The organism is Pseudarthrobacter sp. YAF2 (genome assembly GCF_052113345.1).
GTDB lineage: Bacteria > Actinomycetota > Actinomycetes > Actinomycetales > Micrococcaceae > Arthrobacter.
Genome location: NZ_JBFRDA010000013.1, coordinates 1 through 113297, shown reverse-complemented (window position 1 = coordinate 113297; position 113297 = coordinate 1). Strand labels below are relative to the sequence as shown.

Here is a 113297-nt window from a genome sequence, read left to right as displayed (position 1 = left end):
ACTATGTTGAAGATCGTGTCCAGGCTGCGTCCAAAACGGGCCTAAAGACACAGGTGAAACCGGCCGCCCGGATCGATACTCGTGCCATGGACGACTCAGCACGAAGACCGGACCGGATCCTCGTGGCCCTGGTGGGGGTTGTGGTCTTGCTGGTGGCGGTTGCGCTTGCGGTGGTGTTCACCCGCGGTGAGCCGGCCCCGCTGGACCAGGCCAGTCCCGCAGGAGTGGTCCAGCGGTACAGCAAAGCAGTGATCGACGGCGACATACCCACCGCCGAAACATTCCTCACGGCAGGAGCCCGGAGCAGGTGCAACGGCTCCTATTCCGGCGAGCCCCGCCCGGCCCGCATCGTGTTGATTTCGACGACGGAGCGCACCGATTCGGCCACCGTGCGGGTTTCGCTCGTCCAGGCATCCCAAGGTGGTCCCTTCGGCCCGACCGAGTATGAGATGGAGGACGCCTTCTCGCTCCTGAAGGTAAATGGACAATGGATGATCGACCAGGTCCCGTACCCCCTGATGGCCTGCACGGCAGTTCCGGTGAAGCCATGAGCGCCCCGGCAGGAACCGCTGCCACACCGGCCGGCGGCCTGGCCACCCTCCGCCGCCTGATCATGTACGGCCTGCTCTTTGCCTTGGTGCTCATTGCCGCCTCGGGCGTGGGCGGACTGCTCGAGCGGCTCTTCCGGACGGCGTCCACCCTGGTTTCCGGCGATGTTGCCGGGCTTGCGCTCTCATTGGCATTCACCCTGATCGGCGGGCCGCTGGCGCTGCTGTTGTGGTGGATCGTGTGGCGGCGTCTTGACGACGAGTCGGAGCGCACCGCCGCGGGCTGGGGCCTCTACCTGACCGGGATGTACGCCGTCTCCCTGATCGTCGCCACCACCTCGCTGCTGGACCTTGCCTCCTCCTTCATCGGTGCGCAGGAAAGCCGTTGGCCGTCCGCGCTGGCCAACGGACTGGTCTGGACCGCCATCTGGGTGTGGCACCGGTGGATGTGGAAGCACCCCCGCAAGCCGTCGTCGCACCTCGAGGACGTGCGGGCCGTCGTCGGCTCCGTCTTTGGCCTTCTGCTTGGCGCCGGCGCGGCCATTGCGGCGTTGAGCGCGCTGCTGGACATTGCCATCCGCGGCTTCACTGCAACAGCCTCCTTTGAGCCCTGGTGGTTCGATGTCCTCCGGTCAGTGCTGTGGGCGGCAGGCGGAGCGTTGGTGTGGTGGTGGCACTGGTTCCACGAGGGCGGCCGGCGTTTCCGGACCGGCCTGGTGGACGTCGCCATCATCGCCGTCGGCATCTTCGTTGCCGGCATCACCGCCCTGGGCGGACTGGGCGTGGTCCTGTTCGTGCTGCTGCGGCTGGCCTTTGACCGGACCGATCCGCTGACCGTCCTGTTGGAGCCGCTGGCCCCGGCCATCGCCGCTGCCGTCATCGGAGCCGTGATCTGGCGCTACCACCGCACCGCCGCCGCCCAGCGTTCCACCCGGACCCGGCGTGCCAGCCTCCTGGTGACATCGGCCGTTGCCCTGGCGGCAGCAGCCTCCGGGGTGGGCGTGGTGGTCAACGCACTGCTGGCTGCCGCCGTCTCGCCGCTGGCAGGCGGCGCCACCCGCACCCTGCTCCTTGGCGGCATCAGTTCGCTGGCAGTGGGCGGCCCGGTCTGGTGGTTGGCGTGGAAGCCGCGGCACCAGCCGCGGACGGCGGACCAGATCCCGCCCGGGCGGCGTGTCTACCTGGTGGCGTTCTTCGGTGTCAGTGCCGTCGTGGCCCTGATCACGCTGCTGGTGATCGGCTACCGGCTCTTCGAGTTCCTGCTCAGTGACATTACGGGCGGGAGCGTCCTGGACCGGATCCGCGCACCCCTGGGCCTCCTGGCGGCGGCCGGGCTCGTGGCGGGCTACCACTTTGCGTTGTGGCGGCACGACCGGACCCTGCTCGCTGCCGTGGCGCCGGCGCACAAACGGGTGATTGAGCGGGTAACGCTCATCAGCGGCTACGCACCAGGCACCGTGGACCCGGAGGCTTTGGCACGTGGCATTGCTGATGCCACCGGCGGCGCCAAGGTGACTACGTGGCTCAGGGCGGACGACGGCGGCCCCGGCCTCCCGCCGTCGACCACCGTTCCGCCCTCGGTGGAGGAGCTCACCGGGCAGGCGGTGACGGCGCTGGACGGCGTGACGGCGCGGCACGTCCTGGTACTGGCCGGCCCGGGCGGCCGGATGGAGGTCATCCCACTGGCAGGCCCTGATTCGGGTGCGCCGATGAGTGCTGATCGTCTGGGCAGGGCCGCCGTTTCGGGTCCTCAAGAGCGGCCATCCTCAAGATTTGCACAGTTTATCCCGCCGGTGGATTAACGCTCTTCCTTTGCCATTCGTGGGCTCCTAGGGTTGGCACATACGCTTGTCGAGGGGGACCTGTGAAAAGTTCGACTGAAGATCTTCAAGGCACCCGGAGCCAGGACGCGCAGCAGGTTTCCGCGCCGGATCCGGAGCTCACAACTGCCGAGTGGACGTCAGACTGCCTGCTCACGCTCCACAGCCAGGTCCGGTTCACCCGCACCGACTGGCCCTGAGCCGTCACACCTGCGAACGCCCGCCGGAGCGTTGGAAGACCTCGGCGAGGACCCCGTCAATCCGCGCCAGCAGGCCGGGCCAGCCATTGCCCATGCCTTCGATCGCGTGGCGGCCCATGGGGGTATCGAGGCGGAAACCGGCGTGCTCGAAGTGCAGGACCGTGCCGCCGTCCACCGGTTCGAGGCGCCAGGTGATGGTGGTGTCCAGCTGGCCCTCGGCGAAGAGGAAACTGATGGATTTTTCGGGGTCCACAGTGAGGACCTCGCACTGCTGATTGCCCCAGGAGTCCATGTCCATGGTGAAGCGGTGGCCCACCACGGGTGCGATGTTGCCGGGCGCCCACCAGCGTGCCAGCAGTTCCGGCGTAGTCAGCGCGGCCCATACCGCCGGGGCGGGGTGCGGGAATCGGCGTTCCAGCCGGATGGCGTTCTCGGTCATGACGATTTCTCCTCGTCCAGAAGGTCTGCCAGGGCATCCAGCCGCTGGTTCCAGTAGTGCTCGAAGTGCTTCACCCAGGCGCCGACCTCGGCAAGGGCTGCGGGCTGGAGGTGGTACACCCTGTTCCTTCCCTGCCGTTCTTCCCGGACCAGGCCTGCCTCGCGGAGGACCGCCAGGTGCTCGGACGCGGCCGGGCGGCTGAGGTCCAGCAGGCCTGTGAGTTCACCGGCCGTCCGGGGCCCCCGCCGGAGCTCGTCGAGGATGACGCGCCGGGCCGGGTTGGCGACGGCGGCAAAGACATCAGTAAGCACGTTGATAGTATATGTCGGAATTTTCCGACGTGTCAATCCGGAACGCGTCCCGGTTGCCAACATATGCGCGCAGGGCCTGGCGGCCCCTCCTGGCTAACGAGGACCGGAACCGGTCCGGCGGCCAGCCAGCAGCCCGGCCCAGAATGCGAGCACCAGCAGGCCAACGACGGCGAGCGCCAGGCCCAGCTGGGTGCCTTGCGTGATGAACGCCGCGCCATTGGCGGTGAAAGGCTGGTTGCTCAGCGGCGCGTAGGCAAACCAGCCGGTGAAGTCGCGGTTCAGGTACGCGACCAGGAAGCCGCCCAGCACTGCCGCGAGGCCCAGGAAGGGCACGACGGCGGCAAGCAGTTTGGCGGGTTTGGACGGTTGGCGTTCCCCAGATGTGTTGTTTTCCCCCATGCAGGCGAGTCTAGCCGGGGCGCAGCCGCCCGGTTTAGGCTGGTCGAATGTTGACCATCGGCACCATCGTCCTCGGCGTCAACAACGTCGCCGCCGCCGCCACGTTCTGGCATGACGCCCTCGGGTACGTGCCCAGGGAACCTGGCAACGAAACGTGGGTGACCCTTGCCCCGCCGTCGGGCCCAGGCGCCCACCTGTCACTCATGCTGAGCGAAACCCAGGTCCAGGCCTACCCGCGGATCCACCTGGACCTGTATGCGGACGACCAGGCCGCGGAGGTGGAACGGCTGGTCTCACTCGGCGCCAAGCGCGTGGACTGGGACATGTATCCGGAGGACCCGGACTTCGTGGTGCTCGAGGACCCGGACGGGAACCGGTTCTGCGTTATCGACAAGGGCCCGGAGTAGCGCCAGCCAACTCGATAAAGTCCGTGGGTAAGCGGCACGGCCAGGAACTCTTGGTCGGGCCTTCCTCCACGCTGGTCAGCGGTGGTTCTTGCGCTGCTTTATAATGTGGAGCTCACTGCTTTCGCTTTTCGCCCTTTTTTCGGCCCGCTTTTCAAGGATCGACTTGCCGACCTTTTTGGCTGCGCCGCCTTTTGATTTTCCAGACACCGGAACCACGCCTTTCTCTTGCGTTAACGGCCACCATACCCCTTTCTACTTTTTTAGCCAGTCCCCTGTTCCGCCGCGGCCGGAGGCTTCGCAGGGCGCAAAATCAAGGGTGATGACGTGACTTTACCAGTTACGGGAAATTCATAATTTTGACGGGATCCAAGTTTTTTCGTGCTTTTTGTCATTGCCGGGAAAACGCCAAAAAATCTATGTACCAAAAACTTCCGGGACGTTGGGCCCTACGGCACGCACCTGGAATTTGCCAGTGTTATACGGGACCAATACGGACACCACCAGGAGGCCGATGATGGCCAGCATCTATATCCCGTACGGCACCACCGAGGGCCAGACGGCCAGGATCGCCGAGTTCATTGGGGACGTTGTCCAGGCGCACGGGCACGAGGCCCGGGTGGCGGACATCAAGCAGGCAGGGGATGCGATCCCGCCGGGGTGTGATGCGGTCTTGGTGGGGGCGTCGGTGCACATGGGCAAGCATGAGGAGTACGTCCAGGACTTTGTCCGGAAAAACCGCGACACCCTGGAACGCCTCCCGTCTGCCCTGTTCTCCGTCAGCCTTGCCGCGCACGGAGATGCCGAAAACGCCGAAAGCTACGTCCAGGAGTTCGAGCAGCAAACCGGCTGGCGGCCGGCCCACGTGGCATTGTTCGGCGGCGCACTGCTCTACACGCACTACGGGTTCATCAAGCGGCTCATCATGAAGAAGATCGCCGGCGACAAGGGTTCCCTGGATACGGACACCTCCCGGGACTACGTGTACACCGAGTGGGACGGCGTGAAGAGGTTCGCGGAGGACTTCCTGGCCACGCTTTAGGGGAACGTGTTCGACGGCGAGTGCCCACCCGCCGTCGAACCCGCCCTGGAGGCGTCAGCCCCAGAAGGCCGCGAGCTGCCCGGCAAGGGCCTTGCCTTGGTTGTAGCCTGCCTGGGCGGCGGCCGGGCGCAGCGACAGGTCCATGGCGTTGGCACCGAACATGTGCTCCGAGTCGGAGTCCGGAAAGACCGTTTCCACCACGCTGCCACCGGCCCGCAGTTCATCGACCTGGGCTGAGAGCTGCATATCCCACTCCAGCGGCATCCGTGTCCTGCCGCCGAAGGGCGACAGCACCAGCACCTGCCCGCACCCGGCAGCCAGGTCGGCGTTCTCATTGCGTCGGTAGCCACCGTCGATGTAGCGCCTGTCCCTTATCCCGTAGGCGAAACCGCTGGCACAGCTGGCCGCCACGGCGTCCACCAGGTCGATGCCGCTGTTGCGGTCGAACACAACCGGTTCGCCGGTGTGGGCATCAACGGCCGTGATGAGCAGTTGGTGGTTCGGCCAGTCCAGGCTTGGCAGCCGCGCGGCGACGGTCTCGCGCCACCGCGCGGTTGCGTCGTGCGCCGCAGCCAGGTCCAGTGCCAGCGCACCCATCCTGCGGCGCATGTCCGCCGCGTCTTGGGAGGATGCGATGATCCTGCCGGTCCGTTCCAGGTGATCGGATACCGGCCTGGCAGGACCGGGGCCGCTGCCGGATCCAGGCGGAGCGGTCCGTTGCCGGGGCGTGTCGAGGACGGCGGCATAGAGTCCGTCGAGCGCTGCGCCGGCGATCTGGGCTGCGGCCGTGGACCCGGCGGACGTACCGATGACCCGGCCGGCGCCGGTCACGTCCAGCCCGGCATCGGCGAGGCCAGCGAGGACGCCGATCAGCCAGGCGTTACCTGTTGAGCCGCCACCGCCAAGGACGAGGGCGCGTTTGGATGGGGCCTGTGAAGAAGGTGTTGTGTTCATGGGAGTCGCCTTTCGCGAATAGCCTGTTCGGCGCTCCCGGTGGCGGCTAGTTCAGCCGCGCGATCGTGGACTGCGAGGGAGCACCCATTGCGGATACTGCATTCATGGGTCTCACCTCCTGCGGACGGATCACGATCACCCGAATAGTCGCACACCGGCGCCGCGGTAAGCAACCGGTAAATTTGAAGTGATGATTTCCATAGACCGGGACAACCCCACGCGCGACGACGTCCACCGCCTCCTGAGCGAACACCTGGCGGACATGTTCGCCACCTCGCCGGCGGAGAGCGTCCACGCCCTGGACCACTCCGCGCTCTCCGCCGAGTCCGTCACGTTCTGGACCGCCCGGGAGGACGGTGCCTTGCTGGGGTGCGGGGCGCTCAAGCTCCTGGACGCCGCACCGGGCGCAGCCGGGCAGGGTGAGATCAAGTCAATGCGCACCACAACAACGGCGCGGGGACGCGGCGTGGCCACGCTCGTGCTCCGGCACCTCCTCGACGAGGCGCGGTCCCGGAACCTTGAACGCGTCTACCTTGAGACCGGGACCGAGGACTACTTCGCCCCAGCGCGGCGGCTGTATGCCCGGCATGGCTTCACCGAGTGCGCACCCTTCGCCGATTACGTGCTTGATCCCCACAGCGTGTTCATGAAGCTCCGGCTGTAGGGACTGAGGTGCCCCGCACACAAGAAAGCGGACGACGGCGGGTGGACACCCGACGTCGTCCGCTTCCGTTTGGTGCTACCCGCTGTAGGGGACCTTTTCCCAGCTCAGTACGTCTGTGCCCTTGGCGCTGTTGCCTGACACGGTGACGCGGAGGTAGTCCACGGCGTTGTTGGCGCCGTCCACGGTGATGCGCTCCAGGTTGTCCGCGGCCGGCGAGCCGTAGATGTCCAGCCAGGGAGAGCCGGCGGCCAGGGGCTGGTTGGCGGCGAAGACGTGGCTGTCGCCGTTGACCAGGTAGACCGGGGCGTCGAAGTGGTTCGTTTCGTCGACGATCGCCTGCACGATCTCCCGGAAGCCGGACACGGCCTTGGGGTCGGCGGTGGCGTCGGCGAGCAGTGCGGGATCAAACATGTCCGCCTGCTGCATGAGCACCACGGCGCGGTCGTTGCTGCGCTTGGCCTCGGCGAAGGTCTGGTGGAACTGGGCCAGGACGGCATCCGTGCGGTGTTCCACCTCGGCGAGCTGTTCCGGCGTGGGCGCAGTCTTGCCCAGCCCGGTCCACGGCAGGAGGGAGTTGTTGCTGCCTTGGACGTTCAGGACAGAGAAGGCCACCCGGTTCTGGGTGAAGCGGACGTCCTCGGGCAGTCCCAGGTTCTCCTGGGACTTGACGGGCATAGTGGCGCCGAGGGTCTTGCCGGGTTCGTTGAAGAACACCTCCCTGATCTTGTCCAGGCGTTCCAGCGGGTTGTAGGCGCCGTTGTTGGTCCGGTGGCAGTCCACCCATTCGTTGTCGCCGGGCGTGTAGACCAGCGGGTGGGTGAAGGTGTCGAACTGGGAGCGGATGTAAGAGAAGTACTCGTTGGAGCAGACGGAGGATCCGTTCTTGATATCACCCACGTGTGCTACAAACTTCAGGTCTTGATCAGCGTTGAGGTCCTGGATGTGCGAGGGGAACTTGGCGATCTCGGCGGCGCCGTAGGGGATGTCGCCGATGACGCCGAAGGTGAAGGCCTGGTTGCTGTCAGTCGTGTTGTCGGCTGCCTGGGCGGGAGCTGCGGCTGCTCCGGCAAGGATGGCGAGGACGACAAGCGTGGCGAGGGTGGATCTTACGAACACGAAGTACTCCTTGGACGGTGGGGCCTTCCGCCAAGCGCAGCGCGAACCGGCGGGCAGTAGGTGCCTGCACAGACTGCTGGATACGGAAGAACGCCGGTGGGCCTGGTGGTTGCCTGCGCATGAATGCCCGGTAACACTGGACGGCGGCCTGTTTCCCTGTCAACGACGAAGCGGGCACCTAAAGGTCCGCGCCCGCAATCACACGGCGCTCAAGAGCACAGTCAGTGGTTACGAGGCGAGGTACGCCACGAGGAATTCCTCCAACGGGCTCGCGCTGCCGGGCGGGAAGCTTGGCGGCACGGACGATGGCCCCGTGATGACCTCTGGTTTTCCCGTGATGAGTTCTGGGTTCCCTGTGATGACCTCTGGTGCCCTGGGGATGAGCCCCGGCGGCCATTGCGGTTTCTGCCAGTCGGGTTGTTCGGCCGGATAGTGACGGCCGGCAGGGGAAGTCCAACCGGGTGGTTCATCCATTGTTGCCGGGGTGGGTGTCCAGGCGGAGCCGTGTTTCAACCGGTGGTGTTTCGGGCACAGCTGTCCCAGGTTGCTGATTCCGGTGGTTCCACCGTGTTGCCAGGCGGTGAGGTGGTCGGTTTCGTTGTCCTGGGTGTGGTTGTTGCAGCCGGGGAAGGTGCACCTGGCGTCGCGCATTCTGATCCATCGCTTCATGCTTTCCGGCAGCCGGTAGCTGGTGCGTCCGATCTCCAGCGGTGCGCCGTCCCGGGGGTCCACCAAGACCCGATAGAACGACGCGGCCCCGTCCGCAACGAGCCTGCGCGCCATGGACGCCGGAATGGGACCGAACCCGTCGAGGTCGGCGGGCTCATCCGTGAGCCCCAGCAGCGAAAGGACGGGCACCGTGACCAGGACGTCTGCTTTCGGCGCGGGAATCCTGCTCAGGTCGACGGCGTAAGGGTTGGCGTCGCCGGCATGAGGGCCGTAGCCGGCGTCGTACGAGTGGCCGGTGTCGTACGGGTGGCCGGTGAAGGGGTCGCCGGCGGCGGCGGCGGGTCCTGGGTTCGAGGCGCCGCCCGCCGCTCCGGCGCCCATCAGGAGTCCGGCGGCGATATCGGCACGCAGCTGGGTGAGCGTTCGGCCTTCATCGGGGCCCTGCAAGCCGCGGGCTATCGCGGACGCCTTGTTCCACACCGCGCAGGCCCTATCGCCGGGCAGGTACAGGGAAAGCCAGGCCATGCCGTCCACATCCGGCCGGTATTCCATCCGACGGTCTGCCACGCCAATGGCGTGCCGCGCTTCCAGCGAATCCGGATAAGTGCGCTCCCGCCAGGCCCGGACCTTACGCCGGAAGCGCGACGGCACGAGGTCGCCAGGCGCGGCGCCGCGGGCAGGGGTCGGATCCTCGGGGTCGAAGAAATGGGCCACCAACGCCGCAGCATGGGCGGGTTCGAGCCCCGTGGTTTCGTCGACGAGGGCGCGGGCGTGCTGCCAGGAAATCGTGCCCGCCTGCAACGCATCCAGTGCCGCCGGCAAGGACGTGGTCAGCGCGTGGGCCTCACCCAGCAGGGCCGATGCGGCGCGTTCGCCGATGGTGAGGACGCAGGCGATCTCCGCCACCAGGTTCATTTCCTGGGCCGATTCCCTATATGCGCCCGCCGGAGGTGCATCCAGCAATGCTGCCGCCTCCGCGTGCACGGCAATCATCCGGACCTTGGCGGCCGCTGCCGCCGCCTCGATCCGCGCCAGCACTTCCAGTCCATCGAGGGACGCCTCGGACAACTCCCGCATCGGATCAGAATCAGCGAAAGGCCGGCCGCGGCCGCGGCCGTCCCAGGAACCGGACTCTTCACTGCCGTGGGCGGCAGTAGCTCCGGCCACGACCCGTGCCAGCTCATCAACCAATCCGGCCACAGATGCGACCGCAGAGGCCATCGCGGCCCTGCCTCCCGCACCCGCAACCGTCGTGCCTTCCATACCAAAATCTTCGCAGGAGGGTCCGACATTATGGGGGAACGCCAACACTAAGAGCCCATCTGGCCCACCAAGAAGCCCCGCACAAAGGCGGCGTACGACGGCGGGTGGGCGCCCGCCGTCGTACGCGCCATGCCGCCGCTCCCCCAACCGGAGCCCTCATACGGGCGCGCCACTGCAGGAGGTGGGCCACCTGCTGGGCACCATCGTGCTGGCGCTGCCGCTGGCCATGCTGCTGCGGATGGGCAAGGCCACCGTGGGTGCCACGTTCTCGCTGGACCGTGAGCCGTCCTTCGCGATGGTGTCCGAGAAGTACGGGCCGGACTCGGACCAGTACCGCGGTGTGCTGGCCATGTACGTCTTCGGGACGCTGTTCGGTGCCGTGTTCATCACGCTGCTGACCTCGCTGGTGGCCAACTGGAAGATCTTCGATCCGCTGGCGCTGGCCATGGGTTCCGGTGTGGGGTCCGGTTCCATGATGGCTGCGTCCGTTGCGAGCACCACCGTCGCGTACCCGGGCGACCAGGACGCGATCCTGGGCATGGCGTCGTGTCCAACCTGATCACCACGGTGCTGGGCGTTTACGTGGGCATCTATGTGGCGCTGCCGCTGGCGGACAAGTTCTACCGGGTGCTGACGCGGAAGCAGGAGAGCCGCGAGGTGGTTGCTGCTGGTTCTGGCGCGGCTGGCTCTGGCGCCGCTGGTTCTGGCGCCGCTGGTTCTGGTGCTGCCGCTACGGTTGTTTCCGCTGCCGATGTGGAGCGCGAGGCCGCACAGGCGGAGGAGAACCGGCGGTTCCGTGAGCGGGTGGCCGAGTCCTCGGCGGCGATCAAGCTGCCGCTGTGGCTCTCGCTGTCTGTGCTGACGGTGCTGGGTATTGGCACGGCGTCGATCGCGGCGAAGGGGTTCAGCCTGACCATCGTGCCGGGGTACGTGGTCCTGCTGGCGCTTGTCCTGGTGGGCATCGCGATGGCGAAGGTCACCCGGAAGATCTCGGCCATCGTGTTCATCACGACCATCGGCGCATACATCTCCAGCCTGCGGCTCTTCGGGGCCGAGGCGCTCAACGCGGCCGTCAAGACCGTGGACTTCACGTCCACCGCCACGGTGATGCTGACCCTGGCCGGCCTCTCCCTGGGCAAGGACATCCCGCTGCTGAAGAACATCGGCTGGAAAATCATCCCGGTTGGGCTGCTGGCCATCACTGCCTCGTTCCTGCTGTCCACGGTGATCGCCGAGTTCGCGCTGGGGCTGTGGCACTGAGTTAGTTACGGCTGGTTCTTGCGGCCGCCATTGGGCGGCTTAGGCGGAGCGGACGACGGCGGGTGGGCACCCGGCGTCGTCCGCTTTTGTTTGTGGATTGTTGCTCCCGGATGTAAGTTTTGCTGCCGCAGCTTTGAAACTGCTGTAGGGCCTATTGCGGCGTCACTGCTGTTCCGGGATCCAGAGCGGTGCCGTAACCCCTGCGCCCGTGAGGTTGTCGCAGCGAACCAGCTGCGTTCCGATTCTGGTCAGGGCGCAGTTTTCGAAGCTGGGCCCATCGTAGGGGACCAGGGCGTTGCTGCCGGTGTCTGCATTGGCAGCGGGGGCCAGTGCGAGAAGAAGCAGCGGGAGGATGGCTCCCAAGCGTTGTGATGCGTTGATCGACCAGGACATGGCCTGTCCTTTCGGGAAGCAGTTTGTTGGACACGTCCACTCTCAGTCCGGCAGGGCCTCAGCCACATCCGGCGGACACCCTTAAAAACAGTCCGGGTACCCTCAGACCTGTACCCCGGGGTTCGCCGGTGGCAAGCTGGATTCGTGGCGAATGCGTGGAGCGCCGGTGGTGCTGAACTGGTAGGACGGGAAGCGGACCTTACCGAACTGGTCGGCATCATCAACAACGTTTGCGCCGGGACAGCGAGGACGTACCTGGTCACCGGGGACGCCGGCATCGGCAAGACGGCGCTCGTCACACGAGCTATCGAATTAGTTCCACCGAACGCCCTCGTCCTGAGTGGCGGGGCCTTGCCCTTGTCGTCCATGGACGTGCCGTTCCTTGCACTGCGCTCTGCATTCCGCGCGGCGGAAGCCGGTACCACCAGACCAGTGCCCCCGGCGCCAGCACTCTCAGGTGATTCCCGCCCCGATGTACTTGTCCTGATCGACGAGTGGCTGACCGCGCTCTGCCGGTTGTCGCCAGTGATCCTGACAATCGATGACCTCCACTGGGCTGACCAAAGCACCCTCGATGTCCTGATGTACCTGGTGGCGGGACCCAGCGACAGGCCCCTTGGCGTCATAGGCACCGTGCGGACTGACGAAGGCCGGGCCGGCGGTACCTTCCATCGCTGGATGACCGACGTCCGGAGGATGCCGCGGGTGGATATACGTCCGCTCGAACCCTTGGACCGGCCCGATACCGAAGCCCAGCTTGGACGACTTCTGGACGCACCTCCACACCAGTCGCTCGTTACTGATGTTTTCGACCGTTCGGCGGGGAATCCCTACCTCAACCGTCTCCTCGTCGCAGGGCTCACCGCAGAGTCACGGCGCCTTCCTGCCGGTTTTCCACCGGACCTGAAATCCGCGGTCCTGCGCGCTTGGCGGGGGTTGTCGTCCGGAGCTCGTGAGTTGACCCAGGTCATGGCGCTCGGCGGACGGCCAGCCAGCAGTACGGAACTGGTCACCGTCGCCGGGTCCGCCGTAGGACCTGCCGGTGTCCTGCCGCTCCTGCAGTCAGCGGTGGAGGAAGGCCTCCTTGACGTTACTAAAGACGGTAAGTTTTGGTTCCATCATCCCATCATCGCCGAAGCACTGGAACAGGGACTGGATGAAGGCGAGCGGAAGCGATGGCATGCGGCGTTCGCTGCCGTCCACCAACAGAGGCTGGGCACTGGGCCTGCGCCGCCCGCCGGCGATGCCGTGGCGCTCGCGGATCATTACGCCGCGGCAGATCGGCCTGCGGAGGCCCGCCGGTGGTCGATCGTTGCGGCGGACATGGCAGCGGCGCAAGGCGGGCTCAATGATGCGATCCGGCTGCTGCGGCGGGCGATCCGGCTGCAGGCAGTCCTTCCGGACGCTTCGGAGTGGCCACGGGATCTCTGGGCCAAGCTCCGGTCCGCAGCCCGGGAAGCGGGCGCACTGGCACTCGAACTTGAAGCAACGGAAGAATTACTGGCACATGTGGACCCGGTGAGGGAGCCGCTGGAAGCCTCCGAACTTATCGTGCGCCGCATGCACCTTCAGTTCTCCACCGGGCAGGCCTTTCTTCCAATGGCGGACATCCGGGAGGCAGTCTGCCTGTCCGCTGAAGTGCCGGGAAGCTGGCAACATGCGATGGCACTGGCCGAATTCGCCCACGCGAGTATGTGGCACGGCGAGCCGGGCGCGGATACTGCTGCAGTCAAATCGCTCGCCATGGCCCGAGAGGCGGGCGATCACCGCGCATTGGCCTATGCACTGACTGCGGCCGCGATTGCTGAGCTCGGGGCAGATCGGTTTGCGGCAGCCCGGAGCCTGGCAGCCGAAGGCGCGCGCGAGGCACTCCGGGCACGCGATTTCTGGGCCTTCGTCCATGCAACGTACTGGACGGGAAATGCGCAGGACCCTTGGACCAGCGAGGAGTACGCAGACCTTCTGGCGCGCGCCAGGCAGGAGCTGATGCAGCAGGGAGCCCCGCATGCGTACACGGCAAAAATTGCGGCAACCGAGGCGGCCAGTTACTTGGCTATTGGCTCGTGGCGGAAATGCCGGGCAGCGCTAAGGATAGCCATGGGACTCGATCCCGGCCCAATGGGAGATGTGGATGCCAGGCTGACGGCGGCCCGGCTGGCCCATCTGCAGGGGCGCCACGATGAGGCTGGGATTTACCTTGCGCGCGCAGAGGAGCTGTACAAAGAAAACTCAGTCTTCCTCAACCTCACGTTTGACGCCGTCCGCGCCGAGGTTCATGTGGCAGCGGGACGTCCCGGGCGTGCATTCTCCGCGGCCCTGGCCGGTGCAACCAGCCCCGGCCCGCCTCCCACTATGTGCGAATGGCTGCTGCCCATCGCCGCACGCGCCCTGGCGGATCAGATCCGGCAGGCCAGGGACCACGGCCTTCCCGCATCCGAACTCCTGGAGGCAGCCACCCAGCTCCAGGACAGGTTCCCGGAAGTACTTCACGAGCGGATGGGGCACTCGGAACTGTACAAACGCCAAGTGGCGGCTTTCAACGCCCTATACATTGCCGAGCTCGGGCGGGCGAGGGATGAGGCGGGCAGTGCAGTGCAGTGGGGAAGAACTGCCGACGCACTCAGGGACGCGCTCCTGCCCTGGGAGGAGGCCTACGCCTGCAGGAGGGCGGTGGAGGCCCTGCTGCTGCATGGGCACCACCGCGCCCCGCGTGCAGCTGAATACCTTCACCGTGGACTCGTGCTGGCGGCCCAGCTCGAAGCAGCGCCGGTTCAGGCAGTCCTTGAGCTCCTGGCCGCCCAGGCAAGGATCCCGTTGACGCCGGTCAACAACACACCCCTGCCCTTTGCAGCGCGGCTCCCAGGGCTAACACCACGGGAGCTGGACGTCCTGAACTACGTCATGGCTGGCCGAACCTACGGCGAAATTGCCCGGGCCCTGATGATCAGCGAGAAGACGGTCAGCTCCCATGTCTCAAACCTGTTGCGAAAGACCGGCGCTGCCAACCGGGTGGACCTTGCGCGTTTGGCTGCAGCAGACGACCCGGTCAGCCGCAACAGCGGACGGATTGCTGGATCCCGCAGTCCTTAAACCTCCGCCACCGGAGCCGCGAACTGGGCTTCATACAGCCGCGCGTAAGCCCCGCCAGCAGCCAACAGTGAGGCGTGGTTCCCCTGCTCCACGATCTGCCCGGCCTCCATCACCAGGATGAGGTCGGCGTCGCGGATGGTGGACAGGCGGTGCGCGATCACGAACGACGTCCGGTCAGACCGCAACGCACTCATGGCCTTCTGCACCAGTACCTCGGTCCGGGTATCCACCGAGGACGTCGCCTCATCAAGGATCAAAACCGAAGGCTGAGCCAGGAATGCCCGGGCAATCGTCAGCAGCTGCTTCTCGCCCGCGGACACGTTGGCACCCTCGTCATCCAGCACCGTGTCATATCCCTCGGGCAGCGAGTGCACGAACCGGTCCACGTACGTGGCCGTAGCAGCCTCCAGTATCTCGTCGGAAGAAGCAGTAGGCCGGCCATACGCAATGTTGTCCCGGATGGTCCCGCCGAACAGCCACGTATCCTGCAGCACCATCCCCATCCGCGAGCGTAGATCGTTCCGGGTCATGGTGGTGATGTCCACGCCGTCCAGCGTGATCCGGCCGGCATCCAGCTCGTAGAACCGCATCATCAGGTTCACCAGCGTCGTCTTGCCCGCACCGGTCGGCCCCACAATCGCCACCGTCTGCCCCGGCTCCGCCACCAAGGACAGCCCACTAATCAACGGCTTGTCCGGCGAGTACGAGAAGGACACATCCTCAAACACCAGCCGCCCGCGACCGGCACCATCAGGACTCTGCAAAGCAGCCCCCACAGGATCCGCGGACTGCTCCTCCGTATCCAGCAGCTCGAACACCCGCTCGGCAGAAGCCACGCCGGACTGCAACAGGTTGGCCATGGACCCCAGCTGCGCCAGCGGCTGGGTGAACTGCCGCGAGTACTGGATGAACGCCTGCACATCACCCAGCTGCATCGCCCCGGACGCCACCTGCAGGCCGCCCACCACGGCGATCCCCACGTACACCAGGTTCCCGATGAACGTCATGGCCGGCATGATCAGCCCGGAAATGAACTGCGCCCCAAAACTCGCCTCATACAGCTCGGCGTTCTTCTGCCGGAACCGCTCCCCCACCTCACGCTGCCGGCCGAATACCTTCACCAGCGCATGCCCGGTGTAGGTCTCCTCGATCTGCCCGTTCAGCTCGCCCGTGTTCTTCCACTGCTGCACGAACAGTTTCTGCGAGCGCTTGGCAATCAACGCGGTGATGCCCAGCGTCAGCGGAATGGTCACCAGCGCGATCAGCGCCAGCGTGGGCGAAAGGATGAACATCATCACCAGCACGCCCACCACGGACAGGACAGAGGTCACCGCCTGGCTGATGGACTGCTGCAGGCTCTGCGAAATGTTGTCCACATCGTTGGTGACCCGGCTCAGCAGCTCACCGCGCTGGATCGAGTCGAAATACCGCAGCGGCAGCCGGTTGATCTTGGCCTCGATCTGCTCACGCAGCCCGAACACCGTCCGCTGCACCACGCCGTTGAGCACATACGCCTGCCCCCACATGAAGGCCGACGCCAGCACATACAGCACCAGCGCCCACGTCAGCACGCTGCCCAGCGCCGCGAAGTCGATCCCCGCGCCGGGCGTCAGCGTCATGGCGCTGAGCATATCCGCCTTCTGGTTCTCCCCCGCCGCCCGCAGCTGCGCAATCAGCTGCGCCTGCGTCACGCCCGGCGGCAGCTGTTTGGACACCACGCCGGAGAAAATCAGGTTGGTGCCCTCCCCCAGCAGCCGCGGCCCGATCACCTGCAGCGCCACGCCCGCCACGGCCATGAACAGCACCAGCACCAGCCACAGCCGTTCCGGCCGCAGGGTGGCCAGCAGCCGCTTCGCCGAGCCGCTGAAGTTCATCGCCTTCTCCGCCGGCACATTCATCCCGGCGAATGGTCCGCCCCTGCCCGGTCCGCCGGCCGGGCGCGGGATGCGTACGACGTCGGCCTGGCCGCCTTTGCCGCCGCCAGCGGTTCCAGCGGCCGCGCCTCCGCCCGGGCCGGTTCCGGCGGGGCGGGTTCCTGCGCGGTGCGTGCTCATACCGTTTCCTCCGCTGCCAGCTGGGACGAGACAATCTCTCGGTACGTCTCCGACGTCTCCAGCAACTCGTGGTGCGTGCCCTGCGCAACGATCCTGCCGTCGTCGAGCACCAAAATCCGGTCCGCCTCCACAATGCTGGACACGCGCTGGGCGATGATCACCATGGTGGCCCCGGCCGTGCTGCGCTTGAGCGCCTGCCGCAGCCGGGCGTCCGTGCCGGTGTCCAGGGACGAGAACGAATCATCAAAAATGTAGAGCTCGGGCCGCTTTACCAGGGCCCGGGCGATGGCCAGCCGCTGCCGCTGCCCGCCTGAGACGTTGGTGCCGCCTTGCGAGATGGCCGCGTCCAGTCCCTCCTCCATCCGCTCCACGAAGTCCCTGGCCTGCGCGATCTCCAGCGCAGTCCACAGCTCATCCTCCGTGGCGTCCGGGTTGCCGTACAGCAGGTTGCTGCGCACGGTGCCGGAGAACAGGTACGGCCGCTGCGGCACCAGGCCAATATGCCCCCAGAGCAGGTCCGGATCCAGGTCCCTGACGTTCACGCCGTCCATTAGCACAGCCCCGGAAGTAACGTCGAAGAGCCGCGGCATCAGGTTCACCAGGGTGGTCTTGCCCGAGCCGGTGCTGCCGATGATCGCCGTCACCTCACCCGCGCGGGCGGTGAAGCTGATCCCGGACAGGACGGGCTGGTCGGCACCCGGGTAGGCGAATCCGACGTCGCGCATTTCCAGTTCGCCGCGGCGCGGCTTGCCGGCAAATGCCGCGCTGGTGACCGGGTTCTCCGGCGGCAGGACGCTGGAACTGGTGCCCAGCACCTCGCCGATCCGGTCCGCGGACACGGAAGCGCGCGGGATCATGACCGCCATGAACGTGGCCATCATGACGGACATCAGGATCTGCATCAGGTAGCTCAGGAACGCGATCAGGGTGCCCACCTGCATGGACCCGTCCTCGATCCGGAACGAACCGAACCAGATCACCGCCACGCTGGAAATGTTCAGGACCAGCATGACCACGGGGAACATGAGAGCCATCAGCCGGCCGGCGCGCAGGGCCACATCCGTGACGTCCCTGTTGGCGCCGGCGAACCGCTCCGTCTCCATGTCCTCGCGCACGAATGCCCGTACCACCCGGATGCCGGTCAGCTGCTCGCGCAGAACCCGGTTCACGGTGTCGATCCGGGTCTGCATCTTGCGGAACAGCGGCACCATGCGGGTGACAATGAGCCCGACGGCGATCAGCAGCACCGGGACACACACGGCAATCAGCCAGGACAGCTGGGCGTCCTGCCGGATGGCCATGATCACCCCGCCGATGCTGAGCATGGGCGCGGCCACCATCAGCGTGGCGGACATCAGCACCAGTTGCTGGACCTGCTGGACATCGTTGGTGGAGCGGGTGATGAGGCTGGGGGCGCCGAATTTGGTGACCTCCTGCTCGGAGAACTCGCCCACGCGTTCAAAGATGGCGCCGCGCAGGTCCCGGCCCAGGCCCATCGCCGCCTTCGCACCGAAGTACACCGCCACCACGGCGCACGCGATCTGCGCCAGCGTGATCAGCAGCATGACGCTGCCCGTGGACATGATGTAGCCGGTATCACCCCGGGCCACGCCCTGGTCGATGATGTCCGCGTTCAGCGTGGGCAGGTACAAGGATGCGATGGACTGCGCCAGCTGGAAAACGACGACGGCGGCCAGCAGCGGCCGGTGCGGCCTGAGGTATTCAACGAGTAGCTTCCAGAGCATGGGCGGCTCCAACCTGACGGTGTGTCCACAAACGTGGTGCGAAGGTCAGTGTACGTCCGGAAACTGGGACTTAACCCGGCCTTCTACGGGAAACTCGGCCAGTTCTCCAAGGGCGTACATCGGGTGCTGTTGCGGCTAGCCGCGCCGCGCGTCAAACCTCCGCCTGTAGTCCGTCGGGGTGGTGGAAAAGGCGGCTGTGAAGTTCTGGCGCAGGGTGACGGCGTTGCCGAATCCGCAGTCGGCAGAGATCTGTTCGATCGACAGGTCAGTGGTTTCGAGCAGCCGCCGGGCTGCGTCCAGGCGGCGGCCTCGGATCCAGGCCGCCGGCGTGGTCCCGGTTGCTGCCCGGAAGGCGCGGACAAAAGTCCGGCGGCTCAGGTGCGCCTGGGCCGCCAGCCGGTCGATGGTCAGCGGCTCGCCCAGGCGGCCCAATGCCCATTCAAGCAGGCGCGAAATCGGGTCATCGTTTGAGCGTGCCAGCACGGGACGCTCAATGTACTGCGCCTGTCCTCCTTCCCGATGCGGAGCGATGACCAGGCTGCGGGCCACCTGGTTGGCTGCCTCCGCCCCGAGGCGCGCCCGTACGACATGCAGGCAGGCATCCAACGCGGAGGCGGTTCCGGCGGAGGTCAGCACGTCGCCGTGGTCGATGTAGAGGACAGACTGGTCCAGCGGAACATCCGGGTGCCGCACAGCAAGGGAGTCGAACGCCTGCCAGTGCGTGACGGCCGGACGTCCGGCGAGCAGGCCGGCGTCGGCTACGGGGATGGCACCGAGGCACAGGCCCAGGATGGGCACTCCGCGCCCGTGTGCTCCCTGGAGCACCTGCCGCAGCGGGTCGCCCAGCATGCGCGCGTCGTCGAACCATGAGGGGACCACCACAATGTCCGCTTCCGTTGCGGCCGACGGCCCCTTGACCTCCCCCAGCCGGTAACCCTCAGCGGTGGTGATTTCGCCTTCCTGGTCTGAGAAGAGAACCGTCTTCCATTCGGCAAGGCCCTGTCGCGCCACCTCATCGAAAACCATCTGCGGAACAGCGAGATGGAACATCGTTGCCCCGTCGAAGGCGTACACCGCGATCCTCATCCTGCTCCTTGCCCAGCTTGGCCCGATTCCATCGTACCTTTGCCTTCGTGCCACTGTTGACGCGCGGCCGCAGCGGTAAGACTGGAAAAGTCGCGAATTTCGTAGACAAGTAACCATCAGGGAGAACCCAGACCATGAGCACACCCCGCCGCGCCCTTATCCTCATCGATGTGCAGCAGCAGTACTTCAGCGGGCCCCTTGAAATCCAGTACCCGCCGCACCAGGAGTCCCTGCCCACCATTGCGAAGGCAGTCGACGCCGCCACCGCCGCCGGCATTCCCATCGCCGTGATCCAGCACTCCGCCGGTGAAGGCGCGCCGGTGTTCGCTCCGGGCACACCTGCCTTCGAACTGCACCCTGAGATCGAACGCCGCAAAACCGGCGAATGGAAGTCGCTGGTCAAGCAGTACGGCTCGGTATACGCCGGTACGGACCTCGCCGAATGGCTGCGGAAGAACGACGTCGACACGGTCACCTTGGTGGGCTACATGACCAACAACTGCGTACTCGCCTCCGCCGTGGAGGCAGAGTTCCTCGGCTTCAGCACCGAAGTCCTCTCCGATGCCACGGGTGCCATCAACCTCGCCAATGACGCAGGTTCCGTCGACGCAAAAACAGTGCACACCGCGCTGCTCGCGCTGCTGAACTCGAACTGGGCAGCGGTAGCCGATACCGACACCTGGGCCAACGCCCTGAGTGCGCAGCAGCCACTCACCGGCAGTGACCTCGGCAGCTCCGCCGTGGCCGGCCTGGAACTCGTCCCGCAAACATAGCCAGCGTCCCCGGCTTCCCGCCTGTCCAATACGAGCGGGAGGCCCGGGAACACCAGTAGCAACCGCGGCGTTGCACCCACTGGAACCAGCCCAAACGAATGTCAAGGACTATTTAGATGAAGTGGATTTTTCTCGCCGGCGCGATCCTGAGTGAGGTGACGGCGTCCCTCTCCCTGAAGGCGGCCCTTGATAATCCTGCCCTGTTCATCGTGGTGGCTCTCGGCTATTCCGCCTCCTTCGCATTGCTCGCTGGAGTCCTCCGCAAAGGCCTGGGCCTGGGCGTTGCCTACGGAATCTGGGCTGCGCTGGGCGTGACGCTCACCGTGCTGCTGGCCGCCCTCATCTTTGGCGAGGCACTGACCCCGGTAATGCTGGTGGGCGTCGCAATGGTCATTGGCGGGGTGCTGTGCGTTGAACTCGGCTCACACAAGGAGCCGGCAAACGAACCCGCCAACGAAATGGTCCGCTCATGATGTGGCTGCTGCTGGCCGCGGCAATCCTGACGGAGGTCACCGCCACCCTCTTCCTGCGGGTTGCTTCCACTGGCAAGCGGCGCTGGTACGTACCGGTCGGCGTCGGATACGTCCTGGCGTTCACGTGCCTCACGCTGACCCTGGGCCAAGGCATGAGCCTGGGCGTTGCCTACGGCATCTGGGCCGCTGCCGGCGTCGCATTGACCGCCCTGGCCAGCCGTGTCTTCTTCAAGGAGACAATCACCCCCGTGATGATGCTCGGGCTCGGGCTTATCATGGGCGGCGTCCTGCTCATCGAACTGGGTGCAGCGCACTAACCGTGATGTGAACCCGAACGGCTCCCCGCTCTCCCGGCAAAGGGTGGCCTGCGCAGCAAGGGTAAGGCCCATGTTCATGGCGTGAACGGGAGTGTCCGGCATTCCCGGGCGGCGTACGCGTCAGTGGCACGCCAAGACCAGAGCCGTCCGGCCGTTGCCCGCTGCTGTTCCTGATCCGATGGTCAAGGTGCTCCGGAATACAAGGGACTAGAAGGCGCCCGTTGTGTCGGGCTCGATCGCCCAGGCAAGCCGGTGCAGCGCACTCGCCAGCCGGCCCCGCAGGACGGACCACCCCGACAGGCCGGGCTTCCTTACCCGGACCCTTCTGGGCGCACGTGGCAACGCGCTGGTGGCAGTATCGTCGCTCCTCGCAAGGAAGAGGGCTACAAGGCTTGAACTGTCCATGAAGTTGTTTCCTGAAATATTGAAAGTCGCCACGCAAATGGTGGGACAACATGGTGTGGACTCGGATCCGGACGCGGCCCTTGCCGGTCATGGACCGTGGGTTGCGTGGCAGTGCTCCGAAGTGCGGGCTTGCGCTGGACCATCAGGGAGAAGACCCGCATTTTGATTATGGAACGGGCCAGGGGAAGTCTCCCAACCGGTTGACCAACTGTTACGGCTCCCTCTGGAGAGAATGCAGCCTCAGTAAAACAGGGGGCTCCTCCGCCCCAGCGTTTATGTTCCAATGGGAGGGTTGCACCGGCTGCCCGAGTCCAACCGCGGCCTCGGCCCCACGGAAGGAAGAAGCTCATGACCGAACGCCCAGACCATCCCCCGGTACCCACTCCCGGCAGCGCACAAGGCCCGGACCAGAACGCTGAAGGCGGGTGCCCGGTGGCCCATGGAAGCGCCACCGCCCAGGGCAGCGAAAGTGAAAACCCGGCGATCGATTCCCCGCAGCCCCAGGGGCACCGGCCGCGGACCAACCAGGACTGGTGGCCCAACCAGCTGGACCTTTCCGTGCTTCATGCGCACGGTCAGGCGAGCAATCCGCTCGGCCCGTCGTTCAGCTACCGCGAGGAATTCCAGAAGCTCGATGTCGAGGACCTCAAACGGGACATCACCCAGGTCCTGACCACCTCGCAGGACTGGTGGCCGGCGGACTTTGGCCACTACGGCGGCCTGATGATCCGCATGAGCTGGCACGCGGCCGGCACCTACCGCGTCCATGACGGCCGCGGTGGAGCAGGCGACGGCGGCCAGCGGTTCGCGCCGCTGAACAGCTGGCCGGACAACGCCAACCTGGATAAGGCCCGGCGGCTGCTGTGGCCGGTGAAGCAGAAGTACGGCCAGAAAGTATCCTGGGCGGACTTGTTGGTCCTGGCCGGCAACGTTGCCCTCGAATCCATGGGTTTCACGACGTTCGGCTTCGCCTTTGGCCGCGAGGACGTGTGGGAGCCCGAGCAGATCTTCTGGGGGCCCGAGGACGCCTGGCTGGGCGATGAGCGGTACACCGGCGACAGCACGATGGCCGAGGACGTTGGGGCCACCGAGATGGGACTGATCTACGTCAACCCCGAAGGTCCCAGGGGCAACCCGGACCCGGTGGCCGCGGCCGCGTTCATCCGCGAGACGTTCAAGCGGATGGCGATGAACGATGAAGAGACGTTCGCGCTGATCGCCGGGGGCCACACGTTCGGCAAGACCCACGGCGCCGGCCCCGCCGACGCCCACGTGGGCCCCGAACCGGAGGCTGCCGACCTGGAATCACAAGGCCTGGGCTGGCTCAGCACCTACGGCAGCGGCAAGGGTGGCGACACCATCACCTCGGGCCTGGAAGTCACTTGGACGGACAAGCCCACGCAGTGGAGCAACCGCTTCCTGGAAATCCTGTTCGAGTACGAGTGGGAACTGGTCAAAAGCCCTGGCGGCGCGCACCAGTGGGTAGCCAAGGACGCCCCGGAGATCATCCCGGACGCCCACGATCCCCACAAGAAGCACCGGCCCACGATGCTCACCACGGACCTGTCGCTGCGCTTCGACCCCGTCTACGAGGAAATCGGGCGGCGTTTCCTGGCGAACCCGGACGAGTTCGCGCTGGCGTTCGCCAAGGCCTGGTACAAGCTGCTGCACCGCGACATGGGACCCGTTGGCCCCCACATGCTGGGCCCATGGGTTCCGGAAGCCCAGCTGTGGCAGGATCCCGTTCCCGACGTCGACCATGAACTGATCGACGAGCAGGACATCGCTTCGCTGAAGGCCAAGCTGCTGGACTCCGGCCTGACCATCCCGCAACTCGCAGGCACCGCCTGGACTTCGGCCGCTACATTCCGTAAGACCGACAAGCGCGGCGGCGCCAACGGTGCCCGCATCCGGCTGGAGCCGCAGCGCAGCTGGGAGGCCAGCGAACCGGAGCAGTTGGCAAGCGTTCTTTCGGTGCTCGAGCGGGTGCAGGAGGAGTTCAACTCCGCGCAGGCCGGCGGCAAGAAGGTTTCCCTCGCAGACCTGATCGTCCTCGGCGGTGCCGCCGCCGTCGAAAAGGCCGCAGCCGACGCCGGGTTCCCCGTTACCGTGCCGTTCCGTCCCGGCCGCACCGACGCCGCCCAGGAGCAGACCGACGTCGAATCCTTCCAGTACCTGCAGCCGCGGGCAGACGGGTTCCGCAACTACCTGCGCGCCGGGGTCAAGCTCCAGCCGGAGACGCTCCTGCTGGACAAGGCATACATGCTGGACCTCTCGGCTCCGGAAATGACGGCACTGGTGGGCGGCATGCGCGCCCTTGGCACCAACCTGGGCGGTTCCGGCCATGGCGTGCTGACTGACAGGCCGCAGGTGCTGACGAACGACTTCTTCGTCAACCTGCTCTCACCGGGCACCAAGTGGAAGGCGTCCGAATCGGAGGAAAACGCCTACGAGATCACGGATGTGGCCACTGGTGAGCTGAAGTGGACCGCCACCGCGGTGGACCTGGTCTTCGGTTCCAACTCGCAGCTGCGCGCCCTCGCCGAGGTTTACGCCAGCGAGGACGCCGGGGAGAAGTTCGTCAACGACTTTGTGGCGGCCTGGGCCAAGGTCATGGAGCTGGACCGCTTCGACCTGAATTGAACAAGGTGAAATAAACCGGCGGATCAGGGCCGGCTGCAACTGCAGCCGGCCCTGATCCGCTTTGAGCGTTTGTTAGGGTTCGGCAGGGAGGCTGACCACAGCGGTGGTGCCGCCGCCCGGCGTCTCTTTCAGGCTCAGCTCTCCCCCATGCGCTTCCGCAATCCGCCGGCAGGTGGCCAGGCCAAGGCCTGAACCCTGGCCGTCGCCCTCCCTGTGCAGCCGGACCAGGGGTTCCAGCACGCGCTGCCGATCCTCGGGGGCGATCCCCTTGCCGTTGTCGGCCACCAAAACCGCAGCCCCGTGATAATTCGAGATGCCGCTGATCCGCACTTTGAGGTCCCGGTCCGGGCTCGGGTAGTTCAAGGCGTTGGCCACCAGGTTCTGCAGCAGGATGCGCAGCTGGCCGGGGTCCACCTGTAGCTTTAGATCCTCGCTGTCCAAGACCGAGCCAGGTCCGAAGGATACGCCCAGGTCATGTGCCACCTCGGCCGCCACGGCGCGGAGGGATACATGCTGCCGCTGGATGGCCCCGCCGACGCTTGAGTAACTCAGGACGTCCTGAAGCATGGCAAGCATCCTCTGGCCGCTGGCGCCGATAAGTTGGAAGTACTCCGCGGCCGGGTGGCTGCTGTCCACCTCGGGGTCGTCCTCGCCCATCTCCACATAGCCCAGGATGGTGGTAAGGGGCCCGCGCAAGTCGTGGCTGACGCGGCCCGCGAACTCCGCCAGCTTGGCATTGCTTTCCCGCACTTCGTGGAGGGCGCCGTTCAGCTGCAGGGTCCGGCGCTGGAGTTCGAGCAGTTGCACCGCCTGGCGGGCCAGGAATTCCAGCATGTGCAGCTGGTCCGCATCAGCCACCGCCGGCGAATCGGAAAATACGCACAAGGACCCGAGCACGAATCCTGACGCCGTCTCCAAGGGTACCGAGGCATAGAACCGTACGGCGGCGATTTCCCCTGTTACGAACGGATTCGATGCAAAGCGTGGGTCCAGGGAAGCGTCGGGAACAACAGTCGGTTCTCCGGTGAGGAAGACTTTGGCGCACATGGAGTCCTGCCGGGAACAGACGGCGCCTTCAAAACCGACGGCGGCCACCTGGCGTTGCTCGTCGGACGTGACAACGTTAATCACCCCATATGGGACCGCACAGAGTTTAGCGGCGAGCTCGACGAGGTTCTGAAGGGGTTCCTTTGACTGCTCGGCAGCGGTAAGCAGTGGGCCGTCGCCGGTTGGGGATGCCAAACCGTACTCCTGCAGTATTTCGTCCCGCCCGGTCGGATTGCCAACAGCTGTTGTTGCCATGAGAGTGCGCGCCATGAATTGTCCCCTTTCAGACCACAGAATGGGCCCGGGGGCGATAGTACAGGCCAGCGGCTGTTTCCCGGGAACCCGCTCGCCCCTGCACGCCGGCACGCATGCCGCGCAACATAGGATTTTGTAATGGCCCAGCTCATTGCCCCAAACGTCAGCTTCCACATGTCCTGGCTTGAAGCAGCTGCGGAGTTTGCCGGCGCCCGCCAGGATGGTGCGGGTGCGGACGGCTGGTCAGTGGACGATCTCAAGGATGCCCAGGTGTTCGGCCGCTTCGTGGACGTCCTCATCAAAGACGCCCTGCCGGAAACAGTGCGGATGCCCGGATATGTCCCCTGCACCTACCTGTGGATTGCCGACGGCGGGACTTTCCTCGGTTCGTTGGCCATCAGGCACGAGCTGAACGACTATCTCCTCAACGAAGGCGGGCACATCGGCTACAGCGTCAGGCCCTCTGCCAGGCGGCGCGGGCACGCAGCGAAGGCACTTGCCGATGCGCTTCCCGTGGCGCGTACGGTGGGGATTGATCGGGTTCTCCTGACCTGCGACGAGGACAACGCCGGATCACGGGCAACCATCGAAAAGAACGGTGGCCAGTACGAGGACACGCGCAACGGCAAGCGCCGCTACTGGATAGAGAACGCCTAGGTGTACCATTCCCGGCCACGGGTCTGCCAGACTTGCCCGGTGATCACTGAACATGCGCTGCTTCCCGTCATCCCGGGCCGCGAGGAGGAATTTGAGACGGCATTCCGCCAGGCCCGTCCCATCATTGCTTCGAAGCCGGGCTTCGTTTCACTGTCGCTGTCCCGCTCGATTGAATCTCCCAGCACCTACCTGCTGCTGGTCGAATGGGAGAAGCTGGAGGACCATACAATCGGTTTTCGCGGGTCCGCGGAGTACCAGCAGTGGCGGTCGCTGTTGCACCAGTTCTATGAGCCGTTTCCCGTCGTTGAGCACTTCGCGCCCGTGGCCCCTGCAAATAGCTGAAGCAGCCTGAACTTGGGGGGAAGCCCCCGCGCGAGTCTCGCTCCAGCGCAGGGGCTTCCGGTGCTTCCTGCCGGGGAACTGACTGAAGCAATAAAGAAATTACCGGTCGGCAGCCCTCCAGAATGCCCAAAACCAGCACCTTCAGCCAATCTTGAGCCAACCTTGAGCAGTATCCAGCGGCCCCTCAACGAACCTCAGTCAGCCGGCCCCGCCGTGGCGTCCGGATCCTCTTCGGGTTCAAAGGTGTTGGGTTCGGCACCATCGGAAATCCCGACGCCGTCCTTCCCCCCGGGGATCCCGCCGTCGGCATTGCCCTTGCTGGCCGCCGCGCCCTCCTGCGGCTCATCCTCGGGCAGTGAATCAGGTGAATTGATGGACATCGCTCCTCCTTCTGTGGCTGGGCCTCCACGCTAACAGCCACTACGGAAAAAGGCGCCGGCGAACGGGCACCTTTTGCAGGTCCAGCAACGTCCCGCATCTTTTGATTGCTAGCCCCTTGCTTCCGCGGCCCGCTGCTGCCTCAGGATGTAGCGCTGCAGCTTTCCCGACGGAGTCTTTGGCAGGTCCGCCACGAAGTGGATGCGGCGGGGATAGGCATGTGCGGCGAACTGCGTCTTGACCATGGCCTGGAGTTCGGCAACCAGGGCATCACTGCCGGTGATCCCGTCTGCCAGGACAACGTAGGCTTCCAGGACTTCTCCGCGCAGTTCATCGGGAGCGCCCACCACGGCACTTTCCGCTACCGCCGGATGGGTGGACAGGACACTCTCCACTTCGAAAGGGCCAATCCGGTATCCGGCCATGATGATCACGTCATCGTCCCGGGAGGAGAAGAAATAGTAGCCGTCCGCGTCCACCATGCCCGCGTCACCCGTCAGGTACCAGCGCCCGTCCTGGCTGAACCTTTCGGCGGTCTTCTCCGGCGCGTCCTGGTACCCCTTGAACCACATCATGGGACTCCCGGCAACGTTGACGGCAACGCGGCCCAGTTCACCCGGTGCAGCCGGCTCGTCGGCGTTGTCCTTGAGGACGGCGCAGCTCCACCCCGGCAGGGGCCGGCCCATGGAACCCGGCCGAAGCTCCGTCCTCACGTCGTCATGCCAGGCGTTGATGATCATCATCCCGTGTTCGGTCTGTCCGTAGTGGTCCCGCACCGGAACGCCCAGCGCCTCCCGGGCCCAGCTGATCACCTCCGGGGTCAGCGGTTCGCCGGCTGACGAGGCGCGGCGAAGGTGGAAAGGGCCCGCTCCGCCGCCGGTTTTCGCGCGCATGGTGCGGTACACCGTGGGAGCAGCCGCGAAGTTGGTGACGGAGAACGCCTCCAACACTTTGAAGCTGAGTTCCGGGGAGAAACCAGGGCGCAGCAGCAGGTTCCGCCGTCCCGCCGCCATGGGCCCCAGAATCCCGTAGTACAGGCCGTAGGCCCAGCCGGGGTCCGCCGCATTCCAGAACACATCCTCTGCACTGACGTCCAGGCCAAGTTCGACGTACTGGCGGAACGCGGCCAGCGCCCGGACCGGCACCGGTACACCTTTGGGGGCGCCCGTGGTTCCGGACGTGAAAATCAGCACCAGGGCACCGTCACCGCCCACGGCTTCGGCCGCGATCCCCGGTTGCTGCCTGGCCAGGAGCGGCGTGAGCGCCAGGTCCGGATGGGCTGCTTCTGCACCGGCAACCACGACGGCGGCTCCGGTTTCCTTGACCTTCGCCCGCTGGTCGGCATCGGTGATGACGGCCTTCGCGCCGGACGCGATGAGGCGAAGTTCGATGGCCGGCCACGCAAAGGCCGTGAACAGCGGCACGTGGACAGCTCCGCGCCGCCAAATGGCCAGGAGCATGACCACAAGGTCTGCCGATTTTCCCATCAGGGTGGCCACGGCGTCTCCGGGCCCGATCCCCAGCTCTGCCAGGGCGGCGGCTCCCCGTTCCGAGCGCTCCCGCAGCTGGCCGTACGTGATGTCCTCCGCGGAAAGGTCGGCTGCAACAACCGTGAAGGCAACGGCGCCGGGATCGTGGCTGTCGCACAGGAGCTCCGCCGCGCAGGCATCGGCCGCACCGTAGGTGGCAAGAAGGGCATCAACGGCTGGAACCGGACGGGACATTCGTTCTCCTTTGAACAGTGTGACCTGGGATTAGCGGCACCGGAAACAACGGCCCCTCTAAACGCAGTGGAATAAACGTACTGCAGCTCAGCCCCTGGCGCCCGGCGGCCGGATGATCCGCCGCTGGGTGGCTGCGGCGATGGCGGCCGTGCGGTTGTCCACGCCGAGCTTGCCGTAGATGTGCACCAGATGCGTCTTGACCGTGGCCTCCGAGATGAAGACCTGCCTGGCGATGGCCCGGTTGGACAGGCCGGTGGCCAGCAGTTCCAGCAACTGGACTTCCCGCGGGGTCAAGGAGGTGCCCGGGTTGCTGATCCGGCCCATCAGCAGCGCCGCCGCCCGCGGCGCCAGGGCCGTTCCGCCCGCCGCGGCCTGCAGGACCGCCTGCCGCAGCTGTTCCGGTGGCGCGTCCTTCAGCATGTACCCGCTGGCGCCCGCCTCGACGGCGGCCAGGATGTCCGCATCGGTGTCGTACGTGGTGAGGATGAGCACCGGCGGGGCCGGGTGAAGCTTCCGGATCTCGGCGGTGGCCGTGACACCATCCATCCCCTCCCCCATCTGGAGGTCCATGAGGACAACATCCGGCACCTCACCCAGGGCCGTCAGCCGCGCCAGTTCGTGCAACGCAGCCCTGCCGTCGGCGGCTTCGGCGGCAATGGAAATGCCTTCGAACCCGGTGAGCATGGCCCGCAGCCCCGCACGCACCACGGGGTGGTCATCCACCAGCAGGACGCGGACCTCACCCATCACTTCCACCATCCATAGAGGCAGCACCATCCAGAGAGGCAGCACCGTCCAGCGGCAGCCGGATGGCCACCACCGTCCCCTCCCCCGGCGCCGACTCCACGGCCAGCGAGCCGTTCAAAGCGGTGACACGCTCCCGCAGCGAGCGCAGCCCGAACCCGCTGCCGTCGGCAGTGTCCGCGGCACCGGCGGCACCGGACGGCTCAAAGCCTGTCCCGTCGTCGTAAATGTCCATGGTCACCTCGGTGCCCAGGAAGGCAAGGGTGACGACGGCGTTCGCGGCCCGGGCGTGCTCGCGGACGTTGGCGAGGCTCGCCTGCGCCGCCCGCAGCAGGGCCACGCGCACGGGCTGCGGCAGATCCTGCGGCTCACCGTCCACCTCCAGCCGGCACCGCAGCGCAAGCCCTGCGGCCGCGGCGCCGGTCTCCGTGGTCCCGCACAGCCGGTGCAGGGCCTCCACCAGCGTGGTCCCCTCAAGGTGTGGCGAGGACAGCCCGCGCACAAAGCTGCGTGCCTCGGCAAGGTTGTCCGCCGCGGTCTGTTGCACCAGCGCCAGCCGGTCGGCCGCCGTGGGTGCGTCCCGGTCGGCCAGCGACTGTTCGGCGGCCCGCCCCAGGAGCACGATGCTGGAGAGCCCCTGCGCCAGGGTGTCGTGGATTTCCCGGGCCAGCCGCTCCCGTTCCGCCAGCACCCCGGACTGGTGCTGGGACCGGGACAGTTCCTCGCGCGTGCGCCTCAGCTCGTCCGCCGCACGCCGCTGGTTCTCGGCTTCCCGGTAAAGGGCCGCATAGGCCAGGCCGGTGATCACGGAGAAGACGGCGCCCAGCACCGGCCCGACGACGGCCGCCGCGTGCGGGACCGGCGCACCACTGGCAGCCCACTGGGAGGCGATCACCGCAACGGTCATCAGGGTGATGGTCAGCAGCGCCGCGCGCCGCGGCAGCAGGTGCAGGTGCAGGAAGAAGATGGGGAAGGCAAGCCAGGCGAAGTCGGCGCTTCCGGCAAGGAGGACCGCCCAGAGGGCCGTGACCAGGCCCAGCCACAGCAGGCCGTAGCGGCGGGGGTTGAAGCCGATCCGGGCTTCGGCGTGCCGCTTTTCCAGGACGGTTCCCGCCAGGTAGATGGCCGCGAGGACGACGGCGGCGGCCGCCCACAGCCAGCGCAGCGGACCGCCGGCCACGAACATCCGGACCAGGGCCACGGCCAGCAGCAGCGCGAACCCGGTGTGCAGGGTGACGCGCAGGACCCGGAGGATTGCTGCCGATGACGCGTTTTCCAGGGCGTCCAGTGGCCCCTTGGCCGGGGTACCACCGGTTTTCTCCGGGGACGGCGGCAGGGGCGTAGGCATTTCATCAGCTTATGCCGGGCCGGACGGTACGGGATCAACCAAAAGGTTGACTGCGGGCTCAACCTTTCCATTCCCGCGGATCAACCGTCCCCGCGATGCCACCGCATGCTCCCGACGGGAGAGTGGAAGGACCAAGAGAATCCACCCCTGCTGAGAGAAGAAACAACGTGTTCCTGGCAATCCGCGATATCCGCTTCGCCAAAGGCCGGTTCGCCATGATGGGCGGCGTCGTAGCCCTGATCACCCTCCTGCTGGTCATGCTGTCCGGCCTGACGGCGGGGCTTGCAGAGCAGTCGACGTCCGCAATCGACAAGCTCGGCGCCTCCGGCGCCCGGCCGGTGGACAGCATCGCCTTTGGCGCTCCCGGTTCCGGGACGCCCAAGGCGTCCTACACGGAAAGCTCCGTGGCAGCCGATCAGGTGGCGCGCTGGAAGGACGCGCCCGGTGTCCAGTCCGCCGAACCGCTGGGCATCACCCAGACCCGTGCGCAGGTGCCCGGCGGCGCCGGCACCGCAAACGTGGCCGTTTTCGGCGTCTCTCCGGGCAGCCCGCTGGCACCGTTTGAGGTATCCGCCGGGACAGCGGTGCTGGGCTCATCGACGGCGGAGGCGCTGTCCGTGGGCCAAGGGGACAAGGTATCTGTGGGCGGCGTGGAGCTGGGCGTCGCCGCGGTGGTGCCGGACCAGTGGTATGCACACACCAGCGTGGTGTGGACGGCGCTGCCCGCCTGGGCCAAGGTGGCGAACGTGTCCGACGGCGGCCAGCTGGCCACCGTCGTGGCGGTTACCTTTGCCGGCGGGGCGAAGGTGGACAGGGCCGCCGCCGATGCCGCGGCGCACACGGTCAGCGAGTCCCGGACCGGATCGTTCCAGGCGCTGGGCCCCTTCAAGAGCGAAAACGGGTCCCTCACCCTGATGCAGGCCTTCCTGTATGGGATCTCATGGCTGGTGATTGTGGCCTTCCTGACGGTCTGGACCATCCAGCGGACCCGCGACATCGCCGTGCTGAAGGCGATGGGTGCCCCCGGCTCCTACATCCTCCGCGATGCCATGACCCAGGCCGCGATCGTCCTGGTGGCCGGGGCCGCCGCCGGCGGAGCAGTGGGCGTTGCCGCCGGCGCGCTGGCGGCCCGGGCTGCCCCGTTCCTGCTGACCGCAGGCACCACGGTGCTGCCCGTCGTCGGAATTGTCGCCCTGGGCCTGGCCGGCGCTGCAGTGGCCGTCCGCCGCGTCACCAAGGTTGATGCGCTCCTGGCTCTCGGCGGCAACTAAACCTCTCCCCCTTCCTGAAAGGAACCCCGATGTTCGATCCTTCCTCCCCCGCTCCCCTGAGCCTGGTCAACGTCACCCTCGAATACCCCGACGGCGCCGGAACCACCACCGCCCTGGACCGGGTCAGCCTGACCGCCCGGGCCGGCCAGCTGGTCTCACTGGTGGGCCCGTCCGGCTCCGGGAAATCCAGTCTCCTGGCCGCCGCCGCCACCCTGGTCCGTCCCACCCGCGGGCAGGTCCTGATTGACGGCACGGATACGGCCGGCCTCAAGGACAAGGAACTCACCGCCCTGCGGCGGGACAAGGTGGGCATCATCTTCCAGCAGCCCAACCTGCTCCCCTCACTCACGGCCGCCGAGCAACTCATCATCAGCGACCACCTGCGGGGCAGGCCGGCCAAGGCGGCAGCCCGGGCGAAGGCAGCCGGGCTGCTGGACGTCGTCGGCCTCGGCGCCAGCGCCCGGAAGCTGCCGCACCAGCTCTCCGGCGGCCAGCGCCAGCGGGTGAACATCGCCCGGGCACTGATGGGCAATCCCAAGGTGCTGCTGGTGGACGAGCCAACCGCAGCGCTGGACCACGAACGCAGCGCCTCGATCATCGGGCTGCTGCGCCAGGTGACCACCGAGTTCGGGGTGGCCACCGTGATGGTTACCCATGACACCGAGTTCGTGCCGCTGACAGACGTGGTGGCCACTATGCGGGACGGCAGGCTCACGGCGCCTGTGGTGACAGGCGCCTGAGCTGCTGCCCTACCCCTTGGGGGTCACCAGCAGCCGGTCGAATGAGACCTGCTTGCCGTCCTTGTCCAGCACCACCACGTCATCGCGGCCGTTTTGCACGTCCGCCGGCAGGATGAATTCCACTGTGTTGTCCGTCGTGGGGAAGATCCAGCCGATCGCGTAGCTGCGCTTGTTCAGGTACACGTAGTACCACTGGCCGTAGTCAAGCCCGGTGAGGACCACCTTTTGGCCGTTGCGGTACTTCTCCGCGGCACCCAGGTCCATGGGGGCAACCTGTCCGTCGAGGTCCTGCACGGCAAGCGTGGGAACCGAATTCGGCTGCGCAGGCTGCACGTCCAACTGGATGCCGCCCCCGGTCACAGTGGCGGAGACACTCCTGGTCCCGTTGCTGGCGGTCGCAGCGAACGTGACGGGTTCGAGCTTCCCGGCCGCGACATCCGCGGCGGTGAGCATGTACTTTCGGGTGGCTGTCAGGGTGCCGCCGGCCGCCAGGTGGGGCTCTGCGATTCCGGCCTCGGGTGCGCTCACGTTGTCCAGGGACACGTTTCCTGCGTTGCCCAAGGTGTAGGTGTACGTGACGGCGTCGCCGGCCGAGGCGTAGCGGTCGCCGTCCATGTCCGTCCATTCCGCCGCAACGGTACCGTCAAGCTTCGCATCCCGGACCTTCAGGTCGACTTCCCCGCCGTCCACGGCGTAGGTCCGCGTGGTCTGGCCCGCGGCACTGACCTCCCAGGCGGTGTTTGGGACGAAGAATCCCTGGTCCGCTTCGGCCGCCGTCACGGTGTGCCGGGGTGTGGCACAGGTATATGCCTGTCCCGCGGGAAGGACGCTGTAGCGGCAGTTGCCCGGCCCGTCGGGCAGGAACGGGCTGAAGTTGCCGGCGGTGGGGACCACCTTTTCCACCAGCGGGCTGGTGTTGGTGACATCGAATCTGTAGGGGAACGCCTCGCCTGCGACGTACGGCTGGGTGGCGAGGTCGCGGCCGGAGTCGTTGCGGCTGCCTACGATGCCTGCGGACACCAGGCCGTCCCGCAGCGGAACCGCTGCCCCGCTGAAGGCAACGGTTTTGGTGAGCGACGGCGTCGCGCTGGCCGTGACGCTGAAGGTTGTCTCGGGGACGAAGTAGCCGCGCTCGATGTCCTGTGCAGTCAGCGTGTGCTTGGCCGTGGTGCAGTTGTAGGAGGCGCCGGCGGCCAGGTTGTTGTACCGGCAGTTGGGGGCCGACGGCGGCAGGAAGCCGGCGTCGAAGTTCCCCGAGACCGGCACCGAGTTGGCCGTCACGTTCGCTGTGCTTTTGACGGTGAAGGTATAACCCAGCACGTCACCGGCCGTGTAGGGGTTGGCGGCCACGTCCCGGGTGGGTGCGGTTCCCGTGATGGTGAGGCCCACCTGCGGTGCCGCCGGCACGGTGGCGGTGAACGTGAATTGCGAGACCCGGCCGTCCGCCGTCGTCAACGCAGCATTGAGGTTTTGCGGCCCGCTCGCGGTGGCCGCGGCGGTCAGGGCGACGTTGATCGTTGCCGAGGCGCCGGGGGCGACGATGGGGACGGGCACCGTGGTGGCGGACCAGCCAGTGGGGGTGTAGACAGTGGCGGTGGCGCCCGACAGGGTGGTGGGTTCCTGGTTGGTGACCGTGACCGCCACCTGCTGCGTGGCACCGGGCGCCGTGGTGACGGCGGGCACTGAGAGGGGCGCGCAGGCGTAGTTGAGCCACGCGTCGTCGAAGGTGGAGAACTGCATGTTGTCCGTGTAGTTCCCCTCGTAGAGGACGCCGAACCTGCCATCCTCCAGCCGGGTCACGGTGGAGTAGGCCGAGAAACCGGGACGGATGGTGCGCACCCCGGGCCAGGTGGCGCCGTCGTCGCAGGAACGCGGGCGGAGACGTTTTCGCGTGCGGTCTTGGAATTGGCGTTGGTGAAGACCAGCTTCCTGGCGTCCGCGGTGCCGGGGGCAGCGTTGGGGAACATGCGGGCGATGGAACCGTTGTTGGCCGGGTCCGGCAGCTCCGTGTCCTGGGTGACGGGACCGTAGGTGGCCCCGCCGTCGCTGGAAACCGCCACCTTCCGGTAGCCCTGGTTGGCGTTGTCCCGGGAATTCAGCAGGATCCTGCCGTCGGAGAGCTCAACGGTCTTGTTCTCATCCATCCGGTCACCCACATTGGCGCCCTTATGCCAGGTGGCACCGTGGTCGTCCGAATAGACGCTGTACGCCTGGATCTTGTTCGTGCCATCGGCCTGGCGGACGTCACCGGCGTACTGCTGGATCAGCCGGCCCTTGTATGGGCCGTACTTGAGCTGGATGCCTTCGCCGGAGGATGCGAAGTTGGACCTGACATCGCCTGCAACCGGGTTGGTGGTGCTGGTGCCCGGCTTGGTGACGTTGGTGATGAGCCGCGGCCGGCTCCATGTGAGGCCGCCGTCGGAGGACTCGATCACGGCGGAGGAGATGACGTTGCGGTCCGCGTCATCATTGCCGAACTGGCTGCCGCCGAACCCTTGGTCCTTTGAGTAGACGAAGAACGCGAAGACCTTGCCTGCCTCGGCGTCGTAGACATAGGAGGGATCGCTGTAGCCGTATTTCGGCGCGCTGGCATCAGCCACGTGACCTGCAGCAATCACCTGCACAGGCCCCCATGTGCGCCCGCCGTCAGTGCTGCGCCGCTGGACGATCGAGTTGGGGTTGGGCGCGTCGGCGGAGCTTCCCGGCCTGCCGTCCCAGGCCGCCAGGACCACGCCGTTGCCGAGGTAGCTCAGTGCCGGGATGCGGTAGAAGAAGTTGTCTGCGGTGCGGCCTGCCCCCAGGTTGGCTTCCTGGAAGTTTCCGGGCGGGCTGGTGGGGCTGTTGGAAGGAATGGGCGCGGCCTGCGCCGCAACGCCTCCGGCAAGCAGTGCCAGTGCAAGGGCAGCCGCCCCGGCGGTTCTGCACAGTGTCAGGGGTGTGCTGTGTCTTTGGAAATATGGCAAAGGGACTGACCTTTCTGGATGCCGCGGCAGTGCGGCTCTCGGCAGGGCGTCGCCGTCCGGGATCATCAATACATTGCTCCTACTACGTACGACGTCCTACCAAGCTAGTGCGCCTGCGATCACAAAGCCAGGGGTAGCTATGCTGTAGATGTGACATCCCATCTCCTGCCTGCCATTCCCTCCGCCCGGCCCGCCGTCGAGCATGTCCTGGCAGCCCGCGGCCGCAGCGGCTACCGGCAGTACCGGATTCCCGCCCTCGCTGTGACCAGCAAGGGGACGCTGCTCGCGGCCTACGACGGCCGGCCCAATTTGGATGACCTTCCAAGTCCGATTGACCTGCTGATCCGGCGCAGCACGGACAGCGGGCGCACCTGGAGTGGCCAGGAGGTGGTGCGGAGCGGCACCGGGCTGGAGGGCTTCGGGGACCCCAGCCTGCTGGTCGACGCAGAGACCGGACGGATCTTCGTCTTCCACGCCGCCGGGACCCGCGCCGGTTTCTTCGAGGCCACAGCGGGAATGGACCACGACGACCACCAGGTCCAGCATTGCGATGTCAGCATGTCCGACGACGACGGCCTCACCTGGCAGCACCGGCGCATCACGGCAGCCCTTAAGTCAGGCAGCGGGCGGGAGATCACGGGGATCTTCGCCGCGGCCGGGCAGGGGATCCAGATCCACTGCGGCCCGTACCGGGGGCGGCTGGTGCAGCAGTACGTGGTGTTGAGCGGGGGCAGGATCATGGCTGCCTCGGCCTACAGCGACGACCACGGTGGCACCTGGCAACTGGGGCAGCTGATTGAAGGAACGGCCGACGGCGCGGCCCCCAACGAGAACAAGGTGGCCGCCCTCAGTGACGGCAGGCTGCTCCTCCACGGCCGGGCTACGCCGCACCGCCTTGCCGCCGTTTCCGAGGACGGCGGCCACACCTGGAGTATGCCAGTTCCGGTCCCGGACCTCCCCGACCCCAGCGACAACGGTTCACTGGCCCGCTTCGACGGTCTGCCGTCCGTCACCGGCCTTGCAACACCGGCCACGGATTCCTGGCTGCTGGCCACCAACAACCATGATCCCAACCTGCGCCGCAACACCGTCCTGAGCCTGTCGGCCGACGATGGCGCCACCTGGCCCGCCAAGCTGGTCCTTTGCCCGGGCAGCTCGGCCTACTCCACGGCCACCCGCCTGCCGGACGGCAACATCGGCGTGCTGTACGAGCGCCAGGGCTACCGGGAGATCGTCTTCGCGTCGGTGCCGCCGGAGCAGCTCACCAGCCAGCTTTCGTCACCGGGTGCAGCAGCGCCCGACGGCGGCCTGCCGCCAGCGGAGCCGGGCCTGGTCTTCGACATGGAGTTGCGGTCCATTACGCCGGGGCTTCCGGCCGTGTGGAAGAACGCCGGGGAGTTCCATGTGATGGCGTCCGGCGGGGAGGGCTGGGGTGCCGAGTCGTGGAAGGAGATCGGCCAGGCCTATTCCCCGGACCAGGTCCAGGTCCTGGGCACACGGGAGGCGCAGGACCTGAACTACGGCCCGCCCACTCCCGGGTACAAGGCCGGGGACATCCTGGCATTTACCGGCAGGGCGCGGAATGACGGCAGTCACACCATCCGGGACGTCCGCCTGCACGGGCCGGGAGCCGGGGCGTTTCCGGCAACCGACCTGCTGCCGGGGCAGGAGGTTCTCTACTTCACGCCCGCCTGCACCGTGACGGCGGAGGACGCGGAGGAGGAGGCCTTTGAAGTTACCTTTGCGGTGGAAGCAAGGGTTGGGGCCGGCAGGCAACGGCTGTCCCGGACCTTCCGCTGTGGCGTGGCGACGGGAACCATCACCGTGGCTGACAGCACCGGGCCCTGAGCGGCTACTCCCCCACCAGGACCGCCATCTGCCGGAGCCGTTCCACGCGGTCCGCCGGCGACAGCTCGTCCGGACCAAGCCCGATCTTGAACCCAAGGATGGGGAGTGGACCCGCCGCCGCCAGGCAGCGGTCAATTTGGCGGCGGTTCAGCACGGAGGTGGGCGGGGCGCCCTGGACCTCCACGGCGGGGAGGTGCGCATCGATCCACGCATAGCCAAAGCCGGTTTCCTCGGGCGAGCAGCCGGAAAAGACCAGGCCCTCAAGGACGCCTGCGTCACGGCCGAGGGACAGGTGCTCAACGGCCGTATCCGGGTTGCCTGATTCGATGACTGAGCGCGCCCAGTTGACCGTCACCCCCACCTGCTCCCAGCCCTGGTCCCTGAGTGAAACAGCGATGTCCACTTCCTCCGCAAAGGTCAGGAAACCTTTCTCCGGACTGGCACCGGGACGTGGGGCGTCGCAGTGTTCAATCAGCACGCGGGCTGGTCCCCAGTCCCACCCCAGGAGTTCCTTCAGGGATTCCTCGAACCAGCGGGCGGAGGCGCCACCGGTGGGTGCTGAATGCAGTTCAACAGCCTCCACCTCATGCCCGGCATCCTGCAGCCGGAGTGCATAGTCCCGGACACCCGCCGCGAAGTCGAGGGCTTCGCGCCGCCCCGCCGCATCAGCGGAGGCCAGCCCGAACGCTTTATGGGTGCCCAGCCGCTGCATGGTCCCGGGAATGGCGGTGACCACGGCGGACCAGCCCTCCGGCGCCCCCGCGGGCCAGCCGGTCCCGCCATAAGGGCCGTAGGGAAGCTCGAGTCCGCGGATCGGGGAAATGGCAGCAAGGCCCCGGTAGAACTGCTCCTGCAGTTCGCCGGGCTGGGCGGGGTAGGCGCCGACAATCAGGGACAAGGAAGCTCCATTCGCGAAGGGTCTGGCGGCAGGCCAGGCGTAAATGCAAGAAACATTAGCCCACTTGACGCTGGCTGTGATGGGACTTACAGTTTCCATACGAGCTAGGACATCCTACATCCGATAAACATCTCCTGAACGGTGAGGCCAATGAACAACATCAAGAACCTGCCGCTGGTCAATGACGCCAGCCGCCGGAACTTCCTCAAACTCGGCGGGGCCATGGGCCTCGCCGCAGCCTTCGCCAGCTCCCTGGCCGCCTGCGGTGGACCCGCAGCCACCACCAGCAACGCAACCACCAACACCTCACCCATCAACAAGGACCTCACCATCGAGGCCGGCATCTCCTACGCCCTCTCCACCGGCTTCGATCCCATTTCCTCCTCCGGCGCCACCCCCATGGCGGCCAACCTCCATGTCTTCGAGGGCCTGATCGAGCTCCACCCGGCAACCCGGGAGCCCTACAATGCGCTGGCTGCAACTGATCCCAAGATGGTGAACCCCACCACCTACCAGGTAGCCATCCGCGAGGGCGCAACGTTCCACGACGGCACCCCGGTCACGGCCGACGACGTGGTGTTCTCCTTCACCCGGGTCATGGATCCCGCGAACAAGTCCCTCTTCTCGCAGTTCATCCCGTTCATCCAGGACGTCAAGGCGCTCGATGCCAAGACCGTGGAATTCACCTTGAAGTACGCCTTCCCGGGGTTCGGGCCGCGCATCTCGGTGGTGAAGGTGGTGCCCAAGGCGCTCACCAACTTCCCGGCCGGCTCGGACCAGCTGAAGGCCTTCGACGCCAAGCCTGTTGGAACCGGCCCCTACAAGCTGGTCTCCGCCGCCAAGGACGACAAGATCATCTTCGAGGCGAACCAGGCCTACAACGGCCCCATGCCGGCACTGGCCAAGGGCATGACCTGGCTGCTGCTCTCCGACGCCGCAGCCCGCGTCACCGCCATGCAGTCCGGCCGGGTCCAGGCCATCGAGGACGTCCCCTACCTGGACATGGAAGGGCTCAAGTCCGCGGCCACCGTTGAGTCAGTGCAGTCCTTCGGCCTGCTGTTCCTGATGTTCAACTGCTCCGCCGCGCCGTTCGACAACAAGCTGGTCCGGCAGGCCCTGCACTACGGCCTGGACAAGGACTCCATCATCAAGAAGGCACTGTTCGGCAACGCCAAGCCAGCCAGCTCCTACTTCCAGGAGGGCCACCCGGACTACGTCAAGGCAAAGAACGTCTACAGCTACGATCCCAACAAGGCCGCAGACCTCCTCAAGCAGGCCGGGGTCTCCAGCCTGGAGTTCGAACTCCTCACCACGGACACAGCGTGGGTTAAGGATGTGGCACCCCTGATGCTGGAATCCTGGAACAAGATCCCCGGCGTCAAGGTGACGCTCAAGAACCTGCAGTCCGGCGCGCTGTACACGGACCGCGTCGGCAAGGGCGACTACAAGGTGGTTGCCGCACCCGGCGATCCCTCCGTGTTCGGCAACGACGCAGACCTCCTGCTCAGCTGGTTCTACGCCGGCGACACCTGGATGAAAAACCGTGCCTACTGGGGGTCCGCCCCGGAGCGCGCCCAGTTGGTGGACCTCATGGCCAAGGCCGGCCAGTCGTCCAAGGATGATGCCAAGAAGCTCACCGGGCAGATCGTGGACCTGGTCTCCGAAGAGGTTCCCCTCTACCCGCTGTTCCACCGCCAGCTTCCCAGCGCCTGGGATGCAAAGAAGCTCAGCGGCTTCAAGCCCCTTCCCACCACCGGAGTTTCCTTCGTTGGTGTGGGCCGCACCGCCTAGCCACACCAACCGGAGACTACATTGACCACGATATTGCGCCTCCTGGGCCGGCGGCTGGCAGCCCTGCCGCTGATGGTCCTGGGCATCACCTTGCTCGTGTTCCTCGTCCTGCAGGCCGCACCCGGCGACCAGGCGAGCAGCGCCCTGGGCGAAGGGGCCAGCGAGGAAGCCAAAGAGCAGTACCGGCAGGCCAACGGCCTGAACGACCCCTTGCTGCTGCAGTACATCCGCTTCCTCGGCAAGCTCCTCCAGTTCGACCTGGGAGTCACCACTCCCCCGGCGAAATCCGTGGCAAGCATGATCGGCTCAGCCTTCCCGCTGACGCTGCAGCTGACGTTCCTGGGCGTCATCATCGCCGTCGTGGTCTCGCTGGTCTTCGGCATCATCGGTGCCCTGTACCGGGACAAATGGCAGGACCAGCTGGTGCGGGTCTTCTCCATCGCCGCGGTGGCAACGCCGTCGTTCTGGCTGGGCATCCTGCTGATCCAGTGGTTCGCCCTGGGCCCGGCCCCGCTGTTCCCGTCCGGCGGCATTGCCACCCCGGAGTCCGGCTTCGGCGGCTGGCTCAACTCGATGGCCCTGCCCGCCCTGGCCCTCGGCATCCCGGTCTCGGCTTCCCTCATCAGGGTGGTGCGCACCTCCATGGTGGAGGAGCTGGACCGGGACTATGTCCGCACCGCCATCGGCAACGGCGTCCCGTACCGGGAAGTGGTCTCCAGGAACGTGCTCCGCAACGCCCTTGTCACCCCGGTCACCGTGCTGGGACTGCGGATCGGCTACCTGCTGGGCGGCGCCGTCGTCATTGAAATGATCTTTGCGCTGCCCGGCATGGGTCAGCTGATCCTCAACGGCATCACCAACCTGGACGTGAACCTGGTGCAGGGCGTGGTCCTGACCATCTCCGTCACCTTCGTCCTGGTGAACATTGCCGTGGACCTCCTCTACCTGCTCATCAACCCCCGAATCAGGACCGTGTGACCCATGCGCAGCAAACTCGCTGAACGTCTGAGCGCCCCCGGACTTCGCTTCAAGGGCCTGCCCTGGAGCTCCCGCCTGGCTCTCTCCTTCCTGCTGGTGATTGGCCTCGCAGCCGTCTTCGCCCCGGTCTTGGCACCGCACGACCCGCTGGAAACCTTCATACCCGCCACGCGTCCCGGCGCCGAGCACTTCTTCGGCACCGACCGCCTGGGCCGCGACATCTTCTCCCGCCTGCTCTACGGTTCCCAGTCCTCGCTGATGATCGGCCTGGGCGCCGTGGCATTGGCTGTCCTGGCCGGCGCGCTCCTGGGCTCGCTCGCGGCGACGTCCAGCAAGGCCGTGAACGAGCTCCTGATGCGCCTCATGGACATCCTGATGGCGTTCCCGGGCATCGCCCTGGCCGCGGTCCTGCTGGCGGCGTTCGGCAACTCCGTACCCACCATCATCGTTGCCATCGCCATTATCTACACCCCGCAACTGGCCCGGGTGGTCCGCGCCAACGTGCTCTCCCAGTACGGCGAGGACTACGTCCGGGCGGAACGGGTCATCGGTGCGGGCCGCTTCTACATCCTTGCCAAGCACATCGTGCGCAACACCGCGGCCCCCGTGCTGGTGTTTGCCACGGTGATGGTGGCCGACGCCATCATCCTCGAAGCCTCGCTGTCCTTCCTGGGCGCCGGTGTGCAGGACCCCGCCCCGTCCTGGGGCAACGTGATCTCCTACGGCCGCAACCTCGTCCTGTCCGGCGGCTGGTGGGCCACCACCTTTGCCGGCCTCACCATCCTGCTCACCGTGCTGGCGCTGAACATCCTGGCCGAAGGCCTCACCGACGCCATGGTCAACCCGCGGCTCCGCAAGGCAGCTGCGGTGAAGGACGACGACGGCGCTGCGGCTTCGGTGGCGGGCGCGGCTGTCGCCGCAGTGGACACCGAGGTGGCCACCTCGGTTGCCCAGCCGTCCGTAGTGGAACAGCATGAGCTCGACGGCGTCCGCGAGGCTTCAGCCACCAGCGCCGGCGAGCGCGAGCTGTCCCATTCCACCCTGCTCACCGACCACCGTGTGGCGGCCGCCAACCCGCACGCCCTGCTGGACCGCGAGTTGGAACTCCTCGCCGCCGTCGAGGCCACCCGCATCGACCGGCTGCCACAGGTTCCGGCGGACGCCCGCACCGTCCTTGAGGTGAAGAACCTGTCCATCCGGTTCCCCGGCCGGTTCGGCGACACAGCCATCGTGGACAACGTCTCCTTCACCGTCCGCGAGGGTGAAACCATGGGCCTGGTGGGCGAATCCGGCTGCGGCAAGTCCATCACCTCTCTGGCCATCATGGGGTTGCTTCCCAAAACGGCGAAGATCACCGGTTCCATCACGTTCGATGGCAAGGAACTGCTGGATCCTGATACCGGCCACAGCAATATCAAGGCTTACCAGGGGCTCCGCGGCGAACAGATCGCCATGGTCTACCAGGACGCCCTCAGTTCCCTTAACCCGTCCATGAAGATCAAGGAGCAGATGGCGCAGCTGACCCGCCGCGGCGGACGCAAGACCCCGGCTGAACTGCTGGAAATGGTCAAGCTGGACCCCGTCCGCACCCTGGCCAGCTACCCGCACGAGCTCTCCGGCGGCCAGCGCCAGCGCGTCCTGATCGCCATGGCGCTCTCCCGCTCACCCAAGATCGTGGTGGCTGACGAACCAACCACCGCACTGGACGTCACCGTCCAGAAACAAGTGGTGGACCTGCTCAACGAACTGCGGGCGGAACTGGGCTTCGCCATGGTATTCGTCAGCCATGACCTGGCGCTGGTGGCCTCCCTGGCCCACCGGATTACGGTGATGTACGCCGGCCAGGTGGTTGAATCGGCCCGGGCTTCCGAGCTGCTGCAGAACCCGAAACACGAGTACACCCGGGGCCTGCTGGGTGCCGTGCTCTCCGTCGAAGCCGACGCTGTCCGCCTGCACCAGATCCCCGGCACAGTGCCGTCGCCACAGGATTTCGCCCCCGGCGACCGCTTCGCACCCCGGTCCCTCCGCAGCGATGCAGACCCCAACCAGGCACTGGTCCTCACCGCCGTGGGCGGGGACTCCGACCATTACTGGGCCAGCCACCTTAAGGAGGACGCCAAGTGAGCGTATCCACCGGCAAACCGGTCATCGAGCTCAAGGACGTGAAGGTCCACCACCGTGCAAGGGCCGGCGGCCTCTTCCGGCCCAATATCGTCAAGGCCGTCAACGGCGTTGACTTCACCATCAGCCGCGGCGAGACGGTGGGCATCGTGGGCGAATCCGGCTGCGGCAAGTCCACCCTGGCCTCGGTCTTGGTGGGCCTGCAAGCGCCCACGTCCGGCCAGGTGCTGTTCCACGGCAAACCGGCCATCAGGCGCAACGCCGCCATGCGGAAGGAGTTTGGCCGCGCCGTCTCCGTAGTCTTCCAGGACCCCGCCACGGCACTGAACCCGCGCATGACCATCCAGGACATCCTGACGGACCCGCTCCAGATCCACGGCATCGGGAACGCAGCGTCCCGCGCCGCCAAGGTCAAGGAACTCCTGGCGCTGGTAGGCCTGCCCGCCTCCGCGGCGGAAGTGACGCCGTCGCAGGTTTCCGGCGGGCAACGCCAGCGCGTGGCCATCGCCAGGGCCCTGGCCCTCGATCCGGACATCATCGTTGCCGATGAACCCACCTCAGCGCTGGATGTGTCCGTCCGTGCCCAGGTCCTGAACCTGCTCTCGGACCTGAAGACCCAACTGAACCTGGGCATGGTGTTCATCTCCCACGACATCCAGACCGTCCGCTACGTTTCCGACCGCATCTGCGTCATGTACTTCGGCGAAATCGTGGAGGAAGGACCGGCGGCCCAGGTGTTCGACACCCCCCGAAACGACTACACCCGCAAACTCCTCGGTGCCGCACCCAGTTTGCTGCACACCTGAAATTTTCATTCCCACCTCTTACAACCACGCATTGGAGTTTTCCGTGTCTTCCCAGTTCTCGGGCGTCATCCCCCCTGTCGTCACCCCCCGCCACGCAGACGGCAGCATTGACACCGCCTCGCTGCAGAACCTCACCAAGCACCTGCTCGACGGCGGCGTGTCCGGGCTCTTCGTCCTGGGCTCCTCAGCGGAGGTGCCGTACATGACCAACGCGGAACGCGCACAGGTGGTCAACACCATCGCCGAGGCCAACGCCGGCTCCGTGCCCTTGATCGTGGGCGCCAACGAACAGACCACCAACCGAGTCATCGAGGAAGCCAAGCGGATGGTGGACCTTGGCGCGGATGCCCTCGTGGTCACCTCCATGTACTACGCGATCGGCAACGCCGAGGAAACCGAAACGCACTTCCGCAGCATCCATGCAGCCGTTGATTCCCCGGTCTTCGCTTACGACGTCCCCGTCCGCACCCACTTCAAGCTCCCCACCGACCTGCTGGTCCGGCTGGGCCGCGACGGCGTCATCGCCGGCGTCAAGGACTCCTCCGGGGACGACGTCTCCTTCCGCCAGCTGCTGCTGGCGGCCCGGGACATCGACAACTTCGACATTTTCACCGGACACGAAGTCGTGGTGGACGGCGCACTGCTCGGCGGGGCACAGGGCGTGGTTCCGGGCCTTGGCAACGTGGACCCCCGCGGCTACCGAAACCTGGTGGACGCTGCAGTTTCCGGCGACTGGGCGAAAGCCGCCGCCGAACAAGACCGCCTGGCCGACCTCTTCGAGATCGTCTACACCCCCAAGGGACGCGTTTCCGGAGGGGCGGCCGGGTTGGGCGCCTTCAAGACGGCGCTGCAGATCATGGGCGTCATCGAATCCAACACCATGAGCGCGCCGATGCAGGCGTTGAACGAAGAAGAGACCACGGCGATCAAGGTCATCCTCGAACGCAACGGCCTGGTGTAGAACCCTGGTTATGCATGCCGTTGGTGTTGATCTTGGGGGTACCAAGACTGCTGCGGGAGTTGTTTCCGCAGCCGGGGAGGTCTTGTTTTCGGAGACCGTCCCCACGCTGAACCGCGACGGCGGGGCCGCCATCCTCGATGCCACTGCTGCGCTGGTTTCCGCACTGATTGGCCGGGCTCAAAAAGAGGGCCTGGCCGTCACTGGGGTTGGTGTCGGCTCGGCCGGCGTCATCGATTCCACCCGCGGGGTGGTGGTCTCCGCTACGGACGCCATCCTGGGCTGGGCCGGGACGGCACTGACCGAAGGCCTGGCCGCACGGCTGGGTCTGCCGGCGTCGTCCGTCCGGGCGGTGAACGATGTCCACGCCCATGCCCTCGGTGAAGCCTGGACGGGTGCCGCCGCAGGGACCACAAGTTCGCTGCTGGTGGCGTTCGGCACCGGTGTGGGCGGCAGCTTCGTGGTGGACGGCCGGCACATCCTTGGACACCGCCATGCCGGCGGCCATGTGGGCCACTTCGCCTCACCGCACGCCTACCACGGGGGCGCGGCCCTGGCATGCGTCTGCGGCGGATCAGGGCACGTCGAAGCGATCGCTTCCGGCCCTGCACTCCTGGAGGCCTACCTCCGCCTGGGCGGCACTGCACCCGCCCGCGATGCCCGCGGGGTCTTCGCCTTGGCCGGCGACGGCGACACCATGGCCGCCACGGCAGTCCGCACCGCCGCCACGGCTGCGGGCCAGGCTGTGGGCGGCCTGGCCAACATCTTCGACCCCGAAATCGTCGTGGTCTCCGGCGGTTTGTCCGATGCCGGGGAGCCGTGGTGGGAACCCATGCGGGTGGCCCTGCGGTCCGAACTGCTGCCGGCGCTGGCGGACCTGCCGGTGGTACCCGCTGCCTTGGGCAACGCCGCAGCCATGGTGGGCGCGGCCCGCCTGGTCATCACGCCACTCCACACCAGCCAAGGAAGCACACCATGATCTTGTCCCCCGAAACCCTGGAATCCCTGCGGGGCCGGCTCATCGTGTCCTGCCAGGCGTATCCCGGCGAACCGATGCGGGATCCCCGCACCACCGCGCAAGTGACAGCCTCGGCTGTGCTCGGCGGGGCCGCAGCAGTACGTGTGCAAGGCCTGGCCGATATCCAGCACACCCGCTCCGCCGTCGAGGTTCCGGTCATTGGACTCTGGAAGGACGGGCACGACGGCGTCTTCATCACTCCCACACTCCGGCACGCCCTGGCCGTGGCCAGCGCCGGCGCCCATGTGGTGGCAGTGGACGGGACCCGCCGTGACCGGCCGGACGGGCTGACGCTTGCGCAGACCGTTACGGGGATCCGCAAGGAATCCCATGCCTTGGTCATGGCCGACTGCGCATCACTGGAGGACGCCGCGGCCGCCGTTGACGCCGGCGCGGACCTCATCGGCACCACACTGGCCGGGTACACCGGCGGCCGCCCCAAGACCCAAGGCCCGGACCTGGCGTTGCTGGCGGACATTGCAGCAGCAGGGTTCGGCGCTCCGCTGATCGCCGAGGGGCGCATCCATTCGCCGGCCCAGGCCCGGCAGGCCCTCGACGCCGGCGCCTTCGCGGTGGTTGTGGGTACGGCGATAACGCACCCCGCGACCATCACCGGCTGGTTCGCGGACGCGCTGGGATAACCGCGTCTAACCGGCCTTCTGCAACGTTGCGTTGCGGGTGAGCAGTTCGGGAGCCTGAGGCTGCGGCGGTTCCACTAAGGGCATGACCAGCAGGTTCCGATGCAGGGTGACCCAGCCGTCCCGTTCCATCGGACCGTGGTCGAACTGGTCAGGTACAAAGAGAATCTCCCTGCCATCGGGGTCCTGCACCTCCGCCAGGATGTCCCGGCCGTCGGGGATGTAGTCGCAGGCCTCCCAGTAGGACACCTGGTCCAAGTCATACTTCCCCACCAGGCATGCGACGCCGGAGGTCCTGGCCGGTGCCGCGTAGTAGGTCATGGACTCGTAGGAGGCCAGCCTCCGGGTCTCGCCGATCACCGCCTCCCCGTCCTCGTCCTGCATGGCCGGGATGGCATCGCTCTTGGTCAACTGCCGCCCCAGCACTTCCATGGTCCCGGGGGTCGCCATAAGGAAGTGCGTGTAAATGAGCCAAAGACCCGCGCAGGTGCCCACGCCGACCACGGCGGAGAGGGTGATCATGAGTTTCCAGAACAACGTCAGCGGTTGCGCCTGCCGTTTGGCGTTCATGGACGCCCCCGGCCGAGGTCCCCGGGTTCCGGACGCACGGCGGTGACGGAGTCGGTAAGGTTCAAGCGCTGCCCCCTCAGGCTGTCATTCTTCCTGCACGCTACACCGTGCGGGCGGCGCCCAATCTGCTTTGCTTTCGTGTCGGTGCGGTGGGCGGCTTGTGGAGCAGGATTTTGCGGGGGCGCTCAGGCGGCCTGGACGCTCGTGGACGCCCCTAGACGCCAACAGCCTCTCCGGCCACACGCACGGTGACCTGGCCGCTTTCGGGCGCCAGCCGTGCGGCGGCGGCTTCGTCGGCCACCACCGTCACGTGCGGGTGCAGCTGCAGCACGGAGGCCGGGCAATCCACAGAGACCTCGCCGCGCAGGGCGCGGGCCAGGATGCCGGCCTTGTCCGCACCGGCCACCACCAGGAGCAGGTGCCGGGCCTCCAGGATGGTCCCGAGTCCCTGCGTGATGCACCGGCGCGGCACCTCGGCTTCCGACGTGAAGTACCGGGCGTTGGCCGCCCGGGTGCGTTCCGCCAGGACTTCCACCCGGGTGCGGGAGTCCAAGGCGGATCCGGGTTCGTTGAAGGCGATGTGCCCGTTGTGCCCGATGCCCAGGAGTTGCACGTCCACCCCGCCGGCAGCGCGAATGGCTGCGTCGTAGTCGTCGGCTGCCTGCCGGGGGTCTGCCGCGTTGCCTGCGGGTACCCGAACGAGCGCCGGATCCATTCCCAGCCGTTCGGTCACCTCCCGCCGCACCACCTCGCCGTAGCTCTGCGGGTGCCCGGCAGGCAGCCCGACGTACTCGTCCAGGGCGAATGCGCGCACTGCGGACATGTCAAGCCGGTGCCCGGAGAGGGCTGCGTAGACAGGAAGCGGTGATCCGCCGGTCGCCACGCCGAGGACAGAGTCCGGCTTGGACCGGACGACGGCGGCGAGGATTCCGGCCGCGACCGCACCGGTGGCTGCGGCATCGGGGACAACAAAGATTTCCAAGGGGGGACTCTCTCGTGAGGAAGGACGGCAGCAGGGCATGCGGCAGCCGGGCTGCGGCGGAATGGAGCCGTCCGTGCCGGAAGGCGTAGTGGACGCGGGTGCGGCCCCTAGGCGGATGCCACGTCCTTGAGCTTCTGGCGGATACCGTCAAAGTGGCGCTGCAGGCGCTCGGCGGCGAGCGTCTTGTCCCTGCCGGCCACGGCCTCGTAGATGTCCCAGTGGATCCGCACCTGCTCCTCCAGGTTGACCGGACCCGATCCCAGCGCCTCATGGATCTGGCGGTAGACCTGCCAGAACACATCCATGAGGTTGATGAGGAGCTCGTTGTTCAGCGGGGCGTACAGCTTCCGGTGGAACTCCGCATCATGCTCGGCCAGCGGTTCCCCCTGGGCTGCGGCGGCCTGCATGGCCTCCATCGAGGACCTCAGGTCTGCCAGGTGCTCTTCCGTCAGCAGGTCGATGGCCGAACCAATCAGCCCGGACTCCAGGGCCTGCCGCACGTCGATAAGCTCCATGGCTTCTTCGCCCTTGTGCCGGAGGGACAGCCGGCCGCGGAAGGTCAGGCCCGATACCAGGGCGCTGAAGTTGTTGGGTGCCACGAACATGCCGAAGCCATGGCGGATTTCGATGACGCCGAGCGCTTGGAGGACCTTGAGGGATTCCCGGACGGTGTTCCGCCCGACGCCCAGCTCTGCGGACAGTTCACTCTCGGTGGGCAGCGCATCGCCAACATCCAGGCCGCGTTCCAGGATAAGTTCCATGATTCTGGTCTGGAGGGCGTGGGACCGGATTTGTGCGCTGAACCTTGCCGGCGGTACCGCTGTGGATGCTACTGTCACGTCATCTCCTTCGACCGCACCCGGCGGCGGCCTCTCGTCTTTCCTCAGTGTACAGGAGATGGGACGTCCTTCGTCTGATTTTGCCCCGCGAACTTGCCACCCACAGCACCCACCCTCTTCCCGCCGTGCGCCGCGCACATAATTGATCTGATCTTGAGGCAAATCTTGCGCCCCCTAGACGTTTCAGGTCCACGCTGGGGGTATCAGACAAAACCAGCTTGGGGAGCAGGAAGTCATGGGCACCAAGACAACCTTGGAGAACGAAGTCACAACCGTGGGAGGCGTGCTGACCGACCTTCAGCCGCTGGACTTCCACACCTTGGGGCTGGCCGGTTGCATCGACCGGCTCACGGCACCCCTTCGCCAGCACGGAACCGCGGTCCACTGGGATACTCCACACTGGGGCATTGAGATCCCGGCGGACTGCGCCTCCCTGCTGTACCAGTCGGCGCGTGAGGCGCTCAGCAACGCTTTCAAATTCTCCGGCGCATCCATGGTTACCGTGCAACTGCTGGCCGTTGATCACGGGATCCGCCTGGTGGTGGCCGACGACGGCACGGGCTTTGACAGCGACGCCGCCACGTGCGGGCGGCACCACGGGTACGGGCTGCGGCTCATGACGGTGGCCGTGCAGGAAGCCGGCGGCGCAGTGGAGATCACCTCCGCACCGGGCCGCGGCACCAGCGTGACGGTAACCCTTCCGCTGGACTAACAGGCTCGGATGGCCGGCGTCGCTGGGACGGCGGCCATCCGTATTCCCACCCGGGGAGAACGGTCAGCCTGAGAGCTTGGCATCGTCAGGTTCCAGGCCGCCGATATGGCCCGCGCATTGGCAGCCAGAACCCTGGCGGCAAACGCCGCATACTCATCGAACATGCCCGCGTCCGGCCGTGCGGTCGTTCCGGCCGGCGAATACCCCTTGCGCCCCGCCCCATCGTCTACTACGTTGTAGTCCTGATCGAGAAAGCGCTTTCCCGCATTTCGGCGGGACCCAAACGCGCTGCAATCACCAGTGGAATCGGATGACATGACGGACAGCACCCTCATCAGGTGGATCGATGGCCAGGCCCCGGCAGAAATCAGTGGCGGAACAACGTGGGGCATGCCGTTTGCCCGCGGCTCAGTGCCCGGCGCGGACGCCCTTACGGTGGCGGACGCCACCGGCACTCCCCTCCCCAGCCAGGCATGGCCCTTGGCCACCTGGCCGGACGGCTCCTTGAAATGGGCGGGCATCGCCCTCCCGGCAACCGACACGCCGTCGGGCACCTACCAGGTGGAGGCCGACGCCGGCGCAGCCGGCGCAGCCGCCGCAGCCGGCCGGCCGACGCCGGGCGGTTCGGCCGTCACGGTCACCGAGGATGCCGACGCCCTGACAGTTGATACCGGTGTTTTGCGGATGATGATCAACCGCCGCGGATCCACCCTGTTCAGCAGCCTGTCCCGGGACGGCCGGCCCGTTGCCCGCGACGCACGGCTGGTCAGCCTGCTGCAGGACGGCGTTCCCGAAGGTGCCGGAACCGCCGGCCGGGAGGCCTTCACCGGCGAGGTGACCGCCGTCGTCCTTGAACAAGCCGGGCCCGTGCGCGCGGTGGTGCGGCTGGAAGGGCGCCACCACCCCGACCTGCCGGACAACGCCCACCGGGGTTGGCTGCCCTTCGTGGTGCGTTTCTACTTCCACGCCAACGCCCGCAGCGTGCGCATGGTCCACTCCTTCATCTGGGACGGTGACCCGGAGCGTGACTTCCTGGCCGGGCTCGGCGTCCGGTTCAGCGTGCCGCTGGAGGCCGAACTGCATGACCGGCACGTCCGGATCGCCGGGGCCGACGGCGGGTTCCTCACCGAGGCGGTGCGCGGCCTGACCGGGCTGCGCCGGGACCCGGGCGCGGAAGTACGGGACGCGCAGATCGCCGGCCGCGCCACTCCACCGGCAGAGGCCTGGAACCCCGAGGTCTCCGGCCGGCTGCACCTCATCCCCAGCTGGGGCGACTACACCCTTACCCAACTCAGTGCAGACGGCTTCGAACTGCGGAAACGGACTGCCGCCGGCCACGGCTGGGTGGGCATCTCCGGCGGCACCCGCTCGGCAGGCTTCTGCTCCCTCAGCGATACCCGCGGCGGCCTGGGCGTCGGGATCAAGGACTTCTGGCAGTCCCACCCGGGCCAGCTGGATGTCCGCGGCGCAGCCGGCGGCGGGGCAACCCTGACGGCATGGCTGTTTTCCCCGGAAGCCCAGCCCATGGACCTGCGGTTCTACCACGACGGACTGGGCCAGGACACGTTCGAGGAGCAGCTCGAGGGACTGGAGATCACCTATGAGGACTACGAACCCGGCTTCGGCAACCCCACCGGAATTGCCCGCACCCACGAGTTGACCCTGTTTGCCTATGAGAGCACCCCTTCCACGGAGAGCCTCGCGGCCGACGCCGCCGCGGCGTCCGCCCCGGCGCTCCTGCAGGCCACGCCGGAATACCTGCACTCGATGGGCGTCTTTGGCGACTGGGACCCCGTGGACCGGAGCACTCCGGCGCGTGCCGGGCTGGAGGATCAGCTGGACTTCCTCTTCGACTTCTACGCCGGCCAGGTGGAGCAGCGCCGCTGGTACGGGTTCTGGAACTACGGCGACGTGATGCACACGTACGACTTCGACCGGCACGTGTGGCGCTATGACGTGGGCGGCTACGCATGGGACAACTCCGAGCTCTCCCCCGACCTGTGGCTGTGGTACTCCTACCTGCGCTCGGGCCGGGCAGACATTTTCCGCTTCGCCGAGGCCATGACCCGGCATACCGGCGAGGTGGACGTGTACCACCTGGGGCCGTGGAAGGGCCTGGGTTCCCGGCACAACGTCCAGCACTGGGGCTGCAGCGCCAAGCAGCTGCGGATCAGCACCCCTGCCTACCGCCGCTTCTACTACTATCTCACCGCGGATGAGCGCACCGGAGACCTGCTCAGCGAACTGGTGGACAGCGACCGGAACTTCCTGGGCCTGGATCCGGTCCGCAAGGTCCGCCCGGATGCTGCCACCTACCGGCCCAACCGCGGCGCCCTGGGCGTGGGGCTTGGGACGGACTGGGGCTCCCTGGCCGCCACCTGGCTCACCGACTGGGAACGAACCGGCAACCCGCGGTCCCGGGACCGGCTGCTGGGCACCATGGCGGACATCGGCGCACTGAAGTTCGGTTTCCTCACCGGCGAAGCCCTGTACGACCTGGACAAGGGCCGGTTCGACACCGGCCGCGAGCAGATCCAGGTCTCACACCTCAGTGCCGTCTTCGGGCTGGTGGAGATCTGCAGCGAACTGGTGGACCTGGTACCGGATGCGGACTTCGAGCGGGCCTGGCTGCAGTACTGCCGCCTGTTCCTGGCCACCAAGGAGGAGCAGGTGGCGGCAGTGGGCCAGCCGCTCGAGGGCGTCTACCTCACGCAGGCGCACAGCCGGCTGACGGCGTACGCCGCGGCAAGGTTGCAGGATCCTGACCTCGCAGCCCGGGCCTGGGACAGCTTCACCGAGGGCGGCGAGCACCTGAACCACGGATCCGCCTTCACGCTGCGCAGGATCGAACCACCCCACGTGCTGCTGCCGGTGGACGAGGCACCCACGGTCTCCACCAATGACACGGCGCAGTTCGGGCTGGCGGTCATCCAGAACCTGGCGCTGGTGGGCACCTACCTGGACTGACAATTCCCGGCCGCGGCGAGTTCGCCTGCCGCGGCCCCCAGGCCAGCCTTTTTGTCGCCGACCGCTCTGGAAACCGGACCTTCCACAGAGTATTTTGGTAAGCATGCTGATGATTTCCATCCTCATCAGTTCCCGGTGACACAGCGAAGGAGACGTTATGAGCACGAAGGTGGAAAAACGCATTCTGGTGAACGTACCGGTGAGCACCGCTTACAACCAGTGGACCCAGTTCGAGGACTTCCCGCACTTCATGGGCGGCGTCAAGAGCGTGACCCAGCTCAGCGACGACCGGCTGGAGTGGGTGGCTGAAATCGGCGGCGTCCGCAGGCAGTGGGAAGCGAAGATCCTGGAACAGGTACCCGACCGCCGGGTGGCCTGGGCGGCTACTGAAGGCGCCACCAACGCCGGCGTGGTGGAATTCGAGGACGTTGGGGGCGGCCAGACCTCCATCCAGCTGAGCCTGGAATACGAGCCCGAAGGCCTGGTGGAAAAGCTGGGCGACAAGCTCCATGTCGTGGACCGCCAGGCGGAGTCGGACCTGAAGAAGTTCAAGGAATTTATCGAAGACGAAGGCTACGCCAGCGGCGCCTGGCGGGGATCGGTCAATGCCGGCTCGGCGGTGGGCACGCCCGGCGTTGAGCATGCCGGCGCCTCACGCGGCGATTCCGGCAAGGCTGGCATCTCCGGCAAGGTGGCCGCCGGCGCGGGCATCGCGGCTGCGGCCGGTGCGGCAGCGGCGGTGGCCGCAAGCGGCAACAAGGACGAAACCGAGGCCCGCGACGTAACCGTCACTGGGACCACCCCCGTGGCCCCTGCGGAGCCGGTTGTTCCCGCCGAGCCACTCACCGCAGGCTCCACCACCGGTTCGGCGGATGCAGGCATCGGCGTCCACGCAGCGGGCACGACGGCGGCGGCCGGCTCCACCGGTTCAGTCGCCGACCTCGGTGATGACAGGATCGGGCATGCCTTCGACCAGACCAACGGCCTCGTGGACACCACCGGCGAGTCCGACGAGACGCTGGAAGGCGAGAACCTGAGCGCGGCCGAGCGCGACCAGGACGGCACCGATTTGCGGCGCAACGACGGCGGCCTGCCGCCGGTCAACGGCAACCTCGGTCAGCACTAGTCCGTCCTGGTTAACAACGCCGCACTGCAGCACAGCGCCGCCCGTCTTCCCCCAAGGCGGGCGGCGCTGTGCTGTCCCTTCCAGGCAGCGCCTCACACGATAATTGCGCCGTCCTGGACCACGTGCACCAGGTGGTCGGCAATATCGGCCAGCACTGCGACGTCCTCCACCGGGTCCGCCGAGAGCACCAGCATGTCCGCGTCCGCTCCGGGGGCGATGACTCCCAGTTCGCCCGCCCGCCCAAGCAGTTCGGCGGCCGTGGCGGTGGCGGACCGGATGGCGTCGATGGCCGGCTGCACTTTGCCCAGCAACCGGAACTGCTCGTTCTGGTGCCGGTGCATGCCGCCGAGGAGGTCCGAGCCGTAAACCATCTTCACTCCGGCCTCGTGGGCCCGTGCGATGGCCTCAAGTCCGCTGCTCAGGACAGAATCCACTTTGGCCCACATCTCATCGGTCAAGCCGAATTCCTTGCCTTCCTCCTTCAGCGCCCAGTAAGTCACCAGGGTGGGCACCAGGAAGGCATCCTTCTCCAGGAAGAGGCGCAGGCTCTCCTCGTCAAGGAGGTTGCCGTGTTCAATGGACCTGACCCCCGATTCGAGGGCGCGGTTGATGGCCCGGGCAGTGTAGGCGTGGGCTGCCACGTACCGGTTGGCCGCTTCGGCTTCTTCCACGGCGGCCCGCATCTCTTCCAGCGAATACTGGGTGGAGTCGATCCGGTCCGTCGGGGAGGACACGCCTCCGGATGCCATGATCTTGATGTGGTGGGCCCCCTTGCGGAGCTCGTCGCGGGCGGCGGCACGCACGGCGTCCACCCCGTCGGCCACCCGCCCGATGCCACAGCACCCCCGGCCGTTGGGCTCGTGGTCTTCGCCGGGCAGCCGCATGTCGCCGTGGCCGCCCGTCTGGCTGAGGGCGCGTCCGCAAAAGTGCAGCTTTGGCCCTTCCAGGAGGCCCTCGGCCTGGGCCCTCGCGAGGCCAAAGTCGGCACCTGAGAGATCGCGCACGGTGGTGAAGCCGCGGCGCAGCATACCCTGCATGATCCTCGCGGTCTGCGCGTACACGTAGGAGGCGGGTGTCCAGGTCAGGGACCGGAAGTCCGCGCTGGAGGCCACCACGTGGACGTGGGCGTCGATGAGGCCGGGGATGACGTACTTGCCCGTGCCATCAATGACGCGCGCATTTTCCGGCGCATTCGCGCTTGGCTCAACGCTGCGGATCTTTCCGTCAGCGGTCACGACGTCGGTCAGCGAGAAGGTGCCCGCGTGGACATCAAGGACGTTGGCGTTCCTGATGACGAGCGGTTCAATGAAGGAGGTCACGGGAGGACTGTGTCCTTTCCTGTCGGGGTGGTTTGGTCTGAGTTGATAAAGGCTGGGGCAAGGGTTCCGGATGCAGCGGATACTGCCACGGACACCGCGTCGAGGCTGCGGCGGGTGTATTTTCCTTCGGCGTCGAGCAATGCCAGGACGCCCACCACGGTGCCGTGGGTTGTTACCGGGATGTTGATCACTGCGCCGCAGCCCAGGGACTGGATCAGGGCGACGTCGGTGAATACCTCGGCGAGGGCGGCGGCGTCGGGGGCGAGGAACGGCTGCTGCTTCGCGATGACGGTGTCCAGCCAGCCTTCGGAGATTTCCACCGACTTTTCGGCACCCAGCGGGTACTGGACGGGGTGGCTGGTGAACACGCGCCGGAGCACGGAGGATCCGGGCAGCCAGCGCAGCGCGGTGAACAGGATGACACCCGGGTCGCGGCGGAGGTGGTCGAAGATGTCCTGGAATGCTGTGCTTGGGTCCTGCTCCGTCATTTTCCGCCTCCCGACATTGCTGCCTGCTCGGGCTCGGTGCGGGCATTGATGTCTTCCAGCGATTTACCCGCCGTTGACGTTCCGAATATGACGACGCCGATCACGCCCACGGCCAGGACCACCGTGGTCATGGTGAAGACGCCGCCGAAGCCGAGCGTTGCGGCGAACACGCCGATGATGGACGGGGCCAGGATGCTGCCAACACGTCCTACCGCACTTGCCAGTCCGACGCCCGTGGCCCGCATCCACGTGGGGAACAGTTCCGGGGTGTAGGCGTAGACCCCGGCGTAGGTGCCGTTGAGGAAGAAGGACAGGGTAGCCGCGGCCACCAGGATCATCCCGGAATCGCTGGACTGGCTCAGCCAAAATGCGCTGAGGGCCGAGCCCGCCAAGTACAGGGCGATCGTGTTCTTGCGGTCGATCCGGTCGCACAGCCAGGCCGCAGAGAAGTAGCCGGGGATCTGTGCCAGGTAAATGATGATGGAGTATTCGAAGCTCTTGGTGACCGTAATTCCGCGTCCCACCAGCAGGGTGGGGATCCAGGAAAAGAAGCCGTAGTAGGAGAAGGTGATCACGAACCAGATCAGCCAGATCACCGCTGTCCTCCTGCGCAGGGCGGGAGACCACATGACTTTCAGGGCATTCCAGATGCTGATCTTCTGCCCGTGCTTGACGATGTCTTCCCCGCCTGCTTGCACCGCCGGAAGCTCTTTGCCGGTAGCGCGGAGCACCTTTTGCTCGAAGCCTTCCACCACCCGTTCAGCCTCCGCCGCCCGGCCTTGGCTCATGAGGAAGCGGGGCGATTCAGGAAGGCTGCGGCGCCACCACAGAAGCAGGAGGATGGGAACCGCGGTAATGACCTGGGCCCACCGCCATCCGTCGTCACCCAGGGGAACCACAAACCGCCCGATGAGCGCGGCGGCCACGAAACCGAACGAGAAGAACCCGGCCAGCGTGCCGATGAACCAGCCGCGCCGCTTGGGCGGAATGAACTCCGAGAGGAACGGCGCGATGATGACGCTCTCCGCGCCCGCGCCGAGTCCCGCCAGGACCCGGGCCACCAGGAAGACTTCGAAGTTCGGGGCCAGTGCGGCCACCACGGACATGGCGCAGTAGAAGGCCAGCGCCCACAGCATGACCTTCTTCCGGCCGAACCGGTCACCCAGCCAGCCGGACAGGATGGCACCGAAGAAGAAGCCCAGCGGAGCGGCGGAGCCGACCAGGCCAAGGCTTGCGGTGCTCAGGCCCCAGATCTCCTGGATGCGCGGGAGCAGGAAGGCCACCACGGCGCCGTCCATGCCGTCAAAGGAGTAGCCGAGCCCTCCGATAAGGAGAAGCTTGTAGTGTGGACGACTGAGTGGGAGCCGGTCCAGGCGTGCTGTTAGAGACATTGGGATTCCTGCCAGAGTGGGCCAAGTTGTACAGTTTTTAGGATTTGCACAGATCCGTGCATAGATTGAAGTTACGTGCATCACTTGCGGAGGTCAATAGGTGAAACAAGAAGTTAACAGCGCCACCTTGACCGAATGGCTCGATGGCCAGGCCCAGGGGCGCAAGCTCGCCACCCGGCAATTGCAGGTGCTGGGTGTCCTTCGCTCCCAGCCGCGGCTGGCATCCTATGGTTCGGTCAGCGACATAGCCGCAGCGGCGTCGTCGAACGCCTCAACGGTGACCCGGACCGCCCAGACGCTGGGCTTCAAGGGCTGGGCGGAGTTCCAGTTCGAGCTTCGCTCGCGGTTCCTCGCTTCCCTGAGTGCCGTGGAAATCGCTGCACAACACAACGGCCACGTAAGCAGCCCGGCCCAGGCCTCCCTGACCACGGACCGGTCCAACCTTGCCCATTTGGAGCGGACGGTGGACCCCGGCGAGGTCCATGCGGTGGCCGAAGCCATCGCGGGTGCACGGCAGACCCTGATCATCGCGGCCGGCAGCTACGCCATTCCGGGCAAGGCGCTGGAGCACAACGCCATCATCGCCGGCTATGACGTCCGGCTGCTGGATGCCGATGTGGCAGCGTTGACCAACGCCGTCGCGCGCCTGACGCCGGACGACCTGGTCATTGCCATCAGCCTCTGGAGGGTCTACGACAGCACGGTCCGCGCCGTGGACATCGCCCACCAGCTGGGGGCCCGGATCGTCGCCATCACCGACACCGCGAGTTCGCCGGTTGCGGCGCACGCCATCCACAAGATCGTGGTACCGGCCGAAAGCGCAGGCTTTTTCCCCTCCCTCACAGGCGCCGTCGCCGCAGTCCAGGCGGTGGCCGTTGAACTCGCCTCCCTGGACCGTGAACGGTCCACTCGAAGCATTGCGGCCTCGGAAAGGACCTGGGACCAGATGCGAATCATGCATCCACGGCCGAGCACGTAAAGAGATTGCCGCCCCGCCGATGGTCGGGGCGGCCGGCCGCACCCAAACCGGCCATCCTGACCGCCTTCGTGGACGCACTCATCGACGCCCTGGACCAGCTCGCCTGACGGCGGCCCCGCTATTTCCGGGCAGCCGCCTGCAGCAGGGGCAGCGTCCGGGTGGGCATGACTTCCACCAGGGACATCGCAGTGCTGGTGCGGACGACGCCGTCAATCGCCAGCATCGCGTTGGTGATCCGGTGGAGATCGGCCGGATCCTTCGCGGCCACTTTGGCGAGCAGGTCCGCGTCCCCGGTGGTGGCGTGCATTTCGATGATCTCCGGGATGGTCTGCAGTGCCGCCACGGCCTCGTCGCTGGAGGACTGGCTGATCGAAATCGAGATGAAGGCAATAAGCGGCAGGCCCAGGGCCGCGGTACGCACCCGCTGGCTGAAGGGAGCCAGGCTGCCGTCGTTCACCAGCCGCCGCAGCCTGGCGTGGACAGTATTGCGGGCCACGCCCAACGTCCGGGACAGCGAGAGGACCGTAGCCTGGGGGTCCTGGTCGAGTGTGAGCAGGATCTCGGCGTCCAGGGCATCAATGTGGTGCATAGTGAGCATTTTGCCACTTCCTTGGTACGCAACGGCTGGATCTGTCCTATAGGAGACGGCTGTGTTGCGCAGACGTCCTATCCTGGCCCACCATGCTGTCCATGACCACCAGCCTTCCCGCAACCGCCGTACCGGAACTCCGCGCCGCCGTCGCCCAGCTCCCCGCCTACGTGGCAGGAAGGGGCGCGCAGACTGACCTGACCGCCGCGCTGGCGGCCAATGAGAGCCACTTCGCCCCCCTGCCGTCGGTAGTTGATGCGATCTCGGCGGAAGCCGGCAGGATCCACCGGTACCCGGGCATGGGTGCACCGGAGGCCCGGGAAGCCATCGCCCGGCATTTCGGTGTCGCGCCCGAGGAAATCGCCGCCGGGCCGGGGAGCTCCGGCGTGCTGCAGCAGATCATTTCGGCCGTGTGCGGCCACGGCGATGAAGTGGTGTTCGCGTGGCGGTCCTTCGAGGCCTACCCCATCCTGGTTGCGGTGGCCGGCGCCGTTTCGGTTCCCGTGCCGCTCCTGGCCAATGAGCAGCACGACCTTCCCGCCATGGCGGCGGCCATCACGGACCGCACCCGGCTGGTGATCCTCTGTTCGCCCAACAACCCCACCGGCGTTTCCATCAGCGCCGGCGAGCTGGAGGAGTTCCTCCAGTCCGTGCCCCCGCGCGTGCTGGTGGTGCTGGATGAGGCCTACATCGAGTTCCAGCGCGGACCCGGCGTTGATGCCCTGGATTTTTACCGCCGGTACCCCAACCTCTGCATCCTGCGCACTTTCTCCAAGGCCTACGGACTCGCCGGCCTGCGGATCGGCTACGCGATCGCCCGGCCGCAGATCGCCGAGGGCCTCCGGCGCACCGCCGTGCCGTTCGGCGTGAACAGGATGGCGCAGGCCGCCGCGGTTGCCTCGCTCGCGGCCGGGGACGAAATCCTCCGGCGGACGGAGGCCGTGGCGGCGGAACGCAGCCGGGTCATCGACGCCCTCCGCGGCCATGGCTGGGACGTAGCGGACAGCCAGGCGAACTTCTACTGGCTCCGTGCATCCGACGAGCTTCGCGAACAGCTCCTCACGGCTCTCGGGGAGGCCGACATCCTGGCCCGCGGCTACGCCGCGGACGGCGTCAGGATCACGCTGGCGGACCCGGCCACGAACGACAGGGTGCTTGCCGTGCTGGCCAACCGCGGCGGGTTCCTGCCTCAGGCGGGTACTGCCCAGTGAGTGCCCCCGCAGAATCTCCTGCCGACGCAACCAGTACTGACGCACCCACGCGCGTGCAGGGGCCGACGGCGGCACCGCCGGCGCCGTCGTCGGCCGTCCGCCACTCCGTGGTTGAGGATGTCCTGGGCATCCTGACCGGCACCTTCGCGGCCTCGCTGGGGCTGTTCCTGCTGAAGTCGAGCGGGGCGGTAACGGGCGGAACCGCGGGCCTGGCGCTGCTGCTCAGCTACACCGTGCCGTTGCCGTTCGGCGTCATCTTCTTCGCCGTCAACCTGCCGTTCTTCGCCTTGGCAGTCTGGAAGAAAGGCTGGGATTTCGCCCTTCGCACCGGGGCCGCCATCGCACTGGTCTCGGTGCTGGCCGGCGTGCACCCTGCCGCATTCGGATCACTGCATCTCGACCCGGTGTATGGCGTTCCGGGCGGAAATCTGCTCGCCGGCGTCGGGCTGCTGATCCTGTTCCGGCACAAATCCAGCCTGGGCGGGTTCAACATCCTTGCCCTGCTCCTGCAGGAGAAGCTGAAATGGCGCGCCGGCTACGTCCAGATGGTGCTGGATGTGGCCATCGTCCTGGCATCGCTCGTCCTCGTTCCGCCGCTGATGGTGGTGCTGTCCGCGATTGGCGCCACGCTGCTGAACCTGGTGTTGGCCCTGAACCATCGGCCCGGCCGGTACCAAGGAAGCTAGGGCACAGTTTCCTGCTGGCCCATCCCGGAAACGTGAACTGCTATATTCTTTTCACTTAAATTCCCGGGCCAGGGGGAGCCCGGATACAGCACGTCGAACGGCTCCACTGTGACTTCCAACAGCATCTCTTCAGTACCGGCAACAGCGGAGAATCTCAGCCCCGCCTACCTCGATTGCCCCACCGGGCTGGTGGAATATTTCTTCTCGGACGGCATCTTCCGCTGGTCGGACGACCTCTACCGCATCTACGGCTATGAGCGTGGCGACGTCATCCCCTCGATGGACATGGCCCTCGCCCACATCGAACCGGATGACAGGCCCACCGTACAGGCGTTCTGGGACCGCGTGGCCACGTCGGGTGGGCCGTCCTCCATCTACGTGTCCATCCGGGATCGAAAGGACCGGCAGCACAAACTGCTGTTTTCGGCTGACTTCATCCTCGAAGGCGGTGCACCAGTGGGCGTCTGGGGCGTCGTGGTGGACCTGACCCAATCCATCCACACGGACCGGCACCAGTTGGCCACGGAGGCTGTCGCCGCCTCGGCCCGCAACCGGGCGGTTATTGAACAGGCGAAAGGCATCCTGATGGGCCGCACCGGCGTCACCGCGGACGAGGCCTATGAGCTGATCAGCCAGCAAAGCCAGGCGCTGAACAAGAAGGTCTACGCGATTGCGCAGGAAATCGTGGAGCGTGCTGCGCAACATACCAGGAACGACCAGAACTGACCCGCGCTGGTACGGCCCCGAAATATCCTGGCGCGGCCTGGTGTTGCCGCCCGTATGACAACAATCGGAATCATCGGTGCAGGACATATTGGCAGCCAGGTTGCACGGAAGGCCGTGGAACTTGGCTATGACGTCGTCATCAGCAATTCCAGGGGCCCGGAAACCCTTCAGGGCCTGGTGGCTGAGTTGGGACCCAAGGCGCGGGCGGCCACGTCAGCCGAAGCCGCAGCCGTCGGCGACTTCGCAGTGGTCACGGTGCCGCTGAAGAACTACAAGGACATCCCGGCGGAGCCTCTGGCCGGCAAGATTGTCATCGACACGAACAACTACTACTGGGAGCGGGACGGCAGGATTCCCGCCCTGGACAACGGCGAATCCACCACTTCGGGGCTGCTCCAGGAGCACCTGCCCGAGTCCAAGGTGGCCAAGGGCTTCAACCACATCATGGCCAAGGACATCGCCTCCGACGGAACTCCGGCAGGCACGGAGAACCGGCGTGCCCTCGCCACCGCCAGCGACTACCCGGAGGCCGCCCAACTGGTCACGCGCCTGTACGACGAATTCGGTTTCGACACCGTGGACGTGGGTCCGCTGGCCGAGAGCTGGCGCGTGGAGCGGGACCGCCCCGCCTACGTGAAGCGGCAGACGGCAGCTGAGTTGAAAGACAACCTCGCCAAGGCCACGCGGACTGTCTGACCAGGCGGCAAAGGGTTCAACGCACACTGGCCGGCAGGTCCTCCTGCCGGCCGGTTGAGTGTTCAGCGGCGGGTGCCGGGTCCTCGATGAGGCCCGCTGCCGGGCCGAAAGGGATGAGGGGAGCAGCAATGAAAGCCGCCGCGAAGGCACGGGGGTACCTAATCTGCTTACAATCGAAACCTCTGACCACTACCGAGGGACCCATGAAGAAATTCGCCACAGCCCTGTTTGCCGCCGGCCTCGTTGCCTCCGCTACGGCCTGCTCCGCCTCACACCAACTGACCACCGCTGAAACCTGTGAGCGGATCCAGGCCGTTGTGTCGAACCCCGCCAACAACGCCGGCAAGACGGGCATGAACAACCTCGCCAACCAGATCCGCCCCATCCACGCGGTTGCCTCGGACGATCTCAAGCCTGCCCTGGCGTCGATCCTTGCGTACACGGACGAGCAGGCCAAGGAGAACCCGGACAAGGACAAGCTCGCCGATCTCCAGTCCGGCTACCAGGAAGCCGGCAGCACCTACAGCAAGTTCTGCGGCCAGGCCGGCGGCTAGGCAACCCGGCGAAGGGACCGGCCGCCCCTCCGGGCGGCCGGTGATCCTTCAGAGCGTTGCCGGGTCCGTATTGGCGCCGCACAGGATCACGGCAACGCGTTCGTCCTCCCGGGGCACATAGGCGCCGGCAGCCAGCGCGGCAAAGGCAGCTGCCGCACCGTGCTCCACCACCATCCGGTAGTCATTCCACAGCGCCGAGCGCGCGGCAACAATCTGTTCATCGGAGACCAGGACACTTTCGACGCCGCAGCGGAGCGCCACGGAGAGGCCGATATCACCTATCCGCCGGGCGCCCAGGGAGTCTGCCGCGATGCCGGATACCGCCACGTCCACCGGCTCGCCCGCCGCCAGGGCAGCGTGCAGGGTGGGCGCGGTTGCTGGTTCCACGGCCACCACTTTGGCGTAGCCTTCGACGGCGGCTGCCACTCCAGCCATCAGTCCCCCGCCGCCCACGGCCACCAGGATGGTATCCACGTCCGGCAGCTGTTCCAGCAACTCGGAGCCCACGGTGCCGGCACCGGCGGCGATTTCGGCCTGGTCATAGGCGTGGCAGTAGACCGCGCCGGTTTGTTTCGCGTGCGCCACCGCGGCCTGGTAGGCCGCGGCGTACTCCGAACCGCCTTGGACCACGGTGGCCCCGATGGCCTTGAGTTTGCGGACTTTGATGGCGGGCGCGGCTTCCGGAACAAACACCGTGGCAGGCACCCCGAGGTGGGCGGCGGCGTAGGCGTTGGCGAGTCCGGCGTTGCCGCCGGAGGCAACCACCACTCCGACGTCCGCGCGCAGCTCCCCGCGCTCCTTGCTGGCCAGGATCCGGTTGAGGGCTCCCCGGGCCTTAAAGGTGCCCGTGTGCTGCATGTATTCGCATTTGAACCAGACCTGGCCCGTGGATGGATCCCTGTCGGCCGCCATCACGGGGGTCTTCCGGATGAGCCCTGCTGTCCGGCGCGCCGCCTGATCAATATCGTTCCGGGTAATCATGCCTGGACTTCGTCGTCCCAGGTGCCCGGCTCTTCCAGGGCTTCCTCCGGCTTGTGCTCCCGGGACGCTGCTGCGCCGCCCAGGTAGGACGCCGGCACGGTCCCGGCGGCCTGGGCCTGCTGCTCCTCACGGATGTTCGCGGCGCCGGGTTGCTCCGGGTGCTGTCCGGACTGGGGCGCCTTTGCAGCTTCTTCGTTAGCCTCGTCCGGGTCTCCCGGCCCGCGGAGGTCTGCGGTGTTCCGGGGATCGTCCCTGGAAACGGTCATGGTCCTGCCTTTCACCTGGGATCTGCTGAGCCCGGCCGGGGGCAACACCCCGGACCGGATTCCAGCCTACGGCCTGGGATTGCGTAGTCGATGAATTCCTTGAAGTCCTTCGGGCCCGGGTCCGCCCGGCGTCGTATCCTGCTGTGGACGATGGCCGGCATGGCCATCCTGGGTGTGCTGCCCTCGTTTTCGGGGGCATGTCCAACCAGCCGGACACCCCGACCCCGGAGCCGACCATGACTGCAGTCCAGATCATCCCGCTGGTGATCCTAGTGGTGATGTTCGTTGTCGCCACCAGATGGCCGCTGAACATCGGCGTGATGGGACTCGTGGCGTCCTTCGGCGTCGGTTACTTCATGCTCGGCATGTCGGACAAGCAGATCCTTGATGCGTTCCCGGCCACGATTGTCCTGACTATTATCGGCGTCACGTATTTCTTCAGCATGGCCCAGCGGAACGGCACGATCGAGATCATCGTCAAGACCTGCGTGCGCCTGGTCCGCGGCAAGACTCTGCTGCTGCCCTGGGTGTTCTTCCTGATCGCCGCCGCCCTCACCTCACTGGGCACATTCTCCCCCGCCGCCATCGCGCTGCTGGCACCGGCCGCCATCGGATTTGCCTACGAATCCCGCATCCACCCGGTGGTCATGGGTGCTTTCATCGTCAACGGCGCCCACGCCGGCGGGTTCTCCCCGCTGTCCGTGGCCGGCGTCCTGGTCCATGACATCGCCCTGAAATACGGCTTCCCGGTCTCCCAGGCGGCCCTGTTCCTGGCCAGCTTCGCGCTGAACCTGCTTCTCTCGGTGCTGACCATCATCCTGTTCGCCTTGATCGGCAAGCTGCGTGACGGCGCGGGCGGCAGGAACCTGGACTTCGACTCCGCCTCCGGGCGCCCCCACGGCCAGCAGGTCCTGACACTGGCCCTGATCGCAGTGATGCTGTTGTGCACCCTCGGGTTCCACATGCCCATCGGCTTCGTTGCACTCGCCGCCGGCCTGCTGCTGGCCTTCGTCAACATCAGGGAACACAAGACCTTCATCGGTGGTATCTCCTGGTCCACCGTCCTGCTGGTGGCCGGCATGATCACGTATGTGTCCCTGCTGCAGCGCGTGGGTGTCATCGACACCCTCGCCGGGCAGGCGCTGGTACTGGGTGCGCCGCTGCTGATCGCTCTCGTCCTGTGCTACGTGATCGGCGTAGGCTCCGCCTTCGCGTCCTCCACGGCTTTGCTGACCGCCTTCATCCCGATGGCCGGCCCGCTGCTTGCCACGAGCTCGCTCAGCGCCTCCGGAACCGTTGCCGCGCTGGCCATCGCGGCCACCGTCGTCGACGTCTCCCCCTTCTCCACCGACGGCGCGCTGGTGGTGGCCAATGCCCGCGACGACGACCGCCAGCGGGTCTACAAGCAGCTGATGTTCTATGCGGGCGGTGTGGTGCTGGTGGCGCCGGCGCTGGCATGGGCTCTGCTGGTACCTACCGGCATCATGTAGGGCATATGCCACCGGCTGCCTGCATCGAGTCCCAGCCGTTCCCCGGCCTGTGAACTGGCAGCCCAGTTGGCTTCGCGCGTCGCGCTCCCCTCAGTCACAAAGCCATATTTAGGTTCCGTATTGTGGAATTTGATTTTCCTCTTGCGGAATAGTGTGACCGGGATTACTTTGGAAATGAGCCCCGGAAACGGGCTGTTCCCAATCGATAGGCAAAGGTCAATGAAGATCCCTAACCCTGAGGCACTGAAGGCGAGTTCGGTGCCCGCGAAGAGGAAGCCGCTGTACAAGTCGCTCTTCTTCCAGATTCTGATCGCCGTCGTGGCAGGTGTCCTCATCGGGCATTTCTGGCCGGACCTCGGATCCCAACTGAGGCCGCTCGGAGATGGCTTCATCAAACTCATCAAGATGATCATCGCGCCGCTGATCTTCCTGGTGATCGTCACCGGAATTTCGGCCGTAGGCGACGTCAAGGCAGTCGGAAGGGTTGGCGTCAAGGCCCTGCTGTACTTCACCGGGGCAACATTGTTCGCCCTCGTCTTCGGGTTGATCGTCGGCAACATCGTCCAGCCGGGCTCCGGCCTGAATATTGATCCGGCCACCCTTTCCCAGGCAGACCTGGACGCCAAGACCGGTTCCGCGGCACCCAAGGACGCCGCATCCTTCATTCTCGACATCATCCCGGCCAGCGTCATCGGCGCATTCGCCAGCAACAGCCTGCTGCAGGTGCTCTTCTTCTCCGTCTTCTTCGGAGCGGCGATCGTCGTGATCGGCCGCGAGCGGTGCATGCCGGTGATCAACCTGATGGAAACGGTCCTGGAACTGATCTTCAAGATCATGGCCTGGATCATGAAGGTGGCTCCGCTTGGTGCGTTCGGTGCCATGGCGTTCATCATCGGCCAGTACGGGCTGGATACGCTGAGCACGTACGCGGTCCTGATCGCGGCCTGCTACGGCGCGGCGCTGGTCTTTATCGGCCTGCTGTTCATCGTGGCCTGGGGCTTTGCCCGCGTGCCGCTCTGGCACTTCCTCAAGTACACCCGGGAGGAATTCCTCCTGGCCCTGGGCACCGCATCCACCGAAGCGGTGATGCCCAGGATCATGACCAAACTGACCAACGCCGGATGCTCCCGCGCCACCACCGGCCTGGTGGTCCCCACCGGATACTCCTTCAACCTGGACGGCGCGGCGATCTACCTCTCGATCTCGCTGCTGTTCCTTGCCCAGGCCTTCGGCCACCACCTTGACCTCGGCCAACAACTGGCAGCCCTCGGTGTGCTGCTGCTGACCTCCAAGGGCATGGCCGGGGTTCCGGGGTCGTCATTCCTGGCCCTGTCCGCAACGGCAGCCGCACTGGGGATCTTCCCGGTGGCCGGCGTCGCACTGCTCCTCGGCGCGGACCGGCTCATGGATTCGATGCGCGTGGTGGTCAACCTGCTGGGTAACTGCGTCGCCACCTTCGTGGTGTCCAAGTGGGAAGGCCAGTTCGACCACAGCGTCATGCTGAGGGCGTTCAAGGGTGAAATCACCAACCATGACTCCGCAATCCTGCTCGGCAAGGAGGAGGATTTTGAGGGCCAGGAGCTGCAGCGCCTGACCCAAGGCCAGGATCCCTCGCCGAAGTTCCGCGGCGCACCCACCCGCAACGTGGTCACCGAGCTTCCCCTCGACACCGGCGACAGCGTCCGGCTGGGCGGCAAGGCGAAGTAAACGGGCAAAGATGAGGGTGCCGGCCGGGGCTTTAGGTCCCGGCCGGCACCCTCTTCCATGCCGTGCTGCGGCTACCGGGATGAAGTCGGGGAGGCCGACGACGTGGCGCCGCTGCCCGAGGACATGGTCGCCGAAGAGGTGGCTGAGGTAGTCGAGGACGCCGAGCTGCTCGGCGACGTGCTTGCCGAACCGGACGAGCTGGTGGAGCTGGGGCTTGACGTTGCGCCACCCTCAGCCTTCTTCAGGACGTTGTTGATGAGGCCCTCCAGTTCCTTCTGGTCCTTGTCGCCCAGGTCGGTGCCGCTCTTGGTGGCAACCACCAGCAGGCGCCCCTGGGCGGCGGAAACCTGCATCAGCTTCTGCTGGTTATCGCCGCTGCGGGAGCTGACGGTGGCGAAGGTCTTGTCAGCATCGGTCTTCGCCTGGAGTTCCTGGCTGGAGACGTCATACTTCTGCCCAAGGGCCGTCACGGAGAACTTGGCGCACTGGCCCATCTTGCCGCTGATGTCGTTCAGGGTCTTGACGGCGTCCGGACCGTCGCTGCCGGACTGGGCGGACAGCGTACGCGGCTGGTTTCCTTCAGAAAGCGCGACGGCGACATCACCGTTCTCCACCTTATCCAGCAGGCCGGCGGTTGCGATGTCCTTGCAGTCCTTGGGATCAATGGTGGCCGTGCTCATCAACAGGTTGGCAATGTTGCTGCCTTGGGCCACCTGGTCCTTGGAGTACAGCTTGAGTTCATTACCGTCGTCGTCCTTCATGCCGGAGATGAGGTTGCGCAGCTCATCCTCGGAATACACCTTGGCGTCGGCAGTCTTACTGGCAGAAGCGGATGTGCCTGCCGTGCCCGACGGGCTGGCAGTACCGCTTCCTCCTCCCGAGCAGCCGGCCAACGCCAGCATCACCGCAGCTGCAACTCCAAGCGCAGAAACTCTTCGCATCAGGTCACCCTCCAAACTAGACAGCATGCTTACTACCGGTACTTTAGAGGTTCCCACCGCCGGCAGAAAGTAACCATGGATTTGGTGTGGAATAATCCGAGGAAGTGGTCCTAACCGGACCGCTCCAGACTAAGGAGGGGCTGGATGTCCGCCACACCAGGCAGCACGGCGCAGGCGGCCAACGCGCCCATCAACAACTCGCAGGTCCCCAAGCATGAGCAACTCCGGCTCATTATCCTCAAGCTTGCCAAGGAGGAATTGGAGCCCGGCGCCCGGCTTCCCAGCGAACGGACGCTCATGGATTCGTACGGCGTCAGCCGTATCACCGTGCGCGCCGCGATCGGCCGCCTGGTCAACGAAGGGCACCTGGTGCGGGTTCCGGCCAAGGGGACGTTCGTGGCGGACTCCCCCGTCCAGTCCACGCTGCACCTTGCCTCGTTCACGCAGGAGATGGAGGCGATGGGCCACGTCCCCAGCACGGTGGTGCTGGTGGCCGAACAGGTCGCAGCCCCCGAAGACACGGCAACCGCACTCAGTCTCCCCCCGGGCGCGGAGGCATTCCACCTGAAGCGACTCCGCCTGGCGGACGGGCGGCCGGTGAGCGTGGACGACGCCTGGTACAACCCCCAGCATGCGCCCGGGCTTCTGGGCATCGACCTCACCGGGTCCGTCTACAAAGCCCTGGCTGCGCAGTTCGGCCACCAGATCGACCGGGCACGCCAAAGCGTCAGGTCCGAGGGCGCCCCGGCCGACGTCGGGGCGCTCCTCGGGACGGGAACGGGCGCGCCGGTGCTTGCGTTTGACCGAGTGTCCTATTCAGGCACCCTGGCCATCGAGCATTCGCGCTCCTGGTACCGTTCGGACCGCTATTCGCTCACCATGGAAGTGCGCCTGTAAAGCGGCTCAGCCGAGCGTAAACAGCAGTTCGCCAGCGGTTACTGTCACGGCCTCCACCAGGGTTGCGGTGTCCGGCTTGGTATCCAGTACGACGACGGGGCTCACCATTGAGTAGCCGGCGGCCAGGGCTGCGGTGGGATCCACGTGCATGACCGGCTCGCCGGCTTCGACCACGTCCCCTTGGGCGACCAGCAATTTGAAGCCTTCGCCCTTGAGCTTGACGGTGTCGATGCCCACGTGCGTCAGCACGCCCCGGCCGGACGACTCCACCACCACGAAGGCGTGCGGCAGCATCTTCACCACTTTCCCCGCAACGGGGGACACGACGTCGAACGCCACCCCGGCCGGCGGCTCCACCGCCGCACCGGAACCCACCATCTGACCAGCGAATACGGGATCCGGCACATCGGCCAACGGCACAACTGAGCCGCCGATCGGAGCATGGACCGGCAAGGACTGCGCCACTAGAGGAGGTCCTCGATGTCTTCGGCGAGCGTGTCCGCCTCGGGGCCGACAATTACCTGCACGGCGGTGCCGGCGGCCAGGACGCCGTGGGCTCCTGCCGCCTTGAGGGATGCCTCGTTGACCAGTGAGGAGTCCTTGACCTCAGTGCGCAGCCGCGTGATGCACGCTTCCACTTCCAGGATGTTGGCGGCTCCGCCCAGGCCTTCGATGATTTTTTCTGCTTTGGACATGGCTGCCCTTTCTGACGGTGCCCGCGCGGAGCACATCTTCCAACACCGGAGCCGGCGGCCCCGGTACGACCAATGATGGCTTCTTTTGCCACGGGCGGCCCGTCACGGAGGGGAAATTCCTTCCTTGACACCGGACCGTGGGATGAATCACACTGAACTGGTCATAACCAGACAGTACCGGCTGGAACCGTTTCTTCACAAGCCCCCACCCGAACCCCGCAGAGGTGCAACCATGTCAACATCCGAGACCACCGCCCTGGCGCCCGAGAAAAAGCCAAACAGGGCCTTCGCCACCCTCCAGCGGCTGGGCCGCTGCCTCATGCTCCCCATCGCAGTACTTCCCGCCGCCGGTATCCTGCTGCGCATCGGCCAGGCCGACCTGCTCGGTGCCATTCCCGGCTTCGAAGGCGGCGCGTCCGTCATCTCCGCCGCAGGCAACGCCGTCTTCACCTGGCTGCCGCTCATCTTCGCCGTCGGCATCGCCGTCGGCTGGGCCAAGAAGGCAGACGGCTCCACAGCTCTCGCAGCGGTGGTGGGCTACATGGTGATCGACGGCGTCTTCAAGGCGATGTCCCCCCTGGTCCTGGACGGGCAACTGGACCCCGCGGGGAAGCCGGCCATGATCAACTACGGCGTCCTCGCCGGAATCGTGGTGGGCCTCCTATCCGCCGGATTGTGGCAGCGGTTCTACCGCACCAAGCTGCCTGACTTCCTTGGCTTCTTCAGCGGCCGCCGCCTGGTGCCCATCCTCACGTCTGTCACCAGCCTGGTGGCCGGCGTCGTCCTGGCCCTCCTGTACCCGCTCTTCAACGCTGGCCTTTCCGCAGTGGGCCAGGCCGTGGCGGGCAACGCGGTGCTCGGCGGCGGAGTCTACGGCTTCGCCAACCGCATGCTCATCCCGGCCGGGCTCCACCACATCCTGAACTCCGGCGTCTGGTTCCTCATTGGCGACTACACCGACGCTTCCGGCCACCTGGTCCGCGGAGACCTCAACCGCTTCTTCGCCGGCGACCCCACTGCGGGCACGTTCATGACCGGGTTCTTCCCCATCATGATGTTTGGCCTGCCCGCCGCAGCCCTGGCCATCTGGCGCCACGCCAAGCCCTCACAGAAGAAGATCGTGGGCGGCATCATGCTCTCCACCGCGCTCACGGCGTTCTTCACCGGCATCACCGAACCGCTCGAGTACTCCTTCATGTTCGTCGCTTTCCCGCTCTACATCGTCCACGCAGCCCTGACCGGAACCTCCATGGCCCTGGTGAACGCGCTGGGCATCCACGACGGCTTCACGTTCTCCGCCGGCCTGATCGACTTCGTCCTCAACTTCGGCAAAGCACAGAACGCGTGGATGCTGATCCCGATCGGCCTTGGCTACGCGGCCATCTACTACTTCCTCTTCTCCTTCGTCATCAAGCGCTGGAACCTGCGCACGCCCGGCCGCGAAGACGACGAGGTGACGGTGGAAACCGAAGCCGCAAAGTAGCCCCTCCAACAACAGCAACCTCCAGCCGAAAGCATCAGACCGCATGGAAATCATCATTCTTCCCACCCCTGACGACGTGGCCCGCACGGCCGCGGATGCCATCGAGGAACAGGTCCGCCGGGGCCCGTCCGTCCTTGGACTGGCCACGGGCTCCACTCCCCTGGGCACGTACCGGGAACTCATCGAGCGGCACCGGAATGGCGGGCTGAGCTTCGCCTCGGCCCAGGCCTTCCTGCTGGACGAGTACGTGGGCCTGCCTGCGGGGCATCCGCAGTCCTACCATTCGGTCATCCGGGACGAATTCACGGCAAGCGTGGACTTCGGCGCCGGAGCGGTCCACGGGCTGGACGGCCTGGCCCGGGATCCGCAGGCGGAGGCATCCGCGTACGAGGCCAGGATTGCCGCTGCCGGAGGGCTGGATATCCAGATCCTGGGCATCGGGACGGATGGCCATGTGGGCTTCAATGAACCCATGTCCTCGCTCGCCTCCCGCACGCGGATCAAGACGCTCACCCGGCAGACCCGCCTGGACAACGCCCGCTTCTTTGACGCACCGGATGACGTGCCGGACCATGTGCTGACCCAAGGCCTGGGCACCATCCGGGAGGCCCGGCACCTGCTGCTGCTGGCAATGGGCGACGCCAAGGCAGAGGCTGTGGCGGCCGCCGTCGAAGGTCCGGTCGCGGCCATCTGCCCGGCGTCGGCCCTCCAGCTGCACCCGCACGTGTCGGTGCTGGTGGACGAGGCCGCGGCTTCACGGCTCGCCCACCGCGAGTATTACCAGGACACCTTCGGCCGGAAGCCGGCATGGCAGGGACTCTGAGCTTCAGGCGGGTGCCCGTGGCCGGAACCGTGCCGCAGCTGGAGTTGGCGGTGGAGCATGCCGACGGCGTGCGGCTGGCCGCCGCCGTGGGCGCGGCCCGCGTTGAACTGTGCGCCGCCCTGGCGGAGACAGAAGGCATCACGCCGAGCATCGGCACCATCGGGCAGGCGTGCCGCCTGGGCCTTCCCGTCCATGTCCTGGTGCGGCCGCGGCCCGGCAACTTCACTTATGCGCCGGACGAGCTGGATGTCATTGAACGCGATGCCACCGCCGCTTTGGCAGCCGGAGCTGCGGGCGTGGTGGTGGGTGTCCTGTCCCCCGACGGCAGCCCGGATATCCCGGCGATCCGCCGCATCGTGGCGGCGGCGCGGGCCGTGAAGCCGGACGCCGAAGTCACGTTCCACCGCGCGTTCGACGCAGCCTTGGCGGCCGGCGTCGACCCGGCCGAGGCGCTCTCCCGGCTGGAGCACGCAGGGGTGGACCGGGTCCTCACCAGTGGGGGCGCCCCCGACTGCGCCGCGGGCTTGGAGATGCTGGGCAGGATAGTGGAGCAGGGACGCCGGAGTGCGCCATCGGTGCAGATCATGGCAGGCGGGGGTGTCACCCTGGCGCTGGTACCGTCGCTCCTTGAAGCGGGAGTCCATGCCGTGCACACCTCGGCGCGGCCCCGGCACGGGGGCGCTGCGGGCGGCGGGGACCGGGCTGGAGCCGCGGACCACCGCCTGGCCGCCCGCATGGCTGCGGCCGTGTCCGCCGGGCCGCCGATGCTTTCGACGAACAAGGGACCTTGAATGATGGGCGATGAAGTAGTTCTTCGCGGCCGTATAGTCACCGCCTCGCTGGATATTGCGGACGGGGTGGTGGCAGCCCACGGCGGCCTGGTCACCTTCGCTGGCCCGGCGCAGGACTTCCCGGGGGTGCTTCCGCCGGAGGCACCCGCCGGCCGGGTCCTGGTGCCCGGCCTGGTGGACGTGCACTGCCACGGCGCCTACGGCTCCGATTTCTCCGAGGGCGATCCCGGCGGCGCCGAGCGGGCTGCACGCTACCTGCACAGCCGTGGAACCACCACGGTGGTGGCAAGCCTGGTCACCGGAAAGCCCGGGGACTTGGTCCGGAACCTTGGAATGTTGCGGGAGCTGGCAGGCCTGGGGCTGATTGCCGGCTCGCACCTGGAGGGTCCTTTCCTCTCGGGCCACCAGTGCGGTGCGCATGATCCCGGCCTGCTCCTCGAACCCGATCCGGATTTGGTGGCCCGCATGCTGGCCGCGGCAGGTCCAACCCTGGCGTCCATGACCCTGGCGGCCGAGCTGCCCGGGGCATTCGATCTTGCCGGCCAGCTTGCGGCCCGGGGCATCATCCCGTCCCTGGGCCACACCGCCGCGGACCATGCGACGGCGGCGGCTTTCCTGGCGCGCGCGGCGGTGGCTTTGGCCTCGGCAGGCAACTCCACCGGGAGGAACCGCCCAACGGTAACCCACCTGTTCAATGCCATGCCTCCACTGCACCACCGCTCCCCCGGTCCGGTATCTGCGAGCCTCAGTGCGGCCAAGGCCGGGCAGGCGGTGGTGGAGTTGATCGCCGATGGTGTGCATCTGGCACCGGAAACCGTGAAGTTGGTATTTGACCTCGTGGGGGCGCAGAACATCACATTGGTGACCGATTCGATGGCCGCCACCGGGCTGGAGGACGGACAGTACAGGCTGGGGTCCCTCTCCGTCACGGTTGCAGCCGGCGTAGCACGGGTTGACGCCACGGGCGCCATTGCCGGAGGCACCAGCACGTTGCTGGACGTTGTCCGCTCCTGCGTGGCTGCCGGAGTGCCTTTGCGGGATGCTGTCACCTCAGCTTCGGCCGTCCCTGCCTCCCTGCTGGGTCTCCCGGCGCAGGCGGGTGACCTGCGCGCCGGAATGCAGGCCGACGTCGTAGTCCTTGACCGGGACCTGAACCTGACGGCAGTGCTGCGAAGGGGCGAATGGGTCAGCGCACCCGGCTAAGGATTGGCCGTCGACTCCAGGATGATCGTGCCCGGACGCAGCAAGATCCGCAGATCGTCACCTGCGTCGGTTGCGGATCTATTGGCGCCGTTTAGTCCTTGTCGAGTTCCTCAAGCAGCGACTTTGCCGCCTTGGCGATGTCGTCGTGGTTGTTTTGGGCGGCTCGGCTTTCGATGGCCAGTATCGCGCACCTGTGCAGTCGGCGGAAATCCCCGAATGGGAAGCTGTATCGACCCTTCGTTTCGGGCGTCTTGTCGCTGTCCTCGCCCAGGTGCCAGGTGCCGTATTCCGCGTAGCCGTGCTTGTCAATGAACGCGTTTTCCTGCTTTGTGTCCGGGGCATGTTCGCTCCAGTCGTCGCGGGCATCGCGTGCGATTCTGGAGTCCTTGATCAGCTGACGGGCGTGACGTAGTGCTGCGTCGTTCAGCTTGATGGTCATGAGTGGGACCTCCGCCCTGTCGTAGTCTGCCTGGTCCAATAGATTTCAGACTATTCAGTCTGCTTAAGGTTCTTGTCGATCGTCAGGATGTCCTCCGTTTGAGCACGCACTTTGTACATGCACTTTGTACATGCACTGCTCACTGAGAACTTTAGACCTGAACAGCATCGTAGGAGTCGCCTCCGGAATGGCAGCGGCACTTCGATCGCCGCGCGCTAAACAGCGCCGGGCGCTCCCGCGGCGCGGCGGCGAAACGCGATCCGCTGCTTTGGCTCCTTCGCGGCCAGAGCCCGCAACCGGGGAACGACCCCAAAAGCCAAGGGCTGCCCATGGCCGGGCGCCAGCAGGCGGGGTCCCAGTTCGGCGAGCCGTGTGACGGAGTCCTTGGCCAGTTCCATGTTCCATGTGGTGTACCAGGGCGGCCCGGACAAGTCCGGCAGTCCCAGCAGGATCCCGCGGAAGGAGTTCAGGTTTACGGTCACAACAGCGTCGCCGGTGATGAGGATGCCGTCGCCGGCGTGCCAGTAGGCAACGTGCCCGGCGGTATGGCCAGGCGTGGGTACGACGACCCACCCTGCCAGGCCCGGCACTTCACCAGTGCGGGGAAGTGGCCGCACGAGGTCTGAAATATCCCCCATAGCCTCAATCCTGCGACGCGCGCGGGCCGGCAACGACCACATCAGCGGGGCTGTGATCCACCGGTCCAACGGCATGGACCGCGCTGGAACGTATCTTCCTGCCGCCATGGGCAGCTCGGCCTGGTGAGCGTACACGGGTATCCCCCACCGCCGGGCCAACGCGCCCGCGGCGCCGGAGTGGTCCGGATGGATATGGGTCAGGAAGATCGCTTCAGGTTTTACCCCGGGCCCAAGTATCCGCTCAACGGCCGTGTGCACCGGTTCCGCGCTGCCGCCCCAGCCGCAGTCGACCAGCGCCCAGGCCGGGCCGGACCGGACAAGGTAGAAGTTCGAGGCCAGAGGCCCGCTGCCGGAGGTGAGGAGCAGGAGGCCGGAGGCGATCTCCCGGGGTTCAGAAATGCGCATCGTCCAGTCACACCTCCGCGTGGCGAATCAGCGAACGCAACTCTCCAGGGACACTGCAGCGTCGCCATGGTTCCACTCCGCCGGCTCCGGCCATGAGCCCAGTCTTTCGTCGATCCAAACTGCGGAGTAGGGCCGAACGGCCTTCCCGCTCAGTCGGCACCAGGCAGGCATACCTCCACGAGTCCGTCCGTGGTGCGGGTTTCGAAAACCGGCTGGCGGGCCGTAGCAGGCCCGGCTTTGACCTCGCCGGTCCGCAGTGAAAAGGTGCTCCGGTGCCAAGGGCAGACGACGCAGGGGTCCCCGCCGTCGTCCTTGATCTTGCCCTCATGAAGCGGTCCGGAAAGGTGGCTGCAGACGTCGGACAGCACGTTGACGGTATTGCCGTCGCGGTGGACCAGCAGCGGGATCCCGGCCACGTCACGCTTGTGGAGGCCGCCTTCGGGCAGGTCCGCCAGCGGCGCCAGGGGATGCCAGCCGGAGGGGAACCGGTGCGGGATTTCCTCGCTGTGGTTCACACCGGCGGCCTGCCGGTAGGTGAGATGGCCGCCCAGGAAACCGCCGGCGCTCACCGTGGCCAGCCCCAAGTACGCCAGCACCTTTCCACTGCCTTGGCTGCCCCTCGCCCGCTGGACCAGCGAGGCAAGGTAGAGCCCTGTTGCCGTCACGTTGGCCGCCGCGTGCACCAGCCCCACCCGCTGCTGCTGCGGGTGCAGTTGTGACCAGTCGGTGAACCCGGCCAAAGCCGACGGAAGCACGCTGGCGGTTCCAACTCCGATCAGGAGCCTGGCGGCCTTCTCACCGCCGGGGACGGCATCAAGCACGCCGGCGGAAAGCCAGGCGCCGATTGGCACCTGGACGGCGAGCGGGTGGACCGGGTGGCCGATGGGGACGCCGTGCAGGGCATCGCGGGCCCAGCGGGCCGGAATGACCTTCTTCACGGCTTTCCGGACACTCTTGGCCAGGGGATCAAGCCAGTCGGCATCCTCAAGGCGGGTGACAAGTTCAAGCGCGGGCAGCGGTTTCATGTGTCCTCCTTACCCCGATTACCGTAGTCCACTCAGGCTGAAATGGTCCCCGAAAGCCGGGACTGATTTCTCATCCGGCTTTCGGGGCAGTTCAAGGAGGGCCGGCCCAACAGCCTTACTGCAGCGGCGAGCCCAACACCGTGAACCGGTGGCCGCCCATTTCCCCGGAAAGCAACGGCATGGCCTCGGCGATCGCTGCGCGCGTGCTGTCCAACTGCAGCGATGCCTGATGCGCCTCCGCGGACTCCCAGAGTTCGGAGACGAACACAGTGTCCGGTACGTCGTCGTTGATTCCTACCTCGTACAGCAGGCAGCCGGCTTCCTTCATCCCGGGTTTGGGCCGGAGCAGGATGGCCGCGAGGGCATCGCGCTGGCCGGGTTTGGTTCCGAGCATTCCTACATTGGCAAAAGTCATAGGGACAGTGTGCAGCATGGCCCGGACAATAGGCCCGGCGACGACAGCACAGGCGGAGTCGGCAGCACAGGCGGCGGGGGTGGCTGAACCCACCGGACCAACCTTCGGCGCATTGGCCACCGGCTCCACCCGCACGGCGCCCTGGTGCGTGATTTCGACGCCGGTTCCCGCCGCTTACCCTTGCGGCACCGCGGCAAGGACCGGCTGTCCTGCCTCTGCCGTCGTCGTGCCCCCGCCGGCGGGTTCCGTCGCGGCGTCCTCGCCGGCGAAAGCCCGGAGCATGGCCTCGCGATCGAACTGGCCCTCCCATTTGGCCACCACGAACGTTGCCACGCAGTTTCCCAGCAGGTTCACCACAACACGCATGGAGTCCATCAGGCGGTCGGCGCCGAGGAGGAGCGCGACGCCGGCTACCGGGAAGATGCCCAGCGCTCCGGCCGTGGCGGACAGGGCAAGGAAGGCAGAACCGGGAACTCCTGCCATGCCCTTGGAGGTCAGCATCAGGATCCCCAGGGCCGCGAGTTGCTGGCCCAGGTCGAGGTTGTAGCCGAAGGCCTGCGCCAGGAAGAGCAGGGAGATGGAGAGATAGATGGCTGCACCGTCCAGGTTGAACGAATAGCCGGTGGGAACCACCAGGCCGGTGGTGGCGCGGGAGCAGCCGGCGTTGGTCAGCTTGGTCATGATTCGCGGCAGGACAGACTCGGTGGATGCCGTGCCCAGCGCCAGGAGGAACTCCTCCCGGGTGTACTTGAGGAACTGCCACAACGGCACGCGGGGGTACACCCATGCCACGACGAACAGCAGACCGATGAACACCGCTGCGGCGCCGTAGCAGGCCGCAATCAGCACTGCGTAGGTCCCAAGGGAATCGAGGCCGTACTGGCCGATGATGAAGGCCATGGCTCCGAACGCCCCCACCGGCGCCACGCGCATCACCCAGCCCATGATCTTGAAGAACAGTTCCAGCACGGTTTCCATCAGGCTGATCACCGGCAGGCAGCGTTCACGGCCGACGACGACGATCGCCGCTCCGAAGAAGACGGCGAAACAGAGGACCTGAAGCAGGTTGTTGCTGGCGAAGGCGCCCACAACGCTGGTGGGGATGATGCCGAGCAGGAAAGCGCCGGCGTCTTTGGGCGCGGAGGTGGAGGTTTTGGCGTTGAGGGCGTCCTGGGACAGGGTGGCAGGATCGATATTGAGGCCGGCACCCGGCTGCACCAGGTTCGCTACCACCAGCCCGAAGACCAGGGCGAACAGCGTAGCGCCCGTGAAGTAGGCCAGGGCTTTGACCCCCACCCGGCCCACGGCCTTGACGTCACTCACCGCGGCGATTCCTGTGACGATCACCAGGAATATCAGTGGCGCAATGATCATCTTGATCAGCTGGATAAAGCCGTCGCCGAGCGGGCGGAATGCTGCGCCGAGGTCCGGCCAGAAGTGGCCGATCAGGACACCCGCCACTACCGCCACGAGGATCTGGACAAAAAGGGACGTGTAAAACGGCTTCCTGCGTGCGTCGCGTGCCGGCGGCCGCGGCGAGGCGGGGGCGGTGATCTTCATTCTGTGCCTGTTCGTTGGGAAGGACACCGCGCGGGGAACGGCGTCTGCTTCGGGATGCGGCGCCAAGAACGCCGCAGGGTCATCCCAAAAATAGGAAACTCATGTTTCCGGAAAGATAAATCCGTAATGCGGAACTATTAAAGTATTTATTCCAAACGCTGTATTATTGCTGCGGCTCCAGTCCACCAAGCCGGGACTGCACCGGCGAACCGGCTGCATCAGAGAAACCGGACGCATCAGCGAACCGGACGCATCAGCAAACAAAGGGAACCCAATGGAAGACCGCGCGGAGGACAAGACCGGCTCAACAACCGGCTCAACGCAGGACAGCGGGACATCCGTCACGGACCCAAGCTCCCGCCGCCCTGACCGGACCGCCCACCGGCGCGGCGGCCGGACTCCGGCAGCGGAAACCGGCCTGGCCGTCCTGCTGGGCATCGCTGCCGCACTCGTGGGGCTCACCCCGTGGCTGATCACGGGGGCCCGGCTTCCGCTGCAAAATCTGTGGGCCAACGACGCCCTTCCGCCGGACATGCCCCTCACGTTCCTGCCGCTGAGCCAATACCGGGGAACCACCATTGTGGCGTTGTTGACGGTAGGCGCATCGGTTGCGGGCCTGGCCCTCCGTGTTTGGAAACCGGCCCGCCGGGGCCTCGCTACGGCCGGCGCCCTGTGTGGCGTGCTGCTGGTCCATGTCGGCGCCACCGTCCAATCGTTCAGCGCGCTCAACGACGGATTGGCACCGGGACCCAGCTCAGCGTTGTATTTCGCCGGCCTGCTGGGCGGCACCATCGCCGCAATAGCCGCCGGCGTGCTGGCGCTGCTGATGCTCGCGGCAAGGTCCCGCGCTGCGGCCGCCCTGGGTGTCGGCTTCATGGCGGTACCGTTCGCCTCCTGGCTTGCCGCCGCCACAACGTTCGCGGCGGGCGCGGACGCCGTCCCTGCCTCGATCAGCGTGGCATGGCGCTGGCTTCCGGCTGTCCTGGTTGGCCTGGCCTTGGCGTGGTGTGGATTCAGGCCGCTCGTCCGGCTCCTGGTGTGGGCGGCCGATGTGGCGCTGCTCTGGCTGGTTCCAGCGCTGTTCACCAGCGTGAACTACGTCCTGGGCACCCGGGTCTACCTTGGCGACTTCCAGGAGATGGCCGTGTTGTCGCGCCAGATCCTGGCAGCCACCCTGGGGCCGGCCGGCGGTGCCGGACCCAGCGTCCTGGTGGCCCTGGGCATCGGGATTGCCGGGGCATTTCTCCTCAGCGTCCGGGAGAGGAAGAACCTGCGGGCGGCACATAGACGGGCAAATACAGAGGACGACGGCGGCGGCGCGGCCTAGCGCAGCGTGCCCTCACCCAGCAGTACCCACGCTCGCTTCATGCACCACGGCGCCGGTCGCCGTCGTATCTTCCCTCAGCATCCAGCCCACCCGCTTGACTGTCCGCAGCATCACCGCGCTTTCGACGATCTCGATGCCGGGCACCTTCTGCTGCAGCGCCAACTCGGCTGACATGATGTCGGCGAGCGAGTGCAGCCACATAATGATCACGAAGTTGGTGGGTCCGGTGGTCGAGGCACTAAGCCTGACGTTGCTGATGGTGCGTATCCCGGCCGCCGCAGCCTCGTGCTCGCCTGCCGGTACGTTGACGAACCACTGGCACGTCACGGGAAACGAAGAATACCGCTGGGCGATTTCACAACGGAAGGACAGGATGCCGCTTGCCAGCACCCGGTTCAGCTGGCGCTGGGTCGTGGCCGGATGGCGGCCCAGCGCGCGTGCAATGTCCGCAGCCGTGGCACGGCCGTCCCGGGCCAGGAACGGCAGGAGGTCGAGGTGGCTCTCCGGGAGCCGGCCCGTGGCCGGCGCCGGCTCGGGCCCCGCCGGCGTTCCGAGCGTCCGGAGCGCGGCCAGCTGCGAGCGGCTCAGGACGTTCAGGCGCCAGTCGTCGCCACTGCTGTGCAGGCGCGTACACAGGGCCACCTGGTACTTGGTCAGGCCCTCGATGGTCTTGAGCCTGGAGATGACCTTGTCGCTGAATTCCTCCAGCGAGCGGGTAATGACGGTCAGCATCAGGTCCCGGTTGCTGGCCGCCTCTTCCACGGTGACGATCTCCGGAACGGCTGCCAGCTGGGCCGTGACGCTTTCCCGTCGGGTCATCTCGCAATCCACGGCAACGTAGGCCAGGAGCATCTGCTTCGGGTCCCCGGCAAGGTGGGCGGTGACCCACGACGCTCCGCTTGCCGTCAGCCGCTCCCAGCGGGCCGCCAATGTGGTGGCGTGTACGCCAAGGACTTTGGCGGCGTCCGCCCAACCCAGCCGCGGAGAGGCCTGCAGGACCTGGATCAGCGCAAGATCGTCCTCACTCAGTTCTTCTGACATTCTTCTCCATTTGCGCGATTCCTGTTTCAAGACGTTGTTCTGAGCATAATTCCAGCGGTTTTGCCGAGTGTGAGTCACGCCACTCCAGAATAGTCCACAAGCCCGGATGCCAATTGCCAAGGAGTGACACGTGCCCATTACCGCTGACGCCAAGGACCTGCAGGAAGACCTCATCCGCCTGCGCCACGATCTTCACCGTAAACCGGAAATCGGGCTCCAGCTCCCCCGCACCCAGGAGAAGGTCCTCCAGGCACTGGACGGCCTCCCCTTTGAAATCACGCTGGGCAAGGACACGACGTCGGTTACCGCAGTCCTGCGCGGCGGGCACCCGGGGGCGGGGGCCGCCGGGCCGCGCCCTGCAGTCCTGCTCCGAGCCGACATGGATGGGCTGCCAGTCCAGGAGAAGACCGGCGTCGACTTCACGTCACAGGCGGACGGGGCCATGCACGCCTGCGGCCACGACCTGCACACCTCCATGCTCGTGGGAGCCGCCACACTCCTGGCCGACAAGAAGCACCTGCTCGGCGGCGACGTCGTCCTCATGTTCCAGCCCGGTGAGGAAGGGTTCGACGGCGCCAGCTACATGATCCGCGAAGGCGTCCTGGACGCCGCCGGAACCCGCGTCCAGGCAGCGTATGGAATGCACGTGTTCTCGTCGCTGGAACCGCACGGCACCTTCTGCACCAAGTCCGGCGTCATGCTCAGTGCCTCCGACGGACTGGAGGTCACGGTGCTCGGCGCCGGCGGCCACGGCTCCGCCCCGCATTCGGCGAAGGACCCGGTCACGGTCGCCGCAGAGATGGTGACGGCCCTGCAGGTGATGGTCACCCGGCAGTTCAACATGTTCGATCCCGTAGTCCTGTCTGTTGGCGTGCTGCACGCCGGCACCAAACGGAATGTCATCCCCGAATCGGCCCGCATCGAGGCGACCATCCGGACATTTTCCGAAGCGTCACGCCAGAAGATGATGAACGCCGTGCCGCGCCTGCTCAAAGGGATCGCCGCAGCGCACGGGGTGGAGGTGGCCGTCGACTACCTGCAGGAATACCCGCTCACCATCACCAATGAGGACGAAACGCACACCGCCGAAAAGGTGATCACCGAGCTGTTCGGCGAGCGCCGGCTCTCGCGCTGGGCAACCCCGCTGAGCGGTTCCGAAGACTTCTCCAGGGTGCTGGCCGAGGTGCCCGGCACCTTCGTGGGCCTCAGCGCCGTGGCCCCGGGCGGCGACCCGGCCACCTCACCGTTCAACCACTCCCCCTATGCAACGTTCGACGACGGTGTGCTGGCTGACGGGGCCGCGCTGTACGCGGAACTCGCCATGTCACGGCTGGGCGCCCTCGCCCCGGTCTCCTAGCATCCGGCACCAGCGCCGCCAACCGCCCCCAGACCAACCGACCAGGAAGAACACCATGTCCGTCGCAGTAAGCAAGCCCCAGACTGGACGCATGTCCACCGCGAAGACCATCGTCGGCACCGGCATCGGAAACGCCGTTGAGTGGTACGACTGGGCAATCTATGCCACGTTTACCCCCTTCATCGCCAGCCAGCTCTTCAGCAAGGAAGACCCGGCGTCGGCCGTGTTGTCCACCTTGGCGATCTTCGCCGTCGGCTTCGTGGCCCGGCCCTTCGGCGGGTTCCTGTTCGGCTGGATCGGCGACCGGGTGGGCCGGAAGACTTCCATGACCTTCGCCGTCGGCCTCGCCTCGGTGGGCAGCCTGATGATCGGTGTTGCGCCCACCTTCGCCAACGTTGGGGCCTTCGCGTCCCTGATGCTCCTGGTGGCCCGGCTGGTACAGGGCCTGGCGCACGGCGGCGAGCTGCCGTCGTCGCAAACTTATCTGTCCGAAATGGCACCCAAGGAACACCGCGGATTCTGGGCCACCCTGATCTACACCTCCGGTACGGTGGGCATCCTGTTCGGCACCCTGCTGGGGGCCGTCCTGAACATGGCGCTGAGCACCGAGGCGATGAACGCCTGGGGCTGGCGGGTCCCGTTCCTCATCGGCGCGGCCATGGGCCTGTACGCACTGATCATGCGGTCTCGGCTGCACGAAACCGAAGCGTTTGAGGGCGAGGCCGTCACGGCCAAGCGTGCGGCGATCTGGCCGCAGATTGTCCGCTACCGCAAGCAGGCACTCCAGGTAATCGGCCTGACCGTTGGCCTGACGGTGATCTACTACATCTGGGGCGTCGTGGCGCCAAGCTACGCCACCACCGCCCTGAAGATCGACCGCGGGGAGGCACTCTGGGCCGGCGTGATCGCCAATATCGTCTTCATCGCCGCGCTGCCGGTCTGGGGCAAGCTCTCCGACCGGATCGGCCGCAAGAAGGTCCTCTGGGCCGGTGCCATCGGCTCCGCCGTGCTGCACTTCCCCATGACGTGGCTGCTGAAGGACTCCGCATGGCAGCTGGCCGTGAGCATGTCCGTGATGTTGATTTTCGTAGCAGCGAGCGCTGCGATCGTGCCCGCGGTCTACGCCGAGCTGTTCCCGACGTCGATCCGCACCGTGGGCGTGGGCGTCCCCTACTCCATCTGCGTGGCAGTTTTCGGCGGCACCGCCCCCTACCTGCAGCAGTGGCTGGGTTCCTCGCTGGGCGCGCCACAGGTTTTCAACGTCTATGCGGTACTCCTGCTGGTGATCAGTGCGGCCTTCGTGTTCACCATCCCCGAAACGAAAGGCAAGGACCTGACGCACTAGCGTGTCCCTCGGCAGAAGGTCCCCGGCGCGAATCCTGGGGCCGGGGACCTTCTGCCGAGCAGGCTTGCTCCTTACCGGGCTGCCGGTTCCGTGGCAGTCTGGACGCCCAGTCCGGGCGTGGCCCTGATGGCGTTGGCTGCCCGGTCCGCGACCACCTGGGCTTCGGTTCCGGAGTCAAGGATCGTGTTCCGGGTGGATCCGGCATCGACCTGTACCGCCGTAACGGCGAGGCCGTTGGCAGCGCCGGTGGTCAGCAGCGCGTCCACCTGCGCCTCAAAGCAGGAGTCACTCGACGTGGCATTAACGTCGAGGGCAACCACATGGTTGCTGGAGACGAAGTTGGCGGCCCCCTCCATCAGCCGGATGATCACCGGGGTGGCGCCTTCCGGCCGGATGGTCTGCGAGTCGATGACTTCAGAAAAGTGGTTGCCGATGACCGAATTGTTGTTGCCGCTGACGCAGAGCAACCCGTGAAGGTCATCCAGCCCGTTATCGATCCCCAGGAACGGCGTCCAGGGCTCATGGTCGCGCAGGAAATGGTTGGTGGCCACGAGGTTCTCAGAACTGCCCTCCGCCAGGACCACCATCCCCGGATAGAACGAGTGCAACCGGTTGTTGCTGACGCTTGAACGCGTAACCCCCTTGAGGTGGACACTGCTCGCACCGCGCGGGAAGACGTTGTTGGCGGTAATCAGCAGTCCGCCGTGGTTCTCGGCGTAGATCGAGTGGCCCTTGAAGCCGGCGCCGATCAGGTTGTCAGTGATCTTGGAAGCCTGCCCCCAGCCGCGCAGCTCAATGCAACTGCCGCATTCCGCAATGAAGTTGTCGTGAATGGAAAGTGCGTCCGCGTTGTGGATGGTGAGTGCGTTCTCCAGGTAGACGAACCCCATGCCGTTGATACGGAACGAATCGTTCGCGCTCGCCACGTAGATGCCGGTCTTACCGTTGACGTAGGTGTTTTCCGGATGCAGCCCCGAACCATCCGGGACGAAGTGCAGCCCATCAATGCAGAAGTTGGCGAACTCCACCGAACTGATCCGGGGGCTCCCGCTTCGCTCAACCCGGAAGGCGGCTCCGGTAGCAGCCTCCGTGCCTGCGCCCGCGGGGAGGTCAACGAGGATCCGGCTCCCGCCAGGCCAGAGTTCATGAAGGTCTGGCCACTCGTTTTCGGGCACATTGAAGCGGATGCTTGAGGACGTGAAGCCGTGCCCCGAACCTTGGATTCTGAGGAAGCTGATGTCGATCAACACTTGGGTACGGAGGCGGTAGTCGCCCGGTGGGAGGTTGATCACCGCGCCGGGCTTCCCGCCGCTGTCCACCTCAGAGGTAGCCTGCCGGTCCTTGACGTCGGCGATAATGCTGTTGATGACCGCCCCGACATCATCGAACGGATCGCCGTCCTGCCACGTCGTCACATCGTAGTAATTGCTGCTGGACATAGGTTCTTCCCTTGCTGTTCTCACTGGTGCGCCGGTTGCTGTTCCGGAACGTCTGACTGCAATTCATCCAGCGTTGGCGGCTGCGCGCCCGGGCGGCGGACGGTGATGGCGGCGGCCTTGGACGCCATGCGCCCCAGCGATTCGAGCACCGACGGCGCCAGCCCATGGGCCCCGCGCATGAGGAGTCCGTAGATCAGGGCAGACATGTACGAGTCGCCTGCCCCAATGGTGTCCGCCACGGCGGACCTGACGGGAGGTATGGACACCCTTGCTCCTTCCGCTGTGAGCAGCGATCCCTCCGCCCCGGTGGTGACGGCGACGAGGCCGGCTCCAAGGTCAAGGATGTGCCTGGATACTTCGTCCGGGGACAGCCGCGGATAAAGCCACCGGGCGTCCTCGTCGCTTAGCTTAACCACATCCGTGAACGGGACGAGATCCTCGAAAAGCATTCTTGCCTCGGACTGGCTGCCGAGCAACGCAGGGCGGATGTTGGGATCGTAGGTGACCACGCAGCGTTTGTGCGATTGCTCCACAAGCTCCCTGACGACGGCCGCTCCCGGCGCCAGGAAAGTAGCGATCGAGCCGGCGTGCAGGATTTTGGGCAGCGTGGCAGGCGCCGTTCGTGGCAGGTCCCAGCGGATATCGAAGTCGTAGTGCGCCGAACCATCTGAAGCAAGGACCGCGGTGGCCGTCGCGGTCGCACCCATGGTCTTTGACCCGGGGAGAAGGCGGACACCGGCGTCCCGCAGGTGCCGTTCGATGGTGCCGGCATAGTGGTCGTCACCGATCGACGTCAGCAACGCGGTGTCCACACCCAGCCGCCCGAGTCCGTAGGCCACATTGGCGGGCGATCCGCCGGGGTGCTCCACGGTTCCTTTGGCGGAAACAACGACGTCCACGAGGGCTTCACCCACCACAATGACGTCAACGGGCTGGGTGCTGTCCTTGGCAGGCAGGATCGCGGGCATGGGTGGTCGGCCTTTCGAATGGATCTCGGTTTGATTGAACATGGTCATCGACGGGTCCAGGAGGAGAGGGTCCGCAGCGTTGCCGGCCCCCCTCGCACCGCCAGACGGTTCTCCCGGCACTCCTGATCTGGAAACACCAAATCTGTCAGGACAACCTTTCCGCCTTGGGCAAATACCTCGACCGAGCAGTGGTCAACGACTATGCGGAGATTCAGTGCCCCGTCCTCCAGGCACACCGGGACGGTTTCAACGGACGCGAACTTCTCGTGGAAGCCGGTGGATCCGGAGTTCCTGCGGTCCAGGACGAGTTCAGCGGCCGCCATGTCATAGCGGAGGAACGTTCCGCTTTCCGGATCATTGCCTCCGAACAGCCGGAACTCCAACTGGCGCGCGGCTCCCGGGACGATGTCCGCGTCAATGACCTGGGCCGTGCCGGGCACGGCGGCAGGCAGCCTGAGTTCGGTGTCCGCCATGACCAGGTCCTTGGCCAGGATGACGGGCTCATCTGCCGAAGGGCCTGCCGGCAGGACTGCCTGCTGCACCAGTCGGGCGGAGCCGTTGACCGTGGCGAGCCGCAGTTCGCGTGCCAGGGTCATTGACGACCGCCAGGGGTGGGTGGGCAGTTCGTTGGCGTAGTCCCAGTTGTTCATCCAGCCAATGATGATGCGCCGGCCGTTTGGGGCGTTGCTGAAGGAGACGGAGGCATAGCAGTCGCGTCCCCAGTCCAGCCACAGGCATTGCTGCAGTGCCGCTGCGGCGGCGGAGGCGTCCAGCGAGCTGACCCCGGCCGGCGCAGCGAGGGAACCTGCGTCCGGGACGAACCGGTCGCCGTCGAACTGTCCCACAAAGTACTGGCCGCCGGAGCCTCCCGCCACCGCGCCGGGGTTGACGTTCACGATCAGGACCCATTTGAGGTGGGCCGGGTCCCCGTCCACTGCGAGGGGAAAGAGGTCGGGGCACTCCCAGTCGCCGGCGTCGGCGTTGGCCGGGCCGAAATCGCTCAGGAAATCCCACGACTTGAGGTCATCCGAACGGTAGAGGACCACCTTCTGATGATGCGCTTCGACAGCGACCATGACCCAGTACGCGCCCTGGTCCCCTTGGTAGCGGAACACTTTGGGATCCCGGAAGTTCGCCGAATTCCTGGTGAGGACAGGGTTTCCGTCGTACTTCTGCCACGTCATGCCGGCGTCGGTGCTGTACGCGAGGGACTGGGCCTGCGTGCCGCTGTGTTCTGACGCGGCCTTGAAGGCACTGGTGTAGATGGCCACCAGGGCGGGTGACTCCGCAGTACCAAAGCCGGATGTGTTGCCGTGGTCCACCACGACGCTGCCGGAGAAAATGTCCTCGGCCTCGTCGCAGGCGATGGCAACAGGGTGTTCGGTCCAATGCAGCAGCTCGGCAGAGGTGGCGTGGCCCCAGGACATGTTGCCCCAGACGTTGCCGTACGGATTGTTCTGGAAGAAGAGGTGGTAGAGGCCGTCGTGGAACACCAGGCCGTTGGGATCGTTCAGCCAGGTGTCCCGTGCAGTGAAGTGGATGGCCGGACGGAACCTGGTGGTCGCGGCCGGAGGTGTTTCCGGACGTGCGGCATCAAGGAAGGCAGACATGTTTGGTGCGGTCCTCTGGGAAGTGGAAGGGTTGGCTGCTCAGTGGCGTGGGGCCGCGATGGAATCGCGGCGTACCAGCGGGCAGCCCAGGATGGTCGGGTGCAATGCCATGAGGGAAAGGTCCGTTTTCCCCTCGACGGCGTCAATCAGGTGTTCGGTGGCCCAAGCGCCCATCTCGTAATGGGGCAGGGCCACCGTGGTAAGGCCCGGGTGGAGATTGGCGGCGATCAGTTCCTGGTCGTCAAAGCCCACCACGGAAAGGTCCCCCGGGATGGACAGTCCCAGCTCCGCGGCGGCCCGGTAGGCGCCCATCGCCATCCGGTCGTTGTAGCAGAAGAGGCCGGTGGGGCGGTCGCCGCGTGCCAGGATCCGCAGTGCCGCCTCATAGCCGCCCTGCACCTCCGAGACTGCCGACTCCACAGGCGCCGCACCGCCGTCGAGCCCTGCCTCCGTCAAGGCCGCGCGGAATGCCTGGAGCCGCTGGCGGGTTGCGGGGACATCATCGGTGTTGTTGATGAAGCCAACCCGGGTGTGGCCTGCTTCGAGGAGCGCCTCCACGGCCGCGCGCGCCCCGCCTTCCTCGTCCGGAATCACGGCGGTGATGTTTCCGTCGGTAGCCACCGAGTCCACCAGGATGGAGGGCACGCTGCCCAGGTTGGCCGGCAGCTTGACGGTGCGGTGGTACATCGTGGCGTAGAGGATCCCGTCAACCCGGCGCTCCAGGAGGGCCTCAACATCGGCCTGCCGGGACTCAAGGCTGGCCGAGCCCGACGTATTGATGATCATGAGGTTGTACCCCCTGGCCTTCGCAGCCTCATCGGCACCGAGGATGATCCGGCCGGCATGGGGCGTGGTGGCGATGTCCTCGCTGACCAGTCCCAACATCCCGGTCCTTTGGGTGCGGAGGGCCTGGGCGAGGCGGTTGGGCCCGTAGCCCAGCTGCTCAGCGACAGACCTGACCTTATCCCTGGTTTCGGGGCTGATCCGGGCATAGGAAACCTCGTTCAGGACGTGGGAAACGGTGGTCACGGACACGCCGGCGGCAACGGCCACGTCCTTGATACCGATATTCCTGTTACTCATCTTCGTCCCACGTCCTTATGGTTGGTGATGCCCCTGGGGGTTACCAGTAGGCTACTCGTTGCTTGTGGTCTATCCCTTGACGGCGCCGAGCGTCATGCCTGCCACGATCTTGCGCTGCAGCAAGAGGGTAAGGAGGATGACCGGGATGGAGTAGACGGCGGCCAAGGCTGTCATGGATCCCCAGTCCAGGCCGAACTGGGTCTGGAAATTCGCGATGACCACGGGCGTCGTCTGGGACCGGATCGCCGTCATGAGCAGTGCGAAGAGGAACTCGTTCCAGGAGGCCAGGAAGGCGAAGATCGCGGTGACGGCGATACCGCCGGACACCACCGGGATCACCACCCGCCACAGGGCCCCCAGCCTGCTGCAGCCATCCACCGTCGCAGCCTCCTCCAGGTCTTTCGGCACAGCCTCGAAGAAGCTGGACATCAGCCAGATGGAGAGTGGCAGCGAGATGGTGGTGTGCGCAATGGACAGCGCAATCGGGGTGTCGGAAAGGCCCATCGACGCCATCATGGACGCCAGCGGGATGCCGATGGCTACCGGCGGCACCATGCGCGTCACCAGCGCGGCCATGATGAAGATCCGGCCGCTCAAGGTCTTGTACCTGGTGATGCCGTACGCGGCGGGTACCGCCAGCACCAGTGAAAGCACCGTGCTGATGATTGCCGTCTGGATGCTGTTGATGAACGACGCCGGTACGCCGCTGCGGCCCAGCGCGTTGACGTAGTTCTCCAGCGTCCACTCCCGGGGCAGGATGGTGGGCGGGACGGCGATGGTGTCAATGGGCGCCTTGAACGACGTGAAGATCAGGTACAGGAACGGAAACCCGTACAGCACCATGGCCGCTGCGAGCAGGATCCACAGCAGGGTGCGGGTTCCGCGCCGGCCTGCTTCCAGGCCTTCCCGGTTGACGCCGTGGCGCTTGCGCGGCAGGACGGCGCCGGGCCCGGCGGAAGGTGCCGCGGACGCCTTGCGCCGCGTCCCGGCGTCGTGATTGACGGTTTGTGCGGTGCTCATCAGGTGTCCTTTCCGGGCCGCCAGATGGTGGCCACCGCGAAGAATGCGACGGCGAGCATCGCCAGCAGGTAGATGGTGCCCATGGCACTGGCCAGGCCGGGATCGCCAAAGCGGATCATGGTTCGGTAGATCAACAGGCTCATGGTCTCCGAGGCCGACTGCGGGCCGCCATTGGTCTGGATGAGGATGGTATCGAAGGCCCTGGCCGCGTCAATGCCGCGTACCACCAGTGCCACTGCGATAACGGGCCGGAGCAGCGGAAGGATGATCCGGAACAGAAGCGCGGTGGCCCGGGCGCCATCCAGCCGCGCCGCCTCGATCAGGTCACCGGGAATGTTCTGCAGTCCGGCAAAGAGCACCAGGCACATGAACGAGGTCGTGAGCCAGATGTCCGGGATGGCCACTGAGAACAACACGATGCCGGGATCGGACAGCCAGCCGATCTGGTTGGGATTGGACAGGAGGCCCGCTTGGTGCAGGAGGGTGCCGATGAGGCCAAAGTTATCGATCATCAGGAACTTCCACAGCAGGCCGGCCACGATCGGGGCGATCATCAGCGGATACATGAACACGGTCCGCCAGATCTGTGAGCTCCTGCCCAGCATGGTGAAGAGCAGTGCCATGCCAAGGCCAAGTGCGAATTCGAGCGTCACCACCACCAAGGTGTAAGCCAGGGTGCGCCACCCTGCACCGGTGAAGGCCTCGGAGGCAAAAGCCCGGAAGTAGTTGTCCAGGCCCACGAATTCGCGGGGGCCGCCGGCGATCGGGGAGATCTTGAAGAAGCTGTCCGCGACCAGGCGGAACAGGGGGAAAGCAACAAAAATTGCCAGGAACAGCGCCGCTGGTGTCATCAAGAACAATGCGAAGCGGCGATCGGAGATACGCACGGTTTTCTCTTCCGCTGGTTGGGGCCGCGGCCGGCGCCGTTGAGTCAGGCGCCGGCCGCGGGGGTCTTACTTGAGGAGGTCCTCGATCTGCTTCTTGGCATCGGCGAGGAGGGTTGCGGAGTCACCACCGGCTACGGCCTTCTGCAGCATGGGAACCAGCACGGTGTCCACGATTTGCTGCCACTTTTCGGTGGCCGGGCGGGTTGCCGTGGCCTTGCCGCTGAGGGTTTCGATCAGTGGCTTGAAGCTCTCGTAGCCCGGCTTGTCCTGGTACTTCTCGAATGCGGAGATTCGTGCCGCCAGGCCAAGGCTGGACTCAATGCCCTTGTCGTTGTAGTCGTAGGCGCACTTGACGAACTTCTTGGCCGCGTCCGCGTTCTTGGTGGCCTTCGGCACGGTCAGGTACCAGGGGCCCGGGACACCGCCGACGCCGGCGGACCCGGCAATCATGGGAGCGGCTCCGACCTTTCCGGCCACCGGGGAGTCCTTGGGGATCTGGCGGTAGGCGTGGGCCCAGAACCGGGTCATGGCGGTCTTGCCCTGGTTGAACAGGTTCTGAGCGGCAGCCCAGTCCACCTGTGCGGCGCCGGATGGCGCGTCCTTGACCAGGCTGGTGTAGAAGTCCAGGGCTTCCTTGTGGGCGGCGTTGTCGATTACCACCTTGTTGTTCTCGTCCAGCACCATGGGCGAGCCGGCTTGCAGGACGTGGGCCAGCCATTCGGTTTCCACCCCGCCCTTCACGTCGGTGCCGAACATGCCGTCCTTGGTGAAGAATGCGGAGATGTCCTGGTACTGCTTCCAGGTGGTAGGGGCTGCGAGGTCGTACCCGTACTTGGCCTTGAAGTCGGCCTTGTTCTTGGCATCCTCGAAGAGGTCTTTGCGGTAAAGGATGATTTCGGCGTTGGTCCAGGCAGGCATGCCGATGAAGTGGCCGTCCACGTTGGCTTCCTTAACCAACGCCGGGAAGATGTCTTTCTTTGCCTCATCGGTGAAGAGTTCATCGATGGGCTGGACGGCGTCCTTGAAGCTGGGCAGCCAGACCGAATCCAGGGCGGCGACATCGAAGGAGACGTTGCCGGAGGAGAATTCGCTGGAGAGCCGGTTGAACATGCCGTCGTAGGGCAGTTCGACGAAGTTGACGTCGACGCCGGCATCCTTCCTGCACTGTTCGGCGATGCCGGTCAGTTCTGCGTGGCCGCCGGCCTCGACCAGGACGTTGACGGTGTTGGTGCCGGCGCTTCCCGACGTAGCGGCCGGGCCCCCTGCGCCGCACCCGGAGGCGACCAGGGCGACGGCGGTGCAGATGCCGCCAATGGCGAGCCTGGTGATGAATTTACGAGAGGACATCGCTGTCGACTCACTTTCTCTCGAACGGAATGGTGAGAATGAGCTTGGGGTGAAAAATCGTTTTGCCAAAACGACTTGGCAACACTTTAGGACCTGCTTCCGCGGGGTGTCAAGGATCACAACGGAAGACGAGGCCGCTCACGCCGCGACGGGCAGCACTAGGAGATAACCCACCGGAAGCCCACTGCTCCATCGGCGCGGCTCCCTGACCACGAACTGTGTCGCGAGCTGTTCCGGGCTAATGAGGCTGTTGGGCGCCGGCGAGGGTCCCCACTGCCCGCTGCCGTAGGGATACAGCGGATCCAGGACACGAATGCCGGTCACGGAGAAGTCGGCGAACTGCCGGGGATCGCCCACCGACTCGAATCCGCTCATCACCCATGCATGGCGTCCACTCCACATAACGAGCCCCACCGGCCTGCCCGTTTCGGTGATGGCGCGTGAGGCCGCACGGAGCGCCTCACCATATTCGGGAACGCTGACCACCCGGTAGGGCCCCATCCCCGATTCGGTGAGGACCTGCGCCCAGCCGAAGGGATTGGCGCCATTGAACGAGTCGGACGAGCGGGCGCGGGCCATTTCCCACAGCTCGCCCTGCTGCGCCCTGTCAGCCCAGGTACCCCCGCCCGTGTCGTCGATCAGGTTGTGGGCCATCTGGATGCTCGCCGCCACGCACCAGTCGAAGGTGTACTGGGGCACAAAGTCACCTTCCCGGTACAGGTCGACGGCGAACGGCTGAGGAACCGGGGCTGGAACCGGGGCCTGGGACGGAACTGGGGTCGGCGCGGTGTCCGTTGCAGGTGCGGGCGCCTCAGTCTGAATGGCGGCCTCCGACGGGGCGGGGGCCGCGCCGGACGCCCCCTGCTGCGAACCGGCGGCGCCTTCGGCGGTGGCCACTGCGGACGGCGGAGCGCTGACGGACTGTTCCGCATACGTTCCCGGCGTGCAGGCCGCGAGGAATCCAGCCAGGGCGACGAGCCACACCAGAAAGCGCAGACGGCCGGCGGTCATGGCCACTCCCAACTGTTCCTGGTATGCGGGTTGCTTCATACCAGTTTCCTGCCCGCGCCTCCCCTTGACTACCCCACCCCACGTTCCCTACACTTTTCATAAAGCAGAATCTAACTTCCACAAAGCGGAAACGGTGAAGAGCCGGGAAGCAAGGGAAGATAGATCAAAGCCCTCCTCGGAAGGACCTACGATGACGTACACAGTGAACTGCTCCATCCTCCTCACGGAGCTGCCCCTGCTCGAGCGCCCTGCCGCCGCCAAGGCCGCGGGCTTCGACGCCGTCGAGTTCTGGTGGCCCTTCGAAACCTCCGTCCCGGCCGACAGCGACATCACCACGTTCGAGAACGCCATCATGGATGCCGGCGTCCAGCTCACCGGATTGAACTTCAACGCCGGCAACATGCCGGGCGGCGACCGCGGCCTGGTGTCCTGGAAGGGACGCTGCTCCGAATTCAAGGACAACATCGACGTCGTCGCCGGCATCGGCGAGCGCCTGGGCTGCAAGGCCTTCAATGCCCTCTACGGCAACCGGCAGGACGAGTCCACACCTGAAGAGCAGGACGAACTTGCCGTCAAGAACCTGGCCGCGGCAGCCGAAGGCGTCGCCCGGATCGGTGGCACCGTCCTCCTCGAACCGGTCAGCGGCGCACCCAAGTACCCGCTCCTCACGGCCAACGACGCGCTCAAGGTCATCTCCCGCGTCAAGGAGGAAGCCGGCGTCGGGAACATCAAGCTCCTCGCCGACTTCTACCACCTGGCAGTCAACGGCGACGACGTCGAATCCGTCATCGAAAGCCACGCCAAAGACTTCGGCCACATCCAGATCGCCGATAACCCCGGGCGCGGCGCCCCCGGCACCGGCACCCTCCCCCTGGGCGAATGGATCGCCCGCAGCCGCGAACTCGGTTACCAGGGCTACATCGGCCTCGAGTACAAGGAACCGCAGGCAACCGCCTTCAGCTGGGCCATCCGCGAACACGTCAGCCAATAACAGGGCTTGAGCGAGTCGAAATCCGGTTTCGACAAGCTCAACCACCGATTCATACAGACTTCAGAAAGAGAACCATCATGAGCAACGTCGCAGTCATCGGACTCGGAATCATGGGCCTGCCCATGGCCATCAACCTGGTCAAGGCCGGCCACACCGTCACCGGCTTCAACCGCAGCCAGGACAAGATCGACAAGCTCGTCTCCGAGGGAGGCAAGGGCGCCGCGAGCATCGCTGACGCCGTCAGGGACGCCGACGTCGTCATCACCATGGTGCCGGACTCCCCCGATGTCGAGGGTGTTGTCAGCGGCAAGGACGGTGTCTTCGCCAACGCCAAGCAGGGCGCCCTGTGGATCGACGCCTCCAGCATCCGCCCGGACGTCGCGGTCCGCCTCGCAGGAGAAGCCAAGGAAGCCGGCATCCGCCCACTCGACGCACCCGTCTCCGGCGGCGAACAGGGCGCCATCGACGCCGTCCTCTCCATCATGGTGGGCGGCGACAAGGCGGACTTCGACGACGCCCAGGACGTCCTGAACGCGGTCGGCAAGACCATCGTCCATGTGGGCCCCTCCGGCTCGGGCCAGACCGTCAAGGCAGCCAACCAGCTGATTGTCGCCGTCAACATTGAAGTCCTCGGCGAAGCCATCGCCTTCCTCGAGGCCTACGGTGTGGACACCGACGCCGCGCTCAAGGTCCTGGGCGGCGGCCTCGCCGGTTCCAAGGTCCTGGAGCAGAAGGGACAGAAGATGCTGGACCGCAACTTCGACCCCGGCTTCCGCCTGGCCCTGCACCACAAGGACCTGGGCATCGTCACCTCCGCCGCCCGCGAGGCCAACGTCGCCATCCCGCTCGGCGCCATCGCCGCCCAGCTGGTCGCCGCCACCGTCAACCAGGGTGACGGCGCACTGGACCACTCGGGTCTCTTCAAGCAGGTCCTCCAGCTCAGCGGCAGGAAGTAACCACCCGGCAAGGCCGGAAACAAGCACCTAAGCAGGGAGCCCGCCGTCGTGAATTACGACGGCGGTCCCCTCAGCACACCCAAAAACAGGTTTCGACAGGCTCAACCACCGGGCCTGACCTCAAGCTTCCAAGGAGCACACCATGAGCAAGATGCGTACCGTTGATGCAGCGGTTGCCATCCTGGAAAAGGAAGGCGCCATCGAGGCGTTCGGCCTGCCAGGCGCGGCAATCAACCCCTTCTACTCCGCCATGCGCGCCCACGGCGGCATCCGCCACACCCTGGCCCGCCACGTTGAAGGCGCCAGCCACATGGCCGACGGCTTCAGCCGCGCCAAGGACGGCAACATCGGCATCTGCATCGGCACCTCCGGCCCCGCCGGCACCGACATGATCACCGGCCTCTACGCCGCCTGGGCCGACTCCATCCCCATGCTCTGCATCACCGGCCAGGCACCCGTGGCCAAGCTGCACAAGGAAGACTTCCAGGCCGTGGACATCGAGTCCATCGCCAAGCCCGTTACCAAGATGGCCATGACCATCCTGGAGCCCGGCCAGGTTCCCGGCGCCTTCCAGAAGGCCTTCCAGCTGATGCGCTCCGGCCGTCCCGGCCCCGTCCTGCTGGACCTGCCCATCGACGTGCAGATGGCCGAGATCGAGTTCGACATCGACACCTACGAGCCCCTGCCCGTCGAAAAGCCCAAGGCTTCCCGCAAGCAGCTGGAAAAGGCCCTGGACATGCTGCTCGCCGCCAAGCACCCGCTGATCGTGGCCGGCGGCGGCATCATCAACGCCGGCGCCTCCGCGCAGCTGGTGGAACTGGCCGAGACCCTCAACGTTCCGGTCATCCCCACCCTGATGGGCTGGGGCACCATCCCGGATGATCACCAGCTGATGGCCGGCATGGTGGGCCTGCAGACCAGCCACCGCTACGGCAACGAAAACTACCTGCAGAGCGACTTCGTGATCGGCATCGGCAACCGCTGGGCCAACCGCCACACCGGCGGCCTGGATACCTACACCGCCGGCCGGACGTTCGTGCACATCGACATCGAGCCCACGCAGATCGGCCGGGTATTCTCGCCGGACCTGGGCATCGCGTCCGACGCCGGTGCGGCGCTGGCAGGGCTGGTTGAACTCGCCAGGGAGCGCAAGGCGGCAGGGTCCCTGCCGGACTACAGCGCATGGGTCGCCGAATGCCAGGAACGCAAGGCCTCCCTGCACCGTAAGACCCACTTCGAGAACATCCCCATCAAGCCGCAGCGCGTGTACGAGGAGATGAACAAGTCCTTCGGCCGCGACACCACCTACGTGTCCACCATCGGGCTCTCCCAGATCGCGGGGGCACAGATGCTGCACGTGTTCGGCCCGCGCAAGTGGATCAACGCCGGCCAGGCAGGCCCGCTGGGCTGGACCGCCCCGGCCGCGCTCGGCGTCGCACGTTCCAACCCGGACCAGACGGTCGTGGCCCTCTCCGGCGACTACGACTTCCAGTTCATGATCGAGGAACTGGCCGTGGGCGCGCAGTTCAACCTGCCGTACATCCACGTGGTGGTGAACAACTCCTACCTGGGCCTGATCCGCCAGTCCCAGCGCGGCTTCAACATGGAACAGAACGTGTCCCTGGCGTTCGAGAACATCAACAGCGCGCACCTGTCCGAGGAAACCCGCGGCTACGGCGTGGACCACCTCAAAGTGGCCGAAGGCCTGGGCTGCAAGGCCGTCCGGGTGGAGGACCCCAACGACCTCGCCGCCGCGTTCGACAAGGCCAAGGCCCTGATGGGCGAGTTCCAGGTACCCGTGGTGGTGGAAGTGATCCTGGAAAAGGTCACCAACATCTCCATGGGCGTGGAAATCAACGCGGTGAACGAGTTCGAGGAACTGGCCGAGACCGCCGCGGACGCACCCACCGCCATCCTGGCATTGCAGGGCTAACCATGCGCGTGGTTATTGCCCCGGACAAGTTCAAGGGTTCGCTGTCCGCCCCGGAGGTGTGCAGCCACCTGGAAAAGGGCCTGCAGCGCGGTGCGGGCGGCAACCTTGAGGTGGTCCGGATTCCGGTGGCCGACGGCGGCGAGGGCACCCTCGACGCCGCCGTCGGCTCCGGCTTCACCCGCCGCACGGCAACGGTCACCGGGCCCACCGGCCAGCCGGTCGCGGCGGACTATGCCATCCGGGGACACGAAGCCGTCATCGAGATGGCCACCGCATCCGGTCTCGCCCTGGTGCCCCGGACCAGCAAAGGGGGGCGGCCGGACTCCGCAGCCGCCACCACGGCAACGTCCCTCGGGACCGGGCAGCTGATCCGTGCAGCACTGGACGCCGGCTGCCGCCGCATCGTGCTGGGCGTTGGGGGCAGCGCGAATACCGACGGCGGCGCGGGACTCCTCCAGGGACTCGGCGCCCGGTTCCTGGACAACAGGAACAACGAACTCCCGCCCGGCGGTGCGGCCCTGGCCAACCTGCACAGCATCGATTTCACCCACTTCGAGCCCCGGCTGGTGGACACACGCTTCGTGCTGGCATCCGACGTCGACAACCCGCTGCTGGGTGCCCAGGGCGCCGCGGCGGTCTTCGGCCCGCAAAAGGGTGCCACACAACAAGACGTCGGCATGCTCGACGCCGCCCTGGCCAGGTTTGTCGAAGTCCTGGCCAGGGAAATCGGATTCCGCGCCGTCAAGGCTGCAGAGGCTCCCGGAGCCGGGGCAGCCGGCGGTGTGGGCTACGCCGCCATCGCCGTCCTGGCCGCAACGCGGCGGCCGGGCATCGACGTCGTCCTTGAATTTACAGGACTCGCGGACCGGCTGGCCGGCGCGGACCTGGTGATCACCGGCGAAGGCAGCCTGGACGAACAGAGCCTGCTGGGCAAGACGCCCATGGGCGTTGCCCGCGCGGCTGCCGCGCACGGTGTTCCCGTCATCGCCGTCTGCGGCCGCACCACCCTGGACCATGACCAGGCGGCAGCCGCAGGCTTCGGGGAGATCCACGCTTTGACGGAGCTCGAATCAGATGTAAACAGGTGCATAGCAGAGGCAGGACCCCTGCTGGAGCAGCTGGGCACCCAGATCAGTGCGGGGCTGGCGGCCAACAGGCCCGGCACCGCAAGTACCAAGGAGGACCTCCGTGTCTGAAGAACGCTTTGACCTCGTCATCCGGGGCCGGCGCATCCTGACCACCGCCGGCGTCGCCCCGCGCGAGGTGGGCGTCCGCAACGGCAGGATCGTGGCCATCGAACCGCTCGGCAACGGCCTGGCCGGAGCCGAAGTGATCGAACTCGCCGACGACGAGACCCTGCTGCCCGGCCTGGTGGACACGCACGTCCACGTCAACGAGCCCGGCCGGACGGAATGGGAAGGGTTCGCCTCCGCCACCCGCGCCGCAGCCGCCGGCGGGGTGACCACCATCATCGACATGCCGTTGAACTCCGTCCCACCCACCACCACGGTGGAAAACCTCAAGCTCAAGCGCGAGGTGGCAGAAGACCAGGCGTTCATCGACGTCGGATTCTGGGGCGGCGCCATCCCCGGCAACAAGGCCGACCTGCGCCCCCTGCACGACGAGGGCGTCTTCGGCTTCAAATGCTTCCTCCTGCACTCCGGCGTGGACGAGTTCCCGCACCTGGACGCGGACGAGATGGAGGAGGACATGGCCGAACTCAAGTCCTTCGACTCGCTGATGATCGTCCATGCCGAGGACTCGCACGCGATCGACCGCGCCCCGCACCCCGGCGGCGACCACTACTCCACGTTCCTGGCCTCCCGCCCGCGTGGTGCCGAGAACAAGGCCATCGCCGAGGTCATCGAACGGGCCCGCTGGACCGGTGCGCGGGCGCACATCCTGCACCTGTCGTCGTCGGACGCCCTGCCCATGATCGCCAGCGCAAAGCGCGACGGCGTCAAGCTCACCGTCGAAACGTGCCCGCACTACCTGACGCTGATGGCGGAGGAAATCCCGGACGGCGCCACGGCCTACAAGTGCTGCCCGCCCATCCGCGAGGCCTCCAACCGCGAGCTGCTCTGGGAGGGGCTGCTGGACGGCACCATCGACTGCATCGTCTCGGACCATTCCCCCTCCACCTTGGACCTGAAGGACCTGGAGAACGGCGACTTCGCCGTGGCCTGGGGCGGAGTTTCGTCGCTGCAGCTGGGCTTGTCCCTGATCTGGACCGAAGCTCGGCACCGCGGCATCCCGCTGGAGCAGGTGGTGTCCTGGATGGCGGAGAAGCCCGCCGGCCTGGCCCGGCTCGGCAACAAGGGCCAGCTCGCCCTTGGCTACGACGCCGACTTCGCCGTGTTCGCCCCGGACGAGGCCTTCGTGGTGGACGTTTCGAAGCTCAAGCACAAGAACCCCATCACGCCCTACGACGGCAAGGCGCTGTCCGGGGTGGTCCGCAAAACCTTCCTCCGCGGCACCGTAGTGGACGGCCAGACCCCCACGGGCAAGCTGATCCGCCGCGGCGGCGTATAAGGACCCGCCATGGCAGTGGAAGCCCATCATCCCCGGCCGGCGGCCGCGCATCAGGTTCCGGCCAGGCGCGCCACCGCGTACGGGCTTGCCCTGTGGGTGGTTCCGGCCGAAGGCACCAGCCCGGAAGTCCTGCGCCACGCCGCCCACATGGTCCTTGCCAAAGCCCTGCAGACTGCTCCGGAGGCGGAAGTCCATTGGCCTGCCGCCGGAGCCCCCACGTCCGCCGCGGAGGGAGCCGCAGACCACTCCTCCCGCACTCCCTCCGCGGCGGAGAACCCTGGCCCGGGACGCCCAGTGGACGACGACGGCACCCTGCTGCCGCCGTCGGCCGGCCCGGTCAGCCGGGTTGCCGTGGACCTCGCGGCCGATACCGTGCTGCTGGACGGCATTCCGGTGGCCCTGACCGGCGTCGAATACAAGGTTCTGCGTTACCTGGTGACGCATCTGTCACGCACCGTAGGGCGGGAGGAACTGCAACAGTTCCTGGAGTCGCTGGCCTTTCCCGGCGCCACCGCGCGGTCCATCGACGTGTATGTGGGAAGGATCCGCAGGAAACTGGGCAACGCCCGCCATGCCGTGGCCACCGTTCGTGGCGGCGGTTACCAGTTTGTTCCGGGTCCGCACGCAACCGTTCGTGGACCGGCGGAATACTGCATATGACGCCCGAGTTGTATCACTAAGCGGCAAACCGCTTCACTGGATGTTTGGCCATCACTGACCGAGTCTTACAAAGGAACGCCATGAGCCCCACCCTGACCACCAAGCTTCAGCCCGGCACGCCGGCTCCTGAGTTCACCCTTCGGGACGCCCAGGGCCGCGAGACCTCGTTGGCCGATTACCGTGGCAAGAACGTCATCGTGTACTTCTACCCGAAGGCCGCCACCCCCGGCTGCACCACCGAGGCCTGCGACTTCCGCGACAGCCTGTCCTCCCTGCAGGGCAAGGGCTACGAAGTCGTCGGCGTCTCCCCCGACGCCCAGGAGGCCCTGGCCGGCTTCACCGGTGATTTCTCCCTGACCTTCCCGCTGCTCTCGGACCCCGACCACGCCGTCGCCCTGGCCTACGGCGCCTGGGGCGAGAAGCTGGTCAACGGCGAAATCCACGAAGGCATCGTCCGCTCCACTGTTGTGGTGGACCCCGACGGCAAGGTCACCCTGGCCCAGTACCAGGTGCAGGCCGACGGGCACGTCGCCCGCCTGAAGGAAGCACTGGGCCTCTAAAACGCCATCGCTTCCTGCAGCTTTTCCCGAACGCCCCTGCACTTTTGTGCAGGGGCGTTCGGCGTTTCCGGAGCGGCCCGGGTGCTGCGGCTGGACCTGGCCTGGACCTTCCCCGCGCGCGTTGCCGGCGGCCAGGGCCGGTGGAAGGATGGCGGGATGGCGATCGAGGTACGCCCGGCAACTGTTTTCGAGGACGTCCGGACCATGGTGGGGCCCAGGCGCCCGGACGCGACAGTCTGCTGGTGCCTGAGCTACCGGATCCCGTCCAGGCAGAACGTCTCGCTGCGCGCTGAGGAACGTGGTGCGCTGGTCAAGGAGCTGGTGGCCCAGGACCCGCCGCCGGGTGTCCTGGCGTACGACGGCGGCGAGGCTGTTGGGTGGGCAGCGGTCCACCCCCGTGCGGACACCAGCTTTGCCCGGAACCGGAAAATCCCGCATGTTGACGGGCTGGATGCCTGGTCCGTGTGGTGCCTGCGCGTGCGTCCCGGCCACCGCGGCAAGGGCATCTCGCACGTCCTCCTGGCAGGGGCCGTGGATATGGCCCGCTCCTACGGGGCGCCGGCCATCGAGGGGTATCCGGTCGACAATGGCGGCAGCAAAGTGGACCTCACCATGGCCTACGTGGGCACCCGCAAACTCTTCGAGGACGCCGGGTTCGCCAAGGCCGCGCAAACGGACTCCGTGCTCAATGGCTTCCCCCGCGTGCTGATGAGGCTGGCCCTGCCCTGAACCTTCCCGGCGGGAGCCTTATGCTGGAAGCTCACGGGCCGGCAACGCGGAGGTTGGGGATGTCCCAGGCAATGGACGAGGTTCTGGCCGAACTTGCGGTCCTCGAAGATCCGAAAGTGCGGGAGGCCAACGCGAAGCGCGGGGATGACCACGGCGTCAACCTTTCCAGGCTTCGGGCCGTGGCCAAGCGACTGAAAACCCAGCACAGCCTTGCCCTTGAGTTGTGGGCCACCGGCGATACGGCGGCGATGCTGCTGGCCATCTTGATCTGCCGGCCCAAGGACTTCGGCCGCGACGAGCTGGACACCATGCTGCGCCAGTCGCGGGCTCCGAAAGTCCACGACTGGCTGGTCAGCTATGTCGTCAAGAAGAGCGCACATGCCGAAGACCTGCGCCGGGCGTGGATGTTGGACCCGGACGCTGTCGTGGCCAGCGCCGGCTGGGCGCTGACCACCGAGCGGGTGGCGAAGAAGCCCGAAGGGCTGGACCTGTCCGGGCTGCTGGGCACCATCGAGGCAGAAATGAAAGGTGCACCCGACAGGCTTCAGTGGGCCATGAACCACACGCTGGCGCAGATCGGGATCGAGCATCCGGTGCACCGCTCCAGGGCCATCAGCATCGGCGAACGCCTGCAGGTGCTGAAGGATTACCCCACCCCGCCCAATTGCACCTCACCGTACGCACCGGCGTGGATCAACGAGATCGTGCGACGCCGGCTCGGAAGCCAGGATGCCGTCCCTCCGGATGGGGTCGAGCGGCTTCCCTGACGGGTCCGGGACGGGCGGGGCGCTACTTCCGGCGCCAGTACTTTCCCCAGTCAACCTCCATGGCCCACAGCGCCAGGAGCAGCGCATCCATGGTCATGAGTCCCGCCATTAGGTACGACCAGCCGAGCAACAAACTCACAGCAATCTCCTGACTATCCCCAGCCAATCGATTGCTGCTAAGTGTGGCACCTACAGCGCCGCTAAGGAATGCCCCCAACCCGCAGTCTTAAAGAGATGTGCGAACCTGATGTGCGCCTCGGTCTCCACCTTGAGCCGCCGGGTCAGTTTTTCCACGTGCCGGGACATTTCCTCCCCCACCGGAAGCCGATCGCCGGGCCAACTGGATACTTCCCGCGAATCGGCGAGCGCCTGCTCCAGTTCCTTGGACGCGGCCCGCACTTTCCGTGAGTGGAAGTACAGGCGAAGCAGGGCCCTGGCCTTGGCCGCCCCTTTGTTCTTGACTTCTTCCACGGGCTTCCCCCCCTTTCCGCAAGCTGTACAACCTCCGCGCGGTCGTCGTCGTGTCCTGATTCGCGGAAGCTGCTGCGTTCTTTCGAGTGTGCGCGGGGTTCCTCAACGTCCCGGCAAGCAGGTGCCAAGATTTCCGCAAGATCTGTTGGATGGCGCCCGCAGGAGGGGGCATAAAGGCCGGCAGTCCTCTTGTCAGGCAAGTCACCGGAAACTGTGAAGCATAAGACATGCCCTGTGCGGCTTAATACGGTTAAGTAGAGCTATGGTCTCTCCCTCCGAATCCCGCCGTGCGGTGGTCATCGAAGATGACCCGGACATCCGCGGACTGCTGGTCCGTGTCCTGGCGAAGCAGGGCTTCGACGTCACCCACGCCGGCGCAGGCCTGCCGGGGGTGGAGGAAGTCCGCCGCCGCAAGCCCGACCTCGTGACCCTGGACCTGAACCTGCCCGACCTCGACGGGCTGGAAGTGTGCAAGCTCCTGCGCGAATTCTCGGACGCATTCATCGTGATGCTCACCGCGCGGGCAGATGAACTGGACAAGCTGACAGGCCTGGACAACGGCGCCGATGAATACATCAGCAAGCCGTTCAGCCCGCGGGAACTGCAGTCCCGCATCAACGCGTTGTTCCGTCGCCGCCCGTCGGCCGCCGCCGAATCCGCGGCCCGTGGCGAGCTGGAACGCGCCACCGAGGTGCAGCAGAGCCTGCTGCCCAAGGAGGACATCCGGGTGGACGGCTATGACGTGGCCGGCATCTTCCGTCCCTCCCGCAACGTGGGCGGCGACTTCTACGACTGGTACCAGACTCCGGAGGGTTTGCACCTGACGTTCGCCGACGCCATGGGCAAGGGCATGGGCGCGGCGCTGATCGCGGCAACGGTCCGGGCCGTCATGCGCTCCACCGGCCAGCGGCAGGACCTCGACGCCGGGTTCGCCTCCGCCAGCAAGGCGATCGCCACGGACCTGGACTCCTCCAATTCGTTCGTGACCCTGTTCCACGCCCGGCTCGACGCGGCGTCCGGCAAGGTCAGTTATGTCGACGCCGGGCACGGCCTGGCGCTGCACATCCAGCCCGTCGGCCCGGCGGAACGCCTTCCCTCGGGCGGACCACCGGTGGGCGCCTGGCCTGGGACGCAGTGGCCGCACGCGGAACTGGAGCTGGCCCACGGGGACACCCTGGTAGTGGTCAGCGATGGTGTCCTGGACGTTTTCGAATCGGTGGAGGACTTCACCGATGCCGTCCAGGCGGCCACCCAGTCCGCCGGTTCGGCACAGGCGGCCAGCAGCGCCATCCTGGCCCTGGCACCGGCCGAAACCGCCGAGGATGACGTCACGGTGGTTGTCGTCCGCCGGCTGCCGGAAGAGGACGCAGCCGCATGACCCGTTTCTGGACCCGCCTGGTAGTGGTCCTCACCGTCCTGACGGGCCTGAACTACATCGCCTGGCGCTGGATGTCCTCCCTGAACTGGGACGCGTGGTGGATCGCGCTGCCGCTGGTGGCCGCCGAAACCTACAGCCTGATCGACGTCATGCTCTTCGGCATGACGGTGTGGAAACTGAAAATCCGCAAGGGCGCGCCGGAACCGCCCCATGACGCCACCGTGGACGTCTTCATCACCACGTACAACGAGGATCTGGACATGGTCCTCACCACGGCGCTGGCAGCCCAGAAGATCCGCCACCCGCACAGCACCTGGATCCTGGACGACGGCGCCAGGCCCGAACTCAAGGCCCTGTGCGAACAGCACGGCCTGGGCTACGTCACCCGCAGCGAGGACTGGACCAAGGACCTCCCCCGCCACGCAAAGGCCGGAAACCTGAACAACGCGCTGATGGTCACCCATGGCGAATTCCTCCTGATCCTGGACGCGGACCAGATCCCCGAACCGGACATCCTGGAAAAGACCCTGGGCTACTTCAACAACCGGCGCGTGGCCTTGGTCCAGACTCCGCAGTACTTCAGCAACGTCCCAGCCGACGATCCGCTCGGCAGCCAGGCGCCACTGTTCTACGGCCCCATCCAGCAGGGCAAAGACGGCTGGAACGCCGCGTTCTTCTGCGGCTCCAACGCCATCCTTCGCCGTGAAGCCCTGATGCAATTGGGCCTGGTGGGCTACGTCAAGGAAACCGAGAAGAGCATCCGGCGGGCCTTGGCCGCATCGCGCGCTGCCATCGGGCAGGCCCGCAAGTCAGCGGACGTCGAGTCGCCCCTGGTCGCCGGGGTTCTCGACGAGGTGGAGGCCGCCACCCGGGAAGCCCAGCAGGAAGTGGACGCCGGCCAGCCGCTGGGCGAGGTCACCTACCGGGTGCGCCGCCGCGTGGATGCCGCGGTACAGACCCTGGTCCAGGCCGACGTCGCAGCGTTGCAGGCGGACCTCGAAGAGATTGCCGCGATGGAACTGGCGCACGTGGGCGAGTCCGGAGTTCCGGTGGTGGCGGACGACGCCGTCCAGCGCATGTCCGCCCGCGACTGGTCGCCGCTGGGCGCCCTGGAGTCGGTCCAGGCCGTGCTGGACGCCCTGACAGTGGAACGCACCGGCGAGGCCCAGCCGGTCATGCCGCTGGCCACCATTTCCGTCACGGAGGACATGGCCACCGCCATGCGCATGCACGCGATGGGCTGGGAGAGCGTCTACCACCACGAGATCCTGGCATATGGCCTCGCACCCGAGGACCTGAAGACCATGCTCACCCAGCGGCTCCGCTGGGCCCAGGGCACCATCCAGGTCCTGCTGCGGGAAAACCCCTTGGTGCAGAAGGGCCTCAAGCTCGGGCAGCGCCTGATGTACTTCGCCACCATGTGGACCTACCTGAGCGGGTTCGCCGCTGTCATCTACTTCGCGGCCCCCATCATCTACCTGCTGCTGGGCATCCTCCCTGTCAGCAGCCTGAGCTGGGACTTCTTCATCCGGTTCATCCCGTTCATGGTGGTCAACCAGCTGCTGTTCGCCGTGGCCGGCCGCGGCATCCCCACCTGGCGTGGCCAGCAGTACAGCCTTGCCCTGTTCCCCACCTGGATCAAGGCCTGCACGACGGCGGCCCGCAACGTATGGTTCGGCCGTCCCCTGGGGTTTGCGGTCACCCCCAAGGCGCGCCAAAGCGGCGGACCCAGCTGGAGCCTGATCCGGCCCCAGATCGTGGTGTCCATCCTTCTGGCGGTCGCGGCCGTCGTCGGCATCATCCGCCTGGCCACCGGGCTGGCGGAGCCGCTGGGCACCCTGGTCAACGTCGTCTGGGTGGTCTTTGATCTGGTGGTCATGAGCATCCTGGTCCGCGCTGTGCTCTACAAGGGGTACGAACCGGCCGCAGAACCTGAAAAAAGAGAGGAATCCTGATGGAGTTCAGTTATGAGGTCAAAGACTCATACGCGGAGGTCAAAGCGGACGGACGGCTGAACATGGTCTCCGCGCCCAAGCTGCGCGAGTTCGTCACGGACGTGATCGCCGGCGGGTCGAACCGGATCGTCGTCAACCTGGAAAACACCGCGTTCATGGACTCGTCCGGCCTTGGCGCGCTGATCGGCTGCCTGAAGGCGGCCCGCCAGGCCGGCGGCGACCTCCGGATCGCGGCCGTGCAGCCGCAGGTGAACATGGTCCTGAAGCTGACCAGCATGGACAAGGTCCTCACCGCTTACGCCACGGCCGAAGAGGCGTTCGGCAATGACTGAGATCCTGGCCTCGCGCACCTTTCGGGGACCGGCGGCAGAGGACGCCATCGAAGCCGTCCACAACGACCTCGACAGCCTCTGGCTGGACGTTCCGTTCGTCAACGACATGGACCAGATGACGTTCACGACGGCGGTGATCGAGTCTGCTTCGAACATCGTCCGGCATGCCGAGCCGGCCGGGGAGCGGGACGTGGAACTGGGCGTGGAAACCACTGTGCGGCCCGCATTACTGCAGGCCCGTGTCAGTGCCTACTACGCCAAGCCGCCGTTCGGCCCGATGGAACCCGCAATTCCCGGCGAGGACGCGGAATCGGGGCGCGGCCTGGCGCTGATCGAGGCGCTGGTGACCACGGTGACGTTCGAACGCCAGGACGGCACCAACACCTGGGTACTGTCCCGGACGTCCTCCCAGGACTAGGGTCCGGCCGGCTACGGGCGGGCGGGGAACAGCACCGATAGTGTTGCGCCCCCGCCCGGCGCGTCAGCGATGGACATTTCTCCGCCGTGCGCCTGCGCTATGCGGCGGGACGTCGCCAGCCCCAGGGCCCGTGGTCCTAGCGGCTGGGCCAAACGGCTGTTGTACGCTCTTGACACGGACGGAACCCTGATCTTAGATATTACGTATGCTGAAATAACAGTTCCATGATGCGGAAGCCGCTCGGAAGATCGGCGCCGGGTCAACCGGCCTCCGCATAGCCGTCACCATGGATGCCAGCATGACCATCAAGGAATACGCCAGCATGAAGCTTGCCGAATTCAACGCCGCGGAGCATGCCGCGGCCCAGGCCACCCTCCGGCCCTGCATCGACGTCACCCGGTGGGTGGAGGCGGTGGCAGGAGCCCGGCCGTTCGCCAGCCGGGACGGGCTCCTGGCGTTTGCCGCCGAGGCAGCCAAGCCTTTCACTCCCGCGGAGGTCGAGGCCGCCATGGCCCACCATCCGCGGATCGGGGAACGTCCGACGACAGCCGGCACCGAGGCATCCATGTCCCGTTCCGAGCAGGCCGGGGTGGACCCGGCGGATACCGATGCCGCCGAGGCCCTGGCCAGGGGGAACCGGGAGTACGAGGAAAAGTTCGGCCGGGTCTTCCTGATCCGGGCCGCCGGACGCACCGCACCGGAAATACTGCAGGCCCTGAACCAGCGGCTCGCCAATTCCCCCGCAGAAGAAGACACCCTAGTGGCCCAGCAGCTGCGCGAGATTGCCGTGCTGCGGCTTGAAGGACTGATCAGCGAATGAGCGTTTCCCACGTCACCACCCACATCCTTGACACCGGTGCCGGGCGCCCGGCGGCGGGGGTCGCCGTCGTCCTTTCAAAGAACGACGCCGGCACCTGGCGCGAGCTGGCTGCCTCCAGCACGGACGCGGACGGCCGGGCGAAGGACCTGGGTCCCGAACAGCTGGAACCGGGGCACTACAAACTGAACTTCGCCACCGGGAAGTACTATGCCGGGCTGCAGACCGCAACGTTCTTCCCCGAAGTGGACCTGGTCTTCGAGGTAACGGGCTCCGAGCACTATCACGTGCCCCTGCTGCTGAGCCCGTTCGCGTACTCCACCTACCGCGGGAGCTAGCCGCGGTTCAGGGGCCAAAGCGTCAAGCATGTTAACCGGATGTCACGGCCGTCACAGTTTCGGGCATAGGATCAGGAAGTATGGCTTCGAATAGAGACCCTGAATCCGATACCGACGCCGAGGGCGGCCAGTCCGGCGGCGTGCAGTCCGTTGAGCGCGCCCTGACCGTCCTGGAGATCCTGGCCAGGGAGGGGCACGCGGGCGTGAGCGAAATAGCCGAAGAGATGGGCATCCATAAGTCCACCGTGTCCCGGCTGATGGGGTCCCTGGTCACCCGGGAGATGGTCCACCAGAACAGCGAGCGCGGCAAGTACCAGCTCGGGTTTGGGATCCTGCGCCTGGCCAGCTCCATCCCCGGCCGGTTGAGCCTGGTCCGTGAGGCACGGTCCGTCCTGGAAAGCCTGGCCGAGGAATTCAAGGAGACCGTCAACCTTGCCGTCCTGCGGTCCAACTATGCCGTGAACGTGGACCAGGCCATGGGGCCCTCCACACTGGCCACCTATGACTGGGTGGGGAGCCTGACGCCGCTGCACGCCACCTCCAGCGGCAAGGTCCTCCTGGCCGCACTGGACGCCGACGAGCGTGGACGCATCTTGAAGGAGACCGGCCTGGCTGCCCGGACCGCCCGCACCATCACCAGCCGGAAGGAACTGGACGCCCAACTCCTCGACGCGGCCGCCAAGGGGTACGCGGTGGTGCGCGAGGAATTCGAGATCGGACTCAATGCCGTGGCCGTCCCCGTGTATAACCACCAGGGCACCGTGATTGGCGCCATCAGTATTTCGGGGCCGGCATTCCGCTTTGACCCGGAGAAGATTCCGGGCCTGCTGGAGGGGCTGAAGGAAGCGGGCCTCAGGGTCAGCGCCAACATGGGCTACAACAGGCACTAGGAACAGCCAGAAGACCCCCGGGACGTCCCGTCCCGGGGGTCTTCTGGCGTTTAAGCAACACGTTTTAGCGCAACAAAAGGCGCACTGCGCAACGAGGAAATGAATACTCCACCCCTGTCAAGGCGTATAGGGAGGCGTGGCCGACAGTTCCGTAACATCCGGACTTCAAGAAAGAACCCTTGACAAAGGGAGTGGCGTAAATCACTCTGTTGCGTAAGACGAAGTGCGTTGCTGCTAACACAACTCACTTGGTCACCCGAAATGCAGCAAGTCGACCGCAGCCTGGCTGCCCTACCCCGCTTTGACTTCGTGCAGCAAGCACAATTCACCACGTTCCCCGACGTCGGGCCCAGAGCCACAGCGGATTCCTTCTGCGCCGGCGCCCGGCAAAGTCTCTACCCCACCCAAGCATGCGGTTCCAGCCTCCATCCAAGCAGGAGTACAGCCATGAACAACCCCGCCATCTCAGTTCGCGACCTTTGGAAGGTCTTCGGACCAGGGGGAGAGAAGATCCCGGGAAACCGGGATCTATCTGCCCTTAGCTCTGCAGAATTGCTTGAACGCACCAGCTGCGTTGCCGCGGTCCGCAACCTGAGCTTCGACGTCGCAAAAGGCGAAGTTTTCGTGGTCATGGGATTGTCCGGGTCAGGCAAATCCACCCTGATCCGCTGCCTGACCAGGCTCATCGAGCCGACGTCCGGACAGGTCCTGGTGGACGGCAACGATGTCCTGCAGGCAGGCGTGGCTGAACTTCGGGAACTCCGCCGCCGGAAAGTGTCGATGGTTTTCCAGCACTTCGGGCTGCTGCCGCACCGCACAGTCCTGGACAACGTCTCGTATGGACTGCAGATACGCGGAACAGCGAAGAACGAACGCCACACCAAGGCCCGGGAAATCATTGAACTGGTTGGGCTCAAAGGCTACGAACAGCACTACCCGGACCAACTGTCCGGCGGTATGCAGCAGCGGGTCGGCCTGGGCCGGGCATTGGCGGGAGACCCCGACACCATCCTCTTCGATGAGCCCTTTTCAGCTTTGGATCCGCTCATCCGGCGTGACATGCAGGCAGAAGTCATCCGGCTCCACAAGGAGATGGGCAAGACCATGGTGTTCGTTACCCACGACCTCGCGGAAGCGCTGAAACTCGGAGACCGCATCCTGATCATGCGCAACGGAGAGCCTGTCCAGTGCGGCACCGGAGACGACCTTGTCGGGTCCCCGGCGGACAAGTACATCGAGGACTTCGTCTCGGAAGTCCCCCGAGCCGACGTCTTGACCCTCAAGTGGATCACACGGCCGCTTGCCGACACCACGCCCAGGGATGCAGCAGTGCTCAACTCAAGGATGATCATCCGCGACGCCATCCCGGCCGTAATGCACTCCTCCTGCCCGGTCCTTGTCGAAGAGGGCGGCAGGATCACGGGACAGATCGACCGCGACAGCATTCTTTCGGTGCTGCAACCGGCAGAAGCGGCGGCCTGATGTCCGCCCTCCTCGAAAAACAGAAAACCGTCCCGTCTGCCCCCATTGTCCCTGAAGCACGCCGCAGGCCCAGCCGAAGGACAGTCCTCCTGCTGGCCGCCGGTGCACTCTGGATCCTGGGATTCCTGCTCCTCAACGGCACGGCAACCCTGGCGTTGCCAGCCTCAGAACTGACGGACCTGCACCGCTCACTGAACCAGTTCAACGCCTGGGTCGCGGCAAACCGGGCTGACAACCCGGTCTTCCTCTACTTCTTCACGCCACTTCGGACCGCCGTGGATGCCGTGGCGAACCTGTTTACCACCACCTTCGCAGCAACGCCCACCGGCCTGCGCCTTCCAGAAATCGGCTGGCTGGGAACGGTGGGACTGCTCACCTGGATCGCGCTGGCCGTTGGCAATGTACGGGTAGCCCTGCTGACGGCTGTGGTCTTTGTCTTCTTCGGTTTCCAAGGCCTGTTCGTGGAAGCGACCTACACGTTCGCCCTGGTTCTGACTTCCGTGCTGCTGACACTGCTGGTGGGCATCCCGCTCGGCGTGCTGTCCGGCATCTACGGCAGGGTAGCCGCGGTCATCACCCCCGTGCTGGACTTCATGCAGACCCTGCCCACCTTCGTCTACCTCGCCCCGCTTGCCCTGGTCTTCCTGATCGGACCGGCGTCGGCAGTGATCGCCACGGTGATCTATGCTGCTCCACCGGTTATCCGCCTGACCGCACATGGTATCCGCCGCATTCCAGAGAACACCCGCGAAGCATCCGACTCGCTCGGCACCACAGGCCTGCAACGGCTGCTGACATTGCAGCTGCCCATGGCACGCCGGACCATCGTGATGGGTATCAACCAGGGGACCATGGCCGCCCTGTCCATGGTGACCATCGCCGCCCTGATCGCAGCTCCGGGCCTTGGCCAGACGGTTGTCCGGGCACTGCAGTCCCTGGACGTTGGTACTGCAGTCAATGCCGGCCTCTCCATCGTCCTGCTGGCCATCGTGCTGGACCGGGTGACCACAGCGGCCAGCCGCCGCGCAGAGCCTGGCGCAGCCGCCAAACGCCGTTTGGGCCGCAAGGCCCGCGCCGGGCTCCTCGGGATCGCGCTGGCCGTGGTCCTGGTCATGGTGCAGTTGTCCAGGACCATGCTTTGGGCAGCAGCCTTTCCCCAGGACCTCAACGTGGGACCGGCAATCGTTCAGGCCGTGAACACCGCCAGCCACTGGCTGCAATCGAATGTATCGCTCTTCACGGTATCTCTGCGTGAAGGTGTTACCGGCACCATCCTCAACCCGTTCCAGTCGTTACTGACCGACACGCCTTTCTTCATCCTCGTCGCAGTGATCGCCATCGTGGCCTACGCACTGGGCGGCTGGAAGCTCGCTGCCGTAACCACTGCCTGCCTGGGGGTCATCATCTACCTCGGGCTCTGGAGTGACGCGATGGTCACCCTCGCCGGTACCCTTGTTGCCACCGCCGTGGTGATGGTTTTGGGCATTGTCTTTGGCGTGGCCATGGGCCGGTCCAGCCGCGTCGACCAGCTCATGCGGCCCCTGCTTGACGCGGGCCAGACCATGCCCTCCTTCGTCTACCTGGTGCCCTTCCTTGGCCTCTTCGGAGCCACACGATTCACGGCGATCATCGCGGGCATCATCTACGCCGCCCCGGTCGCCATCAAGATCACGGCCGATGGAATCGCGGCGATCTCCCCGACTGTCGTCGAGTCCGCGATCGCCAGCGGTTCGACACCGTGGCAGGTGATCACGAAGGTGCAGCTGCCCATGGCCAGGCAATCCCTGGCGCTCGCTGCCAACCAGGGGCTGATCTACGTCCTGGCCATGGTGGTGGTGGGAGCCCTCGTCGGGGCAGGCGGCCTCGGATACGACGTCGTCGCGGGATTCGTCCAGAGTTCCATTTTCGGTAAGGGCCTCGCCGCCGGCCTGGCCATCGTGTTCCTCGGAATCATGATGGACAGGATGACCCAGGCTGCCGCCGCCGCTCCGGCCCGCAGAATCCCAGTGTCCAAGTCCACGGCGTGAGCGTTCCAGTCCTGCTTACGCCCAGAAGTACGCCCCCTGAAAGCTTGCCTGCGACAAGGCGAGAAGTCCTGTATGCCCCAACAAGGAGACCCACCATGAAAAAAGCTGAAAGGCTGATAAAACGCACCTTGCCGGCAATGGCCGGAGCTGCTGCCGCCGCCCTGTTCCTCGCAGGCTGCGGCGGTGCATCGGTAAACCAGACCGCTGCGGCTGGCGGTGCCACGGGAACGCCCTGTGGCAGCGTGAACGTAGCAATGAACGCCTGGGTCGGTTACACCGCTGACGCCGCCGTCTACAGCTACGTGGCGAAAAACAAGCTCGGCTGCAGCGTCGTCCAGAAGGACCTCAATGAGCAGGTCTCCTGGCAAGGCTTCGCCTCAGGCGAAGTGGACCTCATCATCGAAAACTGGGGCCACGCCGACCTGGCCAAGCAGTACATAACCGACCAAAAGGTGGCCGTTGATGCCGGCCCGACAGGAAACGAAGGCCACATCGGCTGGTATGTCCCGCCATGGATGGCAGAGAAGTACCCGGACATCACCGACGGCCAGAACCTTAACAAGTACGCTTCGATGTTCACCACCTCGGAGTCCGGCGGAAAGGGGCAGGTCCTTGACGGCGACCCCGCCTTCGTCACCAATGACGAGGCACTGGTGAAGAACCTGAACCTTGACTACAAAGTGGTCTTCGCCGGCTCGGAAGCGGCACTGATCCAGTCATTCCGGACAGCGCAGCAGAACAAGACACCCCTTCTCGGCTATTTCTACGAGCCGCAGTGGTTCCTTTCCGAGGTTCCGTTGAAGAAGGTGAGCCTGCCGGCGTGGACCGAGGGCTGCGACTCCAACCCGGAAAAGGTTGCGTGCGACTACCCGACCTACAAGCTCAACAAGATCATCTCCAAAAAGCTCGAGGACAGTGGCTCCCCAGCCGCCAAGCTGGCCAAGGCATTCACCTGGACCAACGAGGACCAGAACTCGGTTGCTACGGATATACAAGGCGGTATGACGCCTGAAGCGGCTGCAAAGAAGTGGGTGGATGCCCACCAGAGCGTGGTGGATGGTTGGCTTAGCTGACAAGCATTCCTGACGCCTCCTGATCGACGGCGGCCATGGCCCCGGCGCCCACTGCGCCGGGGCCATGGCGTTTAAGGAACCGCGAGCTTAGACCACAACGAGGCATCCTTGCAGCGGGTTCGGTGCCGCAAGCGCCGGAGCGGCTTCCGCCGGCACCTCCATGGCGGCGCGTCCGACGGCGGTGAGCACCTCCCCGAAGACGGAATCGGGGTCGAGGCGGCGGAGTTCTTCGGCGAGGCAGTCGCGGAGGCTGCGGCGTGGGAGGGTGATGCGTTGGGCGGGTTGGCCGGGTTGGGTGAGTTCGGCGACGGAGAGTCCGGGGCGGAAGAGTTGGACGTCGCCGCCGGGGCGGGTGAGGCGGACGCG

General features: G+C 66.2%; 107 protein-coding genes and 2 pseudogenes. 62 read left to right on the top strand and 47 right to left on the bottom strand.

All coding sequences use genetic code 11. The annotated features are described in order from the left end of the window. Positions 1–86 precede the first annotated feature (86 nt). From AB4Y79_RS14350 to AB4Y79_RS14340, 3 genes are all read left to right on the top strand, one after another. A complete protein-coding gene (locus AB4Y79_RS14350) occupies positions 87–551 on the top strand; it encodes a hypothetical protein (protein WP_441863026.1) in 465 nt (154 codons plus the stop codon). Further along, positions 548–2350 (top strand): DUF5671 domain-containing protein, encoded by a 1803-nt coding sequence (locus AB4Y79_RS14345; protein ID WP_441863239.1) that lies wholly within the window; start codon positions 548–550, stop codon positions 2348–2350. The genes AB4Y79_RS14350 and AB4Y79_RS14345 overlap by 4 nt, the downstream gene beginning before the upstream one ends. Positions 2351–2412: 62 nt before the next feature. Next, on the top strand, positions 2413–2568 hold the full coding sequence (locus AB4Y79_RS14340) for a hypothetical protein (protein WP_441863024.1): 156 nt from the start codon (positions 2413–2415) through the stop codon (positions 2566–2568). 4 nt (positions 2569–2572) lie between these two features. Here AB4Y79_RS14340 and AB4Y79_RS14335 read toward each other — a convergent pair whose 3' ends face one another. From AB4Y79_RS14335 to AB4Y79_RS14325, 3 genes are all read right to left on the bottom strand, one after another. Continuing rightward, entirely contained in the window at positions 2573–3007 is a 435-nt protein-coding gene (locus tag AB4Y79_RS14335; protein ID WP_441863022.1) for an SRPBCC family protein, read from the bottom strand. Further along, positions 3004–3318: an ArsR/SmtB family transcription factor gene (locus AB4Y79_RS14330; RefSeq protein WP_441863020.1), complete on the bottom strand. Its 315-nt coding sequence runs from the start codon at positions 3316–3318 to the stop codon at positions 3004–3006. Before AB4Y79_RS14330 ends, AB4Y79_RS14335 begins: the two co-directional genes overlap by 4 nt. 93 nt (positions 3319–3411) lie before the next feature. After that, entirely contained in the window at positions 3412–3717 is a 306-nt protein-coding gene (locus AB4Y79_RS14325; RefSeq protein ID WP_441863018.1) for a hypothetical protein, read from the bottom strand. A gap of 47 nt (positions 3718–3764) precedes the next feature. Between AB4Y79_RS14325 and AB4Y79_RS14320 the strand changes: the two genes are divergently transcribed. Next, a complete protein-coding gene (locus AB4Y79_RS14320) occupies positions 3765–4124 on the top strand; it encodes a VOC family protein (protein WP_441863015.1) in 360 nt (119 codons plus the stop codon). A gap of 75 nt (positions 4125–4199) precedes the next feature. Here AB4Y79_RS14320 and AB4Y79_RS14315 read toward each other — a convergent pair whose 3' ends face one another. After that, the gene (locus AB4Y79_RS14315; protein WP_441863013.1) at positions 4200–4331 is read right to left on the bottom strand and encodes a hypothetical protein; all 132 of its coding nucleotides are present in this window, start codon (positions 4329–4331) and stop codon (positions 4200–4202) included. 307 nt (positions 4332–4638) lie between these two features. Between AB4Y79_RS14315 and AB4Y79_RS14310 the strand changes: the two genes are divergently transcribed. Next, a complete protein-coding gene (locus AB4Y79_RS14310; protein WP_441863011.1) occupies positions 4639–5163 on the top strand; it encodes a flavodoxin domain-containing protein in 525 nt (174 codons plus the stop codon). 54 nt (positions 5164–5217) lie between these two features. On the opposite strand, the gene AB4Y79_RS14305 is transcribed toward AB4Y79_RS14310, so the two are convergent. Continuing rightward, positions 5218–6117 carry a patatin-like phospholipase family protein gene (locus AB4Y79_RS14305; RefSeq protein ID WP_441863009.1) on the bottom strand — a complete coding sequence of 300 codons (900 nt, stop codon included), beginning with the start codon at positions 6115–6117 and terminating at the stop codon, positions 5218–5220. 190 nt (positions 6118–6307) lie between these two features. On the opposite strand from AB4Y79_RS14305, the gene AB4Y79_RS14300 reads away from it, so the two are divergent. After that, entirely contained in the window at positions 6308–6781 is a 474-nt protein-coding gene (locus AB4Y79_RS14300) for a GNAT family N-acetyltransferase (RefSeq protein ID WP_441863007.1), read from the top strand. A gap of 75 nt (positions 6782–6856) precedes the next feature. Here the strand turns inward: AB4Y79_RS14300 and AB4Y79_RS14295 are convergent, their stop codons facing one another. Both AB4Y79_RS14295 and AB4Y79_RS14290 read right to left on the bottom strand, forming a co-directional pair. Beyond that, positions 6857–7897 carry a hypothetical protein gene (locus AB4Y79_RS14295; protein ID WP_441863004.1) on the bottom strand — a complete coding sequence of 347 codons (1041 nt, stop codon included), beginning with the start codon at positions 7895–7897 and terminating at the stop codon, positions 6857–6859. 228 nt (positions 7898–8125) lie between these two features. After that, positions 8126–9829 (bottom strand): DUF222 domain-containing protein, encoded by a 1704-nt coding sequence (locus AB4Y79_RS14290; RefSeq protein WP_441863001.1) that lies wholly within the window; start codon positions 9827–9829, stop codon positions 8126–8128. Between the two features lie 172 nt (positions 9830–10001). On the opposite strand from AB4Y79_RS14290, the pseudogene AB4Y79_RS14285 reads away from it, so the two are divergent. Then, a pseudogene (locus AB4Y79_RS14285) lies at positions 10002–11089 on the top strand (DUF3100 domain-containing protein); the annotation flags it as partial. A gap of 162 nt (positions 11090–11251) precedes the next feature. Here AB4Y79_RS14285 and AB4Y79_RS14280 read toward each other — a convergent pair. Beyond that, the gene (locus AB4Y79_RS14280; protein WP_441862998.1) at positions 11252–11482 is read right to left on the bottom strand and encodes a hypothetical protein; all 231 of its coding nucleotides are present in this window, start codon (positions 11480–11482) and stop codon (positions 11252–11254) included. 144 nt (positions 11483–11626) lie between these two features. Between AB4Y79_RS14280 and AB4Y79_RS14275 the strand changes: the two genes are divergently transcribed. Then, positions 11627–14572 carry a helix-turn-helix transcriptional regulator gene (locus AB4Y79_RS14275; RefSeq protein WP_441862995.1) on the top strand — a complete coding sequence of 982 codons (2946 nt, stop codon included), beginning with the start codon at positions 11627–11629 and terminating at the stop codon, positions 14570–14572. On the opposite strand, the gene AB4Y79_RS14270 is transcribed toward AB4Y79_RS14275, so the two are convergent. The 3 genes from AB4Y79_RS14270 to AB4Y79_RS14260 form a co-directional block, all read right to left on the bottom strand. Then, complete coding sequence (locus tag AB4Y79_RS14270) at positions 14569–16626, bottom strand: ABC transporter ATP-binding protein (RefSeq protein WP_441862992.1); 2058 nt, start codon at positions 16624–16626, stop codon at positions 14569–14571. The genes AB4Y79_RS14275 and AB4Y79_RS14270 overlap by 4 nt on opposite strands. Next, positions 16623–18371 carry an ABC transporter ATP-binding protein gene (locus AB4Y79_RS14265; protein ID WP_441862989.1) on the bottom strand — a complete coding sequence of 583 codons (1749 nt, stop codon included), beginning with the start codon at positions 18369–18371 and terminating at the stop codon, positions 16623–16625. Before AB4Y79_RS14265 ends, AB4Y79_RS14270 begins: the two co-directional genes overlap by 4 nt. 135 nt (positions 18372–18506) lie before the next feature. After that, positions 18507–19457: a GlxA family transcriptional regulator gene (locus tag AB4Y79_RS14260; RefSeq protein WP_441862986.1), complete on the bottom strand. Its 951-nt coding sequence runs from the start codon at positions 19455–19457 to the stop codon at positions 18507–18509. A 134-nt stretch (positions 19458–19591) separates the two neighbouring features. Here AB4Y79_RS14260 and AB4Y79_RS14255 point away from each other — a divergent pair, with 134 nt between their 5' ends. The 3 genes from AB4Y79_RS14255 to AB4Y79_RS14245 all read left to right on the top strand — a co-directional run bounded on the left by AB4Y79_RS14255 (position 19592) and on the right by AB4Y79_RS14245 (position 21020). Then, positions 19592–20230: an isochorismatase family protein gene (locus tag AB4Y79_RS14255; RefSeq protein ID WP_441862984.1), complete on the top strand. Its 639-nt coding sequence runs from the start codon at positions 19592–19594 to the stop codon at positions 20228–20230. Between the two features lie 116 nt (positions 20231–20346). Continuing rightward, the gene (locus AB4Y79_RS14250) at positions 20347–20703 is read left to right on the top strand and encodes a DMT family transporter (RefSeq protein ID WP_441862981.1); all 357 of its coding nucleotides are present in this window, start codon (positions 20347–20349) and stop codon (positions 20701–20703) included. Continuing rightward, positions 20700–21020, top strand: coding sequence for a DMT family transporter (locus tag AB4Y79_RS14245; RefSeq protein ID WP_441862979.1), 321 nt, complete (start codon positions 20700–20702; stop codon positions 21018–21020). Before AB4Y79_RS14250 ends, AB4Y79_RS14245 begins: the two co-directional genes overlap by 4 nt. Before the next feature lie 207 nt (positions 21021–21227). Here AB4Y79_RS14245 and AB4Y79_RS14240 read toward each other — a convergent pair whose 3' ends face one another. Next, complete coding sequence (locus AB4Y79_RS14240; protein ID WP_441862977.1) at positions 21228–21425, bottom strand: hypothetical protein; 198 nt, start codon at positions 21423–21425, stop codon at positions 21228–21230. Between the two features lie 348 nt (positions 21426–21773). On the opposite strand from AB4Y79_RS14240, the gene katG reads away from it, so the two are divergent. After that, positions 21774–24068, top strand: coding sequence for a catalase/peroxidase HPI (katG, locus tag AB4Y79_RS14235; protein WP_441862974.1), 2295 nt, complete (start codon positions 21774–21776; stop codon positions 24066–24068). A gap of 72 nt (positions 24069–24140) precedes the next feature. Here katG and AB4Y79_RS14230 read toward each other — a convergent pair whose 3' ends face one another. Beyond that, the gene (locus tag AB4Y79_RS14230; protein ID WP_441862971.1) at positions 24141–25385 is read right to left on the bottom strand and encodes a GAF domain-containing sensor histidine kinase; all 1245 of its coding nucleotides are present in this window, start codon (positions 25383–25385) and stop codon (positions 24141–24143) included. A 123-nt stretch (positions 25386–25508) separates the two neighbouring features. On the opposite strand from AB4Y79_RS14230, the gene AB4Y79_RS14225 reads away from it, so the two are divergent. Both AB4Y79_RS14225 and AB4Y79_RS14220 read left to right on the top strand, forming a co-directional pair. Continuing rightward, on the top strand, positions 25509–26027 hold the full coding sequence (locus tag AB4Y79_RS14225; RefSeq protein WP_441862968.1) for a GNAT family N-acetyltransferase: 519 nt from the start codon (positions 25509–25511) through the stop codon (positions 26025–26027). Between the two features lie 39 nt (positions 26028–26066). Then, positions 26067–26369, top strand: coding sequence for an antibiotic biosynthesis monooxygenase family protein (locus AB4Y79_RS14220; RefSeq protein ID WP_441862965.1), 303 nt, complete (start codon positions 26067–26069; stop codon positions 26367–26369). Positions 26370–26563: 194 nt separating this feature from the next. On the opposite strand, the gene AB4Y79_RS14215 is transcribed toward AB4Y79_RS14220, so the two are convergent. From AB4Y79_RS14215 to AB4Y79_RS14200, 4 genes are all read right to left on the bottom strand, one after another. Next, positions 26564–26749 (bottom strand): hypothetical protein, encoded by a 186-nt coding sequence (locus tag AB4Y79_RS14215; RefSeq protein ID WP_441862963.1) that lies wholly within the window; start codon positions 26747–26749, stop codon positions 26564–26566. Positions 26750–26857: 108 nt separating this feature from the next. Next, positions 26858–28471 carry an AMP-binding protein gene (locus tag AB4Y79_RS14210; protein WP_441862960.1) on the bottom strand — a complete coding sequence of 538 codons (1614 nt, stop codon included), beginning with the start codon at positions 28469–28471 and terminating at the stop codon, positions 26858–26860. Positions 28472–28558: 87 nt separating this feature from the next. Next, positions 28559–29218 (bottom strand): response regulator, encoded by a 660-nt coding sequence (locus AB4Y79_RS14205; RefSeq protein WP_441863237.1) that lies wholly within the window; start codon positions 29216–29218, stop codon positions 28559–28561. Continuing rightward, positions 29211–30563, bottom strand: coding sequence for a sensor histidine kinase (locus tag AB4Y79_RS14200; RefSeq protein ID WP_441862958.1), 1353 nt, complete (start codon positions 30561–30563; stop codon positions 29211–29213). The genes AB4Y79_RS14205 and AB4Y79_RS14200 overlap by 8 nt, the downstream gene beginning before the upstream one ends. 167 nt (positions 30564–30730) lie before the next feature. Here AB4Y79_RS14200 and AB4Y79_RS14195 point away from each other — a divergent pair, with 167 nt between their 5' ends. Then, positions 30731–31834 (top strand): FtsX-like permease family protein, encoded by a 1104-nt coding sequence (locus tag AB4Y79_RS14195; RefSeq protein ID WP_441862956.1) that lies wholly within the window; start codon positions 30731–30733, stop codon positions 31832–31834. A 29-nt stretch (positions 31835–31863) separates the two neighbouring features. Then, positions 31864–32574 carry an ABC transporter ATP-binding protein gene (locus AB4Y79_RS14190; protein ID WP_441862953.1) on the top strand — a complete coding sequence of 237 codons (711 nt, stop codon included), beginning with the start codon at positions 31864–31866 and terminating at the stop codon, positions 32572–32574. A gap of 9 nt (positions 32575–32583) precedes the next feature. Here AB4Y79_RS14190 and AB4Y79_RS14185 read toward each other — a convergent pair. Beyond that, positions 32584–35507: pseudogene (locus AB4Y79_RS14185) on the bottom strand (exo-alpha-sialidase). Between the two features lie 180 nt (positions 35508–35687). On the opposite strand from AB4Y79_RS14185, the gene AB4Y79_RS14180 reads away from it, so the two are divergent. Next, entirely contained in the window at positions 35688–37385 is a 1698-nt protein-coding gene (locus AB4Y79_RS14180; RefSeq protein ID WP_441862950.1) for a sialidase family protein, read from the top strand. A gap of 4 nt (positions 37386–37389) precedes the next feature. Here the strand turns inward: AB4Y79_RS14180 and AB4Y79_RS14175 are convergent, their stop codons facing one another. After that, on the bottom strand, positions 37390–38283 hold the full coding sequence (locus AB4Y79_RS14175; RefSeq protein ID WP_441862947.1) for a DUF4862 family protein: 894 nt from the start codon (positions 38281–38283) through the stop codon (positions 37390–37392). A gap of 150 nt (positions 38284–38433) precedes the next feature. Here AB4Y79_RS14175 and AB4Y79_RS14170 point away from each other — a divergent pair, with 150 nt between their 5' ends. The 7 genes from AB4Y79_RS14170 to AB4Y79_RS14140 are packed head-to-tail and all read left to right on the top strand — an operon-like array spanning position 38434 to position 46596. Further along, positions 38434–40074, top strand: coding sequence for an ABC transporter substrate-binding protein (locus AB4Y79_RS14170; protein ID WP_441862944.1), 1641 nt, complete (start codon positions 38434–38436; stop codon positions 40072–40074). 21 nt (positions 40075–40095) lie between these two features. Beyond that, positions 40096–41052: an ABC transporter permease gene (locus tag AB4Y79_RS14165; RefSeq protein ID WP_441862941.1), complete on the top strand. Its 957-nt coding sequence runs from the start codon at positions 40096–40098 to the stop codon at positions 41050–41052. A 3-nt stretch (positions 41053–41055) separates the two neighbouring features. Next, the gene (locus AB4Y79_RS14160) at positions 41056–43176 is read left to right on the top strand and encodes a dipeptide/oligopeptide/nickel ABC transporter permease/ATP-binding protein (RefSeq protein ID WP_441862938.1); all 2121 of its coding nucleotides are present in this window, start codon (positions 41056–41058) and stop codon (positions 43174–43176) included. Further along, on the top strand, positions 43173–43979 hold the full coding sequence (locus AB4Y79_RS14155) for an ATP-binding cassette domain-containing protein (protein ID WP_441862936.1): 807 nt from the start codon (positions 43173–43175) through the stop codon (positions 43977–43979). Before AB4Y79_RS14160 ends, AB4Y79_RS14155 begins: the two co-directional genes overlap by 4 nt. A gap of 43 nt (positions 43980–44022) precedes the next feature. Continuing rightward, complete coding sequence (locus AB4Y79_RS14150; RefSeq protein ID WP_441862933.1) at positions 44023–44940, top strand: dihydrodipicolinate synthase family protein; 918 nt, start codon at positions 44023–44025, stop codon at positions 44938–44940. Between the two features lie 10 nt (positions 44941–44950). Then, complete coding sequence (locus AB4Y79_RS14145; RefSeq protein WP_441862931.1) at positions 44951–45916, top strand: ROK family protein; 966 nt, start codon at positions 44951–44953, stop codon at positions 45914–45916. Then, positions 45913–46596, top strand: a complete 684-nt coding sequence (locus AB4Y79_RS14140; RefSeq protein ID WP_441862929.1) for an N-acetylmannosamine-6-phosphate 2-epimerase — start codon at positions 45913–45915, stop codon at positions 46594–46596. Before AB4Y79_RS14145 ends, AB4Y79_RS14140 begins: the two co-directional genes overlap by 4 nt. 6 nt (positions 46597–46602) lie before the next feature. Here AB4Y79_RS14140 and AB4Y79_RS14135 read toward each other — a convergent pair whose 3' ends face one another. The 3 genes from AB4Y79_RS14135 to AB4Y79_RS14125 all read right to left on the bottom strand — a co-directional run bounded on the left by AB4Y79_RS14135 (position 46603) and on the right by AB4Y79_RS14125 (position 48984). Further along, positions 46603–47163 carry a hypothetical protein gene (locus tag AB4Y79_RS14135; protein WP_441862927.1) on the bottom strand — a complete coding sequence of 187 codons (561 nt, stop codon included), beginning with the start codon at positions 47161–47163 and terminating at the stop codon, positions 46603–46605. Between the two features lie 214 nt (positions 47164–47377). Next, on the bottom strand, positions 47378–48145 hold the full coding sequence (locus tag AB4Y79_RS14130) for a glucosamine-6-phosphate deaminase (RefSeq protein ID WP_441862925.1): 768 nt from the start codon (positions 48143–48145) through the stop codon (positions 47378–47380). A 107-nt stretch (positions 48146–48252) separates the two neighbouring features. Continuing rightward, on the bottom strand, positions 48253–48984 hold the full coding sequence (locus tag AB4Y79_RS14125; RefSeq protein ID WP_441862923.1) for a FadR/GntR family transcriptional regulator: 732 nt from the start codon (positions 48982–48984) through the stop codon (positions 48253–48255). 235 nt (positions 48985–49219) lie between these two features. On the opposite strand from AB4Y79_RS14125, the gene AB4Y79_RS14120 reads away from it, so the two are divergent. The 3 genes from AB4Y79_RS14120 to AB4Y79_RS14110 all read left to right on the top strand — a co-directional run bounded on the left by AB4Y79_RS14120 (position 49220) and on the right by AB4Y79_RS14110 (position 53789). Next, positions 49220–49696: a sensor histidine kinase gene (locus tag AB4Y79_RS14120; RefSeq protein WP_441862921.1), complete on the top strand. Its 477-nt coding sequence runs from the start codon at positions 49220–49222 to the stop codon at positions 49694–49696. Between the two features lie 315 nt (positions 49697–50011). After that, entirely contained in the window at positions 50012–52663 is a 2652-nt protein-coding gene (locus AB4Y79_RS14115; protein ID WP_441862918.1) for an exo-rhamnogalacturonan lyase family protein, read from the top strand. A gap of 157 nt (positions 52664–52820) precedes the next feature. After that, positions 52821–53789, top strand: coding sequence for an SRPBCC family protein (locus AB4Y79_RS14110; RefSeq protein ID WP_441862916.1), 969 nt, complete (start codon positions 52821–52823; stop codon positions 53787–53789). 92 nt (positions 53790–53881) lie between these two features. Here AB4Y79_RS14110 and AB4Y79_RS14105 read toward each other — a convergent pair whose 3' ends face one another. From AB4Y79_RS14105 to AB4Y79_RS14095, 3 genes are read right to left on the bottom strand one after another with little or no spacing between them, the layout of a single operon-like run. Next, positions 53882–55108: an amidohydrolase family protein gene (locus tag AB4Y79_RS14105; protein ID WP_441862914.1), complete on the bottom strand. Its 1227-nt coding sequence runs from the start codon at positions 55106–55108 to the stop codon at positions 53882–53884. Continuing rightward, positions 55105–55596: a GAF domain-containing protein gene (locus AB4Y79_RS14100; RefSeq protein WP_441862912.1), complete on the bottom strand. Its 492-nt coding sequence runs from the start codon at positions 55594–55596 to the stop codon at positions 55105–55107. Before AB4Y79_RS14100 ends, AB4Y79_RS14105 begins: the two co-directional genes overlap by 4 nt. After that, positions 55593–56987 (bottom strand): MFS transporter, encoded by a 1395-nt coding sequence (locus AB4Y79_RS14095; RefSeq protein ID WP_441862910.1) that lies wholly within the window; start codon positions 56985–56987, stop codon positions 55593–55595. The genes AB4Y79_RS14100 and AB4Y79_RS14095 overlap by 4 nt, the downstream gene beginning before the upstream one ends. Positions 56988–57087: 100 nt before the next feature. Between AB4Y79_RS14095 and AB4Y79_RS14090 the strand changes: the two genes are divergently transcribed. Next, complete coding sequence (locus tag AB4Y79_RS14090) at positions 57088–57966, top strand: MurR/RpiR family transcriptional regulator (RefSeq protein ID WP_441862908.1); 879 nt, start codon at positions 57088–57090, stop codon at positions 57964–57966. Positions 57967–58084: 118 nt separating this feature from the next. Here AB4Y79_RS14090 and AB4Y79_RS14085 read toward each other — a convergent pair whose 3' ends face one another. Beyond that, positions 58085–58564: an Lrp/AsnC family transcriptional regulator gene (locus tag AB4Y79_RS14085; RefSeq protein ID WP_308929697.1), complete on the bottom strand. Its 480-nt coding sequence runs from the start codon at positions 58562–58564 to the stop codon at positions 58085–58087. Between the two features lie 83 nt (positions 58565–58647). Here AB4Y79_RS14085 and hisC point away from each other — a divergent pair, with 83 nt between their 5' ends. From hisC to AB4Y79_RS14060, 5 genes are all read left to right on the top strand, one after another. Further along, positions 58648–59766, top strand: coding sequence for a histidinol-phosphate transaminase (gene hisC / locus AB4Y79_RS14080; protein WP_441862906.1), 1119 nt, complete (start codon positions 58648–58650; stop codon positions 59764–59766). Positions 59767–59819: 53 nt separating this feature from the next. After that, complete coding sequence (locus AB4Y79_RS14075; RefSeq protein WP_441863235.1) at positions 59820–60452, top strand: YitT family protein; 633 nt, start codon at positions 59820–59822, stop codon at positions 60450–60452. Positions 60453–60560: 108 nt separating this feature from the next. Then, complete coding sequence (locus AB4Y79_RS14070; protein WP_441862904.1) at positions 60561–61178, top strand: ANTAR domain-containing response regulator; 618 nt, start codon at positions 60561–60563, stop codon at positions 61176–61178. Positions 61179–61205: 27 nt separating this feature from the next. Then, positions 61206–61874 (top strand): NADPH-dependent F420 reductase, encoded by a 669-nt coding sequence (locus AB4Y79_RS14065; RefSeq protein WP_441863233.1) that lies wholly within the window; start codon positions 61206–61208, stop codon positions 61872–61874. 203 nt (positions 61875–62077) lie between these two features. Then, positions 62078–62428, top strand: coding sequence for a hypothetical protein (locus AB4Y79_RS14060; protein WP_308929692.1), 351 nt, complete (start codon positions 62078–62080; stop codon positions 62426–62428). A 48-nt stretch (positions 62429–62476) separates the two neighbouring features. Here the strand turns inward: AB4Y79_RS14060 and AB4Y79_RS14055 are convergent, their stop codons facing one another. Beyond that, complete coding sequence (locus AB4Y79_RS14055) at positions 62477–63409, bottom strand: threonine/serine dehydratase (RefSeq protein ID WP_441862901.1); 933 nt, start codon at positions 63407–63409, stop codon at positions 62477–62479. Next, positions 63406–63675 (bottom strand): hypothetical protein, encoded by a 270-nt coding sequence (locus AB4Y79_RS14050; protein ID WP_441862899.1) that lies wholly within the window; start codon positions 63673–63675, stop codon positions 63406–63408. Before AB4Y79_RS14050 ends, AB4Y79_RS14055 begins: the two co-directional genes overlap by 4 nt. A gap of 236 nt (positions 63676–63911) precedes the next feature. On the opposite strand from AB4Y79_RS14050, the gene AB4Y79_RS14045 reads away from it, so the two are divergent. Further along, positions 63912–65165 carry an SLC13 family permease gene (locus AB4Y79_RS14045; protein WP_441862897.1) on the top strand — a complete coding sequence of 418 codons (1254 nt, stop codon included), beginning with the start codon at positions 63912–63914 and terminating at the stop codon, positions 65163–65165. A gap of 219 nt (positions 65166–65384) precedes the next feature. After that, on the top strand, positions 65385–66872 hold the full coding sequence (locus AB4Y79_RS14040) for a cation:dicarboxylate symporter family transporter (protein WP_441862894.1): 1488 nt from the start codon (positions 65385–65387) through the stop codon (positions 66870–66872). Between the two features lie 71 nt (positions 66873–66943). On the opposite strand, the gene AB4Y79_RS14035 is transcribed toward AB4Y79_RS14040, so the two are convergent. Further along, positions 66944–67813: a hypothetical protein gene (locus AB4Y79_RS14035; protein ID WP_441862892.1), complete on the bottom strand. Its 870-nt coding sequence runs from the start codon at positions 67811–67813 to the stop codon at positions 66944–66946. Between the two features lie 144 nt (positions 67814–67957). Here AB4Y79_RS14035 and AB4Y79_RS14030 point away from each other — a divergent pair, with 144 nt between their 5' ends. Next, positions 67958–68710 carry a GntR family transcriptional regulator gene (locus tag AB4Y79_RS14030; protein WP_441862889.1) on the top strand — a complete coding sequence of 251 codons (753 nt, stop codon included), beginning with the start codon at positions 67958–67960 and terminating at the stop codon, positions 68708–68710. A gap of 6 nt (positions 68711–68716) precedes the next feature. On the opposite strand, the gene AB4Y79_RS14025 is transcribed toward AB4Y79_RS14030, so the two are convergent. Then, positions 68717–69175, bottom strand: a complete 459-nt coding sequence (locus tag AB4Y79_RS14025) for a PTS sugar transporter subunit IIA (protein ID WP_441862886.1) — start codon at positions 69173–69175, stop codon at positions 68717–68719. Next, the gene (locus AB4Y79_RS14020) at positions 69175–69405 is read right to left on the bottom strand and encodes a glucose PTS transporter subunit EIIB (protein WP_441862883.1); all 231 of its coding nucleotides are present in this window, start codon (positions 69403–69405) and stop codon (positions 69175–69177) included. Before AB4Y79_RS14020 ends, AB4Y79_RS14025 begins: the two co-directional genes overlap by 1 nt. A 232-nt stretch (positions 69406–69637) precedes the next feature. On the opposite strand from AB4Y79_RS14020, the gene AB4Y79_RS14015 reads away from it, so the two are divergent. From AB4Y79_RS14015 to AB4Y79_RS14000, 4 genes are read left to right on the top strand one after another with little or no spacing between them, the layout of a single operon-like run. Beyond that, positions 69638–70888: a PTS transporter subunit EIIC gene (locus AB4Y79_RS14015; protein ID WP_441862881.1), complete on the top strand. Its 1251-nt coding sequence runs from the start codon at positions 69638–69640 to the stop codon at positions 70886–70888. Positions 70889–70931: 43 nt separating this feature from the next. Continuing rightward, positions 70932–71711, top strand: coding sequence for a glucosamine-6-phosphate deaminase (gene nagB, locus AB4Y79_RS14010; protein WP_441862878.1), 780 nt, complete (start codon positions 70932–70934; stop codon positions 71709–71711). After that, a complete protein-coding gene (locus AB4Y79_RS14005) occupies positions 71696–72502 on the top strand; it encodes a copper homeostasis protein CutC (RefSeq protein ID WP_441862876.1) in 807 nt (268 codons plus the stop codon). Before nagB ends, AB4Y79_RS14005 begins: the two co-directional genes overlap by 16 nt. A 3-nt stretch (positions 72503–72505) precedes the next feature. After that, positions 72506–73705, top strand: a complete 1200-nt coding sequence (locus AB4Y79_RS14000) for an N-acetylglucosamine-6-phosphate deacetylase (protein ID WP_441863230.1) — start codon at positions 72506–72508, stop codon at positions 73703–73705. Between the two features lie 91 nt (positions 73706–73796). Here AB4Y79_RS14000 and AB4Y79_RS13995 read toward each other — a convergent pair whose 3' ends face one another. The 5 genes from AB4Y79_RS13995 to AB4Y79_RS13975 all read right to left on the bottom strand — a co-directional run bounded on the left by AB4Y79_RS13995 (position 73797) and on the right by AB4Y79_RS13975 (position 78187). Next, the gene (locus tag AB4Y79_RS13995) at positions 73797–74144 is read right to left on the bottom strand and encodes a hypothetical protein (RefSeq protein WP_308929680.1); all 348 of its coding nucleotides are present in this window, start codon (positions 74142–74144) and stop codon (positions 73797–73799) included. A 215-nt stretch (positions 74145–74359) separates the two neighbouring features. Further along, a complete protein-coding gene (locus AB4Y79_RS13990; protein ID WP_441862871.1) occupies positions 74360–75187 on the bottom strand; it encodes an MBL fold metallo-hydrolase in 828 nt (275 codons plus the stop codon). 149 nt (positions 75188–75336) lie between these two features. Beyond that, a complete protein-coding gene (locus AB4Y79_RS13985; protein WP_441862868.1) occupies positions 75337–76212 on the bottom strand; it encodes a Rieske 2Fe-2S domain-containing protein in 876 nt (291 codons plus the stop codon). 115 nt (positions 76213–76327) lie between these two features. After that, positions 76328–76627 (bottom strand): putative quinol monooxygenase, encoded by a 300-nt coding sequence (locus tag AB4Y79_RS13980; protein ID WP_441862865.1) that lies wholly within the window; start codon positions 76625–76627, stop codon positions 76328–76330. 174 nt (positions 76628–76801) lie between these two features. Then, positions 76802–78187, bottom strand: a complete 1386-nt coding sequence (locus AB4Y79_RS13975; RefSeq protein ID WP_441862862.1) for a cation:dicarboxylate symporter family transporter — start codon at positions 78185–78187, stop codon at positions 76802–76804. A gap of 274 nt (positions 78188–78461) precedes the next feature. On the opposite strand from AB4Y79_RS13975, the gene AB4Y79_RS13970 reads away from it, so the two are divergent. After that, entirely contained in the window at positions 78462–79514 is a 1053-nt protein-coding gene (locus AB4Y79_RS13970) for a hypothetical protein (RefSeq protein WP_441862859.1), read from the top strand. A 12-nt stretch (positions 79515–79526) separates the two neighbouring features. On the opposite strand, the gene AB4Y79_RS13965 is transcribed toward AB4Y79_RS13970, so the two are convergent. Next, on the bottom strand, positions 79527–80555 hold the full coding sequence (locus AB4Y79_RS13965; RefSeq protein ID WP_441862856.1) for an Lrp/AsnC family transcriptional regulator: 1029 nt from the start codon (positions 80553–80555) through the stop codon (positions 79527–79529). A gap of 130 nt (positions 80556–80685) precedes the next feature. On the opposite strand from AB4Y79_RS13965, the gene AB4Y79_RS13960 reads away from it, so the two are divergent. Continuing rightward, the gene (locus tag AB4Y79_RS13960) at positions 80686–81912 is read left to right on the top strand and encodes a M20 metallopeptidase family protein (RefSeq protein ID WP_441862854.1); all 1227 of its coding nucleotides are present in this window, start codon (positions 80686–80688) and stop codon (positions 81910–81912) included. A gap of 55 nt (positions 81913–81967) precedes the next feature. Next, the gene (locus tag AB4Y79_RS13955; RefSeq protein WP_308929674.1) at positions 81968–83257 is read left to right on the top strand and encodes an MFS transporter; all 1290 of its coding nucleotides are present in this window, start codon (positions 81968–81970) and stop codon (positions 83255–83257) included. A 71-nt stretch (positions 83258–83328) separates the two neighbouring features. On the opposite strand, the gene AB4Y79_RS13950 is transcribed toward AB4Y79_RS13955, so the two are convergent. From AB4Y79_RS13950 to AB4Y79_RS13915, 8 genes are all read right to left on the bottom strand, one after another. Continuing rightward, positions 83329–84696 carry a NosD domain-containing protein gene (locus tag AB4Y79_RS13950; protein ID WP_441862852.1) on the bottom strand — a complete coding sequence of 456 codons (1368 nt, stop codon included), beginning with the start codon at positions 84694–84696 and terminating at the stop codon, positions 83329–83331. Between the two features lie 20 nt (positions 84697–84716). After that, positions 84717–85664: a carbohydrate kinase family protein gene (locus tag AB4Y79_RS13945; protein WP_441862850.1), complete on the bottom strand. Its 948-nt coding sequence runs from the start codon at positions 85662–85664 to the stop codon at positions 84717–84719. 44 nt (positions 85665–85708) lie between these two features. Beyond that, the gene (locus AB4Y79_RS13940; RefSeq protein WP_441862848.1) at positions 85709–87274 is read right to left on the bottom strand and encodes a glycoside hydrolase family 32 protein; all 1566 of its coding nucleotides are present in this window, start codon (positions 87272–87274) and stop codon (positions 85709–85711) included. A 39-nt stretch (positions 87275–87313) separates the two neighbouring features. Continuing rightward, on the bottom strand, positions 87314–88357 hold the full coding sequence (locus tag AB4Y79_RS13935) for a LacI family DNA-binding transcriptional regulator (RefSeq protein WP_441862846.1): 1044 nt from the start codon (positions 88355–88357) through the stop codon (positions 87314–87316). 69 nt (positions 88358–88426) lie between these two features. Then, on the bottom strand, positions 88427–89377 hold the full coding sequence (locus AB4Y79_RS13930) for a carbohydrate ABC transporter permease (protein WP_441862843.1): 951 nt from the start codon (positions 89375–89377) through the stop codon (positions 88427–88429). Beyond that, positions 89377–90264: a carbohydrate ABC transporter permease gene (locus AB4Y79_RS13925; protein ID WP_441862841.1), complete on the bottom strand. Its 888-nt coding sequence runs from the start codon at positions 90262–90264 to the stop codon at positions 89377–89379. Before AB4Y79_RS13925 ends, AB4Y79_RS13930 begins: the two co-directional genes overlap by 1 nt. Before the next feature lie 66 nt (positions 90265–90330). Beyond that, on the bottom strand, positions 90331–91611 hold the full coding sequence (locus AB4Y79_RS13920) for an ABC transporter substrate-binding protein (protein ID WP_441862839.1): 1281 nt from the start codon (positions 91609–91611) through the stop codon (positions 90331–90333). Positions 91612–91749: 138 nt separating this feature from the next. Further along, positions 91750–92661, bottom strand: coding sequence for a hypothetical protein (locus tag AB4Y79_RS13915; RefSeq protein ID WP_441862837.1), 912 nt, complete (start codon positions 92659–92661; stop codon positions 91750–91752). Positions 92662–92812: 151 nt separating this feature from the next. Between AB4Y79_RS13915 and AB4Y79_RS13910 the strand changes: the two genes are divergently transcribed. From AB4Y79_RS13910 to AB4Y79_RS13870, 9 genes are all read left to right on the top strand, one after another. After that, positions 92813–93613 carry a hydroxypyruvate isomerase family protein gene (locus AB4Y79_RS13910; RefSeq protein ID WP_441862835.1) on the top strand — a complete coding sequence of 267 codons (801 nt, stop codon included), beginning with the start codon at positions 92813–92815 and terminating at the stop codon, positions 93611–93613. Positions 93614–93690: 77 nt separating this feature from the next. Beyond that, positions 93691–94569 (top strand): 2-hydroxy-3-oxopropionate reductase, encoded by an 879-nt coding sequence (locus tag AB4Y79_RS13905; protein WP_441862833.1) that lies wholly within the window; start codon positions 93691–93693, stop codon positions 94567–94569. A gap of 142 nt (positions 94570–94711) precedes the next feature. Next, positions 94712–96502, top strand: coding sequence for a glyoxylate carboligase (gcl, locus tag AB4Y79_RS13900; RefSeq protein WP_441862831.1), 1791 nt, complete (start codon positions 94712–94714; stop codon positions 96500–96502). Between the two features lie 2 nt (positions 96503–96504). Beyond that, positions 96505–97698, top strand: coding sequence for a glycerate kinase (locus AB4Y79_RS13895; protein ID WP_441862829.1), 1194 nt, complete (start codon positions 96505–96507; stop codon positions 97696–97698). After that, positions 97691–99034: an allantoinase AllB gene (allB, locus tag AB4Y79_RS13890; protein WP_441862827.1), complete on the top strand. Its 1344-nt coding sequence runs from the start codon at positions 97691–97693 to the stop codon at positions 99032–99034. The genes AB4Y79_RS13895 and allB overlap by 8 nt, the downstream gene beginning before the upstream one ends. Before the next feature lie 9 nt (positions 99035–99043). After that, a complete protein-coding gene (locus tag AB4Y79_RS13885) occupies positions 99044–99694 on the top strand; it encodes a winged helix-turn-helix domain-containing protein (RefSeq protein WP_441862825.1) in 651 nt (216 codons plus the stop codon). 80 nt (positions 99695–99774) lie between these two features. After that, positions 99775–100254 carry a thioredoxin-dependent thiol peroxidase gene (gene bcp / locus AB4Y79_RS13880; RefSeq protein ID WP_441862823.1) on the top strand — a complete coding sequence of 160 codons (480 nt, stop codon included), beginning with the start codon at positions 99775–99777 and terminating at the stop codon, positions 100252–100254. 156 nt (positions 100255–100410) lie between these two features. Beyond that, a complete protein-coding gene (locus AB4Y79_RS13875) occupies positions 100411–100983 on the top strand; it encodes a GNAT family N-acetyltransferase (RefSeq protein WP_441862820.1) in 573 nt (190 codons plus the stop codon). A gap of 59 nt (positions 100984–101042) precedes the next feature. Beyond that, positions 101043–101750, top strand: a complete 708-nt coding sequence (locus AB4Y79_RS13870) for a DNA alkylation repair protein (RefSeq protein ID WP_441862818.1) — start codon at positions 101043–101045, stop codon at positions 101748–101750. 189 nt (positions 101751–101939) lie between these two features. On the opposite strand, the gene AB4Y79_RS13865 is transcribed toward AB4Y79_RS13870, so the two are convergent. Continuing rightward, positions 101940–102221, bottom strand: a complete 282-nt coding sequence (locus tag AB4Y79_RS13865) for a hypothetical protein (protein WP_441862816.1) — start codon at positions 102219–102221, stop codon at positions 101940–101942. A gap of 262 nt (positions 102222–102483) precedes the next feature. Between AB4Y79_RS13865 and AB4Y79_RS13860 the strand changes: the two genes are divergently transcribed. From AB4Y79_RS13860 to AB4Y79_RS13815, 10 genes are all read left to right on the top strand, one after another. Then, complete coding sequence (locus AB4Y79_RS13860) at positions 102484–103599, top strand: PP2C family protein-serine/threonine phosphatase (protein WP_441862814.1); 1116 nt, start codon at positions 102484–102486, stop codon at positions 103597–103599. Further along, a complete protein-coding gene (locus AB4Y79_RS13855) occupies positions 103596–105554 on the top strand; it encodes a glycosyltransferase family 2 protein (protein WP_441862812.1) in 1959 nt (652 codons plus the stop codon). Before AB4Y79_RS13860 ends, AB4Y79_RS13855 begins: the two co-directional genes overlap by 4 nt. Beyond that, positions 105554–105886 (top strand): STAS domain-containing protein, encoded by a 333-nt coding sequence (locus AB4Y79_RS13850; RefSeq protein WP_018771766.1) that lies wholly within the window; start codon positions 105554–105556, stop codon positions 105884–105886. The genes AB4Y79_RS13855 and AB4Y79_RS13850 overlap by 1 nt, the downstream gene beginning before the upstream one ends. Further along, the gene (locus tag AB4Y79_RS13845; protein ID WP_441862810.1) at positions 105879–106304 is read left to right on the top strand and encodes an ATP-binding protein; all 426 of its coding nucleotides are present in this window, start codon (positions 105879–105881) and stop codon (positions 106302–106304) included. Before AB4Y79_RS13850 ends, AB4Y79_RS13845 begins: the two co-directional genes overlap by 8 nt. Before the next feature lie 322 nt (positions 106305–106626). Then, positions 106627–107124, top strand: a complete 498-nt coding sequence (gene uraD / locus AB4Y79_RS13840; RefSeq protein WP_441863228.1) for a 2-oxo-4-hydroxy-4-carboxy-5-ureidoimidazoline decarboxylase — start codon at positions 106627–106629, stop codon at positions 107122–107124. Then, positions 107121–107459: a hydroxyisourate hydrolase gene (gene uraH, locus AB4Y79_RS13835; protein ID WP_441862808.1), complete on the top strand. Its 339-nt coding sequence runs from the start codon at positions 107121–107123 to the stop codon at positions 107457–107459. Before uraD ends, uraH begins: the two co-directional genes overlap by 4 nt. Before the next feature lie 80 nt (positions 107460–107539). After that, positions 107540–108349 carry an IclR family transcriptional regulator gene (locus AB4Y79_RS13830; protein ID WP_441862805.1) on the top strand — a complete coding sequence of 270 codons (810 nt, stop codon included), beginning with the start codon at positions 107540–107542 and terminating at the stop codon, positions 108347–108349. A gap of 447 nt (positions 108350–108796) precedes the next feature. Further along, positions 108797–109831 (top strand): quaternary amine ABC transporter ATP-binding protein, encoded by a 1035-nt coding sequence (locus tag AB4Y79_RS13825; RefSeq protein WP_308929657.1) that lies wholly within the window; start codon positions 108797–108799, stop codon positions 109829–109831. Beyond that, positions 109831–111858 (top strand): ABC transporter permease, encoded by a 2028-nt coding sequence (locus tag AB4Y79_RS13820; protein ID WP_441862801.1) that lies wholly within the window; start codon positions 109831–109833, stop codon positions 111856–111858. The genes AB4Y79_RS13825 and AB4Y79_RS13820 overlap by 1 nt, the downstream gene beginning before the upstream one ends. Positions 111859–111953: 95 nt before the next feature. Continuing rightward, a complete protein-coding gene (locus AB4Y79_RS13815; protein WP_441862798.1) occupies positions 111954–112931 on the top strand; it encodes an ABC transporter substrate-binding protein in 978 nt (325 codons plus the stop codon). Between the two features lie 87 nt (positions 112932–113018). Here AB4Y79_RS13815 and AB4Y79_RS13810 read toward each other — a convergent pair. Further along, on the bottom strand, positions 113019–113297 hold a 279-nt coding region (locus tag AB4Y79_RS13810; protein WP_441862795.1), incomplete at its 5' end, for an OpcA/G6PD domain-containing protein.

Coding starts and splice junctions, on each gene's coding strand:
- AB4Y79_RS14245 (WP_441862979.1), top strand. CDS start 20,700: ATGATGTGGCTGCTGCTGGCCGCGGCAATCCTGACGGAGGTCACCGCC.
- AB4Y79_RS14305 (WP_441863009.1), bottom strand. CDS start 6,117: ATGAACACAACACCTTCTTCACAGGCCCCATCCAAACGCGCCCTCGTC.
- AB4Y79_RS14050 (WP_441862899.1), bottom strand. CDS start 63,675: ATGACCGTTTCCAGGGACGATCCCCGGAACACCGCAGACCTCCGCGGG.
- AB4Y79_RS13905 (WP_441862833.1), top strand. CDS start 93,691: ATGAGCAACGTCGCAGTCATCGGACTCGGAATCATGGGCCTGCCCATG.
- AB4Y79_RS13845 (WP_441862810.1), top strand. CDS start 105,879: ATGACTGAGATCCTGGCCTCGCGCACCTTTCGGGGACCGGCGGCAGAG.
- AB4Y79_RS14200 (WP_441862958.1), bottom strand. CDS start 30,563: ATGCCTACGCCCCTGCCGCCGTCCCCGGAGAAAACCGGTGGTACCCCG.
- AB4Y79_RS14060 (WP_308929692.1), top strand. CDS start 62,078: ATGAAGAAATTCGCCACAGCCCTGTTTGCCGCCGGCCTCGTTGCCTCC.
- AB4Y79_RS14290 (WP_441863001.1), bottom strand. CDS start 9,829: ATGGAAGGCACGACGGTTGCGGGTGCGGGAGGCAGGGCCGCGATGGCC.
- gcl (WP_441862831.1), top strand. CDS start 94,712: ATGAGCAAGATGCGTACCGTTGATGCAGCGGTTGCCATCCTGGAAAAG.
- AB4Y79_RS14005 (WP_441862876.1), top strand. CDS start 71,696: ATGGCAGGGACTCTGAGCTTCAGGCGGGTGCCCGTGGCCGGAACCGTG.
- AB4Y79_RS14265 (WP_441862989.1), bottom strand. CDS start 18,371: ATGCTCTGGAAGCTACTCGTTGAATACCTCAGGCCGCACCGGCCGCTG.
- AB4Y79_RS14145 (WP_441862931.1), top strand. CDS start 44,951: ATGCATGCCGTTGGTGTTGATCTTGGGGGTACCAAGACTGCTGCGGGA.
- AB4Y79_RS13965 (WP_441862856.1), bottom strand. CDS start 80,555: ATGTCAGAAGAACTGAGTGAGGACGATCTTGCGCTGATCCAGGTCCTG.
- AB4Y79_RS14015 (WP_441862881.1), top strand. CDS start 69,638: ATGTCAACATCCGAGACCACCGCCCTGGCGCCCGAGAAAAAGCCAAAC.
- AB4Y79_RS14240 (WP_441862977.1), bottom strand. CDS start 21,425: ATGGACAGTTCAAGCCTTGTAGCCCTCTTCCTTGCGAGGAGCGACGAT.
- AB4Y79_RS13915 (WP_441862837.1), bottom strand. CDS start 92,661: ATGAAGCAACCCGCATACCAGGAACAGTTGGGAGTGGCCATGACCGCC.
- AB4Y79_RS14310 (WP_441863011.1), top strand. CDS start 4,639: ATGGCCAGCATCTATATCCCGTACGGCACCACCGAGGGCCAGACGGCC.
- AB4Y79_RS14085 (WP_308929697.1), bottom strand. CDS start 58,564: ATGCTCACTATGCACCACATTGATGCCCTGGACGCCGAGATCCTGCTC.
- hisC (WP_441862906.1), top strand. CDS start 58,648: ATGCTGTCCATGACCACCAGCCTTCCCGCAACCGCCGTACCGGAACTC.
- AB4Y79_RS14020 (WP_441862883.1), bottom strand. CDS start 69,405: ATGTCCAAAGCAGAAAAAATCATCGAAGGCCTGGGCGGAGCCGCCAAC.
- AB4Y79_RS14040 (WP_441862894.1), top strand. CDS start 65,385: ATGAAGATCCCTAACCCTGAGGCACTGAAGGCGAGTTCGGTGCCCGCG.
- AB4Y79_RS14135 (WP_441862927.1), bottom strand. CDS start 47,163: ATGAACGCCAAACGGCAGGCGCAACCGCTGACGTTGTTCTGGAAACTC.
- AB4Y79_RS13980 (WP_441862865.1), bottom strand. CDS start 76,627: ATGACTTTTGCCAATGTAGGAATGCTCGGAACCAAACCCGGCCAGCGC.
- AB4Y79_RS14030 (WP_441862889.1), top strand. CDS start 67,958: ATGTCCGCCACACCAGGCAGCACGGCGCAGGCGGCCAACGCGCCCATC.
- AB4Y79_RS13990 (WP_441862871.1), bottom strand. CDS start 75,187: ATGCGCATTTCTGAACCCCGGGAGATCGCCTCCGGCCTCCTGCTCCTC.
- AB4Y79_RS14190 (WP_441862953.1), top strand. CDS start 31,864: ATGTTCGATCCTTCCTCCCCCGCTCCCCTGAGCCTGGTCAACGTCACC.
- AB4Y79_RS13910 (WP_441862835.1), top strand. CDS start 92,813: ATGACGTACACAGTGAACTGCTCCATCCTCCTCACGGAGCTGCCCCTG.
- AB4Y79_RS13815 (WP_441862798.1), top strand. CDS start 111,954: ATGAAAAAAGCTGAAAGGCTGATAAAACGCACCTTGCCGGCAATGGCC.
- AB4Y79_RS13950 (WP_441862852.1), bottom strand. CDS start 84,696: ATGTCCAGCAGCAATTACTACGATGTGACGACGTGGCAGGACGGCGAT.
- AB4Y79_RS14170 (WP_441862944.1), top strand. CDS start 38,434: ATGAACAACATCAAGAACCTGCCGCTGGTCAATGACGCCAGCCGCCGG.
- AB4Y79_RS14225 (WP_441862968.1), top strand. CDS start 25,509: ATGGCCCAGCTCATTGCCCCAAACGTCAGCTTCCACATGTCCTGGCTT.
- AB4Y79_RS14250 (WP_441862981.1), top strand. CDS start 20,347: ATGAAGTGGATTTTTCTCGCCGGCGCGATCCTGAGTGAGGTGACGGCG.
- AB4Y79_RS14110 (WP_441862916.1), top strand. CDS start 52,821: ATGAGCACGAAGGTGGAAAAACGCATTCTGGTGAACGTACCGGTGAGC.
- AB4Y79_RS14115 (WP_441862918.1), top strand. CDS start 50,012: ATGACGGACAGCACCCTCATCAGGTGGATCGATGGCCAGGCCCCGGCA.
- AB4Y79_RS13945 (WP_441862850.1), bottom strand. CDS start 85,664: ATGCCCGCGATCCTGCCTGCCAAGGACAGCACCCAGCCCGTTGACGTC.
- AB4Y79_RS14325 (WP_441863018.1), bottom strand. CDS start 3,717: ATGGGGGAAAACAACACATCTGGGGAACGCCAACCGTCCAAACCCGCC.
- AB4Y79_RS14345 (WP_441863239.1), top strand. CDS start 548: ATGAGCGCCCCGGCAGGAACCGCTGCCACACCGGCCGGCGGCCTGGCC.
- AB4Y79_RS13855 (WP_441862812.1), top strand. CDS start 103,596: ATGACCCGTTTCTGGACCCGCCTGGTAGTGGTCCTCACCGTCCTGACG.
- AB4Y79_RS14350 (WP_441863026.1), top strand. CDS start 87: ATGGACGACTCAGCACGAAGACCGGACCGGATCCTCGTGGCCCTGGTG.
- uraH (WP_441862808.1), top strand. CDS start 107,121: ATGAGCGTTTCCCACGTCACCACCCACATCCTTGACACCGGTGCCGGG.
- AB4Y79_RS13930 (WP_441862843.1), bottom strand. CDS start 89,377: ATGAGCACCGCACAAACCGTCAATCACGACGCCGGGACGCGGCGCAAG.
- bcp (WP_441862823.1), top strand. CDS start 99,775: ATGAGCCCCACCCTGACCACCAAGCTTCAGCCCGGCACGCCGGCTCCT.
- AB4Y79_RS13995 (WP_308929680.1), bottom strand. CDS start 74,144: ATGACCATCAAGCTGAACGACGCAGCACTACGTCACGCCCGTCAGCTG.
- AB4Y79_RS13885 (WP_441862825.1), top strand. CDS start 99,044: ATGGCAGTGGAAGCCCATCATCCCCGGCCGGCGGCCGCGCATCAGGTT.
- AB4Y79_RS14255 (WP_441862984.1), top strand. CDS start 19,592: ATGAGCACACCCCGCCGCGCCCTTATCCTCATCGATGTGCAGCAGCAG.
- AB4Y79_RS13985 (WP_441862868.1), bottom strand. CDS start 76,212: ATGAAACCGCTGCCCGCGCTTGAACTTGTCACCCGCCTTGAGGATGCC.
- AB4Y79_RS13920 (WP_441862839.1), bottom strand. CDS start 91,611: ATGTCCTCTCGTAAATTCATCACCAGGCTCGCCATTGGCGGCATCTGC.
- nagB (WP_441862878.1), top strand. CDS start 70,932: ATGGAAATCATCATTCTTCCCACCCCTGACGACGTGGCCCGCACGGCC.
- AB4Y79_RS14160 (WP_441862938.1), top strand. CDS start 41,056: ATGCGCAGCAAACTCGCTGAACGTCTGAGCGCCCCCGGACTTCGCTTC.
- AB4Y79_RS13820 (WP_441862801.1), top strand. CDS start 109,831: ATGTCCGCCCTCCTCGAAAAACAGAAAACCGTCCCGTCTGCCCCCATT.
- AB4Y79_RS14100 (WP_441862912.1), bottom strand. CDS start 55,596: ATGACGGAGCAGGACCCAAGCACAGCATTCCAGGACATCTTCGACCAC.
- AB4Y79_RS14215 (WP_441862963.1), bottom strand. CDS start 26,749: ATGTCCATCAATTCACCTGATTCACTGCCCGAGGATGAGCCGCAGGAG.
- AB4Y79_RS13940 (WP_441862848.1), bottom strand. CDS start 87,274: ATGTCTGCCTTCCTTGATGCCGCACGTCCGGAAACACCTCCGGCCGCG.
- AB4Y79_RS14000 (WP_441863230.1), top strand. CDS start 72,506: ATGGGCGATGAAGTAGTTCTTCGCGGCCGTATAGTCACCGCCTCGCTG.
- AB4Y79_RS13830 (WP_441862805.1), top strand. CDS start 107,540: ATGGCTTCGAATAGAGACCCTGAATCCGATACCGACGCCGAGGGCGGC.
- AB4Y79_RS14140 (WP_441862929.1), top strand. CDS start 45,913: ATGATCTTGTCCCCCGAAACCCTGGAATCCCTGCGGGGCCGGCTCATC.
- katG (WP_441862974.1), top strand. CDS start 21,774: ATGACCGAACGCCCAGACCATCCCCCGGTACCCACTCCCGGCAGCGCA.
- AB4Y79_RS14035 (WP_441862892.1), bottom strand. CDS start 67,813: ATGCGAAGAGTTTCTGCGCTTGGAGTTGCAGCTGCGGTGATGCTGGCG.
- AB4Y79_RS13860 (WP_441862814.1), top strand. CDS start 102,484: ATGGTCTCTCCCTCCGAATCCCGCCGTGCGGTGGTCATCGAAGATGAC.
- AB4Y79_RS13955 (WP_308929674.1), top strand. CDS start 81,968: ATGTCCGTCGCAGTAAGCAAGCCCCAGACTGGACGCATGTCCACCGCG.
- AB4Y79_RS14335 (WP_441863022.1), bottom strand. CDS start 3,007: ATGACCGAGAACGCCATCCGGCTGGAACGCCGATTCCCGCACCCCGCC.
- AB4Y79_RS14045 (WP_441862897.1), top strand. CDS start 63,912: ATGACTGCAGTCCAGATCATCCCGCTGGTGATCCTAGTGGTGATGTTC.
- AB4Y79_RS13970 (WP_441862859.1), top strand. CDS start 78,462: ATGGAAGACCGCGCGGAGGACAAGACCGGCTCAACAACCGGCTCAACG.
- AB4Y79_RS13875 (WP_441862820.1), top strand. CDS start 100,411: ATGGCGATCGAGGTACGCCCGGCAACTGTTTTCGAGGACGTCCGGACC.
- AB4Y79_RS14270 (WP_441862992.1), bottom strand. CDS start 16,626: ATGAGCACGCACCGCGCAGGAACCCGCCCCGCCGGAACCGGCCCGGGC.
- AB4Y79_RS13975 (WP_441862862.1), bottom strand. CDS start 78,187: ATGAAGATCACCGCCCCCGCCTCGCCGCGGCCGCCGGCACGCGACGCA.
- AB4Y79_RS14120 (WP_441862921.1), top strand. CDS start 49,220: ATGGGCACCAAGACAACCTTGGAGAACGAAGTCACAACCGTGGGAGGC.
- AB4Y79_RS14095 (WP_441862910.1), bottom strand. CDS start 56,987: ATGTCTCTAACAGCACGCCTGGACCGGCTCCCACTCAGTCGTCCACAC.
- AB4Y79_RS13935 (WP_441862846.1), bottom strand. CDS start 88,357: ATGAGTAACAGGAATATCGGTATCAAGGACGTGGCCGTTGCCGCCGGC.
- AB4Y79_RS14230 (WP_441862971.1), bottom strand. CDS start 25,385: ATGGCGCGCACTCTCATGGCAACAACAGCTGTTGGCAATCCGACCGGG.
- AB4Y79_RS14260 (WP_441862986.1), bottom strand. CDS start 19,457: ATGAGGATCGCGGTGTACGCCTTCGACGGGGCAACGATGTTCCATCTC.
- AB4Y79_RS14300 (WP_441863007.1), top strand. CDS start 6,308: ATGATTTCCATAGACCGGGACAACCCCACGCGCGACGACGTCCACCGC.
- AB4Y79_RS14205 (WP_441863237.1), bottom strand. CDS start 29,218: ATGGGTGAGGTCCGCGTCCTGCTGGTGGATGACCACCCCGTGGTGCGT.
- AB4Y79_RS14210 (WP_441862960.1), bottom strand. CDS start 28,471: ATGTCCCGTCCGGTTCCAGCCGTTGATGCCCTTCTTGCCACCTACGGT.
- AB4Y79_RS14055 (WP_441862901.1), bottom strand. CDS start 63,409: ATGATTACCCGGAACGATATTGATCAGGCGGCGCGCCGGACAGCAGGG.
- AB4Y79_RS14280 (WP_441862998.1), bottom strand. CDS start 11,482: ATGTCCTGGTCGATCAACGCATCACAACGCTTGGGAGCCATCCTCCCG.
- AB4Y79_RS13870 (WP_441862818.1), top strand. CDS start 101,043: ATGTCCCAGGCAATGGACGAGGTTCTGGCCGAACTTGCGGTCCTCGAA.
- AB4Y79_RS13895 (WP_441862829.1), top strand. CDS start 96,505: ATGCGCGTGGTTATTGCCCCGGACAAGTTCAAGGGTTCGCTGTCCGCC.
- AB4Y79_RS13850 (WP_018771766.1), top strand. CDS start 105,554: ATGGAGTTCAGTTATGAGGTCAAAGACTCATACGCGGAGGTCAAAGCG.
- uraD (WP_441863228.1), top strand. CDS start 106,627: ATGAAGCTTGCCGAATTCAACGCCGCGGAGCATGCCGCGGCCCAGGCC.
- AB4Y79_RS13825 (WP_308929657.1), top strand. CDS start 108,797: ATGAACAACCCCGCCATCTCAGTTCGCGACCTTTGGAAGGTCTTCGGA.
- AB4Y79_RS14320 (WP_441863015.1), top strand. CDS start 3,765: ATGTTGACCATCGGCACCATCGTCCTCGGCGTCAACAACGTCGCCGCC.